Source organism: Corynebacterium mucifaciens (assembly GCF_012396315.1).
GTDB lineage: Bacteria > Actinomycetota > Actinomycetes > Mycobacteriales > Mycobacteriaceae > Corynebacterium > Corynebacterium mucifaciens.
The window spans coordinates 57008-147291 of sequence record NZ_JAAXPF010000007.1 but is presented as its reverse complement, the minus strand read 5'-3'; the positions used below and the strand labels follow the sequence as shown (position 1 = coordinate 147291).

The 90284-nt window shown below is 66.5% G+C and carries 93 protein-coding genes, 6 tRNA genes, 1 rRNA gene and 1 pseudogene (1 of these 101 cut by a window edge); 31 read left to right on the top strand and 70 right to left on the bottom strand.

Annotated elements, in window-relative coordinates:
• The 3 genes from HF989_RS07685 to ramA form a co-directional block, all read right to left on the bottom strand.
• Window positions 1-77: ribosomal RNA gene (locus HF989_RS07685) — 16S ribosomal RNA — on the bottom strand; the annotation flags it as partial.
• 574 nt (window positions 78-651) lie between these two features.
• Window positions 652-1902 (bottom strand): UDP-N-acetylglucosamine 1-carboxyvinyltransferase, encoded by a 1251-nt coding sequence (murA, locus tag HF989_RS07680; RefSeq protein WP_168685354.1) that lies wholly within the window; start codon window positions 1900-1902, stop codon window positions 652-654.
• A 45-nt stretch (window positions 1903-1947) separates the two neighbouring features.
• On the bottom strand, window positions 1948-2790 hold the full coding sequence (gene ramA, locus HF989_RS07675; protein WP_168685366.1) for an acetate metabolism transcriptional regulator RamA: 843 nt from the start codon (window positions 2788-2790) through the stop codon (window positions 1948-1950).
• A gap of 275 nt (window positions 2791-3065) precedes the next feature.
• Here ramA and cysK point away from each other — a divergent pair, with 275 nt between their 5' ends.
• Window positions 3066-4007 (top strand): cysteine synthase A, encoded by a 942-nt coding sequence (cysK, locus tag HF989_RS07670; RefSeq protein ID WP_168685353.1) that lies wholly within the window; start codon window positions 3066-3068, stop codon window positions 4005-4007.
• A gap of 107 nt (window positions 4008-4114) precedes the next feature.
• Window positions 4115-4714, top strand: coding sequence for a serine O-acetyltransferase EpsC (epsC, locus tag HF989_RS07665; RefSeq protein WP_168685352.1), 600 nt, complete (start codon window positions 4115-4117; stop codon window positions 4712-4714).
• Here the strand turns inward: epsC and HF989_RS07660 are convergent.
• The 8 genes and pseudogenes from HF989_RS07660 to zupT form a co-directional block, all read right to left on the bottom strand.
• Window positions 4711-5001, bottom strand: a complete 291-nt coding sequence (locus HF989_RS07660; RefSeq protein WP_168685351.1) for a GNAT family N-acetyltransferase — start codon at window positions 4999-5001, stop codon at window positions 4711-4713. The two genes, epsC and HF989_RS07660, sit on opposite strands and share 4 nt — an antisense overlap.
• A 59-nt stretch (window positions 5002-5060) precedes the next feature.
• Window positions 5061-5133, bottom strand: a tRNA-Phe gene (locus tag HF989_RS07655).
• Between the two features lie 28 nt (window positions 5134-5161).
• A tRNA-Asp gene (locus HF989_RS07650) sits at window positions 5162-5235 on the bottom strand.
• Window positions 5236-5319: 84 nt separating this feature from the next.
• A complete protein-coding gene (locus tag HF989_RS07645) occupies window positions 5320-5544 on the bottom strand; it encodes a hypothetical protein (protein WP_168685350.1) in 225 nt (74 codons plus the stop codon).
• Between the two features lie 91 nt (window positions 5545-5635).
• Window positions 5636-5860 (bottom strand): annotated as a pseudogene (locus HF989_RS10935) (hypothetical protein); the annotation flags it as partial.
• A gap of 186 nt (window positions 5861-6046) precedes the next feature.
• Window positions 6047-6120: transfer RNA gene (locus tag HF989_RS07635), tRNA-Asp, on the bottom strand.
• 1 nt (window position 6121) lies between these two features.
• A tRNA-Glu gene (locus HF989_RS07630) sits at window positions 6122-6194 on the bottom strand.
• Window positions 6195-6283: 89 nt separating this feature from the next.
• Window positions 6284-7069, bottom strand: coding sequence for a zinc transporter ZupT (gene zupT / locus HF989_RS07625; RefSeq protein ID WP_168685364.1), 786 nt, complete (start codon window positions 7067-7069; stop codon window positions 6284-6286).
• Window positions 7070-7159: 90 nt separating this feature from the next.
• Between zupT and HF989_RS07620 the strand changes: the two genes are divergently transcribed.
• Window positions 7160-7960: an urea transporter gene (locus HF989_RS07620; protein WP_168685348.1), complete on the top strand. Its 801-nt coding sequence runs from the start codon at window positions 7160-7162 to the stop codon at window positions 7958-7960.
• 12 nt (window positions 7961-7972) lie between these two features.
• On the opposite strand, the gene HF989_RS07615 is transcribed toward HF989_RS07620, so the two are convergent.
• From HF989_RS07615 to scpC, 3 genes are all read right to left on the bottom strand, one after another.
• Window positions 7973-9676: an alpha-keto acid decarboxylase family protein gene (locus tag HF989_RS07615; protein ID WP_168685346.1), complete on the bottom strand. Its 1704-nt coding sequence runs from the start codon at window positions 9674-9676 to the stop codon at window positions 7973-7975.
• A 141-nt stretch (window positions 9677-9817) separates the two neighbouring features.
• Window positions 9818-9890: transfer RNA gene (locus HF989_RS07610), tRNA-Lys, on the bottom strand.
• A 53-nt stretch (window positions 9891-9943) separates the two neighbouring features.
• On the bottom strand, window positions 9944-11452 hold the full coding sequence (gene scpC / locus HF989_RS07605) for a succinyl-CoA:acetate CoA-transferase ScpC (protein ID WP_168685344.1): 1509 nt from the start codon (window positions 11450-11452) through the stop codon (window positions 9944-9946).
• Window positions 11453-11640: 188 nt separating this feature from the next.
• On the opposite strand from scpC, the gene dusB reads away from it, so the two are divergent.
• Complete coding sequence (dusB, locus tag HF989_RS07600; RefSeq protein WP_246233857.1) at window positions 11641-12801, top strand: tRNA dihydrouridine synthase DusB; 1161 nt, start codon at window positions 11641-11643, stop codon at window positions 12799-12801.
• A 28-nt stretch (window positions 12802-12829) separates the two neighbouring features.
• Window positions 12830-13561 (top strand): phosphate signaling complex PhoU family protein, encoded by a 732-nt coding sequence (locus tag HF989_RS07595; protein ID WP_343033572.1) that lies wholly within the window; start codon window positions 12830-12832, stop codon window positions 13559-13561.
• Between the two features lie 9 nt (window positions 13562-13570).
• On the opposite strand, the gene pstB is transcribed toward HF989_RS07595, so the two are convergent.
• From pstB to mshD, 5 genes are all read right to left on the bottom strand, one after another.
• Window positions 13571-14347, bottom strand: coding sequence for a phosphate ABC transporter ATP-binding protein PstB (gene pstB / locus HF989_RS07590; protein ID WP_038612925.1), 777 nt, complete (start codon window positions 14345-14347; stop codon window positions 13571-13573).
• Between the two features lie 37 nt (window positions 14348-14384).
• Entirely contained in the window at window positions 14385-15212 is an 828-nt protein-coding gene (gene pstA / locus HF989_RS07585) for a phosphate ABC transporter permease PstA (RefSeq protein WP_246233875.1), read from the bottom strand.
• 151 nt (window positions 15213-15363) lie between these two features.
• Complete coding sequence (gene pstC / locus HF989_RS07580; RefSeq protein ID WP_168685338.1) at window positions 15364-16458, bottom strand: phosphate ABC transporter permease subunit PstC; 1095 nt, start codon at window positions 16456-16458, stop codon at window positions 15364-15366.
• Between the two features lie 155 nt (window positions 16459-16613).
• Entirely contained in the window at window positions 16614-17765 is a 1152-nt protein-coding gene (gene pstS, locus HF989_RS07575; RefSeq protein WP_168685336.1) for a phosphate ABC transporter substrate-binding protein PstS, read from the bottom strand.
• A 165-nt stretch (window positions 17766-17930) separates the two neighbouring features.
• Complete coding sequence (gene mshD / locus HF989_RS07570) at window positions 17931-18803, bottom strand: mycothiol synthase (RefSeq protein ID WP_168685334.1); 873 nt, start codon at window positions 18801-18803, stop codon at window positions 17931-17933.
• Here mshD and HF989_RS07565 point away from each other — a divergent pair.
• Window positions 18790-19563: an LmeA family phospholipid-binding protein gene (locus HF989_RS07565; RefSeq protein WP_168685331.1), complete on the top strand. Its 774-nt coding sequence runs from the start codon at window positions 18790-18792 to the stop codon at window positions 19561-19563. The genes mshD and HF989_RS07565 overlap by 14 nt on opposite strands.
• Complete coding sequence (locus HF989_RS07560) at window positions 19556-20212, top strand: heme-binding beta-barrel domain-containing protein (protein ID WP_168685329.1); 657 nt, start codon at window positions 19556-19558, stop codon at window positions 20210-20212. Before HF989_RS07565 ends, HF989_RS07560 begins: the two co-directional genes overlap by 8 nt.
• On the opposite strand, the gene HF989_RS07555 is transcribed toward HF989_RS07560, so the two are convergent.
• Window positions 20209-21111 carry an aminodeoxychorismate lyase gene (locus HF989_RS07555; protein WP_168685327.1) on the bottom strand — a complete coding sequence of 301 codons (903 nt, stop codon included), beginning with the start codon at window positions 21109-21111 and terminating at the stop codon, window positions 20209-20211. The two genes, HF989_RS07560 and HF989_RS07555, sit on opposite strands and share 4 nt — an antisense overlap.
• 22 nt (window positions 21112-21133) lie before the next feature.
• On the opposite strand from HF989_RS07555, the gene ygfZ reads away from it, so the two are divergent.
• On the top strand, window positions 21134-22186 hold the full coding sequence (gene ygfZ / locus HF989_RS07550) for a CAF17-like 4Fe-4S cluster assembly/insertion protein YgfZ (protein WP_168685325.1): 1053 nt from the start codon (window positions 21134-21136) through the stop codon (window positions 22184-22186).
• A gap of 132 nt (window positions 22187-22318) precedes the next feature.
• Window positions 22319-22519, top strand: a complete 201-nt coding sequence (locus HF989_RS07545) for a DUF3073 domain-containing protein (RefSeq protein ID WP_038612941.1) — start codon at window positions 22319-22321, stop codon at window positions 22517-22519.
• Window positions 22520-22572: 53 nt separating this feature from the next.
• On the opposite strand, the gene purM is transcribed toward HF989_RS07545, so the two are convergent.
• From purM to HF989_RS07530, 3 genes are read right to left on the bottom strand one after another with little or no spacing between them, the layout of a single operon-like run.
• Window positions 22573-23640: a phosphoribosylformylglycinamidine cyclo-ligase gene (purM, locus tag HF989_RS07540; RefSeq protein WP_168685323.1), complete on the bottom strand. Its 1068-nt coding sequence runs from the start codon at window positions 23638-23640 to the stop codon at window positions 22573-22575.
• Window positions 23640-25148: an amidophosphoribosyltransferase gene (gene purF, locus HF989_RS07535; RefSeq protein ID WP_343033571.1), complete on the bottom strand. Its 1509-nt coding sequence runs from the start codon at window positions 25146-25148 to the stop codon at window positions 23640-23642. The genes purM and purF overlap by 1 nt, the downstream gene beginning before the upstream one ends.
• Before the next feature lie 24 nt (window positions 25149-25172).
• On the bottom strand, window positions 25173-25553 hold the full coding sequence (locus HF989_RS07530; protein WP_038612946.1) for a sterol carrier family protein: 381 nt from the start codon (window positions 25551-25553) through the stop codon (window positions 25173-25175).
• Between the two features lie 24 nt (window positions 25554-25577).
• On the opposite strand from HF989_RS07530, the gene HF989_RS07525 reads away from it, so the two are divergent.
• On the top strand, window positions 25578-26585 hold the full coding sequence (locus tag HF989_RS07525; protein ID WP_168685320.1) for an acyl-CoA thioesterase: 1008 nt from the start codon (window positions 25578-25580) through the stop codon (window positions 26583-26585).
• 89 nt (window positions 26586-26674) lie between these two features.
• On the opposite strand, the gene purL is transcribed toward HF989_RS07525, so the two are convergent.
• Genes purL through purS form a run of 3 tightly spaced genes read right to left on the bottom strand, consistent with a single transcriptional unit; the run spans window position 26675 to window position 29860 of the window.
• Entirely contained in the window at window positions 26675-28951 is a 2277-nt protein-coding gene (purL, locus tag HF989_RS07520) for a phosphoribosylformylglycinamidine synthase subunit PurL (RefSeq protein WP_168685318.1), read from the bottom strand.
• Between the two features lie 7 nt (window positions 28952-28958).
• Window positions 28959-29633, bottom strand: a complete 675-nt coding sequence (gene purQ, locus HF989_RS07515; RefSeq protein WP_168685316.1) for a phosphoribosylformylglycinamidine synthase subunit PurQ — start codon at window positions 29631-29633, stop codon at window positions 28959-28961.
• A complete protein-coding gene (purS, locus tag HF989_RS07510; protein ID WP_074432067.1) occupies window positions 29630-29860 on the bottom strand; it encodes a phosphoribosylformylglycinamidine synthase subunit PurS in 231 nt (76 codons plus the stop codon). The genes purQ and purS overlap by 4 nt, the downstream gene beginning before the upstream one ends.
• Window positions 29861-30076: 216 nt before the next feature.
• Here purS and HF989_RS07505 point away from each other — a divergent pair, with 216 nt between their 5' ends.
• The 4 genes from HF989_RS07505 (at window position 30077) to HF989_RS07490 (ending at window position 35481) form a co-directional block, all read left to right on the top strand.
• Window positions 30077-33061: an ExeM/NucH family extracellular endonuclease gene (locus HF989_RS07505; protein WP_168685314.1), complete on the top strand. Its 2985-nt coding sequence runs from the start codon at window positions 30077-30079 to the stop codon at window positions 33059-33061.
• Between the two features lie 61 nt (window positions 33062-33122).
• Entirely contained in the window at window positions 33123-33986 is an 864-nt protein-coding gene (locus HF989_RS07500) for a metal ABC transporter solute-binding protein, Zn/Mn family (protein WP_168685312.1), read from the top strand.
• 11 nt (window positions 33987-33997) lie between these two features.
• A complete protein-coding gene (locus tag HF989_RS07495) occupies window positions 33998-34675 on the top strand; it encodes an ATP-binding cassette domain-containing protein (protein ID WP_168685310.1) in 678 nt (225 codons plus the stop codon).
• Window positions 34672-35481, top strand: a complete 810-nt coding sequence (locus HF989_RS07490) for a metal ABC transporter permease (RefSeq protein WP_168685308.1) — start codon at window positions 34672-34674, stop codon at window positions 35479-35481. Before HF989_RS07495 ends, HF989_RS07490 begins: the two co-directional genes overlap by 4 nt.
• Here the strand turns inward: HF989_RS07490 and HF989_RS07485 are convergent.
• From HF989_RS07485 to HF989_RS07475, 3 genes are read right to left on the bottom strand one after another with little or no spacing between them, the layout of a single operon-like run.
• Window positions 35463-36137, bottom strand: coding sequence for a DUF2334 domain-containing protein (locus tag HF989_RS07485; RefSeq protein ID WP_168685306.1), 675 nt, complete (start codon window positions 36135-36137; stop codon window positions 35463-35465). The genes HF989_RS07490 and HF989_RS07485 overlap by 19 nt on opposite strands.
• A gap of 39 nt (window positions 36138-36176) precedes the next feature.
• Entirely contained in the window at window positions 36177-38270 is a 2094-nt protein-coding gene (locus HF989_RS07480; protein WP_168685304.1) for a S9 family peptidase, read from the bottom strand.
• Entirely contained in the window at window positions 38267-39163 is an 897-nt protein-coding gene (locus HF989_RS07475) for a phosphoribosylaminoimidazolesuccinocarboxamide synthase (RefSeq protein WP_168685302.1), read from the bottom strand. The genes HF989_RS07480 and HF989_RS07475 overlap by 4 nt, the downstream gene beginning before the upstream one ends.
• A gap of 19 nt (window positions 39164-39182) precedes the next feature.
• Between HF989_RS07475 and HF989_RS07470 the strand changes: the two genes are divergently transcribed.
• Entirely contained in the window at window positions 39183-39710 is a 528-nt protein-coding gene (locus tag HF989_RS07470; protein WP_168685300.1) for a hypothetical protein, read from the top strand.
• A gap of 12 nt (window positions 39711-39722) precedes the next feature.
• Here HF989_RS07470 and purB read toward each other — a convergent pair whose 3' ends face one another.
• Window positions 39723-41156 (bottom strand): adenylosuccinate lyase, encoded by a 1434-nt coding sequence (gene purB / locus HF989_RS07465; RefSeq protein ID WP_168685360.1) that lies wholly within the window; start codon window positions 41154-41156, stop codon window positions 39723-39725.
• Window positions 41156-42403, bottom strand: coding sequence for a phosphoribosylamine--glycine ligase (purD, locus tag HF989_RS07460; RefSeq protein WP_168685298.1), 1248 nt, complete (start codon window positions 42401-42403; stop codon window positions 41156-41158). The genes purB and purD overlap by 1 nt, the downstream gene beginning before the upstream one ends.
• A 31-nt stretch (window positions 42404-42434) precedes the next feature.
• On the opposite strand from purD, the gene HF989_RS07455 reads away from it, so the two are divergent.
• Window positions 42435-42854: an HIT family protein gene (locus tag HF989_RS07455; protein ID WP_168685296.1), complete on the top strand. Its 420-nt coding sequence runs from the start codon at window positions 42435-42437 to the stop codon at window positions 42852-42854.
• Here HF989_RS07455 and HF989_RS07450 read toward each other — a convergent pair.
• From HF989_RS07450 to HF989_RS07440, 3 genes are all read right to left on the bottom strand, one after another.
• Complete coding sequence (locus HF989_RS07450; protein ID WP_168685294.1) at window positions 42829-44205, bottom strand: sensor histidine kinase; 1377 nt, start codon at window positions 44203-44205, stop codon at window positions 42829-42831. The genes HF989_RS07455 and HF989_RS07450 overlap by 26 nt on opposite strands.
• A gap of 5 nt (window positions 44206-44210) precedes the next feature.
• Entirely contained in the window at window positions 44211-44918 is a 708-nt protein-coding gene (locus HF989_RS07445) for a response regulator transcription factor (protein ID WP_168685293.1), read from the bottom strand.
• 135 nt (window positions 44919-45053) lie between these two features.
• Window positions 45054-45129 (bottom strand) — tRNA-Thr (locus HF989_RS07440).
• Window positions 45130-45208: 79 nt separating this feature from the next.
• Here HF989_RS07440 and thrE point away from each other — a divergent pair.
• From thrE to HF989_RS07410, 6 genes are read left to right on the top strand one after another with little or no spacing between them, the layout of a single operon-like run.
• Complete coding sequence (gene thrE / locus HF989_RS07435; RefSeq protein ID WP_168685291.1) at window positions 45209-46663, top strand: threonine/serine exporter ThrE; 1455 nt, start codon at window positions 45209-45211, stop codon at window positions 46661-46663.
• 53 nt (window positions 46664-46716) lie between these two features.
• Entirely contained in the window at window positions 46717-47064 is a 348-nt protein-coding gene (locus HF989_RS07430) for a hypothetical protein (protein WP_168685289.1), read from the top strand.
• Window positions 47065-48342, top strand: a complete 1278-nt coding sequence (locus HF989_RS07425; RefSeq protein ID WP_168685288.1) for an alpha,alpha-trehalose-phosphate synthase (UDP-forming) — start codon at window positions 47065-47067, stop codon at window positions 48340-48342.
• Window positions 48339-48722: a hypothetical protein gene (locus HF989_RS07420; protein ID WP_168685287.1), complete on the top strand. Its 384-nt coding sequence runs from the start codon at window positions 48339-48341 to the stop codon at window positions 48720-48722. Before HF989_RS07425 ends, HF989_RS07420 begins: the two co-directional genes overlap by 4 nt.
• Window positions 48719-49402 carry a trehalose-phosphatase gene (locus tag HF989_RS07415; protein WP_168685286.1) on the top strand — a complete coding sequence of 228 codons (684 nt, stop codon included), beginning with the start codon at window positions 48719-48721 and terminating at the stop codon, window positions 49400-49402. Before HF989_RS07420 ends, HF989_RS07415 begins: the two co-directional genes overlap by 4 nt.
• Window positions 49399-50181 carry a CE1 family esterase gene (locus HF989_RS07410; protein ID WP_168685285.1) on the top strand — a complete coding sequence of 261 codons (783 nt, stop codon included), beginning with the start codon at window positions 49399-49401 and terminating at the stop codon, window positions 50179-50181. The genes HF989_RS07415 and HF989_RS07410 overlap by 4 nt, the downstream gene beginning before the upstream one ends.
• On the opposite strand, the gene rlmB is transcribed toward HF989_RS07410, so the two are convergent.
• From rlmB to HF989_RS07365, 9 genes are all read right to left on the bottom strand, one after another.
• Window positions 50144-51076: a 23S rRNA (guanosine(2251)-2'-O)-methyltransferase RlmB gene (rlmB, locus tag HF989_RS07405; protein ID WP_038612981.1), complete on the bottom strand. Its 933-nt coding sequence runs from the start codon at window positions 51074-51076 to the stop codon at window positions 50144-50146. The genes HF989_RS07410 and rlmB overlap by 38 nt on opposite strands.
• A 3-nt stretch (window positions 51077-51079) precedes the next feature.
• Complete coding sequence (gene cysS, locus HF989_RS07400; protein WP_168685284.1) at window positions 51080-52405, bottom strand: cysteine--tRNA ligase; 1326 nt, start codon at window positions 52403-52405, stop codon at window positions 51080-51082.
• Between the two features lie 11 nt (window positions 52406-52416).
• Window positions 52417-52974, bottom strand: coding sequence for a hypothetical protein (locus HF989_RS07395; RefSeq protein ID WP_168685283.1), 558 nt, complete (start codon window positions 52972-52974; stop codon window positions 52417-52419).
• On the bottom strand, window positions 52975-53532 hold the full coding sequence (locus HF989_RS07390) for a hypothetical protein (protein ID WP_210729087.1): 558 nt from the start codon (window positions 53530-53532) through the stop codon (window positions 52975-52977).
• Window positions 53533-53541: 9 nt separating this feature from the next.
• A complete protein-coding gene (locus HF989_RS07385) occupies window positions 53542-54795 on the bottom strand; it encodes a hypothetical protein (RefSeq protein WP_168685282.1) in 1254 nt (417 codons plus the stop codon).
• A 62-nt stretch (window positions 54796-54857) separates the two neighbouring features.
• Complete coding sequence (ispF, locus tag HF989_RS07380) at window positions 54858-55343, bottom strand: 2-C-methyl-D-erythritol 2,4-cyclodiphosphate synthase (protein ID WP_168685280.1); 486 nt, start codon at window positions 55341-55343, stop codon at window positions 54858-54860.
• On the bottom strand, window positions 55340-56830 hold the full coding sequence (locus tag HF989_RS07375; RefSeq protein WP_168685279.1) for an HNH endonuclease signature motif containing protein: 1491 nt from the start codon (window positions 56828-56830) through the stop codon (window positions 55340-55342). The genes ispF and HF989_RS07375 overlap by 4 nt, the downstream gene beginning before the upstream one ends.
• A 94-nt stretch (window positions 56831-56924) precedes the next feature.
• Window positions 56925-57602, bottom strand: coding sequence for a 2-C-methyl-D-erythritol 4-phosphate cytidylyltransferase (ispD, locus tag HF989_RS07370; protein ID WP_246233854.1), 678 nt, complete (start codon window positions 57600-57602; stop codon window positions 56925-56927).
• Between the two features lies 1 nt (window position 57603).
• Window positions 57604-58194, bottom strand: coding sequence for a CarD family transcriptional regulator (locus HF989_RS07365; RefSeq protein WP_168685277.1), 591 nt, complete (start codon window positions 58192-58194; stop codon window positions 57604-57606).
• A 136-nt stretch (window positions 58195-58330) separates the two neighbouring features.
• On the opposite strand from HF989_RS07365, the gene HF989_RS07360 reads away from it, so the two are divergent.
• Together HF989_RS07360 and radA are read left to right on the top strand one after the other, a co-directional pair.
• Window positions 58331-58906 (top strand): hypothetical protein, encoded by a 576-nt coding sequence (locus HF989_RS07360; RefSeq protein WP_168685276.1) that lies wholly within the window; start codon window positions 58331-58333, stop codon window positions 58904-58906.
• Window positions 58907-58993: 87 nt separating this feature from the next.
• Window positions 58994-60346 carry a DNA repair protein RadA gene (radA, locus tag HF989_RS07355; RefSeq protein WP_038613002.1) on the top strand — a complete coding sequence of 451 codons (1353 nt, stop codon included), beginning with the start codon at window positions 58994-58996 and terminating at the stop codon, window positions 60344-60346.
• A 7-nt stretch (window positions 60347-60353) separates the two neighbouring features.
• Here radA and HF989_RS07350 read toward each other — a convergent pair whose 3' ends face one another.
• Both HF989_RS07350 and HF989_RS07345 read right to left on the bottom strand, forming a co-directional pair.
• Window positions 60354-61043, bottom strand: a complete 690-nt coding sequence (locus tag HF989_RS07350; protein ID WP_168685275.1) for a hypothetical protein — start codon at window positions 61041-61043, stop codon at window positions 60354-60356.
• 9 nt (window positions 61044-61052) lie between these two features.
• The gene (locus HF989_RS07345; RefSeq protein WP_168685274.1) at window positions 61053-61673 is read right to left on the bottom strand and encodes a carbonic anhydrase; all 621 of its coding nucleotides are present in this window, start codon (window positions 61671-61673) and stop codon (window positions 61053-61055) included.
• Here HF989_RS07345 and HF989_RS07340 point away from each other — a divergent pair.
• The gene (locus HF989_RS07340) at window positions 61672-62553 is read left to right on the top strand and encodes an HhH-GPD family protein (protein ID WP_168685273.1); all 882 of its coding nucleotides are present in this window, start codon (window positions 61672-61674) and stop codon (window positions 62551-62553) included. The two genes, HF989_RS07345 and HF989_RS07340, sit on opposite strands and share 2 nt — an antisense overlap.
• Here the strand turns inward: HF989_RS07340 and HF989_RS07335 are convergent.
• A complete protein-coding gene (locus tag HF989_RS07335) occupies window positions 62532-62702 on the bottom strand; it encodes a DUF4236 domain-containing protein (RefSeq protein ID WP_168685271.1) in 171 nt (56 codons plus the stop codon). The two genes, HF989_RS07340 and HF989_RS07335, sit on opposite strands and share 22 nt — an antisense overlap.
• A gap of 22 nt (window positions 62703-62724) precedes the next feature.
• Here HF989_RS07335 and HF989_RS07330 point away from each other — a divergent pair, with 22 nt between their 5' ends.
• Window positions 62725-64182: an alpha/beta fold hydrolase gene (locus tag HF989_RS07330; RefSeq protein ID WP_168685269.1), complete on the top strand. Its 1458-nt coding sequence runs from the start codon at window positions 62725-62727 to the stop codon at window positions 64180-64182.
• On the opposite strand, the gene HF989_RS07325 is transcribed toward HF989_RS07330, so the two are convergent.
• The 21 genes from HF989_RS07325 to dacB all read right to left on the bottom strand — a co-directional run bounded on the left by HF989_RS07325 (window position 64134) and on the right by dacB (window position 84532).
• The gene (locus HF989_RS07325; RefSeq protein WP_246233852.1) at window positions 64134-66869 is read right to left on the bottom strand and encodes an ATP-dependent Clp protease ATP-binding subunit; all 2736 of its coding nucleotides are present in this window, start codon (window positions 66867-66869) and stop codon (window positions 64134-64136) included. The two genes, HF989_RS07330 and HF989_RS07325, sit on opposite strands and share 49 nt — an antisense overlap.
• Window positions 66870-66999: 130 nt before the next feature.
• Window positions 67000-67299, bottom strand: coding sequence for a CHY zinc finger protein (locus HF989_RS07320; protein ID WP_343033570.1), 300 nt, complete (start codon window positions 67297-67299; stop codon window positions 67000-67002).
• A complete protein-coding gene (gene ptsP / locus HF989_RS07315) occupies window positions 67296-68987 on the bottom strand; it encodes a phosphoenolpyruvate--protein phosphotransferase (RefSeq protein ID WP_168685267.1) in 1692 nt (563 codons plus the stop codon). The genes HF989_RS07320 and ptsP overlap by 4 nt, the downstream gene beginning before the upstream one ends.
• Window positions 68980-71013, bottom strand: coding sequence for a glucose PTS transporter subunit IIA (locus HF989_RS07310; RefSeq protein ID WP_168685265.1), 2034 nt, complete (start codon window positions 71011-71013; stop codon window positions 68980-68982). The genes ptsP and HF989_RS07310 overlap by 8 nt, the downstream gene beginning before the upstream one ends.
• 69 nt (window positions 71014-71082) lie before the next feature.
• Window positions 71083-71943: a hypothetical protein gene (locus tag HF989_RS07305; RefSeq protein WP_168685263.1), complete on the bottom strand. Its 861-nt coding sequence runs from the start codon at window positions 71941-71943 to the stop codon at window positions 71083-71085.
• 6 nt (window positions 71944-71949) lie between these two features.
• A complete protein-coding gene (gene lysS / locus HF989_RS07300) occupies window positions 71950-73461 on the bottom strand; it encodes a lysine--tRNA ligase (RefSeq protein WP_168685261.1) in 1512 nt (503 codons plus the stop codon).
• A 16-nt stretch (window positions 73462-73477) separates the two neighbouring features.
• Window positions 73478-73609 (bottom strand): hypothetical protein, encoded by a 132-nt coding sequence (locus HF989_RS10855; protein WP_281351351.1) that lies wholly within the window; start codon window positions 73607-73609, stop codon window positions 73478-73480.
• Between the two features lie 20 nt (window positions 73610-73629).
• A complete protein-coding gene (locus HF989_RS07295) occupies window positions 73630-74421 on the bottom strand; it encodes a pantoate--beta-alanine ligase (protein ID WP_168685259.1) in 792 nt (263 codons plus the stop codon).
• Window positions 74422-75123 (bottom strand): 6PGD fold domain-containing protein, encoded by a 702-nt coding sequence (locus HF989_RS07290; RefSeq protein ID WP_168685257.1) that lies wholly within the window; start codon window positions 75121-75123, stop codon window positions 74422-74424.
• Window positions 75124-75903: a DUF6779 domain-containing protein gene (locus HF989_RS07285; protein WP_168685255.1), complete on the bottom strand. Its 780-nt coding sequence runs from the start codon at window positions 75901-75903 to the stop codon at window positions 75124-75126. It lies immediately after the preceding gene.
• A gap of 10 nt (window positions 75904-75913) precedes the next feature.
• Window positions 75914-76381, bottom strand: a complete 468-nt coding sequence (locus HF989_RS07280) for a DUF3180 family protein (RefSeq protein ID WP_168685253.1) — start codon at window positions 76379-76381, stop codon at window positions 75914-75916.
• Complete coding sequence (gene folK, locus HF989_RS07275) at window positions 76378-76836, bottom strand: 2-amino-4-hydroxy-6-hydroxymethyldihydropteridine diphosphokinase (protein ID WP_168685251.1); 459 nt, start codon at window positions 76834-76836, stop codon at window positions 76378-76380. Before folK ends, HF989_RS07280 begins: the two co-directional genes overlap by 4 nt.
• Before the next feature lie 2 nt (window positions 76837-76838).
• Window positions 76839-77210 (bottom strand): dihydroneopterin aldolase, encoded by a 372-nt coding sequence (gene folB / locus HF989_RS07270; protein ID WP_168685249.1) that lies wholly within the window; start codon window positions 77208-77210, stop codon window positions 76839-76841.
• Window positions 77203-78045 carry a dihydropteroate synthase gene (gene folP / locus HF989_RS07265; protein WP_168685247.1) on the bottom strand — a complete coding sequence of 281 codons (843 nt, stop codon included), beginning with the start codon at window positions 78043-78045 and terminating at the stop codon, window positions 77203-77205. The genes folB and folP overlap by 8 nt, the downstream gene beginning before the upstream one ends.
• 3 nt (window positions 78046-78048) lie before the next feature.
• Entirely contained in the window at window positions 78049-78633 is a 585-nt protein-coding gene (gene folE / locus HF989_RS07260; RefSeq protein ID WP_168685245.1) for a GTP cyclohydrolase I FolE, read from the bottom strand.
• Window positions 78626-80944, bottom strand: coding sequence for an ATP-dependent zinc metalloprotease FtsH (gene ftsH / locus HF989_RS07255; RefSeq protein WP_168685243.1), 2319 nt, complete (start codon window positions 80942-80944; stop codon window positions 78626-78628). The genes folE and ftsH overlap by 8 nt, the downstream gene beginning before the upstream one ends.
• Window positions 80945-80966: 22 nt before the next feature.
• Window positions 80967-81566 (bottom strand): hypoxanthine phosphoribosyltransferase, encoded by a 600-nt coding sequence (hpt, locus tag HF989_RS07250; RefSeq protein ID WP_168685241.1) that lies wholly within the window; start codon window positions 81564-81566, stop codon window positions 80967-80969.
• Window positions 81567-81673: 107 nt separating this feature from the next.
• Window positions 81674-82075 (bottom strand): type II toxin-antitoxin system VapC family toxin, encoded by a 402-nt coding sequence (locus HF989_RS07245; RefSeq protein ID WP_168685239.1) that lies wholly within the window; start codon window positions 82073-82075, stop codon window positions 81674-81676.
• Window positions 82075-82344 (bottom strand): antitoxin, encoded by a 270-nt coding sequence (locus HF989_RS07240; protein ID WP_210729086.1) that lies wholly within the window; start codon window positions 82342-82344, stop codon window positions 82075-82077. Before HF989_RS07240 ends, HF989_RS07245 begins: the two co-directional genes overlap by 1 nt.
• A 44-nt stretch (window positions 82345-82388) precedes the next feature.
• On the bottom strand, window positions 82389-83279 hold the full coding sequence (tilS, locus tag HF989_RS07235; protein WP_168685235.1) for a tRNA lysidine(34) synthetase TilS: 891 nt from the start codon (window positions 83277-83279) through the stop codon (window positions 82389-82391).
• On the bottom strand, window positions 83279-84532 hold the full coding sequence (gene dacB, locus HF989_RS07230) for a D-alanyl-D-alanine carboxypeptidase/D-alanyl-D-alanine endopeptidase (RefSeq protein ID WP_168685233.1): 1254 nt from the start codon (window positions 84530-84532) through the stop codon (window positions 83279-83281). The genes tilS and dacB overlap by 1 nt, the downstream gene beginning before the upstream one ends.
• Window positions 84533-84606: 74 nt before the next feature.
• Between dacB and HF989_RS07225 the strand changes: the two genes are divergently transcribed.
• On the top strand, window positions 84607-85140 hold the full coding sequence (locus HF989_RS07225; RefSeq protein WP_168685231.1) for an inorganic diphosphatase: 534 nt from the start codon (window positions 84607-84609) through the stop codon (window positions 85138-85140).
• Between the two features lie 73 nt (window positions 85141-85213).
• On the opposite strand, the gene HF989_RS07220 is transcribed toward HF989_RS07225, so the two are convergent.
• Window positions 85214-85792 (bottom strand): hypothetical protein, encoded by a 579-nt coding sequence (locus tag HF989_RS07220; protein ID WP_168685229.1) that lies wholly within the window; start codon window positions 85790-85792, stop codon window positions 85214-85216.
• Between the two features lie 190 nt (window positions 85793-85982).
• Here HF989_RS07220 and HF989_RS07215 point away from each other — a divergent pair, with 190 nt between their 5' ends.
• Window positions 85983-86783 carry a GDSL-type esterase/lipase family protein gene (locus HF989_RS07215; protein ID WP_168685227.1) on the top strand — a complete coding sequence of 267 codons (801 nt, stop codon included), beginning with the start codon at window positions 85983-85985 and terminating at the stop codon, window positions 86781-86783.
• Between the two features lie 2 nt (window positions 86784-86785).
• On the opposite strand, the gene HF989_RS07210 is transcribed toward HF989_RS07215, so the two are convergent.
• On the bottom strand, window positions 86786-87463 hold the full coding sequence (locus tag HF989_RS07210; protein WP_168685225.1) for a sortase family protein: 678 nt from the start codon (window positions 87461-87463) through the stop codon (window positions 86786-86788).
• 19 nt (window positions 87464-87482) lie between these two features.
• Between HF989_RS07210 and HF989_RS07205 the strand changes: the two genes are divergently transcribed.
• Together HF989_RS07205 and HF989_RS07200 are read left to right on the top strand one after the other, a co-directional pair.
• A complete protein-coding gene (locus HF989_RS07205; protein ID WP_038613038.1) occupies window positions 87483-87779 on the top strand; it encodes a rhodanese-like domain-containing protein in 297 nt (98 codons plus the stop codon).
• A 45-nt stretch (window positions 87780-87824) separates the two neighbouring features.
• Window positions 87825-88262: a MarR family winged helix-turn-helix transcriptional regulator gene (locus HF989_RS07200; RefSeq protein WP_168685223.1), complete on the top strand. Its 438-nt coding sequence runs from the start codon at window positions 87825-87827 to the stop codon at window positions 88260-88262.
• A gap of 155 nt (window positions 88263-88417) precedes the next feature.
• Here HF989_RS07200 and HF989_RS07195 read toward each other — a convergent pair whose 3' ends face one another.
• Window positions 88418-89356: an endonuclease domain-containing protein gene (locus HF989_RS07195; RefSeq protein ID WP_168685221.1), complete on the bottom strand. Its 939-nt coding sequence runs from the start codon at window positions 89354-89356 to the stop codon at window positions 88418-88420.
• 238 nt (window positions 89357-89594) lie between these two features.
• Between HF989_RS07195 and HF989_RS07190 the strand changes: the two genes are divergently transcribed.
• A protein-coding gene (locus HF989_RS07190; RefSeq protein WP_168685219.1) for a Pls/PosA family non-ribosomal peptide synthetase crosses the window boundary here: on the top strand, window positions 89595-90284 show its 5' end (the start). It continues 3141 nt past the right edge of the window; the window shows 690 of its 3831 coding nt (coding positions 1-690); its start codon is at window positions 89595-89597; the stop codon falls past the right edge of the window.

Genomic DNA, 90284 nt, shown 5'->3' with positions numbered 1-90284 from the left:
GGGCCTTTCCGTTCGACTTGCATGTGTTAAGCACGCCGCCAGCGTTCATCCTGAGCCAGGATCAAACTCTCCACAAAAGTTTCAGCAAGAAACAAGGCCGTGAAAAGCCCGAAACCCAACCAAAAACCAACCACCCAACACCACCACAACGCAGTGATGCTGAACTGGCAAAAAATTTCCAAAAATTACAAGGTTCAACAACGACCGACCCCTAACCCGACGGGGCACAACAGGGCCGATCAAAAAATACGCGAGTTGAAAAGCATGTCAACCACACCCCCGCGCACTGAACCAAACAGATGACGCGATCCATCAATGGAATTCAACCACGCCACCACCGGCACACACCCAACAACAGCAGGCATCCACCACGCAGTGCACAAACAAGGGCAGGCAACACACACCCACGCAACAAAAGTACATTGGCACACTATCGAGTTCTCAAACAACACCAGCACACCCAACACCAACCCACACACAGTGAGCCAGCATCCAAGCGACTGAAGGAATCCACCAGCGATTGTTTTCCTGCCCGCCACACAAACCGGAGCACCTTGTCGGTCTCTCCAGCGGGGCGTTGTCGGTCTCGCTGACTCGATATAAGTTACACACCCCCCAGCAACAACACAAACCCCCAGCTAGAAACGTGTTTTAGACGCGTTCTACATGCGCCCCAAGCGCGTTGAGTTGCTCCACAAACGCCGGGTAGCCGCGGTCGATGTGGTGCACCCCGTGCACCGTGGTCTCCCCTTCCGCCACCAGGCCGGCAAGCACCAGGCCAGCGCCGGCGCGGATGTCGGATGACCAGACATCGGTGGAAGAAAGCGTGTCCACGCCGCGCAGCATCACGTGGTGGCCGTCGACCGTCGCGTCCGCGCCGAGGCGAAGCATCTCGTCCACAAAGCGGAACCGCGCCTCGAAGACGTTCTCGGTAATGACCGAAACGCCGTCGGCGATGGTGGACAGCGCAATTGCCATCGGCTGCAGGTCGGTGGGGAATCCGGGGTACGGCAGGGTTTGGTAGTCCACGGCGCGGGGGCGCTGGTTCATGCGTACGCGGAAGCCGTTGTCGTAGGTCTCGATGTCTGCACCCGCCAGCTTCAGCTTGGACAGCGCGAGGTGAAGATGGCCGGGGGCCGCGCCGGTGACCGTGATATCGCCCTGGGTCATGGCCGCCGCGTACGCCCACGTGCCGGCGACGATGCGGTCGCCCACCACCGTGTGCTCCGTGGGGGACAACGCATCGACCCCGTCGACCGTAATCTGCGAGGTACCCGCGCCCTCGATCCGCGCCCCCATGGCGTTGAGCATCGAGCACAGGTCGACGACCTCCGGCTCGCGCGCGGCGTTATCCAGCACCGTCCGGCCATCGGCGAGGACCGCCGCGGTGACAATGTTTTCCGTGGCGCCGACGGACGGAAAATCTAGTTTGATCGACGCGCCGGTGAGCTTCTCAGCCCGGGCGACCACGGCCCCGTGCTCGATGTGGGTGGTCGCGCCCAGTTTCTCCAGGCCAGACTGGTGCATGTCTAGGGGGCGTGACCCGATCGCGTCGCCACCCGGCAGGGCCACGTGTGCCTCGGTGCACCGCGCAACCAAGGGGCCGAGCACCGCCACAGAAGCGCGGAACTGGCGCACGGCGTCAAAGTCAGCGTGCGGGGAAACCACCGCGGGGGTGTGAATCCGGACGACATCGCCCTCGATCTCCACCTCGCACCCCAGGCCGACCAAAACGTCGCGCATGAGGGGAACATCCAAGATCTGGGGGCAATTGCGCAGTGTGGTGGTGCCTTCGGCCAACAGTGACGCCGCCATGAGTTTGAGCACGCTGTTCTTTGCGCCGTCGACTCGAACTTCACCCGTCAGCCGGGCGCCACCTGTTACCAAGAACCGTTCTTTCACGTCCGCCACAGTACAGAACCGTGAGGGACGTCGATAAGCAACTGCTTACGGCAGCGCGCCGATGCGGCGGGCCGCGTTGACCGCCTCGTAGCGGGTGTGCGCGCCGAGCTTTCGCATGACGCTGCGCAGGTAGGACTTGACGGTCTCGGCGCCGATGCCCATCTCGGCGGCGGCCTCGACGTTGGTGTGGCCGAGTGCCACGCACGCGAGGACGTCGAGCTCGCGTGCAGAGAGCTTGGTGGTCTGCTTCACCGTGACCGGGGACACCAGCTGCTCGCACAGCTGCTCCAATTCCTTGCGCAGCGCCTCGTCCTCCACGCGGTTGGTCAGCATGCGCAGCTTCGAGTGCGTCGCACGCACCTGTTCCCACTCGGCGCCGTTCATCGAGCGGCCAGCCTTTGAACCCGCGCGCTCTGGGCCGTCAGAGGAGCGGAACGCCGCGTTGACCGCAAGCTCCTGCTCGAGGGTGCGCGCGGTCATGGCCACCTCTTCGATGACCTTGTCACCCAGCCGCACCGGGGAATGCACGCCCACGTAGAGCACGCCCCGGATCTCGCGCTGCACGATCACCGGAACGGCGACGATGGAGTGCAACCCCTCGTCTTGGATCTGCTGGTCGTACTCGTGGGAGATCACGGACGCGCGGGTGTAATCGGCGATGCCCACCGCCCGGCGCGTGGACACGACGCGCCCGCCCACGCCGGCACCTTCCGCGATCGTCAGGTTCTGCAGCGCCGGGGTGCGGAGGCCGATCCACTGCGTGATCTGGATCCGGTCATCCGCCAAGAGGGTGCCGTACATGGCGACCGGAATCCCGGTTGCGGTCTTCAACGCGGTCAGTGCCGCACGGATCGCGTCATCGTCGTCCTTGATGCGCTGCGCATCCATCGTCATACGTGCCGCCTTCCACCGTTTTCGGGTGCACCCGTGGGGGGCACACAAGGAGCCGAACAGGACTCGGAAACAGTACAAGCATATCGCGCGAACGGGGGTAGCCAAACTTAACCCCGCTGGGCAGACACGGCTCGAGACGATGAGCAGTCCCGGCGCCACCACCCTCATGAACTACCCGGTACGGCACAAGTGAACCATCCAGTCTAGTCGGCCGTGTAAGCTGTGCTACGGACACGACAAAATCCACGAAACCCCAGGAGGGGATCACAATGGCAAAGATTGCAAGCAACGTATTGGATCTCATCGGCGGCACCCCGCTGGTAGAGCTGACGGACATCACCGAGGCACACGGCGCGAAGGCCCGCGTGCTGGCAAAGCTGGAGTTTTACAACCCGGCCAACTCCGTGAAGGACCGCATTGGTAAGGCCATCGTCGAGGCCGCAGAGGCCTCCGGCGATCTGAAGCCCGGCGGCACCATCATCGAGGCAACCTCCGGCAACACCGGCATCGCCCTCGCCCTCGCGGGCGCAGCCAAGGGCTACAAGGTCATCCTCACCATGCCGGAGACGATGTCCAACGAGCGCCGCGTGCTGCTGCGCGCCTACGGTGCAGAAATCGTGCTCACCCCGGGTGCGGCCGGCATGAAGGGCGCCGTGGAGAAGGCCAACGAGCTGGTTGAGCAGAACGAGGGCGCGATCCTGGCCCGCCAGTTTGAGAACGAGGCCAACCCGAAGATCCACTACGCCACCACCGGCCCGGAGATCTGGAACGACACCGACGGCCAGGTCGACATCCTGGTGGCCGGCGTGGGCACCGGTGGCACCATCTCCGGCGCGGGCAAGTACCTCAAGGAGCAAAACCCCGACTTCAAGGCCATCGCCGTTGAGCCGGCGGCGTCCCCGCTGCTGTCCAAGGGCGAGGCTGGCCCGCACAAGATCCAGGGCCTGGGCGCAAACTTCGTGCCGGGCACGCTCGACCGCAACATCGTGGACGAGATCATCGCCGTGACCAACGAGGACGCGGTCGCAACCTCCCGCGAGCTCGCGGTCAAGGACGCGATCCTCGGCGGCATCTCCACCGGCGCCAACATCAAGGCGGCCCTGGAGGTCGCGTCCCGTCCCGAGAACGAGGGCAAGACCATCGTCACCATCGCGTGCGACTTCGGTGAGCGCTACGTCTCCACCGTGCTCTACGAGGACATCCGCGACTAGCGGCTGCTAATCGACGAGCTGACGCTCCCCCACGCCCCGGCAAACGCCGGACGCGTGGGGGAATGTTTATCCCCGCCCAGAATGGGCATCTGGGTACACTTCGCCCCATGCTTTCCCTGGCTACAAAGGTCATCTCCACCGTGCGCGAGGATCTGGAAAACGCGCGCGAGCACGATCCGGCCGCTCGCGGCGACGTAGAGAATGCCATCGTGTATTCGGGCTTGCACGCCATCTGGGTGCACCGCATCTGCCACGCCATGTGGGAGCGCGATATTAAGGGACCCGCGCGCATGCTGGCGCAGTTCAACCGCTTCCTCACCGGCATTGAAATCCACCCGGGGGCGACGATCGGCCGCCGCTTCTTCATCGACCACGGCATGGGCATCGTCATCGGTGAGACCGCAGAGATCGGCGACGGCGTGATGCTCTACCACGGGGTCACCCTTGGCGGTCAGGTGCTCACGCAGACCAAGCGCCACCCCACGATCGGGGACAACGTCACTATCGGCGCGGGGGCGAAGGTGCTAGGGCCAGTGACCATCGGTGCCGGCTCCGCCGTCGGCGCGAACGCGGTGGTGACCAAGGACGTGCCGGAAAACTCCATCGCGGTTGGTATTCCCGCAAAGTTCCGCCCCCGCAAGACGGACGAGCACGTTCGGTTGGTGGACCCGGACTGCTACGTGGATACGGGCAGCTACATCATTTAGGCCAGCAGGTCCCGGTAGGACGGGTTCTGGTCGATGAAGCGCTCCACCGCGGGGCACGTCGGGGTGACCTTGAGGCCGTCCGCGCGTGCGTCGTCGAGCGCCGCCTGGATCAGCGGCTTGGACAACCCCTGGCCGCGGAACTTCGGGTCTACCACGGTGTGGGGCAGGTCGCGCACGCCGTCCGCGTCGGCGTAGGTGGCGAAGCCGGCAACCTCGTCGTCGACGAGGATTTCGTACTGTCCGGCTGCTTCGTTCTTTTGCACGGAAAATTCAGGCTGTACAGACATGCGGACGACTATATGCGAAACCCCTTCCGCTTTGGTGCGGAAGGGGTTTCGCAGGTGTGTGGCCAGAGCCAGGATCGAACTGGCGACCCCACACTTTTCAGGCGTGTGCTCTACCGACTGAGCTATCTGGCCAGAACTACTCGTTTTCCAAGCAATTCAGCGACCCTGACGGGACTTGAACCCGCGACCTCCGCCGTGACAGGGCGGCGCGCTAACCAACTGCGCCACAGGGCCATATTCTCTTTTTTCGTGTCCGCTCCAGCGCGTTTCACACTGTTGCTTGCACGAGTTGTTACATTACACAGACCCGTCACACTGCTACAAATCGCCTGCGTAGGAAAGGTAACGCCCCGTTTCGGAGCCCGTGTCCGCGTGCCGCGCGACGATGTCGCGCACCGTCCCCGTGGCCACCACCTGCCCACCCGCGGAGCCCGCCCCCGGGCCGAGGTCGATGACATAGTCGGCGCGCGAAACCAGCGCGAGGTTGTGCTCGACGACGATGACGGCCGCTCCGTTATCCACGAGCCTGTCGAACAAGTCCACCAGACGCGCGGTGCCGGTGAGGTGCAGGCCGTTGGTGGGCTCGTCCAGCGCGTACGCCGGCGCCGGCTTCTTCAGGCTTGCCTATGTCCCGAAGCGCGGTGAGCAGGCCGTTGAGGCGGTCAATATCTGCGGCGTGCAGGCCCGCGGGGGCTTGTCGAAGACGTAGGTGGCGCCGCTAAGTGCGGAGCCCAAGTGGCGGATCATCTTCACGCGCTGCGCGTACGGACGCCGCCTGCGACGCCACGCGCGGGGCGTCCACGCGCTCAGACCACTCCGCGAGATCCGCCGCTTCCATCGCACGCAGCTCGGCGATGCTCTTGCCGTTGATCTTCGACTCAAACGCGTGCTGCGCCAGCCGGGAGCCGCTGTAATCGGGGCAATCCACCTGTGCCACGGCGCGGTCCACGATGGCATCGTGGGCATCAGGCAAAGGAGTATTCACGAGAGGCAGGCGTAGCGCCGTCGCAAAGCAAAAAGCTCGAGGCGAACCTCGAGCAAAGAGCGACCCTGACGGGACTTGAACCCGCGACCTCCGCCGTGACAGGGCGGCGCGCTAACCAACTGCGCCACAGGGCCGTACCCCCAACGGGATTCGAACCCGTGTTGCCGCCGTGAAAGGGCGGAGTCCTAGGCCTCTAGACGATGGGGGCGCTGCATGACAGCTTGCTCAGCATACGACAGGGCTGCTGCAGCGACCAAATGAGCACTACAGGGGCCATTGCCATTGCACGCCGAGGCATTATCCCGGGAGGATGAGCAGGCTGACCGCCATGACGGCCATGCCAGCGATGAGGCCGTACACGGCGGTGTGGTGCTTGCCGGTCTGCATCGCCGTAGGCAGCAGCTTGTCCAGGCTGACGTACACCATGATGCCGGCGATAGCCGCATAGGCGACGCCGAGCGTTGCGGGGCCTAGGAACGGACGCAGCAGGAGGAAGCCGATGAGGGCGCCCAGCGGCTCGGCGAGACCCGACAGGGTTGCCCAGCCGGCCGCCTTCCACTTGGAACCGGTTGCCTCCCGCAGCGGCACCGCAACCGCCACGCCTTCCGGAATGTTGTGGATGGCGATGGCGATCGCGATGGGCAGGCCGAGTGTCGGGTCTTCGAGTGCCGAGATGAATGACGCGAAACCCTCCGGGAAGTTGTGCACGGCGATGGCCAGGCCGGTGACCACACCGATGTTGCCCATGGCATTCGCGCCCGAGTGGTCCTCGTGCGGGTTGATGTTCTCCGGCACGAAACGGTCAATCAGGGCGATGACCGCGATGCCGGCGAAAAAGGCGACGGTCCCCCACAGCTGGCCGCGCATCCCATCGTCGGTGAGCGTGTCGCTGCCCTGCGGCAGGAGCTCCACCATCGAGATATACACCATCACGCCGGCCGAAAAACCCAGGGAGGCGGCGAGGAATCTGTCACTGGGATTGCGCTTCAGGGCTACCAAAAGGCCCCCTACCCCCGTAGCCAAACCCGCAAACATCGATAGGCCAAACGCCACCGCAACAGCTGAGAAACCCAGCGCTTCCATGTCCATAAAAGGCAATCTAGTCTGCCGCCGCGCGAGCTCCGCCCAGAGGCACGTATATTCCCCCAGCATGGCTCCGATACTTCCCACAGTGTGTGCGTACTTCCGCGGGTTCTCTTAAATCTTCCTCGCGCAGAACGCGCCGAGCGGGTTGCTGGTCGTCTGCGCGATGGCGCTGAGCAGCTGGCATTTGCCGCGGCACTGCATGTCGACGGCACCTCCCGCGGCCTCATGGGATACAACCGCGCCCTCGTTGGGGCTGCAGCCGCCGCCTCATGCGCGCCGCTGCACATTGCGGCCGCCCTCACCGTAGCGGGCGCTGCCGCGGTGATTCCTCTGCAGCAAGTCTTTGACCGCGTCCCCCGCATTCCCGCCGTCACAGCCCCCTTTTGCATTGTTGCGGGGCTCCTTTTCGGCCCGCTGGGAAATCTGTGGGAAACGACCTCTCCGGTCTCATCATCACAGCTGAGTCCCGGTCTCACCAGCGGCCTTTTCGACGGTTTTTCCGAGGTGGTCCTGGCAGACGGAATTGTGCCCGGGCTGATCATCCTCACCGCCCTATGCGTCGCGTCCGTGCAGGTCGGCGGGTTCGCGTTATTAGGCAGCGCGCTCGGTTTGGCGCTCGCGTGGGCGGTGCACGCAGACGTGGAAACCGTCTCCACCGGCATGTTCAATTACTCGGCGGTTTTGGCCGCCATTGCGGTGGGGACGGTGCTTTGGCCGCGCGCCAGCTGGGCGGCGCGTCTTGCTGGTGCTGCAGCGGGCGTGGTGCTCACCCTGTGTATCCAATGGGCGATGTCGGGTCTGCCCGTCCCCACGTACACGTGGCCGTTTGTCATCACCGCGTGGATTTTCGCGCTGCTTCCTACCCCCGCCGAGGCCAAGCGGGGATAGCTCGCACCCGGCTTACTGCTGCTTAGCGGGCGGGCGGCCGATTGCGGCGGAGACCGGCTTGCCCCACTTCACCAGATCCTGGGTCATGTCGTCGTGGGGGATCTGGGCCTCGATCAGCACCGGGCGGCGGGTGTTCGCGCGTGCGACGCGGAGCGCGTCGCGAAGCTCGCCCGCGGTGGTGGCGGTGATCCCTACGCCTTCGCCGTCCTCGGCGTTGAACGCCTTGACCAGGGCCGCGTAGTCCCAGTTCTTGTAGTAGTTGTACGGCCCCTCGTGGAGAGCAGACTCGATGACGTAGCCCGTGTTGTTCACCACGATGACGGTGATGTTGTCCTCGTAGCGGATCATGTTGCACACCTCTTGCGCGGTGAGCTGGAAGGAACCGTCGCCGACCATGAGGATGGTGTGGTGGTCCTGGCCCTTGGCCACTGCGTAGCCGTGCGAGGACGGCACGGACCAGCCGATGGCACCCCACTGCATCTCAATTTCAAAACCGGCGTCGGCGGGCAGCTGCATGTGCAGGCCGTTGAACCAGGAGTCGCCGGTCTCGGCGAACAGGGTGGACTTGCCGTCGATCAACTCGTTGATCTGGTGCACCATCTCAGCACGGGTGAGCTGCGCCGAGTCATCAGCAGGGGTGTATTCGGCCTGCTGCCCGGTGACGTCGTCGCGGTTGTACTGGTCGATCGTTGCGGTGTTGCGCTCCACCTTGTCGACGAGCGCCTCGAGCACCGCCGCAATGGGCAGGCCGGTGTACGTGGCCTCGGGTGTGGTCACGCCGTTTTCGGCGATCGCGATATAGCCGCTATCCGACGGCACGGTGGTGGTCCACCCCACCGTGGAATAGTCGGTGAACATTGGACCCGCCGCGAGCACGCAATCGGCGAGGTCCACCATGGCCTCAACGCCCGGCGCGGAGGAGGTGCCCAAGTAGTGCCCGATGTACTGCGGGTGGTCTTCGGGGAAGAAGCTTTTCGCGTTCGGCTGCACAGCCACGGCGCATCCGATTGCCTCCGCCACCCGCCGAAACGCCTCGACGGCACCGTACGGACGCAGATGCGGTCCAGCCAGCAGGAGCGGCTTCTCCGCGGCGTTGAGCTGGGCCGCAATCTCCGTGGCGGCCTTCTCCACCGCCTCGCGGTCGTAACCGACCTCCCACGCCCGCTCGAACCGTGCCGGCTGGGGCTCAGGGCATTCGGCGTCCGCCAGATTGGACGCGATTTCGATGTAGCAGGGCTTGGACTCGCGCAGGGCGGTGGCGATGGCGTCGTCGATCTTTGCCGGGGCCTCCTCCGCGGTGAGGATGCGCACCGTCTTGCAGGTCACCGGGCGGAACATTTCCTCTTGGTAGGAGTAGTCCGTGGTGCCGATGGTGTGGTGCAGGAAACGCCCCGAGGCCTCGTCGTTGGTGTTGTAGCCTGCGGAGATGAAGATCATGGGCAGGCGCTCCGCGTAGGCGCCGGCGACACCGTTCAGCGCGGAGAACGCCCCGACGTTGAAGGTGATCACGCATGCGGATGCGCCGTTCGCGCGGGCGTAGCCCTCGGCCGCGTAGGCGGCGTTGAGCTCGTTGGTGCAGCTCATCATCTGCAGATTCTCGTTTTTGAGCAGCTCGTCCAAAAGCTGCAGGTTGTAGTCGCCCGGGACCTGGAAGTAGTGCTCCAGGCCGATCTGCTCCAAGCGGGTTGCCAGGTAGTGGCCGACGGTAGTTGCCATGGTTCGCCTTTCCTCAACGGTGGGTGGGATACCAACGGTAGGCGCAAGTTACTTTGATAGCACCATAATCTCGGCGACCGCCAGCCCGGGGTGTGACGCACAAAACAAACCCCCGCTGCAGTGCGCAGCGGGGGTTAGCGGTGGGCCCTCCGGGGCTCGAACCCGGGACCTGCGGATTAAAAGTCCGTAGCTCTACCAACTGAGCTAAAGGCCCGCAGGGTTTCATGGTAACCCTCGAGGCCGTCAGCCCGGTAATCGGGTCGGAGTTTAGCCCTCCTTCATCATCGTGCCGGTCTTCTCCATGCGGATGTGGAAGTCGAAGGCGTGGCGCAGGTCGTGCGGGGTTGCCTGGTACTTGCACTTGGAGGCGAGCTCGACATACTCCTCCAGCAGCGGGCGGTAAGACGGGTGCGCGATGGAGATCATCTTCGCGGGACGGTCGCGCGGGGCGAGGCCGCGCAGGTCCGCCACGCCGTACTCGGTGATGAAGACCATGGCGTCGTGCTCGTTGTGGTCGATGTGGGACGCGAACGGCACGATGGCAGAGATGGCGCCGTCCTTCGCCACCGACGGGGAGATGAACGTCGAAATGTAGGCGTTGCGGGTGAAGTCGCCGGAGCCGCCCAAGGCGTTCATCAAACGGGAGCCGTTGATGTGGGTGGAGTTGGCGTTGCCGTAAATGTCCGCCTCGATCATGCCGTTGGAGGCGATCAAGCCGGTGCGGCGGATGACTTCGGGGTGGTTGGAGATGGACTGCGGGCGCAGGATGATGGACTCGCGGTAGCGCGACGCCTCCCGGTTCATCTTCTCCGCGTACTCCGGCGACAGGGAGAAAGAGGTGGCGGAGGCGACGGTCATCTTGCCCGCGTCGATGAGGTCGACCATGCCATCCTGGATCACCTCGGTGTAGGCCTGGATATTTTCAAACTTGGACTCCATCAGGCCCGCCATTACCGCGTTGGGCACGTTGCCCACGCCGGACTGCATGACGTAGCCGTCGTAGGTAAGTCGGCCGGCCTTGACCTCGTTTTCCAGGAAGTCGAGAAAGTTGCCCGCGATCTGCTCGGAAACCTCGTCCGGCGCCTTGAACGGGGCGTTGCGGTCCGGGTCATTCGTCTCAATGACGGCGACGACCTTATCCGGGTCGATCTCGATGTAGGTGGCGCCGATGCGGTCCCCGCACTTGGTGATCGGGATCGGGACGCGGTTCGGCAGCGGCGGCACGGTCCAGATGTCGTGCATGCCTTCGAGCTCCTCGGACTGCCACGAATTCACCTCAATGATGATCTTCTTGGCCGCGTTGAGGAACTCGACGGAGTTGCCTACGGACGACGACGGCACAATGTTGCCGTCGTCGGTGATGCGCACGGCTTCCACGATGGCCAAGTCGACCTCGCCGAAGAAGCCCTCCTCCACCATCATGCCGGAGTGGGACAGGTGGATGTCCTGGAACTTCAGCTCGCCGGCGTTGATCTTGTTCCGCATGGTCGGGTCCGACTGGTACGGCATGCGGTAACGCAGCGCGTTGGCCTCCGCGAGCACGCCGTCGCACTCCGGCGCGGTGGAGGCACCGGTGTACATGTCGATGGAGAAATCCTGCCCCTTCTCATGTGCGGCCTTCGCCTTCTGCGCAATCGCGGCGGGCATGGCCTTGGGGTAGCCGGCGCCAGTGAAGCCGGAGGTGCCGACCTTGTCGCCGTGGTTGACAAACTGGGCCGCTTCCTCGGCGGTCATAACCTTGTCGCGCAGCTTGGCGCTTGCGATGCGATCGCTCATGATGCTCCCTCAAATCGTTCGCGTGAACTGATAACAGCGACCACCATATTGTGACCTACGCCCCATGGCTACGAGGAGGGCGGAGCTCGTCGCAAAGCTACAGCTTAACGACGGCCCCATACCCCCGAACGGGCGTAGCGCCGCCGATTGGACGGGAGGCGTGCTGCGCGGGAAGAATGGGCGTCATTATGACTGCAGTTGCCCCCGCCCTAACGATCGGCGGCATTGACCTGAGCTCCCCCGTCATCCTCGCACCGATGGCCGGGGTGACCAACATGCCGTTTCGCGTGCTGTGCCGGGAGATTGAAGAGGAACTCACCGGCACCTCCTCAGGCCTGTACGTCTGCGAGATGATCACCGCGCGGGCGATGGTGGCCCGCAACCCGAAGACGCTGCACATGACCAGCTTTGCCGAGGTGGAGACGCCGCGCTCGATGCAGTTGTACACCGTGGACCCAAAGTTCACCTACGAGGCGGTGCGCATGATCGTGGAGGAAGACATCGCCGACCACGTGGACATGAACTTCGGCTGCCCGGTGCCCAAGGTGACGCGTAAGGGCGGCGGCTGCGCCATCCCATACAAGCGCCGCCTCTACGGCAACATCGTGGACGCTGCGGTGCGCGCCGCGGAGGGCTCCGGCATCCCGATCACGGTGAAGTTCCGCATCGGCATCGACGACGAGCACCAGACGCACCTGGACGCGGGGCGGATCGCCGCCGAATCCGGCGCGGCCGCCGTCGCCCTGCACGCACGCACGGGCGCGGAGCGCTACTCCGGGGAGGCCCACTGGGATGAAATCGCCCGGTTGGTTGAGCACATGGACGGCACAGGCGTGCCTGTCATCGGCAACGGCGACATTTTCGCCGCCGACGACGCCGCGAAGATGATGGAGCTCACCGGCTGCCACGGCGTTGAGGTGGGGCGCGGGTGCCTGGGCCGCCCGTGGCTGTTCGCCCAGCTGGGCGCTCAGCTGCGTGGCGAGGACATCCCGCCGGAGCCGACGCTCGGCGAGGTCGCACGAATCATCTACCGCCACGCGGAGCTTTTGGCGCAGCACGACGGCGAGGAGCACGCGTGCCGCGACATCCGCAAGCACACCGGGTGGTACTTGCGCGGCTTCCCGGTCGGTGGCGAGTTCCGCAAGTCCCTGGCGCAGGTGACCAGTCTGGCCGAACTGCGCGAGCGCCTAGCCCCGATTGCCGGCTCCAACGAGATGGCGGAGCACGCCGACGACGCTCGCGGACGCCAAGGCTCCGCCGGCAAGATCGCACTGCCCGAGGGCTGGCTGGAGGACCCGGAAGACGACACCGTGCCGGAGGGCGCGGAGATTGAGAATAGCGGTGGATAGGTCCGGGTCCCCGCGGAGCATCAAACGCATGCTGCGCACTGAGTACAGGGAGCACCTCGAGGCGTTTAACCAGGACGTTCTTGAGATGTGCGACACCGTGCGCGAGATCATGGGCCACGCCACCGCCGCGCTGCTGGAGCGGTCCTTGGAAGACGCCGAGGCCGCGCTCACGGAGGCGGACTCGCTGAAAGACATCAGTGAGCGCTGCGAGGACCGCAGCATGCGTCTGTTGGCGCTACAGAACCCCGTCGCCTCGGACCTCCGCCAGGTCGTGTCCGCGATCTACATCGTGGAAAGCTTCGAGCGCATGGGGTCGCTCGCGCGAAACATCGCGCTGCTGTCCCGGCAGCGCCACCCCCACCCCGTGTACCCGGAGGCCCTGCACGGCTACGTCGAGGAACTTGCCCGCCTCGTCTACGAGATGGGTGCGACGACCCGCCAGCTCCTCGTCGAGCCCGACGCCGACGTTGCCGTGGAACTGCACACCATCGACGAGGGCGTCGACGACATGAAGGCTTACCTGTTCAGCCTGGTCTCGGACCGGGAGTGGGAGTACTCCACCCGCGAGGCCGTGGACCTATCCATGCTGGCGCGCTACTACGAGCGCTACGCGGACCGCTGCGTCAGCGTTGCCAGCCGCACGGTTTTCCTGATCACGGGGCTCAAGCCCGAGGCGTACCTCCGCCAGCGCGACGAGGTGGATCACGACCCGGAGCAGAAGTTCGCCACCATCGAGCGGAAATTCCGCACGCGCGGCTGACGGGATGCTCTAGCCGAAGCGGCCGGAGATGTAGTCTTCGGTCTCTTTCTGCTCCGGGTTTTCGAAGATGGTGGTGGTGTCGTTGAACTCCACCAGGTGGCCCGGCTTGCCGGTGGCCTCGAGGGAGAAGAACGCGGTCTTGTCGGACACACGGGCTGCCTGCTGCATGTTGTGCGTCACGATGACGATGGTGAAGTCGTTCTTCAGCTCGTGGATGAGGTCCTCCACTGCGAGGGTGGAGATCGGGTCCAGGGCGGAGCACGGCTCGTCCATCAGGAGCACCTCGGGGCGCACCGCGATGGCGCGGGCGATGCACAGGCGCTGCTGCTGACCGCCGGAGAGGCCGCCGCCCGGCTTGTCCAGGCGGTCCTTGACCTCGTCCCACAGGTTCGCGCCGCGCAGGGACTGCTCCGCGACCTCCTTGAGCTTCTTCTTGTCCTTTTCACCGGAGAGGCGCAGGCCCGCGACCACGTTGTCCTCGATGGACATGGTCGGGAACGGGTTGGCCTTCTGGAACACCATGCCGATGGTGTTGCGCACGGCAACCGGGTCGACGTCCTTGCCATAAATGTCGTGGCCGTCGAGCAGGATCTCGCCCTTCACGGACGCGTTCGGGATGACCTCGTGCATGCGGTTGAGGGTGCGCAGCACGGTGGACTTGCCGCAGCCCGACGGGCCGATGAAGGCCGTGACGGACTTCGCCGGGATCTGCATGTTGACGTTCTGCACGGCGTGGAAGTCGCCGTAGTAGATGTTGACGTCGTTGAGTTCGAGCTTGGTAGACATCTGGGATTCTCCTGGGTGGGGTGGGTACGCGGGTGGGTTACTTCTTGACCGAGTAGCGCTTCGCCACAAAGCGTGCGAGCAGGTTCAGAGTGACAACGAGGATCACGAGCGTCAGCGCCGCGCCCCAGAGTCGGTCGTTTGCCGGGCCGGTAGCACCGGACTTCCACATATCCAGCATGAACAGCGGCAGCGAGGACTGCGGCTTGTCAAACATGTTGAACCAGTTAGTGGTCGGCGTGGAGCCGACGAGGATGAGCACCGGGGCGGACTCGCCCATCACGCGGGCGATGGCGAGCATGACACCGGTGATGATGCCGGACAGCGCCGTCGGCAGCACGATGCGCACGATGGTCTTCCACTTGGGCACGCCCAGCGCGTAGGACGCCTCGCGCAGGTCCATGGGCACCACGCGCAGCATCTCCTCGGTGTTGCGCACCACGACCGGGATCATGAGCAGGATCAGCGACAGGGACACCGCGAACCCGGAGCGCTGCTGGCCCAGGATGGTGATCCACAGGGCGTAGACGAACAGCGCCGCGACGATGGAGGGCACGCCGGAGAGGATGTCCACCATGAAGGTGGTCAGCTTGCCCAGCTTGTTGCCGTTGGAGTACTCCACCAGGTAGATCGCGGTGAAGATGCCGATCGGGATGGAGATCAGCGACGCGATGAGCGTCTGCATGATGGTGCCGGCAATGGCGTGCAGTGCGCCGCCGCCCGGCTTGGAGGAGCGCACGCCAACCATGTCTTCGGTCCACCAGGCCGGGTCGAGCACGGCGCCCATGCCGCGCGAGACCACCGTGACCAGCAGCCACACAAGCGGAATCAGGGCGATGATCATGCACAGCCACATGAGGCCGCCCATGATGGAGTTGGTGGTCTTGCGGCCGGAGGCGATGTCCGTGAACGGGTTGTCGCCGCCGCGCGAGGAGCGGGTGGACGGAGCGGGCTGCTGGGTGGCTACCTGGGAGGAGCCGTTGTTCGGTACTGCAGTAGACATTTCTACCTTCCGCTCCTTACTTGTTGACGATCGCGCGGGCGATCGAGTTGACGATGAAGGTGAGCAAGAACAGCACCAGGCCGGCGGCGATGTAGGCACCCGCGGAGACCGGGTTGTTGAACTCCGCCGCGGCGTTGGCGATCGCGGTTGCGAAGGTGGTGCCGCCGTCGAACAGGGAGCCGCGGAACTCGTTCGCCGGTGCGACGGCCATGTACAGCGCCATGGTTTCGCCCAGTGCGCGGCCCAGGCCCAGCATGGAGCCCGCGATGAAGCCCGACAAACCGAACGGGATTACGGTCATGCGGATAACTTCCCAGCGGGTCGCGCCCAGGGCGAGTGCGGACTCGATCTGGCCGGGAGGGGTCTGCACGAAGATCTCTCGCGCGGTCGCGGCGATGATCGGCAGAATCATGATGGCCAGCACGATGCCGCCGGTCATCATGTTGCGGGCCGTGGAGAACGGCGGGGAGTTCTGGTAGGAGGCGAACAGGAAGAAGTCGCCGCCCCAGCTGTTAACCCAGCTGTAAAAGTCGCCCAACAGCGGGCCGAGCACCTGCGCGCCCCACAGGCCGTACACGATGGACGGCACGGCGGCCAGCATGTCCACCAGCGTGCCGAGCGGACGCACCAGGTTTGGCGGGCAGTAGTTGGACAAGAACAGCGCCACACCGAGCGCGATGGGCATTGCGATGACGAGCGCGATCACCGAAATGGTCACCGTGGAGAAGAACAGGTTCGGGATACCGAACTGCATCGCATCCAGGTTGGACGTCTGCCACTGGCCGCCGTAGGTGAAGAAGCCCGCCAGGCCACCGTCGTTGCGCATCAAGGGCGGTAGCGCCTGGATGAGCAGGAAGATGCCGATAGCCGCGACCAGCACGGTAATCAGGGTTGCGGAGGCAGTGGAGAGGAACTCGAAGACGCGGTCGCCCGGGCGCTTCACGCCAGCGCCGTTGCTGGCATCCCCCGCGATCGGCGTGTTCTCGGTCGCGGGATCTTGGCCTTTGCGCACCGGGGCGCCCGTGGAGTCTTGAATTACAGGATCGGTCTTGGTCGCGGGCCCTGCGCCGCGGTCGTCGTGCTCGGAAGCCGGCAGTTCGTTGTCAGCCATGTGCTCGAATCCTTCGAAGATGAAACGTTGTGGTCGGCGGCGCAAGCGGGTTCCCACCGCTTCTCCGCATAGAGAGACCCCCCGCGATCGGAATCAGTGGGGGGTCTATCTGCCTCCGACGGCCCTAGACCGCGGAGACCGGGTTCCAGAGTGTCTTACTGGATGGCGTTGATCGCCTCGCGCAGGCGATCAGCGTGTGCGCCCTTGACCGGGATGAAGCCCTCGTCGGCGAGCTCCTCGTCCTGGCTGTCCAGTGCGACGTTCAGGAAGTCCTTGACCATGTTGGAGGTCTCCTCGTCGTAGCCGGCGGAGCAGACGATCTCGTAGGTGGTCAGCACCAGCGGGTACGCACCCTCGGTGTCGGTGGTGAACAGCTTCTCGGAGTCGACGACCATGTCGTGGCCCTCGGTGGTGAACTCCAGGTTATCCAGAGTCTTTTCCACGGCCTCTTCGGTCAGCTCGACCGGGCCGTTGCCAAAGTCGATGTTGGCCGTCTTGTCAGCGAAGCCAGCCTCAACGTAGGTGATTGCACCGTCGGTTGCGTTGACCTCCTGTGCCACACCGGAGGAGCCGTTCGCGCCGGTGCCCACAGCGTTCGGGAACGCCTTGCCGGTGGACTCCCACTTGCCGTCGGAGGCGGCAGCCAGGAACTTCTGGAAGTTGTCGGAGGTGCCGGACTCGTCGGAGCGGTAGAAGACGTTGATCGGGGTGTCCGGGAGCTCGACACCCTCGTTGTTCTCAGCGATCTTCGGGTCGTTCCAGGTGGTGATGACACCCTGGAAGATCTCGACGATGTTGTCGACGGTCAGGTTCAGCTCGTCCACGCCGTCCAGGTTGTAGGCGATGGCAACCGGGCCGATGACGAACGGCAGGTGCCAAGCCTCGTTGCCGCCGCAGCGGTCAGCAGCAGCCTGGATCTGGTCGTCCTTCAGCGGGGAGTCGGAGCCAGCGAACACAGCCTGGTTAGCAATGAAGTTCTTCTGGCCAGCACCGGAGCCGGACGGGGTGTACGCGAGCTGCGCACCCGGAACCTCGGATGCGTAGACGGACGCGAAGTAGTCCATCGCGTTCTGCTGGGACGATGCGCCCTCAGCAACCAGGGTGCCTTCCTGGCCGGTCAGCTCGTACTCGCCAGAGTTCTGGTCGTCGTTGTTGTCGTTGTTCTCGTCGGAGGAGGCAGCCTCGGTCGCAGACTCGGCAGTGGTGGACTCTGCGTTGTCGTCGGAGTCGCCACAAGCGACGAGGGAAGCGGAAGATACTGCAACGACGCCGGCGATTGCGGCGGTGCGCTTGAAGTTACGGATCACGGGATACCTTTCCGGTACAAACAGGTCAGTTTCGAGTATCGGATACAACTATCCAAGTACTCACGAGAGCAAACCTACGGAAACCTGGTTAATGGCCGGTAGCCAGTTAAGTGAACAACTGGTGAATTTCTTCGACCCACTCAGTTTCTGCAGGTGGTAGCCAGGTTACCGGTAGACCACATGACTTTCACACACAGCGAAACCGAGGTGGCGGTACAGCCTTACGGCAGGCTGGTTATCCGCCTCAACATAGAGGATGACCTGCGCAGATCCCTCCCCAGTAAGGTAATTCAGCCCCAATTGCATCAGCGGTCCCCCCAACCCCTCCCCCCGGTACCGTGAGGCAAGGCCAACCACATACACCTCACCAGTCCCATCCGGATGCCGCTTAGTCCAGTGGAACCCGGCGAGCTCCTTCCCGTCGTACAGCAGCTGCACACCCGCCGGGTCGAACCACTCCGCCTCCATCGCCCGCCGCAGGCGCTCTAGATCCCAGCCCCCCTGCTCCGGGTGCCACGAAAACGCATCGTTGTTCACCTCGAGCCATTGCCTATCGACGGCGTCGCGCCCCCACCGCTCGACCGCCCCGGCATAATCCAGCGCCTCGAACCCTTCCGGCAGTTCGGCGCCGCCCGCCGGAATCCCCTCGGCGGCGATGCCCATCACCAGGAGCTCACGGTCAACCGTTAACCCGAGTTTTCCGGCGAGCGCCTGCGCCCCGGCGAGGTTGCCGTGCGCCCACAGGCCAGCGTCCGGCCGCTGCTCGCGCACCGCCTTCGCCAGCGCCTCGCCGACGCCCTCGCGGCGGCGCTGCGGGTGCACGACGAGCTCCGCCGAGCCGTCCTCGGCGATGCCCGCGCAGGCGATCACCTCCCCGCTGTCCTCCACAATGAGGTGGGTGTGGCGCACGCGCCCGTCGTCAAGCCCCTGCACGAAGGCTTCGGAGAAAGCCGCGATGCCGTCCGCCGCCTCGGCGGCTCCGAGCAGGGGTCGTACGCGGTCGCCGGGCAGGTGGGCGCTTAGGATGTCTGCAGTCATAGCTTCCAAGGCTACGTGCGGGAAAGAGGTCGCGGTGCGGAGAACGGTCATGGTCGTGCTCGCGCTCGTCGCCGCCCTTGGGCTTGCGGACACCGCCGTCGCCTCTCAGGTGGAGCGCACGCTCGCCCCGGCCGGCGCCGAAGCGCAGGTCACAGCCACCCCGTTTGCGCTGTCGGGCGTGAGCGGGCGCATCCCGCGGGTGACCGTGCGGCGCACCGACGCCGACATCCCCGGGCCCGGTGTGGGAACAGCGAGCGTGGAGATGTTCAACCTCGAGCTGGACACGCCGAAAGACGCGCTGCGCGGGGAGATTGTGGGTGCCAACGCCCGCCTCGTGCGCCGCCGGATCCGGCTGGACGGGGTGGGTTTCGGCGAGCTGCTGGGCATCACGGATTTAGACATAGCCAACCCGTACGACATCTCCCCCGCCGGCGGCGTAGCCAGCGAGGCGCGCCTGACCGGCACCGTGCCCGGCGCGGATCAGCCCGCCACCGTGATCGTGACCCTGCGCCTGGCCGATGGGGTGTTTCACATGCGGCCGAGCCAGCTGCTCGAGATCTCCGACGGCGACGAGCAAGCTGTCCTCGACGGCTTCACCTTCGACCTGGACACCCGCACGCTGCCGCTCGGCGGGCCTGCCGGCCTTGTGCAGCTGACCGGTGGCTCGCTCGAGTTTTCCCACGACCGCGTGAACACCGTGGTGGAACCCGCAGATCTCGAGCCGCTGGCGCGAGCGTCTACGCTTGAGAACCATGGCTGAAAACGCAAACACCAACGAGCAGAAGCTGGACGGCAACGAGGCCGTGAACCTCGCGGCGGAGCAGTCGAAAGCAACTGCGCACCGCAACATTCCGGAGCTCGGCCTCGACGACATGCCGCTTGAGGCGGACACCGCCAACTTGCGCTTCGGGCCGTCGCTTCACGACGGTCTGCTGGCGCTGCTCCCCCTCGTCGGCGTGTGGTCCGGCTCCGGCCAGGCCAACGATCCCTCCGACCCGGAAGGCGGCGAGTACGCCTTTGGCCAGCAGCTGGTCATCTCCCACGACGGCGAGAACTACCTGCGCTTTGAATCACGCACCTGGCGTCTGGACAGCGAGGGCAACGCCACCGGCGCGGACCAGCGCGAGGTGGGTTTCTGGCGCATCTCGCTGAAAGACGAGATCGAGGTGACGCTGACAAACTCCCGCGGCCTGGTGGAGGTCCTCTACGGCGAGCCCGTCAACGAGCGCGCATGGCAGATCACCAGCGCGTCCACCATCGCCACGGAGACCGGCCCCGCCGCCCACGGCCCCGGCAAGCGGCTGTACGGCCTGATGCCCAACAACAACCTGGGCTGGGTGGACGAGCGCGTCGTCGACGGCGAAATGGTGCCCTACATGTCCGCCGAGCTGAAGCGCGTCGCGGGCTAAGCCAGCGCGCTTTCGATCAGCTGCCTGATCTCCGGCTCGTTGCCGGGGGCGGGCAGCTTTGTGCCGTCGACGCGCTTGACGCGCGCGGCGATGCGGGTGGAGCTGACCAGCCACACGGATTCGGCCTTGAACAGCTCGCTGAGGTAGATGTCTTTCGCCTTGCACTTCCACCCGGCCCGCTCTGCGCGCTCGAAAATCGCGGCCTGCGTGGTGCCGGCCATCACGCCCGCACCCGGCGCAGGCGTGCGCATGCGGCCGCCCTTCTTCACCATCAGCACGCTCGACGTCGCGCCCTCAAGCACGCGCCCGGTGTCCGAGTCGACGTAGATGATGTCGTCCGCGCCCTGCTCCCCCGCCCAGCGCAGCGCGGCCATGGTCAACGCGTAGTTGAGGGTCTTCGCGCCCTCGCGCATCCACGGCACGTCCGCGTCCACCGTGTACCCCCGCGGGGTAGTCACCACGCTCACGCCCCGCTCGCGCTGGCGCAGCACCTCTTTCGGCAGGGGGCGGACGGTGATCCACGCGGTGGGCACGCCGGTGGTTTCGCGCCCGCGCGTTAAGGTCCAAGTGCACTTGGCCTCAACCGCCACGCCCGCCTCACCCCCGCGCTCGCGGCAGTAGTCTGCAACCGCCTCCTCCGTCGCCCGGGTCCAGTGCTCGCGACCGGGCTCAGGCAGGCCCATCAGCGCGGCAGAGCGGGCGAAGCGCGCGAGGTGCTTGTCCAGGTTCACGGGCGCGCCGGCGCGCACCAGGATGGACTCGAAGACGCCGTCGCCGCGGGTAACGGCCGCATCGTCCCAAAACACGTGCGGCATGTTCGGGTTCTGCCTCCGCACGGAGCCGCCGAACGGCTCCACGAGGTAGATCACGGGTTCGGCCGGGAGCTGGGAAGAAGCCATAGTTCCCCTATGATAGGCCCCCATGGCTTACGCATCGGAGCTACTTGCACTCCCCGGCGCCCAAGAGCTGCCGGGGCCATCGCTTCTCGACGCCGAAGGGGTGCCCTGGCACTACGGCAACCCGCTCGGCGAACAGCGCATCACCGAGCCGACGCTGGTGGACCGCTCCAACCGCGCCGTCATCGCGGTTTCCGGCCCCGACGCGCCGGGGTTCCTAAACAACCTGTTGTCGCAGAAGCTCGACACCGTCGCCGACGGCTTCGCCGCCTCGGCCCTCGACCTCGACGCGCAGGGGCGCATTCTCCACCACGCAGACGTGGCGCTGGCGGACGGCGTGTACTACCTCGACGTCCCCTCCTACCAGGGCGAATCCTTCGCAGCGTTCCTGCGCAAGATGGTCTTCTGGACCGACGTGACTGTGGAAGAGACCGATCTTGCGGTGCTGAGCATCCTCGGGCCTGTGGGGCCGGTGGACCTCGGCCAGGTGTTCACCCGCCGCCTGGAGGACTGGGGCGGGGTGGGCCGCACCGACATCGCGGTACCTCGAGCGCGTGTGGGCGAGATCGCCCAGCAGTTCCCGCTGGCGGGCCTGATGGCGTTTACCGCCTTCCGCGTCGCCGCCGGGGAGCCGGAGACGCGCGCGGATCTGGATGAGAAGTCCATCCCCCACGAGGCGCCGAACCTGATCAACCGCGGCGAGGCGATCCGCGCCGTGCACCTAGAGAAGGGCTGCTACCGCGGCCAGGAAACGGTCGCGCGTGTGGAAAACCTGGGCCGCTCCCCCAGGCTGCTGGTCAAGCTGCAGCTCGACGGCTCCGCCCCGACGGAGCCGGAAAGCGGCGCGGAGATCACTGCGGGCGGGCGCAAGGTCGGCCGCCTGGGCACCGTGGTCCACGACGCGGACGAGGGCCCGGTGGCGCTGGCGTTGGTGAAGCGCTCCGCGTTGGGCGCGCCGCTGGACATCGGGGGCACGGCGGCGTCCGTCGACCCGTCGTCGTTGCCGGCGGATGAAGGCGAGCACGCGGGACGCAGAGCCGTCGATAAGCTGCGCCGCGGCCCGGAGCACGACGCGTAAGACCAGCTCAGACCCCTAAAGCGCATTTTTTCCGGGCGCAGGCTATAGTGTCCTACAGGAAAATATCGTAAATAAGTATGAGGCCGCCTCGATTCGAAGGCCGCCCAAGAACCACCTCAAGGGGGTCACGCCATGGGCCGCGGACGCGCAAAAGCCAAGCAGACCAAGGTTGCTCGCCAGCTGAAGTACAACACTCCTGAAATGGATCTGGATTCCCTGCAGCGGGAACTCGCAGGCCAAGCACCGCGACGCAGCTGGGACAACGATGAGACCGAGGTGGACGACCAGTACGCGGACTACGCCAAGTGGGACGACGAGGACGACAACCGCTAAGCCTCCACCTACGACGAAAAGGGCACCCCAGCCGGGGTGCCCTTTTGCCGTTGCTAGTACTGCGGGTGGGATCCGGTCAGCACGGCGCGTTTGTCATCTCCTTCGCCGGCGGCACGGACCTCGCCGAGATCCCAGGCGTCGATGTGGCGCGCGGCGAGGATAGCCAGGGCGCGGTCCCGGTCCTCCGGGCTGACCACTGCGACCATGCCCACGCCCATGTTGAACGTCTTTTCCATCTCCTCGTCCGGCACCTGGCCCACGGACTTGATGGTACGGAAGATCGGGCCCGGGGTCCAGGTGGTGCGGCGCATCTCCGCCACGAGGCCCTCGGGGATGATGCGCTCCATGTTGCCGGCGAGCCCGCCGCCGGTGACGTGGCAGAAGGTGCGCACGTCGCACTCGGCCGCCAGCGCGAGGCAATCCAGGGCGTAGATGCGGGTCGGCTCCAGCAGCTCCTCGCCCAGGTTGCGGCCGAGCTCTTCCATCTCCGCGTCCAGCGGCAGGCCCGCGCGCTCGAGCAGCACGTGGCGGGCCAGGGAGTAGCCGTTGGAGTGCAGGCCGGAGGATGCCATGGCGATGATGGCATCGCCCTCGCGAACCTTGTCCGGGCCGAGTAGCTCGGCGGCTTCGACGACGCCGACGGCGGTGGCGGAAACGTCGTACTCCTCGGGGTCCATCACGCCCGGGTGCTCAGCGGTCTCGCCGCCCAGCAGCGCGCAGCCGGCCTGGACGCAACCCTCGGCGATGCCCGACACGATCTCGGCGACCTTCTCCGGCACGACCTTGCCGATGGCGATGTAATCCTGCAGGAACAGCGGCTCGGCGCCGCAGACAACCAAGTCGTCCACGCACATGGCCACCAGGTCGATGCCGATGGTGTCGTGCTTGTCCATGGCCTGGGCCACGGCGAGCTTCGTGCCCACCCCATCGGAGCCCGCCGCCAACAGCGGCTCCTTGTACTTGCCCAGCGCGAACAGGCCGGCGAACCCGCCTAGGCCGCCGCGGACCTCCGGGCGGGTGGCTCGCTTGGCGTGCGGGGCGAAAAGCTCCACGGCCTTGTCGCCGGCCTCGATGGAGACGCCGGCGGCCTCGTAGGAAACGGGATCGTGTTCAGTACTCATTAGGCTTCTGCACCTTTCTGCATGCGTCGAACCAGGTCTGCGTTGGGGTTGCCGTCTGGCAGGCCGAGCGGGTAATTGCCGGTGAAGCAGGCCGCGCAGAGGTTGTCCTTGGGCTGGTTCGAGGCGGCGATCATGTCGTCGATAGGCACGAACGCGAGCGAATCTGCCCCGACCATCGTACGGATAGACTCCGCGATTTCCTCGTCGCTGTCCGTGTGCCCGTGGTTGGCAATGAGCTCGCCGGGGCTGGCAAAGTCGATGCCGTAGAAGCACGGCCACTTCACCGGCGGGGAGGCGATGCGCACGTGCACCTCGGCCGCGCCGGCCTCGCGCAGCATGCGGATGAGCTTGCGCTGGGTGTTGCCGCGCACGATGGAATCGTCCACCACCACGAGCTTTTTGCCCTCGATCACCTCGCGCACCGGGTTGAGCTTCAACCGCAGGCCCAGCTGGCGCAGCGAGTCGGAGGGTTGGATGAAGGTGCGGCCCACGTACGCGTTTTTCATCATGCCCTGCTTGAACGGAATGCCGGAGGCTTCGGCGTAGCCGATGGCCGCGGGCGTGCCCGACTCGGGCACGGGCATGACCAAGTCCGCCTCGACCGGGTTAACGCGCGAGAGCCGGCGGCCGATCTCAATGCGCGAGCTATTCACCGTCTGGCCGTCGATGACGGAGTCGGGGCGCGCGACGTAGACGTATTCGAAGACGCAGTGGGCCTTCGGCGTCTCCGCAAACCGCTCGGAGTGCACGCCGGTTTCGTCGATAGCCACCAACTCGCCCGGCTCGATGTCGCGCACGAACGACGCACCCACGATGTCCAGGGCGCACGTCTCGGAGGCCACGACCCACCCGCCGTCGAGGCGCCCCAGAGACAGCGGGCGCACGCCGTGCGAATCGCGCGCGGCGTAAAGCGTGCGCCCGTCCGTGACCATGAAGCAGAACGCGCCCTTGATGCGGGGCAGGAGTTCACGCGCGGCGTCGATGAGCGTCTTGTCCTCGGTGACCAGATCCGCCAGCAGCGCGGACACCACCGCGGTGTCGGAGGAGGAACCCTGGCCCTCCACGCCGGAGGCCGGGATCAGCTTCTTTGCAATCGCCTCCTTCTGCAGCTCCGTGTAGTTGACCAGGTTGCCGTTATGGGCAAGCGCGATGTCGGTGCCGTTCGGGGAGGTGCGGAACATCGGCTGCACGTTTTCCCATGAGTTGCCGCCCGCCGTGGAGTAGCGGGTGTGGCCGATAGCCACCTCGCCCTGGAGCGCCTCCAGCACCGATTCGTCGAAGACTTGGCTGACCAAGCCGGTGTCTTTGAACACCACCACTTTGTCCTGGTCCCCCACCGCAATGCCAGCACCCTCCTGGCCGCGGTGCTGCAGGGCGAACAGGCCGAAGTAGCTCAGCTTGGCTACGTCCTCACCCGGCGCCCACACGCCGAACACGCCGCACTCGTCGCGCGGGCTGTCGTTGTCGAAGCCGGCATCCTGATTTGGTTGAGAGCTCTGCGTAAGCACGCCCAACACTGTATCCGAGCGGGGTCAGTGCAGCGCAATCACCGGAAGCCCGGCGGCGATCTCGGCCGCGCGGGAACCGGAGGCGTCGATAGTCCCCCGCCCCACCTCAGCCTCGAAAGTGGTCAGGCCGGTGGCGAGCCGCAGCCACGTCTCAGGCGCCATCTCCACAACATTCGGCGGAGTGCCGCGGGTGTGGCGGGGCCCCTCGACGCACTGCACCGCCACAAACGGCGGTACGCGCAGCTCCACGGAGTGGCCTGGCAGCTCCTCGGCGAGGGTGCGGGCGGTGCGGCGGCACGCGTTTGCCAGCTCGCTTCTCGACGGCTCCGCGCCGCCCCCCTCAAGCCACCCCGCCACCTGCTGAATTGCTTGGCGCGTCAGCGCCGGGTCCTGCTTCTGCACCATGGTCAACCATATTAAGGTGGCGGCATGCCGAATACCCCCGTCGCCGCAGAGCGCTCCCCCTCCGTGACCCTGCGTTTCATGGCCTCGCCCACCGACGTGCTGCACCACGGCGCCCAGGGCGTCTCCGGCGGCCGCGTACTGGAATGGATTGACAAGGCCGCCTACGCCTGCGCCGCCCAGTGGTCCGCCACGTACTGCGTGACCGCGTACGTGGGCCACATCCACTTCACGCGCCCGATCCCCTCCGGCCACATCGTGGAGGTGCGCTCGCGCATTGCTATGACTGGCCGATCCTCCATGCACATTGTCAACGAGGTGCTCTCCGCGGATCCACGCGAGGGCGTATTCACCCGCGCCTGTGACTGCCTCGTGGTGTTCGTGGCAAAGGACCCGGAAACCGGCAAATCCATGGCCGTGCCGACGTTCGTGCCCACTGACGAGGAAGAAAAGCGGGTGGCCGAGGCCGCGAAGTCACGCATCGAGCTACGCAAGGCGATCGAAGCTGAGATGGAGGCGCAGACCTACACCGACGACTCCACCGCCCCGCGCATCGTGCACCGCTTCATGGCCAAGCCGACGGACGTGAACTGGGGCGGCAACGTCCACGGCGGCACGGCTATGGAGTGGATCGACGAGGCCGGCATGTCCTGCACCATGGAGTGGTCCGGGGAGCGCACCGTGGCGGTCTACGCCGGCGGCATCCGCTTTTACCACCCGGTGCATATCGGCGACCTGATCGAGGTGGACGCCCGCATCACCCGCACGGATTCGCGCTCCATCCACACCTCCGTGCATCTGCGCGCCGGCGACCCACGCGGCGGGCGCGAGAACCTCGTGGACGCGATCCACGCGACGTTTACCTACATCGGTATCGACATCGACGGCAACCCCCTTCCCGCCCGCACGTTTACGCCGGTGACGGAGGAAGACAAGCGCCTGTGGGAGCACACCCAAACGCTGAAAGACCTGCGCGGACAGTACGAGCCGGAGCCGCTGGTCAAGCCGCTTCCCGCGACGCAGCGGACGTTCTAGGGATTCCCGCGGGGGATTCCCGCCCACATACGCGTTGGGGAATGTGGCAAATATGTGCCACATTCCCCAATCGCTTTCCTTGTGCTGCGTTACACCGCCGCGTTTGGCGCGGTCGCCGCTGCGAAGTGCGACGGCATCGTCGCGGCCCACGCGCCAGCGAGCTCGAGCATCGCGATCTCCTGGCCTGCCACGCGAAGCACGCCGTCGTTGGTGGTCTCGCCCAGCACCGCCACCGGGATGCCGGCTGCGGTGGCCTGTTCCACGGCGGCCTCCGCCCGGTCAGAGGTCACGGCGACCAAGACGCGGGAAGCAGACTCGGAGAACAGTGCGGTGAAGGCGTCCTCGTGCACGCCGTCCAGGTGCAACTGCGCGCCCTTGTCCGAGCCGAGCAGCAACTCGAACACCGCCTGGGACAGGCCACCCTCCGACAGGTCGTGGGCGGCTGCAATGCCGGCGGCGTTGTCGGCGAAGAACGCCGCAAGGCGCGCCTCGTTGGCCAGGTCCACCTGCGGCGGCAGGCCGGACAGGCCCGCACCGGAGATGTCCTGCCACACAGAGCCACCGAACTCGTCTTTGGTCTCGCCCAGCACGATGAGGGTGTACTGCTCGTCCGCGGACGGCAACGCGTGCGGAATGGCCTGCTCCACATCCTCGATCACGCCCAGGACGCCGACAACCGGAGTGGGCAGAATCGGCGTCTCGCCAGTCTGGTTGTAGAAGGACACGTTGCCGCCGGAGACCGGGATGGCAAGCTCGGCGGAGCCGTCGGCAAGCCCGTGCACCGCTTCGCGGAACTGCCACATCACGTCCGGGTTCTCCGGGGAACCGAAGTTGAGGCAGTTGGTCACGGCAACCGGGGTGGCGCCGGTGACGGCGACGTTGCGGTACGCCTCCGCCAGCGCGAGGCGGGCACCCATGTTCGGGTCGAGGTAGGTGTAGCGGCCGGACGCGTCCGCGGACACGGCCACGCCGCGGTTGGTCTCCTCGTTGATGCGCAGCACGCCGGAGTTGGCGTACTTGGCCTGCACGGTGTTGCCGCGCACGTAGCGGTCGTACTGCTCAGTGATGAAATCCCGCGAGCAAAGCGCCGGCGATGCGACCATCTTCAACCATGCGTCCTTGATGTCGCCCTGCTTCTCGACGTCACCTTCGGCCTGCACCGCGTCCTGCCAATCCGGGCGGGCGTAGGGGCGCTCGTACACCGGGCCCTCGTCGATGGTTGACGGCGGCGCGTCGACCACGAGCTCACCGTTGTGGAACACCTGGAGGCGATCCGCGTCGGAGGTGACCTCGCCGATGACTGAAGCAAGCACGTCCCACTTCGCGCAGATCTCCATGAACTTGTCCACGTCCTCCGGTGCCACGACCGCGCACATGCGTTCCTGGGATTCGGAGGCGAGGATCTCTGCGGCCGACATGTTCTCGGCGCGCAGCGGCACGTTGTCGAGGTTGACGGTCATGCCGCCGTCGCCCGAGGCCGCCAGCTCAGAGGTGGCGCAGGACAGCCCGCCGCCGCCGAGGTCCTGGATGCCCTCGACCACGCCCGCGGCGTAGAGCTCGAGGCAGCACTCGATGAGCACCTTTTCCGCGAACGGGTCGCCGACCTGCACAGCCGGGAGCTTGCGCTCCGCGCCTTCCTCGAAGGTGGCGGAGCCCAGCACGGACACGCCGCCGATGCCGTCCAGGCCAGTGCGGGAGCCGAACAGGATGACCTTGTTGCCGGTGCCCGAGGCGAACGCGAGGTGGAGGTCCTCCACCTTCAGCGTGCCCACGCACAGGGCGTTGACCAGCGGGTTGCCGGCGTATGCCGGGTCGAACACGGTCTCCCCGCCGATGTTGGGCAGGCCGAGGCAGTTGCCGTAGCCCCCGATGCCGTGGACCACGCCCGGCAGGACGCGCTTGGTGTCGTCGGCGTCGATCGGGCCGAAGCGCAGCTGGTCCATCACGGCGATCGGGCGGGCGCCCATGGCCATGATGTCGCGGACGATGCCGCCCACGCCGGTGGCTGCGCCCTGGTAGGGCTCCACAAAGGACGGGTGGTTGTGGCTTTCCACGCGGAACGTCACCGCGTCGCCGCCGCCGATGTCCACCACGCCGGCGTTCTCACCGATGCCGGCGAGGATCTTGGAGGCCATCTCCTCGGTCATGGTTTGGCCGAAGTAGCGCAGGTGCGTCTTGGAGGACTTGTAGGAGCAGTGCTCGGACCACATGACGGAGTACAGCGTCAGCTCCGCGTCGGTAGGCCGGCGGCCGAGGATGGCCTTGATCTTGGCGTACTCGTCGTCCTTCAGGCCCAGCTCGGCGTACGGCTGCGCCAGCTCCGGGGTGTCGAAGGCGTGTTGGACAGTGTCGTTGTGCACGGTCATTTCGGGTTTACGCTCCGATCTTCGAAATCACGTCGATAACGGAAGTGAACAAGTCGAGGCCGTCCGTGGACGGGCCGGTGAGGGTCTCAATGGCGTGCTCGGGGTGCGGCATGAGGCCGACGACACGGCCGGTCTCGTTGGTCACGCCGGCGATGCCGTTGATGGAGCCGTTGAAGTTGTCCGTGTAGCGGAACACCACGCGCCCCTCTTTTTCCAGCGCCTCGATCGTCTCCGGAGCGGCCTGGAAACGCCCTTCGCCGTGCTTGGCCGGCACGTAAATGCGCTCGCCCAGCTGGCCCGTCCACGCAGTGGCGTTGTTTGCCACCTCGAGGTAGGTGTCCACGCAGTGGAAATTCAGCCCCTGGTTGCGCGTGAGTGCGCCCGGCAGCAGTCCTGCCTCGGTAAGAATCTGGAAACCGTTGCAGATGCCGAGCACCGGCATGCCCTTCTTCGCGGCCTCCACGACGGCGCCCATCATCGGCGCCTGCGCGGCAATTGCCCCGGAGCGCAGGTAGTCGCCGTAGGAAAACCCACCCGGAACAACAACAGCGTCGACGCCGGTGAGGTCGTCGTCCGCGTGCCACAGCTGGCGAGGCTGCGCACCAGCCAGGCGGACGGCGCGGAGCGCGTCAACGTCGTCTAGCGTGCCTGGGAACGTAATGACTCCGATGGTTGCGCTCATCGCACAACCTCGAAGTCCTCGATCACAGTGTTGGTCAACAGCGTCTCGGCCATGCGCTGCAGCTCGGCGTCAGAGACCGAGTCATCCACCTCAATTTCAAAGCGCTTGCCCTGGCGAACGTCGGTCACCCCCTCGACCCCGATTCGGCCAAGTGCACGGAGCACCGCCTGACCCTGCGGGTCAAGAATTTCAGCCTTGGGCATGACATTGACAACGACTCGTGCCATGAGAATCCTTCACGTTTCGGGAGGTTGATCGACCGTTGCGGTACGCGCGTCAGTATATCGGACGGTCCGACACGCCCCGAAACCCTCGGTGAACTGCCCAAAGTGAACGGGCGGTGAATTCTTTGCAAAGTGCGCCGCATCGCTGAGCGGAGTGCGTAAACCAGCGTTAATTTAACGTGGCTTCAGCTTTTCCACCGCTTCCCCAAGAGGTTTTTCATGAGTAACAAGGTTCTCAGCGCATCGTTCATCGTTGCGCTTGCAGCCGGCACCGTGTCCGTCGTCGCACCGACCGCATCGGCGGCACCGGACGGCTCCAGCGTCGTCATCAACGAGGTCTACGGCGGCGGAGGCAACTCGGGCGCGAAGTACACCCACGACTTCGTCGAGCTGTACAACCCGACCGACCAGGACATCGATCTGGCCGGTTGGACCATTACGCAGCGCTCCGCGAAAGACACCGGCAACGGATCCGCGCGCCTCTCCGGCGTCATCCCGGCGAAGGGGTACTTCCTTGTCCAAGGCGCGCAGGGAAATGGCGGCACCGAAAGCCTCCCGGCTCCGGACAGCCGCGGCGACGGGCTCACGTTCAGCGGTAGCCAGGCGATCGCCCGCCTTATCAACGACAACGGCAACGTTGTGGATCTTCTTGGGTGGGGCGCAGCTGTCGTATCCGAGGGCAGCCCAGCTAGGACGACCGAAAATTACCAGTCCGTCCAGCGCAAGGAAGTGGGCAAAGACACCGACAACAACGCGGACGACTTCCTAGTCGCGGAGCCGACACCGCAGAATTCGGGCAACGCGGGTGAGACACCCGTCGACCCTGCTCCGGAGAACCCGACGCCGCAGCCGGGTGAGGTCACCCCGATCGCCGACATCCAGGGCACCGGCGCAGCTTCTCCGCTGGTAGGCAAGACGGTCACCACCGAAGGCGTCGTCACCGCCGTCTACGAGGAGGGCGGGAAGAACGGCTTCTTCCTGCAGGCTGGCGGCTCCGGCTCCGAGAAGCATCCGGACGACGCGTCCGACGGCATCTTCGTGTACATGAACACGAACACCGACTACCCGCAGCGCGGAGAATCCGTCCGTGTGTCCGGCCAGGTGGGCGAGCACTTCACACAGACGCAGATCACGATGGCGTCGATGGATACGCTCGACAATGCTCTCGAGGCGCCGAAGGCGGTGGAGATCGAGACCCTTCCCGCTGGCGACGAGGCCCGCGAACCGTACGAGGGCATGCTGGTGCGCCCGAAGGGGCCGTACACGGTGACCAACAACTACACGCTCAACACATACGGTGAGCTTGGCCTGGCGCCGGGCGAGCGCGCGCACCGCACACCGACGGACGTCGTCGCCCCGGGTGCTCCCGCGGCCGAGCTCCAGGCGAAGCAGGATGCGGAAGTGGTGTACCTCGACGACGGCCGCACCAAGGACTATTTCCGCACCGACAAGAACACACCGCTGCCGTACATCGTCACCTCCGAGGGCGGCGTGAAGTCCATCCGCACCGGCGACCAGGTGGACTTCCAGACCGACGTGGTGGTGGACTACTCCTTCGACCAGTGGCGTTTCCAGCCGCTCGAGCCGATCACCGGCAAGAACGCGGCGGAGGAACTGCCCATTGCCTGGGAGGATTCCCGTGGTGCTGCGTACGACGTGCCGGACACCGTGGAGGGCGAATACTCTATCGGCTTCTTCAACGTGCTGAACTACTTCAGCTCGCTGGGCAAGGACGAGCAAGGGTGCAAGGCGTACAACGACATCAACGGCCAACCCGTTAGCGCGAACAACTGCAAGGTTCGCGGCGCCTTCTCCCAGGATGCCTTCCAAGACCAGCAGGCGAAGATCGCCACCGCCATCAACAAGCTGGACACCGCAGTGCTCGGCCTGTCTGAAATCGAGAACACTGCAACGGTAACGGGCGACGTGGCGAAGCGCGACGAAGCGCTGCAAAACCTCGTAGACGCGCTCAATGCCAAGGAGCCCAACAAGTGGGCGCTGGTGAAGTCCCCGCAGAAGCTGGGTACCGACGAAGACTTCATCCGCGTCGCGTTCATCTACCAGCCTGCGAAGGTGACGCCGGTCGGCGAGTCCATCATTTTCGATGACGAGGCGTTCACCCGCACTGCGCGCCAGCCGCTGGCTCAAGAGTTCGACACCGTCGGCAATGACAAGGACACAAACTTCGTGGCGGTAGTCAACCACTTCAAGTCCAAGGGCTCCGTCGTGCAGGGCGACGGAGATAAAGGCGACGGCCAGGGCAACAACGCAAACGTGCGCACCCGCCAGTCCGAGGCCCTGCTGAAGCACCTCACCGAACAGAACCAGTGGGCGGAGCTTCCGACCTTCCTCGTGGGCGACTTCAACGCCTACACCAAAGAAGACGCGATCACGAAGCTGGTCGAGGGCGGTTACGACATTGTCGAGTCCGAGAAGAACTACGACCAGGCGTCCTACCAGTTCGCCGGCCAGCTGGGCACCCTGGATCACGTCTTAGCCAACGCGGCAGCAAACGAGCTCATCCAGGATTCCGCAGTGTGGAACATCAACGGCGATGAGCCGGTCGCGTTCGAGTACTCCCGTCGTAATTACAACGCGCAGGACTTCTTCGGCGAGGGCGATGACAAGCTCTACGGCTACGGCAACCCGTTCCGTTCCTCCGACCACGACCCGGTGAAGGTGGGCTTTTCCACCGCAACAAAGGCTGAGGCCGACAAAACCGACGCGGAGAGGCACGACCCGCAGGCCGGCGACGCGATCACAGTGAAGCAGGGCGAGGCGCTGCCCGAGGCGAAAACTGCGGTGAAGGACGCGGACCAGCTCCCCGAGGACACCACGTTCGCCTGGTCCAGCGAGGCGACCGACGCGGAGGGGACCACCACCCGCACCGTGACGGTCACCTACCCGGACAACACCACCGATGAAGTCTCGGTCGACGTCACCATCCAAGCGAAAGCCGACGAGTCGAAGCCGCGCTACATCGTCAAAACCGAGATCAATGACAACGGCGAGCTCGTCGTCACCTACACCGACGGCCAGACCGAGAACCTGGGCCAGGTGCAGGGCGCTAAGCAACACCCGATGCGCGCCGTCCTGGGCATTCTGTTGGGCGTGCTCGCAGGGATCGCGGCGAGTCTTGGCGCGCTCCACTTCCTCATGCCTGGTGCGGTGAACGAACAGCTCAAGCAGTGGGGCCTGCGCTAGCGCGCCTCCTCGTAAGGAGTGCGCACCATTCAAATTGAAAACCGTTTTCAATAATGGTTAGATGCACTCCATGCGAAACCCCGGGATCGCGGCCGTCGTCGCCGCCGCAACCTTGCTCACCGCCTGCACCGCAGTCGAGGAAGGCGAGGGCAACGCACAGCCGGGTTTGCTCGCGACAACCGGCGTGTGGGCGGACGTAGCGGCCGCGGTCACCGGCACCGACGTGGACGCGATCATCACCGGCGCTGACGTCGATCCGCACCACTTCGAGCCGACGGCGCAAGACCTCGCCAAGGTCAAGGCCGCCGACACGCTCGTGGCGAACGGCGGCGGGTACGACCACAGCCTGTACTCGGTTGCCGAGCAAGACAAGGTCGTCTTCGCCATCCCGCCCGCCGAAGATGTCGCAGAACACGACCACGACCACAACACCGAGGACCTGGACAGCATCGAACACATTTGGTTCAACCCGGGCAAGGTCAAGGAGGTTGCCCGGGAGGTGGCGCAGCGGGCAGGCGGCTCGGCGGCAGACGTGGAGGCGCGAATGGGTGCCGTGGAGGCCAAGCTCGCGGAAATCGGCAGCGTCCGCCTCGCGGCGACGGAGCCGATCGCGGCGGGCCTGATCTACGGCACTGAGCTGCACGATGTCACCCCGGATGGCTACCTTCGCGCCGCGCTCAACGAGTCGGAGCCGTCCGCGCAGGACATCGCCGCGTTTCTAGAGACCATCGAAGCAGGCGAGCTGGATCTGCTGGTGTATAATCCGCAGTCCACCACTGGCGCCGCCGACCGCATCGTCGATGCGGCGAAGGAGCACGGGGTGGACGTGGTGGAGATCAGCGAGATCCCGCCGGCCGGCACGAACTTCCTGGACTACATGGACTCCGTGGTGGACCAGATCGCCCAAGCAGCCGCGCACCACTAGAATCCCCGCAAGTGATCCTTCAGATTCGTGGCGCCGCCGTCGCGCCCCTGTGGAGCGACCTTGACCTCACGCTCGAGCGCGGCGAGTTCCTCGCAGTGCTCGGGCCGAACGGGGTGGGCAAATCGACGCTCCTCGGCACCATCCTGGGCGTGCGCGAGCTCACCGCCGGCAGCGTCGAGGTCGACGGCCGCATCGGGTTGATTCCGCAGCAGCGCATGTTCCCCCGCGATCTCCCCATGCGGGGGCGGGACCTGGTCTCGCTTGCAATTTCGCATCGGCGGCAGGTGGGCGAAGCGGTCGTCGACAAGCAGCTCGACGCCGTGGGGGCGCTCGGATTTGCCAACGAGCGCGTGGGGCTGCTCTCCGGAGGGCAGCAGCAGCTTATCCGCCAGGCGCAGGCGTTTGCGAAGGACCCAGAGCTTGTGCTTGCCGACGAGCCCCTGCTCTCCCTCGACCCGGCCCGCCAACGCGACACCGTCCGCAGGCTGCACGAGCACCCGGCGGCGGTGGTGTGCGTGACCCACTCCATCAACCCGCTGCTCGGCGTGGTCGACCGCGTGCTCTACATCGGGCCAGAGGGCCACGTGGTGGGCACAGTGGGCGAGGTCATGCGCTCCGAGGTGCTCAGCGAGTTGTACGGCACGCGCGTGGACGTGGTCGAGGTGGACGGAAGGATGGTGGTCCTGTGACGACGCTCGAGCTGCTCAACCTGGACTTCGTGCGCGCGACCTTGGCGGCGTGCGCCCTGCTCGGTGTCTTGTCGGGGGTGATGGCGCCGCTGGTGGTGCTGCGGCAGATGTCGTTTTCCGTTCACGCCACTAGCGAACTGGCGCTGATGGGTGCCTCCGCAGCCCTGCTGTTCGGCCTCAACGTCGGCGCGGGCGCGATTGCCGGCGCTGTGGTGGCCGCGCTGGTGCTGGCCGCGCTGGGGCTGAAAGGCCAGCAGGATTCGGCCGTGGGCGTAGTGATGAGCTTCGGCATGGGCCTGTCCGTGCTGTTTATCCACCTCTACCCCGGCAATTCCGGCCGCGCGCTGTCGCTGCTCACCGGCCAAATTGTGGGCGTGAACGGGCAAGACCTGTGGTTGCTGGGGCTGACCACCGCGGTTGTGGTCGTCGCCGTGGCCGCGTGCTGGCGGCCGCTGCTGTTCGCCTCCGCAGACCCGGAGATGGCCGCGGCCAGTGGCGTGCCGGTGCGCGCCATGGCCTTCCTGTTCGCAGTCCTGGTGGGCGTGGCCTCGGCGCAAAGCGTCCAGATCGTCGGCGCGCTGCTGGTGATGTCGCTGTTGATCACCCCGGGCGCCGCCGCCGCGCAAATCACGGCCAGCCCGCGCAGGGCGGTCGTCTATTCGGTGGTGTTCGCTGAGCTTTCTGCGGTGGGCGGGATGTTGCTCTCGCTCGCCCCCGGGGTACCCGTCTCGGTGTTCGTGGCGTTCGTGTCCTTCGGCATCTACCTGGTGTGCCGGTGCGTGGGGCGTTACAGGAACGCGCGGTAGTCGTCGGGCCGCGCGCCGGCGTCCACCGCCGCCTCAGCCGCGTTGAGGAAATCCCGGCGCACCTTCTTCTGGTCGAGCTCGCGGCCGGAGACCGAGAGCCTGATCGTGTTACCCCGCTCCGCGCCACGCGCCGCCGCCTTGATCACGTTGCGGCGCCACCACTTCGCCGCGCCGTAGCCTTCACCCACCGAAAGGTTGCGGGATTGCGTGAACCCGCCGGTGCGCAGGTTGTGGATGCCCTTGCTGGACACAGCGATGCCGAACCCGAAATCAGGCAAGACATCCAGCGTGCCCCGGGAAAGCTGCCAGCGCGGCGGTGCGAACATGCGCAGGTCGAACCCGAGGGACTCCATCTGGCGTGTAGCCCCCTTGAGGCGCAGCCGAGCCTCGTGTTCCTGGAGCGTGGCAAATTCGGCGCGGCGGCCCTGCACCGGCTGGTCAAAGCCGTTGAGCAGCACAGCCCGCTCACCAAGCTGCGCGCGCAGCCATGAGCGGGTCTGTTCGTCTTTTGCCAGGTGCCACCGCTTGTCAATGTGCGGCGCCACCAAGAGCGACACCGGAATCTCCCGGCGGTCCAGCTCGTCCACCAGGTTATGTACTCCGTCCAGGGTCTCGTCGAAAATAGAGGAAACGGAGACGAGGAGACGGCCTGGCATACCGGAAATTATCGCACAACCGGCCCGTCACCGCGCACCCTACTCCGGCGCCTTCTCCGCCCCGGCGGTGACCAGCGTCCACGCGTACTCGAACGCCGTCTGCTTCCACCTGGCGTAGCGGCCGGACACGCCACCGTGCCCCGCGGACATTTCCGTCTTCAGCAAAAACGGCCCACCCCGGCCGACTTCCCGCAGCTTGGCTACCCACTTCGCGGGCTCGACGTAAAGCACCCGCGTGTCGTTGAGGGAGGTCACGGCCAGAATCGCCGGGTACTCCTGGTCGGCGACGTTCTCGTACGGGGCGTACGTGGCCATGTAGTCGTACACCTCCGGGTCGTGGTAGGGGTCGCCCCACTCCTCCCACTCGCCCACCGTCAGCGGCAGCTCGGGCTTCAGAATGGAGGTCAGCGGGTCCACGAACGGCACGACGGCCAGTATGCCGGCGAATTTCTCTGGCGCCATGTTGGCCACCGCGCCCATGAGCAGCCCGCCCGCGGAGCCGCCTTCTGCCACCAGCCGCTCGGGGGTGGTCAGGCCCAGCTCCACGAGACGGTCCGCGCACGCGATGAAGTCCGTGAACGTGTTGGTCTTGTGCAGCATCTTGCCGTTGTCGTACCAACCGCGGCCCATCTCGCCGCCGCCGCGCACGTGCGCGCAGGCCCACACCATGCCGCGGTCGAGCAAGCTCAGCCGCGACACCGAAAACCCAGGGTCCATGGAGGCCTCGTACGAGCCGTACCCGTACAGCAGCGCGGGCGCCTGCTTCTCGACGCCCCTCCGGCGCACCACCGAGACCGGCACCTGCTCCCCGTCCGGGGCGGTCGCCCACACGCGGAACGCCTCGTACTCGCTCGGGTCGTAGCCACCCTCGACCTCCTGCTCCTTCAGCAGCGTCGATTCGCCGGTAGCCACGACGTAGTCCAGCACCTGCGTCGGCTGGGTGTAAGAGGAGTAGATGACGCGGACCACCGGGGCTTCCCACTCGGGGTTGCCGCCCAGCCCCACGGTGTAGAGCTCCTCGGAGAACGCAAGCTCCGTGAACTCGCCGAAGCGCTCACCCAGCGGGGCCACCGCCAGGCGCGAGATGCCGCCACGGCGGTACTCCATGAACATGAAGTCGCGGTACGTGTCCACGCCTTCGACGCGCACGGTGTCGGAGTGCTCCACCAAAACGTCCAGCTCCCGCAGGGGCGGCAGGGCGCCGACAGGAACCGTCGAGACGCAAAAGTTCGGCCCGTGGGCGTTGTGGGTGACCACCCACTGTTCCTCCCCGCCCACGACGGCGAGGTTCACGCCGTACTCGATGCCGGCTTCGCGCGGCCACATGACCTCGGAGGACGCGGTGGGATCCGCAAGCGGCACCACGCGGTACTCAGAGGTCAGCGATGACGACGCCGCAATGAACAGGTAGCGCTCGGCGCGGTCCACGCCGACGCCAACGCCGAATTTTTCGTCCGGCTCCTCGTAGACCAGCACGTCCTCGGACGCATCGGTGCCGAGCGCGTGCCGCCACACCTGGTAGGGGCGCCACGCGTCGTCCACGCGGACGTAGAACAGGTAGTCCTCCCCCGCCCAGGTCGCGCCGTAGAAGATGCCCTCCAGGACGTCGTCGAGCAACTCGCCGGTCTGCAGGTCTTTGACGCGCAGGGTGAAGCGCTCGTCGCCGGCGGTGTCGTAGGAGTACGCGAGCAGCCGGCCGGAGGTGGACACCGACGACGCCCCGATGGAAAAGAACTCGTGTCCAGCGGCCAGCTCGTTGACGTCGAGAAGCACCTGCTCCCCCGGCATCTCGTCCGTGACCTCGGGCGGCGTCCACGGCTCGCCGGCGGTGGGCACACGGCACGAGATGGCGTAGTCCTTGCCCTCGATGGTGCGCCCGTAGTACCACCAGTCGCCCTGGCGTACCGGCACGGACATGTCCGTTTCTTTAATCCGGGACTTGATCTCGTTGTAGACGTCGTCCACCAGCCCGGACCACGCGGACGTCTGCGCGTCCGTATAGGCGTTTTCCGCCTCCAGGTGGGCGATGACCTCGGGGTTGTCCTTGTCGCGCAGCCACTCGTAGTTGTCCACGAACTCGCGGTCGTGGAACGCGCGGGTGCTCGGGCGCTTGGCAGCTACTGGAGGGATCATGCGTGCTCACCCGGCCACTCGGAAAAGCGGCGGCCGCTGAGTCGCTCGTACGCCTCGATGTAGCGTTCGCGGGTGGCCTCGACCACGGAGCCGGGCAGCTCCGGCGGCGGGGTGCCGTCTTCCTGGTCCCAGCCGGCTTTGGGTCCTGTGAGCCAGTCGCGCACGTATTGCTTGTCAAAGCTGGGCTGGCTGCGCCCCTCCTCGTAGCTGTCCGCCGGCCAGTAGCGGGAGGAGTCCGGCGTCAGCACTTCGTCGGCAAGCACGAGCTCACCGTGCTCATCCAGCCCGAACTCGAGCTTGGTGTCGGCGAGGATGATGCCCTTGCTCTCCGCGTAGTCGGCGGCGCGGCGGTACACATCCAGGGTCGCGTCGCGCAGGCGCTCAGCGAGCTCACCCCCGAGCTTGCCCGCCATGTGCTCGAACGTGACGTTGACGTCGTGGTCGCCCTGCTCAGCCTTAGTGGCGGGGGTGAAGATTGGCTCCTCCAGCTTGGATGCCTCCGTGAGCCCCTCGGGCAGCTTCACGCCGCACACGCGCCCGGTGGCGTCGTACTCCTTCTTGCCGGAGCCGGTGAGGTAACCGCGGGCAACGCACTCGAACGGCACCATGTCCAGCTTCTTCACCACCATCGCGCGGCCGAGGACGTCGGCGGGGATGCGCTCGTCGTCGATCGGGCCGGCCAGGTGGTTCGGCACGTCGGACAGCAGGTCGAAGAAGAACATCGAGGTCGCGGTGAGGATTCGCCCCTTGTCCGGGATTGCCGGCTCGAGGGAGAAATCGAACGCGGAGATACGGTCGGTCGCGACCATGAGCAGGGTCTGCTCATCCACCTCGTAGATTTCGCGAACCTTGCCGCCGGAGATGTGTGAGTAATCTGAAAGCTCTGGACGCATGCGCGCTAGTATATGCGCCGTGAAAATCCGTGCGACCGCAGTCCTCCTCCCCCTCGCGTTGGTTGCCTGCGCCGCGCCGGCGCCGTTTGACGGCGACATGCCGCCGTTTACCCCCTCCCGCGACGGCGCGACATTCCGCTTCGGCCAAACCGCGAGCATTGTCACCGAGGACGTGCGCTTCCACGTGCCCGTGCAGTGGGAGATCACGGTAGATGAGCCCACCACCTCCCGCGCGCCCCGCAGTGCGGCAGAGGCAGCGAGCATCGTGTGCTTCCCGGTCACGTACACCCCGGTGGCTATCGGCGAATTCCCCCGCGACGTCACTGTCGCAATGCCTGAGCTTTCGCCTATCGACGGCTCCCTGGCCGCCAACCGGGCCGACCCCGCCTACTGCGGCGACACCACCGTCACCGGCTACATCAGGGACCTGCGGGAAAACGAGACCTACGAGGGCTTTGTCGCCTCCTGGGCCGGCAGCGCCGACCCGGGGATTGTGGCCACGGGCGTCGAGCTGCGCAGCCGCGACGCCACCGTGACCTGGAAATAGCTCTGGAAGTAGCTACAGAATGTCGCCCGGGGTGTAGGCGGCCGCATCCGGGTGCGCGTCGACCAGCGCCTGCACGCGCGCGAGCACACGGTCCACCTGCGCCTCAGCGGCGCCGATGAACGCGTGCCGGTCCGCCAGCGCCTGGTTGAGGGCATCTGCGTCCAGCGGCAAGCGCTCGTCGTCGGCCAGCCGCTCCACCAGATTCTGCTCCGCGCCGTGCTCGCGCATGTCCAGCGCCATGGCGACCGCGTTTTCCTTGATCACTTCGTGCGCGGTCTCGCGGCCCACGCCCGCGCGGACAGACGCCATGAGGATGCGGGTGGTGGCCAAGAACGGCAGGTAGCGGTCCAGCTCGCGGTTGATCATCGCCGGGAAGGCGCCGAACTCGTCGAGCACGGTCAGCATCGTCTCCAGCTGGCCGTCGATGGCAAAGAACGCGTCCGGCAGGGCCACGCGGCGCACCACGGAGCAGAACACGTCGCCCTCGTTCCACTGCTGGCCGGCAAGGTCCGCCACCATGGTGAGGTAGCCACGCAGGATCACCTGGAACCCGCCGACCCGCTCACACGAGCGCGCGTTCATCTTGTGCGGCATGGCCGAGGAGCCGACCTGCCCCTCCTTGAAACCCTCGGTGACCGTTTCGTTGCCGGCCATCAGGCGGATGGTGGTAGCCAGCGACGACGGGCCCGCCCCCAGCTGCACCAAGGCGGAAACGACGTCGAAGTCGAGGGAACGCGGGTACACCTGACCCACCGAATCGAAGACGCGGTCGAAGCCCAGGCCTTCCGCAATCCCCTGCTCAAGGCGGGACAGCTTCTCCTCGTCGCCCCCCAGCAAATCGAGCATGTCCTGGGCCGTACCCATCGGGCCCTTGATGCCGCGCAACGGGTAGCGGGACAGCAGCTCCTCAATGCGCTCTACCGCCACCAGGATCTCGTCCGCCGCGGACGCGAAGCGCTTGCCCAGCGTGGTCGCCTGCGCCGCGACGTTGTGGGAGCGGCCCGCCATGACGAGGGACTTGTACTCGCCCGCGCGGTTGCCCACCGCTTTCAGCAGCGCGATGGCCTTGTCGCGGGTGAGCTCTAGCGCCCGACGCACCTGCAGCTGCTCCACGTTTTCGGTGAGGTCCCGGGACGTCATGCCCTTGTGGATCTCCTCGTGGCCCGCCAGCGCGTTGAACTCCTCGATACGCGCCTTCACGTCGTGGCGGGTGACGCGCTCGCGGGCCGCGATGGAATCCAGGTCAACCTGGTCCACGACCCGCTCGTAGTCCTCGATCGCGCCGGGTGCGACCGCAACCCCGAGTTCCTGCTGCGCCTTCAGCACTGCGATCCAAAGCTGGCGCTCCAGGACGATCTTGTGCTCCGGGGCCCACAGTGTGGCCATCTCCGGGGAGGCGTAGCGGTTGCTCAAAACATTCGCGTTATTCGGCTTCACGGCATTCATCATAAGGAGATGGCTCCCTCGATCGCGGGGCGGGCAATGTCTGTGCGGTAGAAGGAACCGGGAAGCTCGATGCCGTCGATAACCCGGTACGCCTCAGCCACCGCCTCCTCCAGGGTGGCGCCGCGCCCGACGGTGCCGAGCACGCGGCCGCCGGAGGCCACCAGCTGCCCGTCTTTCAGCGTGGTCCCCGCGTGCAGCACCTTCGCCGGGTCACCCAGTGCCTCGCCCGTGACCGCACCTCCGGTCTTCGCCGCCTGCGGGTAATCCTCCGCTGCCAGCACCACCATGGCCGCAAAGCCATCGCGCCACCGCAGCGGCTCCACCTCCGCCAGCCGGCCCTGCGCCACGGCGAGCAGCACGTCCGCCAGCGGCGTTTCCAGCAGCGATAGCACTGCCTGGGTCTCCGGGTCGCCGAAGCGGGCGTTGAACTCCACCACAGCCGGGCCCTCGGGGCCCCACGCCGCGCCGACGTACAACAGGCCCTGGTACGGGATGCCGCGGCGCACCATCTCGGCGGCGACCGGCCGGGCGATGGTATCCACAATGGTCTCCACGCCGTCCTCCGGCAGCCACGGCAGCGGCGCGTACGCGCCCATGCCGCCGGTGTTGGGGCCCTCGTCGTTGTCGTAGGCACGCTTGTGGTCCTGCGCCGGCAGTAGCGGCACCACAGTCTCGCCGTCCACCAGGCAAAACAGCGAGACCTCCGGGCCCTCCAGGAAGGACTCAAACAGCACCGGGTTGCCGGACGCGATGACCGCCTCCGCGTGCGCCTTCGCCTCGGCGCGGTCCTCGGTGACCACCACGCCCTTGCCGCCGGCGAGCCCGTCGTCTTTGACCACGTAGCGGGGGCCGAACTCGTCCAGCGCCGCCTCGATGTCCTCCGCGGCCTCGACGCGCGACGCCGAGGCAGTCAGCACCCCCGCTGCCGCCATCACGTCCTTGGCAAACGCCTTCGAGCCCTCGAGCTGCGCTGCAGCCTGCGTCGGCCCGAACACCGGAATACCCGCCTCAATCAGGGCGTCCGCGGCGCCCGCCACCAACGGCACCTCCGGGCCGATCACCACAAGCTCCGCCTCGACGTCGCGCGCCAACGCGACGATGGCCTCCGGGGAGGCGACGTCGACGGAACGCACCGTCGCTAAGCCGGACATGCCCGCGTTGCCCGGAGCAACCGTGAGCTCGTGGCCGTGCATTGCGTGGAGAAGGGCGTGTTCGCGGCCGCCCGAGCCGATGACAAGGATGCGCATGGGCCCTAATTTACCGGTAGCGTTTGAAACCATGAGCACCGTATTCAGCAAAATCATCTCCGGCGACATTCCGGGCCGAATCGTCTACCAGGACGACACCGTCGCCGCGTTTCTCACCATCGAGCCGGTGGCGTACGGCCACACGCTCATCGTGCCGGTGGAGGAAATTGACAAGTGGACCGACATCCCGGCCGAGCTGTGGGCGCACATGAACGAGGTGGCGCAACGCATCGGCGCCGTGATCGTGGAGGAGTTCGACGCCGAGCGCGCCGGCTACCTCATCGCCGGCTTTGAGGTGCCCCACGCGCACATCCATGTCTTCCCCGCCAACGACATGTCCGGCTACACGCTGTCCACCGCGATACGCAACGACGAGACCGACCCGGCCAAGATGGATGCCGCCGCGGAGACCATCCGCCGGGGCCTTACAAAGCAGGAAGCGACAGCGTAAACGTCGAGCCCTTGCCCGGCGCGGTGTCCACCGTCACCGTGCCGCCGTGGGCCTCGATGAGGGATTTCGTGATGGCCAGGCCCAAGCCCGAGCCGCCCGTGGCGCGGTTGCGGGAGCTGTCGGCGCGGTAGAAGCGCTCGAAGATGTGCTCCGCGTCCTTGGCCTCCATGCCGCAGCCGTTGTCCGCGACGTCAACCACCGCCCGGTCCAAGTTGCGCCGGATAGTCACCGTCACCTCCGCGTCCGGGCCGGCGTGCTTGTAGGCGTTGGTGATCAGGTTGACCAGCACTTGGTGCAAGCGGTCCGGGTCGCCATTGACTTCCACAACGTCCGGGGTGTCCGCGATGACGTCTACGCGGCGGTCCGGGAACGCCGCGTCCACCGTGCTCTTGGCGGAGAGCACCAGCTCGAGTACGTCCGTGGGTTTGGTGTTCAGGCGCGCCCCCTCCGCGCGGGTCAGCGCCAGCAGGTCCTCGACAAGCAGCTGCATGCGGGCCGATTCCTCGTCGATCTTGGCCAGCACCATGTCCGGGTCGTTGGCCATGCCCTTGCGGTAGAGCTCCGTGTAGCCACGCACGCTGGTCAGCGGGGTGCGCAGCTCGTGGGAGGCGTCGCCGACAAACCGGCGCATCTGCTCCTCCTGCACCTGCGCGTTGACCAGGGAGTCCTGCAGCTTGGACACCATCGTGTTCATGGCGTAGGACAAACTGCCCACCTCGGTCTCGCGCGACCACGCGGGCACGCGGCGATCCGTATCGCCGTTGGCGATGGCCAGTGCCGTGTTTTCCACGATCTTCAGCGGCGCGAGCGCGCGGGCAACCATGTAGTTCGCGGCCACCGCGATGCCGAGCAGCGCAAGCACGCCCACGCCGGCTTCCACCCACGCGAGCGCACGTAGCATCTTGCCCTCGGTCTCCAGCGACTTCGCTACGTACTGCACCGTGCCATCCGGCTGCTGGTGCGCAATCGCCCGCCATTTCGTGCCGGTGCCCACGCCACCCGCCGAGGTGATGGTCGTGGGCGTGTCCAGGCGCTTCACCTGGGAATAGTCGGGCGGGTCGGTTGCGCCCCGCCGCGGCACGAGCTGGTCGATGCCGGGGTACAGCGTCGCCTGGTTGAACTCGCTGGGCAGGCTGAAGTAGTTGAACTGCCACGCTGGTGTTTGCTGGGCCCACGTGTCCAGTCCTTCCCGGAGCTGGTTGTCCGCGCGGTCGAAGAGGAAGTTGCGCATCACGGCGAAAATCAGCATGGAGCTGAGCGCGATCCCGAGCGTGGACGCCACCATCACCGCCGCCACCAGCTGGCGCTTGAGCGGCTTCTTCGACGGCGCACTGAACACCGAAAAGGCCATGGACACTACTGGCGCGGGGTGCGCAGCACGTAGCCCACGCCGCGGACCGTGTGGATGAGCTGCACGTCGCCGGTGTCGACCTTACGGCGCAGGTAGGAGATGTAGGACTCGACCACGTTGCCGTCGCCGCCGAAATCGTAGTGCCACACGTTGTCCAGGATTTTCGCCTTGGACACCACCACCTCGGCGTTGAGCATGAGGTAGCGCAGGAGGTTGAATTCGGTGGGCGACAGCTCCACGATCTCGCCGGCCTTGGTCACCTCGTGGGTGTCGTCGTTGAGGGTGAGGTCCGCGTAGCGCAGGGTCGAATCCTCGTTGGAATCGTCCGTCACGTTGCCGCGGCGCAGGATCACGCGCAGGCGAGTGATCACCTCTTCGAGCGAAAACGGCTTGGTCACGTAGTCGTCCGCGCCGATGGTCAGGCCGTGGATGCGGTCTTCCACCGCGTCCTTGGCGGTGAGGAACAGCACCGGGGCGTCGAGGCCCTCGCCCCGCAGCTTGCTCAGCAGCTCAAAGCCGTCCATTTCCGGCATCATGACGTCGAGGATGTACGCGTCCGGCCGCCACGAGCGGGCGAGCTCCAGCGCGTCCGCCCCCGAGTTCGCTGTCTCCACGTCGAAACCCTGGAACTTCAGGGAGACGGTCAACAGCTCCACAATGTTCGGCTCGTCGTCTACAACCAGCACCTTCAGGTTCTGAGCGCTCTCTGCCATGTCATCCACTCCGTTTCCACGTTTTTCAGACGTTCACTCACACGTCACAACGATTGAAAGCGATTAAACCCGACAACTCTGCACGTTTCCTGTACGTCCACTGAACGGCCCACGCAGACTTCCCCCGAAAAGAAATGGAGCTGGAGACGGGACTTGAACCCGCAACCTACGGTTTACAAGACCGTTGCGCTACCAATTGCGCCACTCCAGCAGTGCTGCAGAATCTTACACTTGCCCCGCACCCGAGTCACAACGGTGCGTCACAACAGGCCAACCGTTAGTGTGAGCGTGTGGCAGAAGGCAACTCTTTGTGGGAGCGGATTTCGGGTTCCCGGCAGCGCGTGGCAACAATCGACGAAGCGCGCACGTCGCCGCCGCCGTCCGTCCTCGCGCCCATCAACCTGACGGATCCGGCCGAGGTGGCCGCGGTGATGAATATCGCGGCGCGCATCGGCGAGATCCTCATCGCCAACGCGACCACGTCTGCAGACGCGGCCAAGCAGATACACACCGTGTGCTCCTCCTACGGCCTGCACTACGTCCACGTGTCCATCACGGTGAACACCATCACCCTGAACACCATCATCGGCGTTGACCAGCGCACGCCCGTGAACGTGTTCCGCGTGGTCACCATGATCAGCGAGAACTACCACAAGCTGCAGGAAGTGGACCGCCTGATCCGCTCCATCCGCTCCGGCGCGACGCCGCCGGAAATGGCGGAGCGGATCCTCAACGACATCGACACCTCTCCCATTCCCCACCGCAACGCCCGCAACCTCGCGGGCTGGACGGTGATGGGGTTCTTCGTCGCCATGCTCCTCGGCGGAGACCTGCTCATGATGACGGTGGGCGGCCTGACCGCCTTCCTCATCATGGGCTTTAACAAACTCCTCTCCCGCGGCGGGCTACCGGCGTTCTTCCACAACGTCATCGGCGGTTTCCTCGCCACCGTGCCGGCGGCCATCGCCTACGATTTTTCCGCCTCCATCGGGCGCACCATCGTGCCCAGCCAGCTCATCGCTACCGGCATCATCGTCCTGCTCGCGGGTCTGACCCTTGTGCAATCGCTTCTCGACGGCGTGACCGGCTCCCCCCTCAACGCCTCCGCCCGCTTCTTTTCCGCCATGCTCAACACGGGCGGCATCGTCGCCGGCGTGGCCACCGGCGTGGCGGTGTCCGAGATGGTGGGTATGCCGCTGCCTCCGGTGGAGCTGCTGCCGGGCAGCGCGGCCTACTCCAGTGCGACGCTCACCATCATCGGCGGCGGCATGGCCGCGGCAGCGTTCGCAGTGACCTGCTTCGCGGAGCGCCCCGCGATCATCCTCTCCTTCGTCACCGCCGCCATCGGCTCCGCCTGTTACTACCTCCTGCTGGCCCCGCTGGGCCTGGGCCGGCTCTCCGCCACGGCGGCCTGCTCCATCGTGGTCGGCCTCGTCGGCGGCCTGATCTCGCGCCGGTTCTTGATCAACCCGGTGATTACCGCCGTGGCGGGCGTGACACCCTTCCTCCCCGGATCCTGGATCTACCGCGGCATGTACGCGCTGATGAACGAGCAGATGATCCTGGGCATGGCGAACATCTTCACCGCCATCGGCACGTGCATGGCGTTGGCCGCGGGCGTGATCTTCGGCGAGTGGATTGCCCGCCGCATCCGCGCCCCGCAGCTCTACGTGCCGTATCAGGCGTTCAAGCGCGCCGGCCGCGTCACCTTTGAGCAGCTGCGCAGGGTACGTCGCCGGAGATAAGCTCATCGCGTAAAATGAGTGCCCTTGACGCCTGATGCAAGGAGGAGACCGTAGTGCCACCCAAGATCACCGATTCTCGCCCCACCGCCGAGGCGATGCACGCCGTGGAGGAGCAGACGGCTTCGGGTGCCCGTCGGATCGTGGCAACCTACGCCGAGGACTTCCTCGACGGCGTGACGCTGATGTCCATGCTGGGGGTCGCGCCCAAGGGCTTCGTGTACAAGCGCTACGTGGAGGACTTGGAGAAGGCGGCCGAGGAGGAAGCGCCGAAGAAGGCCACCAAGAAGAAGGCGACGAAGAAGAAGGCCACCAAGAAAAAGTCGGCGAAGAAGGCGGCGAAGAAAAAAGCCACCAAGAAGGCCACAAAGAAGTCGACCAAGAAGGCTGCAAAGAAGGCCTAGATGGGGGACAACGACTTCGTCGTCGTGGCGAACCGCCTGCCGGTGGACAAGGTTGGGGATCAGTACGAAGTCTCCCCCGGCGGCCTCGTCGCCGCGCTCGCTCCCGTGCTCCGGGCGCAGGAAGGGTGCTGGGTGGGGTGGCCCGGCACCATCGGTGAAGCGCTCGAGCCGTTTGAGTTTGGCGGCATTTCCCTGCTGCCGGTCGCTTTGGACCAGGAGGACTTCGAGGGGTTCTACGAGGGCTTTTCCAACTCCACGCTGTGGCCGCTCTACCACGACCTGATCGTCCAGCCGGAGTACAACCAGCAGTGGTGGGAGCGCTACGTCGCGGTTAACCGCAGGTTCGCGGAGGCGGCCGCCCACGCCGCCGCAGAGAACGCCACCGTGTGGGTGCAGGACTACCAGCTGCAGCTCGTCCCGGGGATGCTCAAGGAGATCCGCCCCGACGTCACCATCGGGTTTTTCCTGCACATTCCGTTCCCGGCGCCTGCGCTGTTCCACCAGCTGCCGTGGCGCGAGGAGATCCTGGAGGGCCTGAAGGGTTGCGACCTCATCGGCTTCCAGCGCGGCGCCGACGAGGAGAACTTCCGCCTGCTCACCGAGGAGATCCGGACCGGGACTTTCCCCATCTCCATCGACTCCGCGGAGATTGCGGCGGCACCGGAGACGTCGATACGCGAGCTCCGCGCGTCCGTGGGCGACCCGAAGCATCTGCTGCTGGGTGTGGACCGCCTGGATTACACCAAAGGCATTCTGCAGCGCCTGCTGGCGCTTGAGTCGCTGCTGGAGGAGGGGAAGCTACAAGACGCCGCCTTCATCCAGCTGGCGACGCCGTCGCGCGAGCGCATCGAGGACTACCGCACCACCCGGCGCGAGGTGGAGGAAGCGATCGGCCGCATCAACGGCGGCTTCGGGGAAGTAGGCCGGCCGGTGGTGCATTACGTGCACCGCAGCATTCCCAAGGAACAGCTCGGCATCTACTACGCGGCGGCGGACATCATGCTGGTCACCCCGTTCAAGGACGGGATGAACCTGGTGGCCAAAGAGTACGTCGCCGCCCACCCGGACGCGTCTGGCGCGCTGGTGCTCTCGGAGTTCGCCGGCGCGGCCGTGGAGCTGCACGAGGCGTACCTGTGCAACCCGTTCGACCTCGAATCCGTCAAGGACGCGATCATGGCGGCCACCGAGCCGGAGCCGGCCCGCATGCGTCACATGCACGATTGGGTGATGGAACACGACGTCACCGCGTGGGCGCAGTCGTTCCTGGAGCAGCTGTGAGGCGCGCCCTCCCCGCCGCTTCCCTGCTCGTCCTCACAGCCTGTGCGCCGGCGCCGAGCTGGCAGGTTGTTTCCGTGCGCGCGGATGAGGACCTGCCAGCCACTAAGATGTCGCCTGCGCGGGTGCGTATCGACGACCACAGCTTCGCCGGCACCACCGGCTGCGCGGATATCTCCGGCGTGTACGACGGCGACACCGACGTCACCCTTTCGCAGGTCCAGGTGGGTGACCCGGGGGACTGCGCCGGCTGGGCGCGCCACACCCACGACCAGCTCACAGAGCTCATCGTGGACGGCGCGGCGCTGCACCTGACGCGCCCCGCCGACTACGAGCTCGTGCTGGTGGACGCCGACGGGCGGACCGTGAGGCTGATGCGATGAGCAGCATGCTTGTGTGCCTGGATTTCGACGGCACCCTCGCCGAGCTGAACCCGGATCCGTACGCGGTGCGCATCCACCCCGGCGCCGAGCGCGCTATCCGCAGGCTGGCGGCGGCCCCCGACACCGAGGTGGTCATCCTCACCGGCCGCCACATCGCGGGCATCCGGCAGATTCTGCCCGCGGACCTCCCCGTCACGGTTGTCGGATCCCACGGCGCGGAGCCGGGGCCGACGCTTTCCGCCGCCGACCGTGCGTACCTGGACAACATCGAGGCACAGCTGGCTCCACTCGCCACCGACGGCGCCTGCGTGGAGGTCAAACCCTTCCAGCGAGTGCTGCACGTGGCGCAGGTCCGCGACCCAGCTGTCGCCCAGGCGATCCTCGCTGCGGCAAACGCCATCGACACGGGTGGCCGGCCGAAAACGCAGGGCCACAACGTGGTGGAGTTCTCTGCCGTGAGCATTACCAAGGGCAGCTTCCTGGCCGAGTACAAGCGGGCCTTCGACGTCACCGTGTTCGCCGGCGACGACGACACGGACGAGCACGCCATCGCGGTGCTGGGGCCGCGCGACATTGGCATCAAGGTGGGCGCGAAGCCGTCGATAGCCACCGTGCGCCTCGACGACGTCGACGCCATGGCCGAGTACCTCACCCAGCTCGCAGACGAAAGGCAGGCATGAAGCGCCACACGCTGACCCACCAAGGCCGCGAGCGCCGCTGGGTGGAAATACCCGGCGATCCCGATGCCCTCTTGCTGGTCCTGCACGGCTCCTTGCAATCCAGCAACGTGATGCGCAATTTCACCGACCGCACCTTTGAGGGCCTCGGCCCCACCGTGGTCTACCCGGACGGCGTGAAGCACCATTTCAACGACCTGCGCGCCGGCTTCAACGAGGACGCGCGCCGCCTGCGTATCGACGACGTCGGCTTCCTGACCACGGTGGTGGAGCACTACCGCGCCGGCACCGTGATCGGCTGCGGGTTCTCTAACGGTGGCCAGATGGTCATGCGCCTGCTTTTCGACGCCCCCGGCCTGCTCACCGGCGCGGCCACCTTTGGCGCCTCGATGCCGACCCCCGACAACACCCTAACCTCCACCGAGCGCTACCAACCCACGCCGCTGCTGTCCGTCCACGGCACCGAGGACCCGCTCGTGCCCTACAACGGCGGCATGGCCGGCATTGGCGGCAACAACCGGGGAACAACCCGCTCCGCCACCGACTCGGCCGCGTTCTTCGCCGAGTTGAACGGGTGCACCCGCCACGAGGTGACCGCAAGCGACGCGCTCCGCATCGACGACTGGGGCGGGCCCCACCCGGTCAGACTTGTCACCCTCCGCGGCGCCGGGCACCTCGTGCCGGTGAACAAAGACCTCGACCCCCGGCTGGGCCCCAACCCCAAGACACCGACCGGCGGGGAGCTTATCCGGCAGTTCTTCTTTGCCGGGCAAACTCGCTGAGCACCACGCCAGCCGCAACGGAGGCGTTGAGGGATTCAACCCAGTCCTCCATGGGCACGGACATGATCACGTCGCAGTTTTCGCGCACGAGGCGCGAGATGCCCTTGCCCTCGGAACCGACAACGATGACGACCGGCTCGGTGGCCTGGTCAAAGGTGTCGAGGGTGTGCTCCCCGCCCGCGTCGAGGCCGACCACCGTGTAGCCGTTGTCCTGGAACTGCTTCACGGTGCGCGTCACGTTGGTCACGCGCGCCACCGGCAGCCGGGCGGCTGTGCCCGCCGAGGTGCGCCACGCCACGCCCGTGACCTGCGCGGAACGGCGCTCCGGGATGATCACGCCGTTGCCGCCGAACGCCGCGGTGGAGCGGATGACCGCACCCAGGTTGCGGGGGTCCGTGATGTTGTCCAACACGACGAACATGCCTGGCCCGTCCACAGACTCCAGCAGATCGTCCAAGTCGGCATACTTGTACGGCTGGATCTTCAGCCCAATGCCCTGGTGCATGCCGTTGCCGGTCATGGCGTCGAGCTGCTGGCGCGGCACCTCGTGCACCGGGATGTTCTTGGAGTTGGCCAGGCCCACGGCCTCGCTCAGGCGCTCGTCGTGGCCGGTGCCGGCCGCCACGTACATTGCCTCCGCCGGCACCTTCGCCTTCAGGCACTCCACCACCGGGTTGCGGCCGACCACCATGTCCGCCACCTCGCGGTCGTGGCGCCCCTGGGCGCGGCGCTGCTGCTCCAGCTTGCGCTTGTGCGCCGCGTGGTAAACGCGGTCTTCGGCCTTCGGGGTCGCTCCCTTGCCGCGCAGGCCGCGGCGGCGCTGCCCGCCTGAGCCCTTGGTGGGGCCCTTCTTGTTCTTCTTCTGCTTGTCAGGCCGCTCGTACGGTTTTGCCATGGTCTACTCCTTCACCTGCCACTGCGGCCCATCGGCCGTATCGGTCACCTCGATGCCGGCCGCGGCCAGGCGGTCGCGCACCTCGTCCGCGGTCGCCCAGTCCTTCTCCGCCCGTGCGGTCGCCCTGCGCTCCAGCTCAGCACGAACCAGCACGTCCAGCGCGGCGCTATTGCTTGACGACGACGGCCACGCCCCCGGGTCCACACCCAGCACGGCCGCCATCGCACGCACCTGTGCCGCGAGCGGCGCCGGATCCGCAGCCTTGTTGCCCTCGCGCACGACGTTGTGGATCTCCGCCAGCGCCTTGGGCACGGCGAAGTCGTCGTCAAGCGCCTGCGCAAACCCTTCCGTCCACGTGGTCGGCTCGGGCGTACCGGCGCGTTTGACGAATTCTTCGATGCGCCGGTACCCGGCTGCCGCCTCCTGCAGCGCCTCCGGCGAGTACTCCAGCACGCTGCGGTAGTGCGCGGAACCCAGGTAGTAGCGCAGCTCCACCGGGCGCACCTGCTCCAGCATCGCGTCGATGGAAAGCACGTTGCCGAGGGACTTCGACATCTTCTCCCCCGCCATCGTGACCCAGTGGTTGTGCATCCAGAAGCGGGCGAAACCGTCCCCAGCGGCGTGCGACTGCGCCTGCTCGTTCTCGTGGTGCGGGAACTGCAGGTCGAGCCCGCCGCCGTGGATGTCGAACTCGGGGCCCAGGTACCACGTGGACATCGCCGAGCACTCCAGGTGCCAGCCGGGCCTGCCCGGGCCCCACGGGGTGGGCCAGCTCGGCTCGCCCGGCTTCGCGGCCTTCCAGAGTGCGAAGTCTGGGTCGTCGCCCGTCATGTCCTCCAGCCGGTTGCCGGAGATCGAGCCGTAGTCCCCGCCCCCGTTCACCCACGCGTTGACGTCGAAGTAGACGGACCCGTCGCGGGTGTAGGCGAAGCCGGCGTCGATAAGCCGCTGCATGTACTCGACCATCTGGGTTACGTGGCCGGTTGCCCGCGGCTCCACGGACGGTGGGAGCACGCCGAGGGTGTCGTAGGCGCGGGTGAATTCGCGCTCGTGGGTGGACACCCACTCCCACCAGGGGCGGCCGTGTTCGCTCGCCTTGGTCAGGATCTTGTCGTCGATGTCCGTGACGTTGCGCACGAACGCGACGTCGTAGCCGTTGGCGAGGAACCAGCGGCGCACGATGTCGAACGCGACACCGGAGCGCAGGTGCCCAATGTGGGGCTTGGCCTGCGGGGTGGCGCCGCACACGTACATGGAGACACGGCCGGGTGTGATCGGCTCGAAGTCGCGCAGTGTGCGGGTCTTGGTGTCGAAGATGCGTTGATTCACAACACAGCAGTCTACAGCTGGGTGGACTCCACCCTCAGCTCCGAGTAGCGGGCCTCGGGGACGCTGAAGGAGTACGGCTGGCCAATCGGCTGCCACACCTGGTCCGGGCTGCACTTGACGTCCTGGGCGTCCCCATCGAGCATGGTGAAACCCCACACGAGCCGGCCCTGCTTGCCCGAGTCAAGCGTGTACGGGCCGACCACCTGGTTGAGGGACCAGTAGACCTCGTGGACGTACTTCCAGCCGTACGCACGGGAGACGTTCTTGACCAGGTCCCCCTTGGGCGTGAAGGTGCCGGAGACCTCCAGCGTCTGCACCCGCTTTTCTTTCACAGTCTGCTCCACGGGCACCGGTGCTTCGGTGTCGTTGCTCACGCTCGCCGCGTCCGTCTGCTTGAACCAGCGGCGGGTGGCCTCGACGTACGTGTCCGTCCTGCCCGGGGTGGCGCAGTGGGTCCCCGGCGTGAGGTCCTCATTCCACCGCTGCGGGAGCTCGAAATCGTAGGACTCTGCGTGTGCAGGGGCGGCGAGCGCCAGACACGCCAGCAGCGCAGGCACGACCTTCCTCATTTACGCCGCCCAATCGGTGTTGTCGCGGGTGCTGACGCGGACGTGGCGCTCCTTCGGCATGGTCGCGGTGAAGGTGTTGCCCGCGCCCTGCCAGGTGTGGTCGGCGCCGCAGACGGTCTCCTGGCCGCGGAAGTCGGACACGATCCAGCCGGCCTGCAGCACAGCGGTCTTGCCCGGCGCGATGTTGTACGGGCCGATCTTCTCGCCCACCTCGTAGGACTGCTGGTCCGTGTAGCTGGTGGAGAACGTGAACTGGATCAGCTTGGCCACGTCGAAGCTCAGGCCGGCGGTGACGTTCCAGGTCTTGGTCTTCGTCTCCGTGACGGAGCGGGTGATAGACAGCGGCTCATCGTTGTAGTTGGACACGGTCCAGGTGCCGGCGGAGCCGTCGAAGTAGCTGCGGACGATCTCCACCGTCTGGCCGCGGTCGCCGGGGTTGGCGCACTTCGCGCCGATGGTGGTCGGGTTGGTCGCGTCGTAGTCGCGCTGCGGCAGGGCGTTCGCGGCGGGCGCGAGGGCGAATGCGGCGGCGGTCAGCAGAGCAACGGTGCGTTTCATGGCGATTCCTTAGAGGTAGGTCTGGGTGGGAACAGGGAGGTTGCGGTACTCGTCGGGGGTGACGTCGACGGTCCGCTTGGATCCGTCCTTGCTGGTCACTGTGGCCTCGGCCCAGAAACCGGACGGGGCCGCAGACTGCGGGTGGGCCGTCACGCGGGAGTACTTGCCGTCTCGGCCAGCGGAGATTTCGCGGTAGTTGATCCGCGTCATGGTCGTGCCGTACTCGATGTGGACACGGTCGCCCGGCTTCAGGTCGATGGGCTTGAGCGCGGTGTTCACCGGCATGTACGCCCGCTTGACGGCGCCGACCGAGGACAGCCAGCCTTGCGGCAGCCGGCCGCCGTTGCCCATCCAGTTGACGTACTGGTTGTTCTCCGCACCGACGACGTAGTCCGTGACGGGCCTGAAGGTGTAGTCGCCCTTAGACCAGTTGAGGAAGTCCTGGGAGTAGCCCGGCTTGCGGAACGTCGGTGCCACGGCCTCGATGTCGTACGGGTAGTAGGACTTGTCGCCCTGGCGTGCCGGCTGGTTCAGCTCGGGCCATTCCTTGTCGCGGCGGAACTGGGCATCGGGCTTGACCACGGTGTCGCGCTCGTCCGCCACCTTCTCCAGGCTCGGGCCCGAGGTGGCGGTGTAGGTGTCGCCCGACGGCCGGGAATTTGCGCCCTCGCTGCGCGACGGGATCTCCATGGCGAGGTTGGACACGGAGCCGTCCGCCTTGATGATGTAGGCGAAGGCGTAGCGCTCTGCCGGGCCCGTGCCGCGAATGACGTTCGCGCCCGGGGCGTTGCGCAGCACGCCGTTGTCGCAGGTCATGAACATGGAGATGAAGTCCTTCTCCAGCACGCCGTAATCCACGCGGAAGGATTCGCCCGGCCCAAGCTCGATGGGCCCAAAGGTTTCGCCCTCGATCCAGCCGTTGGACTCTTTCAAGCCGATGTCGCTCTTGGCGGTGGTGTCCCACCCGCTCGGCAGCGTGGCCTTCGAGTTCGCCTCGATCTTGCGGTTGGTGCCCGTTTCCACCGTCGCCGTGTACGGCACGGTCTGATCGGTGTTGTTGGTGAACTGGAGGGTGCCGTCCGCCAGGTAGCGGCGGGCTGTCTCGCCGTAGCGCCACTCCGGGGTGACTCCGGCCTGGCAGGCGGTGTCGAGCCCCTCGATCGGGTATCCCTGCGGCATAGCCGGAATCGCCGCCGCGATCGGGGCGTGCGCCATCGCGACCGTTCCAAGCACCGCAACGAGTGCTGTCCTGATCTTTCGCATGGGGTCACGGTAACCCCACAATTTCCTCGGCGGAACCCGAGAAAGCGAAGTGGGATCTTTCGTTACGAGGTGGGGAACTTTCGTTCCACCAGCGCCGTTGCAATGGCCGCCCGACCCTCACCGCTGCCGGTGAACCCCATGCGGTCTGTGGTTGTCGCTGAAACGGACACCGGGGCACCGAGCGCCTCCGACAGGACCCGCTCGGCTTCTTCCCGCACCGGCCCCATCTTTGGGGTCTGCCCGATGAGTTGGGCCGAGACGTTCACCACTCGGTGGCCTTGGTTTTCAATCAGTTCCTTGAGCTCCTGCAGAAGCTCGACCCCGCGCACCCCGTCGTATTCCGGGCGCCCCACGCCGACGAATGAGCCGAGGTCACCCAGGCCCGATGCGGATAAGACGGCGTCCACGATGGCGTGGCTGACCACGTCACCGTCGGAATGCCCCTCGCAGCCGTCCTGGCCTTCGTGCAGGATGCCCGCGATCCAGCATGCTTTCCCGGCTTGGATCTGGTGGGCGTCAAACGCCGTGCCTACTCGGAGATCTGTCATGCGTACGACGGTACTTCAGGATCCTGAAAGTCGTGGTCGGGCGGGTAGTCGCGGATGAGGTAGAACTCCCGGCTTGTTTCGTGCGCCATGTCCCGGAGGTACTCCTCCAACGCGGCGAGGAGCTGCGGTGTGAGTTCCGGCTCTTTCTCGGGCGGGTACTCGAAGCGCCTGCCGAACTTTTCCTCCAGTTCGTGGATGGTGGCCATGCACGTTTCGTAGTCCCGATCCTGCTCGTACTGCTCCACCACGGAGTGGCAGCGGTGGTAAAACTCAGCCCGGTCGCGCCGCTGCTGACGGCGCTGCTCGAGGGTTGTTCGCCACCGGGGGTTCTCCGGCTGGAGATAGTCCGTAAGGAACCCGCCGGCTTCTGTCACCTGGAACGTGCCGTCAGCGTGCAGCCACACGATGTCTCCGGTGACGGGGTCCGGCACGTAGTACACGCGGCGATCGGTCTTGATGTTGTGGTGGTGTGCGCACAAGCAGAACAGGTTGGAGGGGGTGGTCTTGCCTCCCTCGTCATAGGGGACGCGGTGGTCTAGCTGGCAGTTTTCGGCTTTAACGCCGCAACCGGGCCAGAGGCAGGTTCCGTCTCTGGCTTGCACCAGCGCCCGCATGGCCGCGGAGGGGACGTACGCTTCAGTTTCCGCACCCTCAGCGGCGTCCAGGTCGATGACGTGGGGAGGGTTATCTTCCAGCATCGCCTCCACCGTGGCAGTCCCGTCGGCGTCGGTCCAGCCGAAGTTCGGTATGTAGTAGGAGCTGCCCGGAGTTTTCGAGGTGAACATGTAGAGCACAACCTTCGGCGTGGCCTTCACCTCGCCGGTGAGGATGGCCTTGAGCGCATCGTCCCGTGAGAGCTTGTGCTCGCGTGCGATCTGCTCGGTGTAGCGCTCCATCAGGCCGATGGTGGCGGCGTCGCCAGACACGTTCAGCCCCGCATCCCCGTCATCTTGGCCGTAGAACGTGCCCCGGCACGTGCCGAAGGGGGCATCCTTTTCTTTCTTCCGGTCCTTGATCTTCTTCTGGTTTGGCGCCAACTTGGCATCGATGCGCTGGATCCGTTCCCGCAGGCGGCGTTTCAGCGAACTTGGCGACGGCAGCTCCGCCCCGGCCACACGCGGAGTGAACACCTTGACCAGGTAGGCATCCATATCTTCGAGAATGTCCGGTGTGGCAAGGTCGTTGAGCCGGTTCAACGTGGACTCGATAGCCGAGAGCCTGCGGACATCCAGCCGGCGAGTTTCCACCTGAAGCTCCCGGAGCCTGGGCAGATCTGCGAGGACGGAGTACCCGAGTATCCCCGTCTCAGCCCAGGCCTGGCTCTCCCCCGCGGCGAGCGCGATGGAGCAGGCCTCTAGCTCGAAGTCGTCCACTTCGGCCAGCGGCTTGGCGTAGCGCTGGAACATCTGGAATTCAGCGTCGCGCCGCGCTTGCCCAGCAGCAGCGATCGGGCACCCTTCCCGCTCGGTTACGAAATACGCGTTCATTTCCACCCTCCCTCGTACCTACGTTCGAATATAGCTTCGATAAAACGGTACGTCAAGGGTTTCTCAGAAACGTTTCCACTACTATGTTCGACAACTAGCGTGCGCCGACAACGCTCTCCGCCAATTGCAGATCCAGCGGGGTGGTGATCTTGAACGCCATGGCATCCCCCTCCACGGTGGTCACCGGCACCCCGAACCACTCCATGAGCGAAGCGTCGTCGGTAGCCACGAACGACGGCTTTTGCGCCAGGTATTTCTCGTTCGCGTCGCGCAGGAAACGCAGGTCAAACCCTTGCGGCGTCTGAGCGGCGCGCAACACGGATCGATCCAACGTCTCCTCGACCACGTCCCTTGCGACCCGCTTCACAGTATCCGACACCGGCACGACCGGCACGACAGCTGGGGCACCCCCGACCACGGCGCCGGCCACGCGAGAGACCATCGACTCGGGGGTCAGTGCCCGGGCGGCATCATGGACCAGGACGCAGGCGTCGTCAAGCGAGATTGCGTTGAGCGCGGCGTAAATGGAGTCGGCGCGTTCGGCGCCGCCGTGTACCAGCTGCACGTCGTGGGCTGCGAGCGCGGTCCTCGCGCGAGCCTCCATGTCGGGGCTGACCACCACAACAACATGGTCCGCAACCTGTGACATCGTCGCGACCGAGCGCTCCAGCAGCGTGCGGCCGCCGAGCTCGACGTACGCCTTGGGCACCTCCGCCCCCAAGCGGGTGCCTTGGCCCGCAGCGGCGACGACTGCTACGACTTTGCGGCGCAACTTAGTTGTCGTCGTCCTCGTCGTCGAAGGAGAGGTCGTCCAGATCCACCTCGTCATCGTCGTCGATCTGGCCCGGGTCCTCGGAAATACCGGCCTTGACCTGCTCGTCGATGATGACCTGGATCTGCTTGCCGATCTCTTCGACCTTCGCCTCATCCACGGGCTCGGCCAGCGCCAACTCACCCACCAGGATCTGGCGCGCCTTGCCCAGCATCCGCTTCTCGCCTGCGGATAGGCCCTTGCCCTGGTCGCGGCGCCAGAGGTCGCGCACAACCTCAGCGACCTTATTGATGTCGCCGGACGCGAGGCGCTCCTGGTTGGCCTTGTAGCGGCGGGACCAGTTGCCGGCCTCCTCCACGTCCGTCTCGCGCAACACGGAGAACACCTTTTGCAGGCCCTCCTCGTTGACCACGTCGCGCACGCCGACGAGCTCGGAGTTCTTCACCGGCACGCGCACTTCAAGGTCCGAGTGGAGGATCTGCAACACCAGGTAATCGAGCGTTTCCCCGCGCATCTCGCGCTGCTCGATGTCGGCGATGCGGGCCGCTCCGTGGTGCGGGTACACAACCACTTCTCCGACCTTGAATTCCATTGCGGCTCCTTGCGTCGATAGGCGAAGTTCAGACCCCAACACTCTACCACCGAGCATTTCGCCTATCGACGACCAAAGGTCCCCGCTCCGTATAGGGGGAGCCGGTGGGAAAACTTGCTGTGCAGACGCTAGAGTAATGCGGAGAAAACCCTCGAATGAGTTGATTAATGGAGGACACCCCGTGAAGTCCCTGAAGCGCGTCGCTGCCGTCGCAGTCGCAGGCTGTGCATCCCTGGCCCTCGTCGGCTGCTCCGCCGGCCAGATCACCCAGACCTCCAGCCAGGTCGCGGCCGTCGACGGCGCGAGCGGCTCCACCGAAGACGGCGCGCTTTCCGTGCGCGACGTCATCGTGGTACTCGCGGAGGACGGCCAGGCCGCCGTGAAGTTCACCGCGACCAACCAGGACACCTCGATGCGGGACCACACGCTGCAGTCCGTGGAAGTAGACGGGCAAAAGGCGACGCTCGGGGACAATGCAACCATTGCCTACAACTGCGCGCTCGTTGCGGATTCCAAGGACGGCCTGGAGCGCATGCCGCAGGGCCGCAACGACAACTGCATCCAGTACACCGCCACCTCCCTGGCCAACGACGACTTCGCCTACGGCGGCAACATCCCGGTGAAGTTCAACTTCGACACCGGCTCCGTCGAGGTCGCGGCCACGGTGTCGGCCCCAATCCTCGCATCCGGTCAGGAGGACCGCGAGAACTAACGTCCTCATCACCGCTCACCGCTGGCCTGGCCAGCGGTTTTTTCATGTTCGAACGTCATGTCGGGTCCGTGTTATACGGTGTCGCGCATGGCTAAGAAACCACGCGTCATCCACACGTGCACCGAGTGCGGCTACTCCTCCCCCAAGTGGCTGGGGCGCTGCCCGGAGTGCGGGTCGTGGGGCACGCTCCAGGAGGAGGCGCCGGTCGCCGCGGGCCCGGTGAAAACGGCAGCTCTGACCCCGTCCGCGCCGGCTCACCCCATCACCAAGATCGAGGCCGCCGCGACGGCCACCGTGAAATCGGGCATCGGGGAGCTCGACCGGGTGCTCGGTTCGGGTGTCGTCCCTGGCTCGGTGGTGCTGATGGCGGGTGAGCCCGGCGTAGGAAAGTCCACGTTGTTGCTAGAGGTGGCGTCGCGCTGGGCGGCGCAGGGGCGCAAGGCGCTGTACGTCACCGCCGAGGAATCGGCCGGGCAGGTGCGCGCCCGCGCCGAGCGTACCGACGCGTTGCACGACACGCTCTACCTGGCCGCCGAGTCCAACCTCGACGTGGTGTTCGGGCACGTTGAGCAGCTCAAACCCTCGCTCCTCATCGTGGATTCCGTGCAGACCATGCACGCGGCCGGAGTGGAGGGCGTCGCAGGCGGAGTTGCGCAATCCCGTGCGGTGACGGCGGCGCTGACCACGCTGGCGAAGACGACCAACATCCCGGTCCTTCTGGTGGGCCACGTGACCAAGGACGGCAACGTGGCCGGTCCCCGCGTGCTCGAGCACCTGGTGGACGTCGTGCTGAACTTTGAGGGGGACCGGCAGTCGTCGCTAAGGATGCTGCGCGGCATCAAGAACCGTTTCGGCGCTACCGACGAGGTCGGTTGCTTCGAGCAAACCTCAGGCGGGATCCGCGAGGTGCCAGACCCCTCCGGGCTGTTTCTCTCCCACCGGGGTCGGACGCCGGACGGATCCGCGGTGACCGTGGCGATGGACGGCGTGCGACCCATCCTGGCGGAAGTCCAAGCACTGACGGTGGACCCTGTGAATAAGAGCCCCCGGCGCGTGGTGACGGGCCTGGACTTCAATCGGGTGCCGATGGTGCTAGCGGTGCTGCAGGCCCGCTGCGGCGAGAGGACAAACGACAAGGACGCCTACGTGGCCACCGTGGGTGGCGTGAAGATCACGGAAACTGCCACGGACCTCGCCGTCGCGTTAGCCACGTGGTCCAGCCTGCACGACACCCCGTTGCCCGCCAAGACAGTGGTTGTGGGCGAAGTCGGCCTCGCGGGAGAGATTCGCCGTGTGCCCAACCTCGGCCGTCGCCTCCAAGAGGCCGCCCGCATGGGTTACACCAACGCCATCGTGCCAGCGGGCGAGCAAATCGACGTAGATGGCATGGCGGTGCGCCACGTCTCCACCCTCGGCGAGGCGCTCGCCGCGCTGCAGTGAGCGGAAACTAGGTGATGTTGAAGGGGCTGGCCTCGGAGGCGTTTTCCCCGATCACACCGTGGAGGAAGTACGAGCCTGCCTTGACCTCGGCGCGGTCGTCGCACTGCCCCGGCTGGGACGCGGTGCCAGACCAGCGGGCCTCCCAGCGCCGCTTCTCCCCCGGTGCGAAGTCAACCGTCCCGCCGACCACTGGCGGGTAGCAGTCGATGTCGGACCAAATGCGCTCGTTGGACGCCATGTCGTAGACCTCGAAGCGCAGGGGGTTGTCGTCCAAATTGATCACGCAGTCCGTGTCGGTTGGGTTTTCCACTTCCATGTAGAACACCGGCTGAGCGCCTTCGGCGTACGAGGGCTGGTTGCTCGAGGTCTGGACCCGTAGATCGCCGAGCTCGCACGAGCCCTTCTTCGCGGGTGCCGCCTCCGTGGTCGCAGTTGGCTCGGTGGTCTTAGCCGCGGTGGGCTCGGTAGTCCGCGTTGTTTCGGTGGTGGTGGACAATTCCACCGTCGGCTCGGTGGCCAACGTGGTAGACGGCGTTTCGGGGGCTTGCGTGGCGTCTCCGGATTCGTCCGAATTGCCGCTGCGCGCAAACGCGGTAAGCCCCCACACCAACAGCGCCACTACAACCAACAGGATGACGAGTGCCGCCACACGACGGCGCATGTAAATCTCTGGAGGCAGTGGGCGCTGGTTCGACATGCCTATAACTTAATCACCGAAGTTTTCGTAGGTGGTGTCGACACGGCCGTCCGACAGGCGGTAGCGGGCGCCGACCACGCCGACCGTCTTGTTCTCCAGCCCCGCCATCACAGACGGGATGCGTGCCGCAATGTGCTCGGCACCGTTGCGGGCGTGCGCGAGTTCCACATGCTCGCCACGTGCCCTTGCCTCCACGACGGAAGGCGCGATCTTCTCCACGAACACGCGGGTGAGCCCCGAAGGGATCTCGCCCGAGTCCAGCGCGCTCACCGCGGCACCGACAGCACCGCAGTTTTCGTGGGCGAGGAACAGCACGAGGTCCACGCCGAGGCCCTCGACAGCGAACTCCACGGACGCAGCCACTGCCGAATCCACGCAGCCGCCAGCGGTGCGGATGACAAAGATGTCGCCGAAGCCCGCATCGAACAGCAGCTCCACCGGGACGCGTGAGTCGGAGCAGCCGATCACGCACACAGCGGGGTTCTGCCCGGCGGTGAGCTGCTGGCGGGTTTCCGGGTCGCGGTGCGGCTCGGCGGTGTTGCCGGTGGAGAAACGCTCATTGCCGGCGCGGAGGAGCTCCCACACCTCACGAGGAGAGGAAGCGGACTGAAGGTCAGTTGGTGTAGTCATGGGCACTATTCTTGCACGCATTGTGACCAATCTGCGCCCAGACAAGATCATCAATTGGTACCGGGGCAACGCCCGGGACCTCCCCTGGCGTGCACCGGGAACCTCTCCGTGGGGTGTGCTGCTCAGTGAAGTGATGAGCCACCAAACCCAGGTTGAGCGGGTGGCACCCATCTGGCAGGAATGGATCGAGCGCTGGCCCACCCCGGCCGCTTTCGCCCAGGCTGGTACCGACGAAATACTTCGCGCCTGGGGCAGCCTCGGCTACCCCCGCCGGGCGCTCCGGTTGAAGGAATGCGCGCAGACGATCGTGCGGGACCATGGTGGGAGGGTGCCGGAGGACGTCGATACGCTGCTGGCGCTTCCGGGCATCGGGGACTACACGGCGCGGGCGGTGGCGTGCTTCGCGTACGGCAAGAACGTGCCGGTGGTGGATACGAATGTGCGGCGCGTGGTCGCGCGCGTGGAGCGCGGCGAGGCGCTGGGGAAGCCGGGGAAGAAAGAAATCGACGAAGTCGCGCAGCTGCTCCCCGCCCAGAACGGCCCGGAGTTCTCGGTGGGGTTGATGGAGCTTGGCGCCCTGGTGTGCACCTCCCGGTCGCCGCAGTGCGGTGTGTGCCCGGTGAGTGCGGAGTGCGCGTGGCTCGCCGCTGGCCAGCCAGCAGCGGAGGCCCCGAAGCGTTCCCAGAAGTTTGCGGGGACAGACCGCCAAGTGCGCGGGAAGATCATGCGGGTGCTGCGCGAAGCGGAGGGGCCGGTGGAGCAAGAGCGCATCCACACCGTCTGGCCTGACGCCGCACAGCGTTCCCGCGCGCTGTTTTCTCTGCTTGAAGACGGGCTAGCCGAGCAGGACGAGAACGGCTACTTCCACCTGCCGCGGTAGTGCAGGCCGCCCGGCAGTTTCACGTACACGCCGCCGCGGGAGTTAAACGTGACGGGGCCGATCTTCTTTGACGCAGAGACGCCGGACTTGGAGTAGTTCAACCAGCTATCGTCGCTGATTCTTTGGCGCTTGCGGTACTGAATTCCCATGCGGGTAGCATACACTGCCCTCGTGCGTAAAATTTGGTCAATTTTAGCTGTCCCAATCCTGTTAAGCCCCTCTGCGCACGCTGCGGACCTCAGCGCTGAATCCCTGTCCTCGCTCACCGCGGTCGGTTCCTCCTCCCTGGAGTTGGCTGGAGATGCGGCCGCGCACTCCTCTGTCTCGGAGTTGTCCTCGCGGGCGCTCGCCGGTGAGGCCGGCCCGACGGCGGGCGCACTCGTTGCCGAAGAACGCGTGCCCGGCTCCGACGGGACACGTATCCGCTACACATCCCTCAACGAGCGCGGCGATACGGTGGCGGTGACCGGCGCACTGTACGACCGCCCGTTTGCCAAAGGCTTGATTGCGCTCGCCCCGGGAACCCGGGGTCTGGGCGACCAATGTGCCCCGTCCGCGGGCTCTTCGATGCTCTCCTCCGTCAGCCACAACGGATCGGTGAACATCAACTACGAAGCACCCATCGTGCGGATGCTGCAGCACGCTGGCTACCGCGTTGTTGTCACCGACTACATGGGCCTAGGCACTGGGGGCTTGCACACCTATCTGAACCGCGTAGACCAGGGCCATGCGCTTATCGACGCCGCTCGCGCCGTAGCCAAAGATGGAGAAAAGCTCGCCTTTTGGGGGTATTCCCAGGGTGGCGGCGCCGCTGCCGCGGCAGCGGAACTGGTGGAGAATTACGCCCCCGGGCTCGACGTCGTGGGTACCTTTGCCGGTGCTCCCCCGGCAGATCCGCTCGGAGTTGTGGAAGATGCGACTGCGCCGATGATCACCGCGGTGGCCGGTTTCGCCGCGGCGAGCTACGCGGAGACCTACCCAGAGTTCAACGAGGCCATCCACGACTACCTCACCGATGAGGGAAAGGTGTGGTTTGAGGGCCTGAAGACATCGTGCTTATTAGATGCGTCGGTCAACGCGCCCAGAAACTACAGCGATATCTTCACGGGCGGCGAGACGCTCGCGGAAATCGCCAAGCAGGATGAGCGTATCGGCAAGTACCTCGATCAAAACAAGCTGGGCAAAGTGAAACCGAGTGCGCCGATCATGGTGTTGACGAATGCGGACGATGACCTCGTCCCTGAGCCGCAGGCCACCCAACTCGCCACCGACTATTGCGAGCTGGGGGCGCAGGTGGAGTATCGCCGAGTGGCAGTACCGGGATCACCCATACAACCGCTTTCTTCCGGTCGTGTTGCGCTCACGACTCTTGTGCCCGCTTCCGGTCACGCGTTGCCCCTTCTCCTACAAACGGGCAACGCCACCGAGTGGATCGACGATCGGTTTGAGGGCAAGCCCATGCGACAGGTGTGCCCCTCCGACCACCCCGATTACGAGATGGTGGAGGGGCTGAACTCTGTGGAGATCGCCGCCATCGCGATCTCCTTGCTGGGCGCATTGGGCGCCCTAGGACTCTGGTTCTACACCGGCTCGGGGCCGTTGCCCTCGTTGGGCTGGTTGCCGTTCTGATCGGTGTCATCCCCGTCGCGCTCGTCCGGGAACTCGGAGGCCTCGGTCTCCGGCTCGGCGTGCTCCGGCTCGATGTCGCGGACCTCGTCCTCCGGCTCCACATCGAAGGTCTCGGCGGGCAGCGGGCGCGGACGCGGCGTGAAGGTGAAGGTCGCGTCCGGCGCAGCCTTGCCGCGCTCCTTGCGGGCAGCCTCGACGTCGCCGTCCCAGTCCTCGACGTCCACCGTGATGATCTCGCCAGCACCAATCTCGCCGTAGAGGATCTTCTCGGACAAAATGTCCTCGATCTCGCGCTGGATCGTGCGGCGCAGCGGGCGGGCGCCCAGCACTGGGTCAAAACCGCGGACCGCGAGGAGGTTCTTCGCGTTCTCGGTCAGCTCGATGCCCATGTCCTGCGCGGCCAGGTTCTTGTCCACGCGGGAGGTGAGCAGGTCCACCATCTGAACAATCTCGTCCTGGCTGAGCTGCTTGAACACGACGATCTCGTCGATGCGGTTCAGGAACTCCGGGCGGAAGTGCTTCTTCAGCTCGTCATGCACCTTGCCCTTCATGCGCTCGTACTGCGCATCGGAGTCGACCGCAGCGTCGCCCGTGAAGCCAAGGCCCACCGGCTTGGAAATGTCCGAGGTGCCCAGGTTGGAGGTGAAGATCAGCACCGTGTTCTTGAAGTCCACGTTGCGGCCCTGGCCGTCGGTGACGTGGCCCTCCTCGAGCACCTGGAGCAGCGTGTTGTAGATCTCCTTGTGGGCCTTCTCAATCTCGTCGAAGAGCACGACGCTAAACGGCTTGCGGCGCACCTTCTCGGTGAGCTGGCCGCCCTCCTCGTAGCCGACGTATCCCGGAGGGGCACCGAAGAGACGGGAGGCGGTGAAGCGGTCGTGGAACTCGCCCATGTCCACCTGGATCAGGGAGTCGTCGTCGCCGAACAGGAACTCTGCCAGAGCCTTGGACAGCTCCGTCTTACCCACACCGGACGGGCCGGCAAAGATGAAGGAACCGGACGGACGGTTCGGGTCCTTCAGGCCAGCGCGGGTGCGGCGGATGGAGCGGGACACGGCCTTGACGGCCTCGTCCTGGCCGATGATGCGCTTGTGCAGCTCCTCTTCCATGCTGAGCAGGCGGTTCGACTCGGACTCGGTGAGCTTGAACACCGGGATGCCGGTCCAGTTGGCCAGCACATCCGCGATCTGCTCCTCGCCGACCTCGGCGATGTCCTCCAGGTCGTCGGAGCGCCACTTCTGCTCCTTGGCGGAGCGCTCCTCCCCCAGCTTGCGCTCGGTGTCGCGCAGGCCGGCGGCCTTTTCGAAGTCCTGTGCGTCGATCGCCGCTTCCTTCTCCTTGCGCACCTCCGCGATGCGGTCATCCACCTCGCGCAGGCCCTCCGGGGCGGTCATGCGCTTGATACGCATGCGTGCGCCAGCCTCGTCGAGCAGGTCGACGGCCTTATCCGGCAGGAACCGGTCGTTGATGTAGCGATCCGACAAGGTTGCGGCTGCCTTCAGCGCGTCATCCGTGTAGGAGACTCGGTGGTGCGCCTCGTAGCGGTCGCGCAGGCCTTTCAGGATCTGGACGGTGTCCTCCACGGACGGCTCGTCCACCTGCACCGGCTGGAAGCGGCGCTCGAGCGCAGCGTCCTTCTCAATGTGCTTGCGGTACTCGTCCAGCGTGGTAGCGCCGATGGTCTGCAGCTCGCCGCGGGCCAGCTTCGGCTTGAGCAGCGAGGCAGCGTCGATAGCCCCCTCGGCGGCACCTGCGCCGACGAGGGAGTGGATCTCGTCGATGAACAGGATGATGTCGCCGCGCTGGTTAATCTCCTTGAGCACCTTCTTCAGGCGTTCCTCGAAGTCGCCGCGGTAGCGGGAGCCTGCAACCAGGGAACCCAGGTCCAGCGAGTAGAGCTGCTTGTCCTTCAGCGTCTCGGGGACCTTGCCGTTGGCGATGTCCAGGGCCAGGCCCTCCACCACGGCGGTCTTGCCCACGCCAGGCTCACCGATAAGCACCGGGTTGTTCTTCGTGCGGCGCGACAGCACCTGCATGACGCGCTCGACTTCCTTGTCGCGGCCGACAACCGGGTCGAGCTTGCCTTCCTTAGCCGCGGCGGTGAGGTTGCGGCCGAACTGGTCCAGCACCAGGGAGTTGGAGCGCTCGCCGCCCTGCGGGCCGCTGCCACCGCGTGACGCGCCGGCACCCGCCCCTGCGAAGCCCGGCGCACCCTGCTGGGGAGCCTCCGGATTCTGGCCTTCGCCGCCCTCGTAGCCGGAGAGCAGCTGGATAACCTGCTGGCGCACGCGCGGGAGATCCGCGCCGAGCTTAATCAGCACCTGCGCTGCAACACCGTCACCCTCACGGATCAGGCCGAGCAGCAGGAACTCGGTGCCGATGTACTTGTGGCCCATCTGCAGACCCTCGCGCAGAGAAAGCTCCAGCACCTTCTTCGCGCGCGGGGTAAACGGGATGTGGCCGGTCACGGGCTGGGAGCCGTGGCCGATAATGTCGATGACCTCGCGGCGGACGTCGTCGAGGTTAATGCCCATGGACTCAAGCGCCTTCGCTGCGACGCCCTCGCCCTCCTTGATCAGGCCGAGCAGAATGTGCTCAGTGCCCATGTAATTGTGGTTGAGCTCGCGCGCCTCCTCCTGTGCAAGGACGATGACGCGACGGGCCCGGTCGGTAAACCGCTCGAACATGTGGCTGACCCCTTCTTTCCTCAATCAGTTGTCCCCAACCATAACGCCGGGGTCCGACATCACTTCCCTGCTTTTACGGTCCTGCACCGAATGGACGTCGATAAGCGCAGGTGAGAGGGGGTGTTCACCCTTAGCGAACAGGCAGGAAGTACACGTCTTCGTGGGTCTTGCAACCGGGGTTGAAGGGGTGGCCGCACGAAGGGCAGGAGGCGCCGTACTCGGCGTGGGTCATCATGTGCCCGCACGCCCCGCACATCACGGAGCGATCCCTCCGGTCCACGGGTGCGAAGCTGTGGTTCTCGCACTCGTCGTGGCACAGCGAGCACGCCCACAGCTTCCCGCACGCGCCGCACGTGTTGGCCACGACGTCGCGCTCGGAGTGCCAGTGGGCACAGCGCCCCTGGCTATCGACGTCGATTCCGTGGATCACAGCAGATCTTTGAGCACCGGATCCGCGAGGGCCAGCACTGCCTCGCGTGCGTCGCGAGCGGTACGCGCGTCCACGGCGAAGTTGGCCATCTGGCGGCAGGTGTCAAAGTCGTGGAGGCGCAGCGCGGCGCGCACCGCGTTGACCTTGCCCGGCGCCATGGACAGCGACTTCACGCCCAGGCCGACAAGGACGAGCGCCACGAGCGGGTCGCCGCCAGCCTCGCCGCACACGCCGATGGGCTTGCCGGTGGCTTCGCCGCCGCGGCACGTCTCGCGGATCATGGACAACACGGCCGGCTGCCAGGGGGAAAGCAGGTCCGCAAGCTCGCCTTGCATACGGTCTGCGGCCATCGTGTACTGCGACAGGTCATTGGTGCCGATGGAGGCGAAGTCGACCTCTTCCAGCACCTGCCAGGCGCGGATGGCCGCGGCGGGGGTCTCGACCATCACGCCGACTTTGGCCAGGCCAGCCGCTCGAGCGCGCTGCGCGAACCACTTGGCTTCGTCCACGGTAGCGACCATGGGAGCCATCACCCACAGCTCGGCGTCCGGCACATTTGCCGCTGCCGTTGCGAGGGCCGTGAGCTGGTCGGTGAGCAGGTCCTCGCGGGCCTGGGAGAGGCGCAGGCCGCGGCGACCCAGCGCCGGGTTTTCTTCCTCCCCGAGGTCCGCGAAGGACAGCGGCTTGTCGGCGCCTGCGTCGAGGGTGCGCACCACTACACGGCGGGTGCCAAACGCCTGCAGCACCTTCGTGTACGTCTCCGCCTGCTCCTCCACCGTCGGCGCGGACTCGCGGTCCAGGAAGAGGAACTCGGAGCGGAACAGGCCGGAACCCTCGAGGTCCTGCGTGGCCGCCTTCTCCGCATCTTCTGCGGTGCCGATGTTGGCCAGAAGCTTGATCTTCGTGCCGTCCCGGGTCGCACCCTCGCCGGACGATCCGGCCAGCGCAGCGGCGCGGCGACGGGAGCGCTCTGCAAGCTCTTCCACGTCCGAGGTGTTGGGGGCGACGATGACTTCGCCCACGCCGCCGTCGAGGGCCACCTGCGGGGCGTCTACAACCGCGTCGGCGATGCCCTTGACCTGCACCGCGCACGGGATGCCCAACTGCGCGGCGAGGATCGCGGTGTGCGAGGTCGCGCCGCCGGCCTCGGTGACAATGCCCAGCACCAGGTTTTGATCCAGCGTCGCGGTTTCCGCCGGCGCGAGGTCGTGCGCGACCAGAATGGACGGGGTTTCCATGTCGGGCACCCCCGGCTCCGGCAGGCCGCGCAGGCGGGCGGTGGCGCGGTTGCGGATGTCGTAGAGGTCGGTCACGCGCTCGGCCATGTAGCCGCCGAGCTTGCGCAGCTTTTCCGCGTACACCTCCACCGCGTCGTGGATCGCCTTGGTGGCGCCCGCGCCCTTCTTCAGCTCCTTGTCAATGCCGCGGATAAGCCCCTTGTCGGTGGCCAACGCCGCGGTTGCCTCCAGCACGGCCTTCGACGCGTCGGAGTCCGCGTACTCGGCGCGGGCAGTGAGCGAAGCTGCGACGTCGTGAAGCACGGCGCGGATGCGCTCGCCGTCGGCCTGGGGGTCGACGGAGGCGGGCTCATGCTCGTCGATGCCGACGGCGGGCGTGACCACGGCGACAGGGCCGGAGGCGGTGCCTGCGGAGACGCCGATGCCGTGCAGGACGGTGCGGTTAGACATGTGTGTTCACCTCAGAGTGCACTTCAAGAATCGGATCCCCGGCGGCGAGGGTGCCATCCGCGATGTCGTTGACGCCGCCGAGCTTCTTTGAGTTCACCACTGTAGTGATCACAGTGGTGTCCACGCCGTGGTCAGCGATGGTGGCGAAGTCCACCTCCGCCAGCGGGTCGCCCGCAGCCACAGTCTGTTTCTTCTCCACCAGCGGGGTAAACCCTTCGCCGCCGAGCTTGACCGTGTCCACGCCGATGTGGACGAGGAGCTCGACGCCATCGTCGGTTTTAATGCCGTACGCGTGTCCGGTCTTAGCTACAGAAATCACCTTGCCGGCCGCAGGTGCGACCACAGCGAGCGTGCCGTTTGCCGGCGTGACGCCGACCGCCTGGCCCAGCGCGCCGGACGCAAAAGCGGCGTCCGACAGCGCTTCCATGGCGACCGCCTGGCCCGCGATGGGCGCGAGCACCGTCGCATCCGCGTTGCTTGCCGACGCCAGCTTCGCCGAATCATCCGCGTCCGTGACCTCATCCTCGTCCTCATCGCGCGCGGCAGCGGCCCGAGCCAGCGCCTCCGCCTTCTCTTCCGGCGTGCGGTAGTCGGTGACGAAGATGATCAGGAAGGAGGTGACAAAGGCCACGGCGATCGCGAGCATGTACACCCACACCGGGTCGAAGACGAACATGGTCGGGAGGGAGGTGAACACGAACGCGCCCGTCTTCACGCCGCCGAACGGGGTGCCCAGAATGGCGATGGTCAGGCCGCCGGCGAAGCAACCCACCAGCATGCGCGGGTAGATCTTCTTGTAGCGCAGGTGAATACCGTAGAGCGACGGCTCGGAGATGCCGCCCAGCAGGCCGGCTGCGAGAGCCGAGCCGGAGGTCTGGCGCATCAGCGGGTCGTGGTCGCGCAGGGAAATCGCCAGGACCGCGGCGGTGGCGCCGAAGCAGGCGAAGTTCCAGGCGCCCATGGGGCCCTGGATGAAGTCGTAGCCGAGGGTGTCGATGTTGACCAGCATCAGCGCGTTGAGCGGCCAGTGCAGGCCAAGCGGCACCAGGAACGGGTAGAGCATCGGGATCAGGAGTGCGAAGACGAACGGCGCGTTGCCGTTCATCCACGCCAGGCCGGTGCCGATCCAGGCGCCGAGCAGGTAGCCGAACGGCCCGATGATGAAGGCGGTGACCGGGATCATCACCAGCAGCGTCAAAAACGGCACGAACACCATGTGCACCGCGGACGGGATGACCTTCTGCAGCGCTTTGTACAGCAGCGCGGCAACGGCGGCCATGATCAGGGGCACGAAGACGTTGCCGTTGTAGCCGTTATGGATCATCGGCAAGCCGAAGACGTCGACCACGTTGGTCGGTTCGCCGAAAATGTCCACCACGCGGACGTCCGGGTGCTCCTCCAGCGTGGTGAAGTCCGGGGTGAACAGCGCCAGCATGACTGCAGCCGGCACCCACGGGTCGATGCCCAGCTTCTTGCCCGCGTTGTACGCCACCGCCACCGGCAGGAAAAAGAACACAGAGCTCCACATGGCGTCCACGAACTGCCAGCCCGGCGTCTTCACCTCCGCGTAGAAGTCCACCAGGCGGATCGCGTCGAGGAACGCGGCGAAGGCGATGATCAGCGAGGCACCGAGCAGCACGCCCAAGATCGGGCGGAAGGAGTCGGAGAGGTACTCGAAAAACGCGTCCAGCCAGGGCACCTTGCCCTTGGCCTTGTCGCGCTGCCGGTTCTTCAACTCGTCGTCGGAGACGCTGCGGTTGGCCATCTCCGGCAGCGAGTTCATCGCGTTGTACACCGTGGCCACGTCGCCGCCCACGATCACCTGGTAGTGGTTGCCGCCCTGCGGGACCGCGCCCATTACCTTCGGGTTGGCCTCGAGGCGGTCTTTGTCCGCCAGGGATGCGTCGTGAAGCTCGAAGCGCAAGCGCGTCGCGCAGTGCGTCATGGACGCTATGTTGTCCGCGCCGCCGATGCCGGCGAGGATGTCGGCGGCCTGGTCTTGCAGGCTCGCCTTGGTGGTTGCCATGCTGATGCTCCTTTCAACCCCAATGGTTGGTTGCATCAAACGTTAGTTGGTCATAACCACCACAAACAACTAGCAGGGACTTGTAAACTCCGCGCGGTTGGACAGCACGCGGGCGTCGCCGCCGTAATTTGCCCTCGCCCGGCACAGCGCTTCGGTGTCGTGGCCAAAGTCGAGGTAGACGGGATAGATGTCGTTGCCGTTCACCTGCGCGCGCAGCGACGGGCACTGCCCCGGGAAGGTGTACTGGCGCGATCTCCCGGTCGGATCCGCGGTGAGCACCTCGACCGCGAGACGGTGGACGGTGTCGGCGCGGTCGCCGTAATCGATGACAGAATCGACGATGAGGATGCCGCGCCCGTCGCACGCGGGCTCAGCGGTGTATTCCGGCGTCGTCTCCCCCATCCCCACGTACGGGATGTAGCGTTCCTTGCTTGCGTCCTCCCAGTTCGGCTGGGATGACGGCGGTTGCTCACCGGGCGCGTACTCCCCACAGACCGCCTCCGCCTTGATGTACTCCTCGGGCACGCCAAGGGACTCGAGCTTCGTGCGATTGTGGCACGGCCGCGACATGCCCAGCCCGTCCCACATGCCATCAGACTCAACGATCTCCCAGTGCTTGCCGGTCCACTGCACTAGCACTACGTGGTCAGTCTGCGGCACGCCTGGACGCGCGAAGTTACCGATACACCCGTTCAGCTGGAACTTTTGAAGCCCCGGCGACGCCTGCAGCGCCTCGTCGGAGCAGTCCGGCGGCGTGCCGGTGGGTGTGGCGGAGCTGGTGCTCGACGACGCCGTACTCGAAGCGGTCGACGTGGCCGGGGTGGAGCTTGAGGCCGTTTCGGTCACCGTCACCTCCACGGCGTCCGGCTCGTCCGCGCACCCAGCGAGGGCGAGCAACGACACGGCAGCAAGGGCGACACGGCGACGCATGGTTTGCTACACCTCCGGCTTCACCATCGGGAACAGCACGGTCTCGCGGATGCCCAGGCCGGTCAGGGCCATGAGCAGGCGGTCAACGCCCATGCCGGTGCCGGCTGTCGGCGGCATGCCCTGCTCCATGGCGGCCAGGAAGTCCTCGTCGAGCACCATGGCCTCGTCGTCGCCGTGGGCGGCCAGGCGGGCCTGGTCCTCGAAGCGCTCGCGCTGGATCACCGGGTCCACCAGCTCGGAGTAGCCGGTGGCCAGCTCAAAGCCGCGCACGTACAAGTCCCACTTCTCGGTCACGCCGGGCTTGTCGCGGTGGTCGCGGGTGAGGGGCGAGGTCTCCACTGGGAAGTTGACCACGAAGGTCGGCTCGTAGAGCTGGTCGGAGCACAGTTCCTCCCAGATCTCCTCTACCAACTTGCCGTGCAGCCAGCCGGCGTTTTCCGGCACCTTCAGCCCGATCGCCTCGGCGATGCCTTTCAGTTCCTCAACGGAGGACTCGATGGTGACTTCCGGCTGGCCCGGGAACTTGCGCTGCAGCGCCTCGTTGAGCGAGGGGTACATCTCCAAGACCTTCCACTCGCCGCCGAAGTTGTACTCGGTGCCATCCGGCAGCGTCACCGTCTGGGAGCCGAAGACCTCCTGCGCGCAGAACTGCACGAGGCCCTTGATGGTCTCCGCACCGTCTTTGTACGTGCCCCAGGCCTGGTAGGTCTCCAGCATGGTGAATTCCGGGGAGTGGGAGGAATCCACGCCCTCGTTGCGGAAGTTCCTGTTGATCTCAAACACACGCTCGATGCCGCCGACCACGGCGCGCTTGAGGTACAGCTCGGGCGCGATACGCAGGTACAGGTCGATGTCCAGGGCGTTGGAGCGGGTGACAAACGGGCGGGCCGCGGCGCCGCCGTGCAGCGTCTGCAGCATCGGCGTCTCGATCTCCACGAAGTCCAGGCCGGTGAGGTACTTGCGCACGGCGGCGATGACCTTGATGCGGGTCATGGCGTTCTTGCGGGCGTCCTCGCGCATGATCAGGTCGGTGTAACGGCGGCGCACGCGCTGCTCTTCGTTCATGTCCGCGAACGCCACCGGCAGCGGGTTCAGCGCCTTGGACGCCATGTGCCAGGACTGCGCCATGACGGACAACTCGCCGCGCTTGGACGCGATGACGCGGCCGCGCACGGAGACGATGTCGCCGAGGTCCGTGTCCGCCTTCCACTGGGCCAAGGGTTCTTCGCCGACCTCGGCGAGCGAGAGCATGACCTGCAGCTGCGTGCCGTCGCCCTCCTGCAGGGTGGCAAAGCAGAGCTTGCCGGTGTTGCGCTGGAACATGATGCGCCCGGCCACGGCGACGACGTCCTGCGTCTCATCGCCGGGCTCGAGCGTGCCGTCGTACTTCGCGCGCAGGTCTTTCAGAGACGTCGTGCGGTCGACCTCGACTGGGTAGGCGTCCCGCCCTTCGTCGATAAGCCTCTGCCTCTTCTCCCGGCGGATCTGCTGCTGCTCTGAAAAGTCCTGCGTAGTCACGGCGAATAATCGTAGCTTATTCGCAGACAGGCAGGTCGAGTCGCTGGTTCTCCGAGTCGGGGCCGTTGACGATGAATGAGGTACTCAGGGTACGCCTCCTGAACCCGAAGCGGTCTGCAAGCAGCCCGGCGATGGTGGCGGTGGACATAAGCGAAACTTTACCGGCTATCAGGCCTCGACGTGCTTGAAGCCGACGCCCAGGGGCAGGCCCACATTGTCCGTCAGCCGCACTCCCCCGAGGTCCACGGCGGCAAGCAGGCGCGCGTCGCCCTCCACGGGCGCCTCGCGCATGGCCAGATCGCGCAGCTCCAGGTACGCAGGCTCGACCCCGGCGGCCTTCAATACACCACGCGCGGTCTCCAGGACCTTGGCCTTGCCGTGCTCAGCGGCGTGCGCCCCGGCCGTCAGGGCTGCGGAGAGGGCGAGCGCGGCGTCACGCTTATCGACGGCTACGCGTGCGTTCCTGTTCGACAGCGCTAACCCGTCCGGGGTGCGCACCGTGGGCACGCTGTGGAGCTTGCACTCCATGCGCAGGCCGGACACCGCAAACTGGGTGGCAACCAGCACCTCGAAGTCCTTCTCCCCCAGCACGACGTCCGTGGCGTGCGTGGCGTTGATGGCCGCGAGGATGCGGGCGACCTCCCGCTGGGTGGTCTCCGGGTCTTCCAGCGGCTCCACGCCGGAATCCACGCGCACTTTAGTGGCGAGCGTGCCGTGGAACACGACGTCCACGTGCTCCTTGGCAAACACCTCCGGCACCTCGTCTCCCGAGTACGTCACCACTACGTACGAGCCGAGCAGCGACTTCGCCGCGCGGATGAGCTCCACGTGCCCGCCGTGGATCTCGGTACCGAGCGGCACCACCACGACCGACTTGCCGATCTTGCGGAACGCTCTGCCGTAGGTGGCCAACAGATTCTCGTCGGTGACAACCACCGCCTGGCCGGGTTCGAACGCCATTTATCCTCCTTCGTACTTCTGCATCACCCAAAGCTCGGTGTCCGTGTCCTGCTCCAGCTCGCCGCGCCTGCGCGCCAACTCCACGAACAAGCGCCGAGTACCCGCGTCGGGCAGGGCTCGCACGAGCCTTTCCAACTCCGCCGGGGTATGCGCGCCCCGCTGCGCCGGCGGGGCGGCGAGAAACTGCTGCGCAACCGACTCAAACCCCGGCACCGCCTGGGTGAGCAGCTCCAAGACGTCGTCGCGCACGACAGACTCCATCGCGCGCAGCTCTTGCGCTGCGGCGATGAGCGGGCGCGAAGCATCGTCGATACGCAAGCTCATACCGCCGATTTCCGCGATGAGCAGCCCCACCACCGTCTCGCCCAGCTCGTCGGCGGCGGAGGTCACCCACACGTTGTCGAAGATGTTGTGGGCGCACATGGTGATGGCGTGCGAGGTCTCCACGTCGTCGAGGAGCTGCTGGCCTTCCTCCAGCGCGGTGTGCAGGAACATCTGGCGCGGACGGGCGTGGTCAGCCACCCGCTCGCAGGCGGCGCGGATGTCGTCCGAAGGTCCGTCGAGAAGCACGAGGTCCACATGCGCAACCGCACCAGGGTCATCGTGGATGTCCAGCGGTCGGACGGTGTGGCCGGCGCGCTCGAAGCGCTCTGCAAGCAGCGTCGCGCCGAACACCGCGCCCACCAGCAGGCGAGGCGGCATCTACTTCCCCTGGCGCGCGAGGAGTTCCGCCACGGACAGGGCCTGATCCCCGCGCTCGTCGCGGCGGCGGCGGCCCGAGCGCTGCTCGGGGCGCGCCTCGGCTGCCGGCTCCGGCTCTGCCTTTATCTTCTCCGCCTTCTCTGCCTCACGCTCGCTGATCAGGTCGGACAGCGGGTTGCGCGCGGGGCGCGACGACGGCTGCGCGCCGATGCGGCCGGCGATGGCGTCCGAGCTTGGCGCGCCGGACGGGCGGACGCGGGAAATCACTGCGGTCTCGTCCGTGGACGGGCTAGGGCTCGCCTGCGGCTTCGGTTCTGGCTCCGGCTTGGGCTCCGGTTTCGGCTCCGGCGTCGGCGCCAGCTCGGTGATGCGCCGGGCGGAGGCGCGTACGGCGGCCGGCTCGTACTCGAAGACGCGGCCGTTGAGCTCCTCCAGCTGCTCGCGCAGCGCCTGGATCTGGTCCTGCAGCTCGCGCAGCGCCTCCACGTCCACCGGCTGGGTGGCGGGTTTGGCCGCCAGCTCCTCGCGGTGGCGCTCTTCCTGGTCCTGGATGCGCTGCTCGGCGGCGGCCGCCTCATTCGCCGCCGCGTCGCGGTCCCGGCGCGCCTTCGCGCTGACCAGGATGCCGGCCGCGCCAGCCCACAGCGCGAAGATCAGCGCGACCTTGAGCGCGTTGGCGGAGTTGGTGAACAGCATGACCACGGTGCCGATGACTGCGACCGCAAACGGCACGATGACCCACAGGTTCGCGCGGTCTGGGGACGCATTCTGGGCACTCATGCCCACCACTCTAGCCAACGCCTTGCCCCTCGTTGGGCGGCGACACCTCGCACATTTTCTCCAGCCAGATCCCGGCGGCGCACAGCGCGATGCCGCCGAGGGTGCCGGCCACAAGCGGCGGGACGTCTCCGGGCGCGGCGGCAAGCACGCCGAGCTTGGGCACGACGTAGCTCAACGCGCCCGCATACACGCCGCCGAACACCGCACCCGCCCAGGCGCACGCCTTGCCAAAGACCATGAAATGCGCAGCCTGCACCGGGTGGAGCTGGCTGCGGTCCTGGCCGACCCTGCCCTCCTTGCGGCGCTTGCGTACCACAAGCGCGAGCCAGCCCGCGATCACGGCCATCACCCACAGCGACAGCGGCACGACCATGTCCACGGATTCCAGCAGCCCGTAGAACCGGCGCACCAGAATCACCGCGGCGGCCGCGCAGAACCCGGCGACGGCGATCAACCCCTCGTACGGCGTGCGCTTCACAGTTTGCGCACCCCTTGGTCGTCCAAGTTCGCAAGCAGCGCCGCCACCCGTACCCCGTTCAGCTCCGCGTCCGGGTCCATCTCCAACCAGGGCTGGAGCACGAACTGGCGCAGGTGCGCACGCGGGTGCGGCACGGTGAGGTCCGGGTCCTGGGAGGTGTAACCCTCGATCCAGACGATGTCCACGTCCAGGGTGCGCGGGCCCCAGCGTTCCTCGCGCACGCGGTTGGCCCGTTGCTCCAGGTCCTGGCACCGACCGAGGAGCTCGCGCGGGGTGTTGTCCACGTCCACCAGCAGGCTCTGGTTGAGAAAGTCCGGCTGATCCGTCTTGCCCCACGGAGCGGTGGCGTAGATTGAGCTGGCAGCGACGAGCTCGCCGGCGAACTCGTCCGCGACAGTGCGCAGGTGGGCGCGCGCGTCCCCCATGTTCGAGCCCGACGACAGCACGGCGCGCATGGCTACATCCGCTTTCTGGAGCGGCGGGCCACCACCGCGACGTCGTCGAACACGGCCGGGATCGGCGCGTGCGGCTTGTGCAGGGTGACCTCGATGGCGTGCAGCAGGCCGTACTCGCGCATGGCGGTCTCGGCGATCTCCACCACCACCGTCTCTACGAGCTGCCGGGGCGTGCCGCGGGCGATGCGCAGCGCGGTTTCCGTAAGCTCGGCGTAGTTGACGGTCTGCGTGAGGTCGTCCTCGCGCGCCGCGCCCGCGAAGTCCAGCCAGCAGGTGATGTCCAGGGAGAACGCCTGCCCGTACTGCGTTTCGTGCGCGAGCACCCCGTGGTTGGCGTGAAACTGTAATCCTTTGAGCTCAATCCGGTCAGCCATTGGTCCACCTCCGTGCAACATCTACCGCGTCGCGCGACACGGCCACTTCGTGCACCCGCACGCACCACGCGCCAGCGTGGGCCGCCAGCGCGGTCACTGCCGCGGTGGCGGGGTCGGCGTCGATGGGCGAGTGCTCCAGTCCCCGATCCGCCCGAATTTCCATGAGGAAACGCTTCCGCGACGCGCCGACCAGGACGGGAAACTCCCCCGCGACGAACTCCGGCAGGGCGTGAAGCAGCGCCCAGTTGTCCTCAGGGGTTTTAGCAAAGCCGAGGCCGGGGTCGAGCGTGATCTGCCCTGGGTCCACCCCTGCGGCAGTCGCCTTCTCGACGAGCTCCGCCAGCACCTCGCGCACATCCTTCACCACGTCGCCGCCGTGATCCGCCGCGCCGGACGCGTTGACGAAGGCGTCAGCGCGCCAGTGCATGAGGCACACCGGCAGCCCAGTCTGCGCCATCACGCGGTACATGCCCGGATCCGCCAGGCCGCCGGAGACGTCGTTGATCATGTCCACGCCCTCTTCCGCCGCGGCCAGGGCTGTGGAGGCGCGCATGGTGTCCACGGAGGTGCGGATGCCGTCGGCACGCAGCGCCCGGATGACGGGCCGGATGCGCTGCGCCTCCACCTCCGCCGGGACGCGCGTGGCGCCCGGGCGGGTGGATTCCGCGCCGACGTCGATGATGTCTGCGCCGAGGCGCACGAGCTCGTGGGCGTGCGCGATGGCGTCGTCCGCGGCGAGCCACTTGCCGCCGTCTGAAAACGAATCCTCGGTGACGTTGACAATGCCCATCACGCTGGTGCGCCCGGGCACGGTCAGTTCGGCGACGGTGGTCATCGGCTACCCCCTGATCAGGCTGAGCACTTCCGCGCGGGAGGCGGCGTTGTTCTGGAAGCCGCCGCGCACCGCCGAGGTGGTCGTGGTCGCGCCCGGCTTACGGATGCCACGCATGGCCATGCACAGGTGCTCGCATTCGATGACGACGATCACCGCGGACGCATCCAGCTTCTCGACGATGGCGTCCGCGATCTGCGCGGTCAACCGCTCCTGCACCTGCGGGCGCTTGGCGTACATGTCGGCGAGGCGCGCCAGCTTGGACAGCCCCGTGACTTTGCCGTCCGCACCCGGGATGTAGCCGATGTGGGCCACCCCGTAGAACGGCACCAGGTGGTGCTCGCAGGTGGAGTAGATGGGGATGTCGCGCACGAGCACGAGCTCGCGGTGGTTTTCGGAGAAGGACTTTTCCAGGTGGATCTTCGGGTCCTCGCGCAGGCCGGCGAAGACCTCCTCGTAGGCGCGCGCGACACGCGCCGGCGTTTCGGCGAGCCCTTCGCGGTCCGGGTCCTCCCCCACCGCGATAAGCAGCTCGCGCACCGCGGCCTCGGCGCGCTCCCGGTCAAAGCTGTCAGCGTTCGGGTTAGTCATCGTCCCTCCTGTGCCTTGGCTCGCGCTCTTGGCGCGGCAGCTGGGTGGTTTCCGCATCGGGCGTCGTTTCCGGCTCAGGCCCGCGCGGCGCGTGGTCCGGCCGCTCGTTTTCCGGCAGGCGGAAGCCGATCTCTTCGGTCTCGCCCGCCGGGTAGTTCTGCGCCCCCGGGTGCGGCTGCTCTTGCTTCGGTGCGCCCTTGTACGTCCAGCCCTCCGGCGGCGTCGGGCCGCCGTACTGCGGGGCGTTGCCCTCGGGCTGCTCCCAGCGGGTGGAGCCCTTCTTCGCGGGGGTGTGCTGCTGGGCCTCGCGCTCCTTGCGTCGGCGCTCGCGGGTGGCCTTGGACGCCTCCAAGATGGAGAAGCGCTTCGGCGGATCCTCGCCGCGCTCTTTGGCAATCTCCACCGGCGTCTTCACCGGGTCGCGGTCCGCCTGGCGCCCGAAGCGGACGTCGTGGGCGGGCAGCGCCGGGCGGGTCGGCTCGACCGTGTCGAAGATGGCCTCCAAGTCGCCGCGGCGCAGCGTCTCTTTCTCCAGCAGCTTCGACGCGAGCGTGTCCAGCTCGTCGCGGTAGCGCTCGAGGGTGGCGTAGGCGACCTTGTGGGCTTCGTCGAGAAGCAGCTGCATCTCCTCGTCGATTTTGGCCGCCACCGCCGGCGAGTACTCCAGCGAGCCGCCGGCGCCGCGGCCGGAGAACGGATCGCCCTGCTCCTGGCCGTACTTCACGGCGCCGAGGGCCGAGGTCATGCCGTACTCCGTGACCATCGCGCGGGCGATCTTGGTGGCCTGCTCGATGTCGTTGGAGGCGCCGGTGGTCGGCGCGCCGAAGACCAGCTCCTCCGCCGAGCGCCCGCCCATGGCGAAGACCATGCGGGCGAACAGCTCGTCGCGGGTGTACATGCCCTTGTCGTCCTCGTCCGCGGTCATGGCGAAGCCGCCGGTGCGCCCGCGGGCGAGGATGGTCACCTTGTACACGCGCTCGATGTCCTTGAGCGCCCACGCGGCAAGCGTGTGGCCGCCCTCGTGGTAGGCGGTGACCTTCTTCTCGTGCTCCGAGATGACCTTGCTGGAGCGGCGCGGGCCGCCGATGACGCGGTCGGTCGCCTCCTCAAGCGCGTCGGCGGTGATCACGTTGCCGCCGATGCGTGCGGTGAGCAGCGCGGCCTCGTTGAGCACGTTGGCCAAATCCGCACCCGACATGCCGGCGGTGCGCTTAGCCAGGGCGTCGAGGGAGACATCCTCCGCCAACGGCTTGTCCTTGGCGTGGACCTTGAGAATTTGTGCTCGGCCGGCCAGATCCGGGTTGGTCACCGGGATCTGGCGGTCGAAGCGGCCCGGGCGCAGTAGCGCCGGGTCCAGGATGTCCGGGCGGTTCGTTGCTGCGATGAGGATGACGCCCTCGCGGCCGGAGAAGCCGTCCATCTCCACCAGCAGCTGGTTCAGGGTCTGCTCGCGCTCGTCGTGGCCGCCGCCCATGCCGGAGCCGCGCTGGCGGCCTACCGCGTCGATCTCGTCGACGAAGATGATGCACGGGCTGTTCTCGCGCGCCTGCTTGAACAGGTCGCGCACGCGCGAGGCGCCGACGCCGACGAACATTTCCACGAAGTCCGAGCCGGAGATGGTGTAGAACGGCACGCCGGCCTCACCCGCCACGGCGCGGGCGAGCAAGGTCTTACCGGTGCCGGGCGGGCCGTACAGCAGCACGCCGCGCGGGATCTTCGCGCCCAGCTTCTCGTACACGGTCGGGTCGGTGAGGAAGTCCACCACCTCGTGCAGCTCGTCCACGGCCTCGTCCGCACCAGCCACGTCCGCGAACGTGTTGGTGGGGTTGTCCTTGGTCAGCTGCTTGGCCTTGGAGCCGCCGATGCCGAACGGCCCGCCGCCGCCGGCCTGCAGGCGGTACATGAAGAAGAAGATCAGGCCGAAGACCAGGACCATCGGCAGCACGAAGCCCAGCATGGACATCAGGAAGGACTCCTGCGTCACATTCGTCTGGTACTTGTCCGCGCCCGAATCGCGCACAGCGGCGAAGATATCCGGGGTGGTGCGCGCGGGGTACTGGGCGGAGATGGCCTCCACGCCCTCGCGCTCGTTCACGGTGATCGGCTCGCGCAGGTCGATGCGCACGCGCTGCTCGCGGTCGTCGATCTGCACTTCTTCCGCGTTTTGGTTCTGCAGCTGCTCAATCGCCACAGAGGTGTCCACGCGCTGGTAGGCGCGGGAATCGTCCCCGATCAGCGTGAGCAGGTAGAGGACGATGAGCGCGATGGCGCCGATGACGCCCCACCGCAAGACCTTTGTATTTTTGCTCATAAACCCTTGTTCTAGTTAGCGTCTAGTCCGCCTCGGAGTACACGCGCGGGTGCAGCGTGCCCACGTACGGCAGGTCCCGGTAACGCTCCGCGTAGTCCAAGCCGTAGCCGATGACAAACTCGTTTGGAATGTCGAAGCCGATGTCCAGCAGGTCGATCTGCGCGGTCTGCACATCCGGCTTGCGCAGAAGAGTAACGACTTCGAGGCTCTTCGGGTTCCGGTTGCGCAGGTTGCGCAGCAGCCAGGACAGGGTCAGGCCCGAGTCGATGATGTCCTCCACCACGAGCACGTCGCGGCCCGCGATCTCCTTGTCCAAGTCCTTGAGGATGCGCACCACGCCGGAGCTGGTGGTGGAGTTGCCGTAGGAGGACACGGCCATGAACTCCATCTCCGACGGAATGGACAGCTTGCGCGCGAAGTCGGTGAGGAAGAACACCGCGCCCTTAAGCACGCACACCAAGATGAGGTCGTCGTCAGCGTCGCGGTACTTCTCCGAGACCATGTCCGCCAGCTCCTGGATGCGGTTTTGCAGCTCATCCTCCGAGATGAGGATGGCTTCCACGTCATCTCCGTAGCGGTGAGGCGGGACGTTGAAGTCCTTGGTGTCGTGCAACTCGGTCATGGGCTGGCCCTTCCCTCTCGCGGTCTCTCCGCGCCTATTGGCGTTCACGTGCGCGTAACTTCCTCATCTTGCCACCTGCCCGCGAGAAGGTACAACCACCTGCGGGGTTAGGGGAACCGCCAGTTCTCCAGGCGTAAACCTCTCACGCGCGAAAACTCACCCGTGTTCGCGGTCACCAGCACGCAATCCTGGGCGAGCGCCTGAGCGGCAATCCAGCGGTGGTTGACGCCGATCAGTTCGCCGCGCTGAGCCAGGTCTGCCGTGACTTCCGCGTAGCGCCGCGCGGTGTCACTATCGATCCCGCACCGGTCGAAGCCGTGTACTAGTCGATCTACCGTGTGGCGGGCCAAGCCGGGGTTCCGAGACCGCTCGGCACCGACATACAGCTCGCCGAGCACCACCGTGGAGATGGGGACATCGCCCGGGGCCACCGAAAGAAAGCGCTCGATCACGTGCACCTGTTCACCCCGCTCGATGTCGATCCAGACGTTGGTGTCCAGGAGATACATCAGCGAAGCCCCAGTTCGTCGTCGCTCAGCGAGGCATCGTCGGAGATGCCGCCGGGATCCGCCAGAATGCCCCCTTCAATCCCCTGGGCGGTCTGAAACGCCCGAAAACGGCGAACGACTTCGCCCATCGATTCCTCGACAGGACGCAGAAGCAGGCCTTCCGGAACCCGCTCCACAGTCACCTCGTCGGTATCCAGCCGGTAGTCCGCTGGGATGCGCACCGCCTGACTGTTGCCAGATTTGAACACCCGCGTCGTTGCTTTCTCCACCGCGCACCTCCTCATGGGTATATACGCGGAATATATACGGTGAGCTACCGTCCCACAAGGGCCAATCGACCGTCCTCACGCACCACCACGCGCCCGCCTGCAACGGCGACGGGTCCCTGCCCATGCCAATCCACGACCAAGGCCTCCACCGCGTCGAGCTGGTCGCCCTGCACCGGCACGCCCTCGCCCAAGAGCCATGCCGCTAATCGACGCCTCCGGACCGGCCCCGCATCCCGCGCAAGCTCCTCGCAGGAGGTGGTCGGCGAGATGTCAGCAAGCGACGCAATCAGCGCCTGATCCGCCGCGATCCGGCCGGCAGTGGCAGCCAAGGCGGGCACGGCGTCGCCGCCGAGCAGCTCGCTGAGCAAGGGCACCACCTGCGTGCGCACCGCCACGCGACGGAAGGCGGGGTCGGCGTTCATTGGGTCGTGCCAGGGTGTTAGCCCCAGCTCCTCGCACGCGCCCACGGTGTCCGCGCGGCGGACCCCCAAGAACGGCCGGACCACGCGGCCGTTGCGCGGCGCCATGCCGGACGGGTTGCCGCGCAGCGCGCCGAGGATGAGCGTCTCCGCCTGGTCGTCGGCGGTGTGGGCGACCCACACGTCGCGCCCATACGCGAGCAGCGCCTCGTACCTGGCGCTGCGCGCTGCGGCCTCCACGTTGCCCTCCCCGACCTCGACGCGGACCACCTCCGCCGCCAGGCCGAACCCCCGTGCCGTACCCGCCGCCCGCTCGGCCACGTTCGCCGAGCCGTCCTGTAGCCCGTGGTCCACAACCACGCACGTCACGTCATTGCCTTCCGCGGCGGCAGCGGCGGTCAACGCGAGGGAGTCGGGCCCACCGGACAGGCCGATCACCGCCGGGCCGTCGAAGGGCCGAACGGCGCGCCGGCACGCGAGGAAGTGTGGCGAGCGGCGCGGCCAGAACGGTTGCATTAGAACTGCCGCAGGGCGGAGGTGAACTCGTCCATCGCCCGGCGCGCGTCGAGCACGTCGGCGTCGTTGCAGATCAGCGCGAACGTGTAGATGTTCCCGTTCACGCTGGTCACCGTGCCGGCGAGCGACGCCGTGCCGTCCAGCGTGCCCGTCTTCGCCCGCACCCAGCCGCGCCCGGGCAGGTCGCCGTAACGGTCCTCGAGCGTGCCGTCGCCGGATGCGACCGGCAGGGTGGAGAAGATCGGTCGCAGTTCGGGTTTGGTGGCGGCGTCGGCGAGGATGGCGTCGAGAAGCTTGGGCGCGATGCGGTCCTCGGTGGACAGGCCCGAGTTGTCCCGCAGCACCACGCCGGCGGTGTTGAAACCGCGCTCCTCCAGCACCGACAGCGTTGCGCCCGGCGCGTCCATCGTCCCGCGGGCGAGCGCCACCTCGCGGCCGATGGCCTCGGCGTAGACGTTGTCGGAGTGCTTCATCATCAGCTCCAGTCGCTCCACCAGGGTCGGCGACTCCACCGCGGCGACAACGTCCCCCTCCGCGGGGCCAACGCCGACGGTCTGCGCGCCCACGCGGTCCGCCAGCGCCTGCGCGACGTCCAGCGCTGGGGTGTGGGATCGCGGCACGTCGCCGGTGGTCTCCCCGTCCAGGCGGCCGCCGGAGAGCATCGCGGGCTGCATGGGCGCGACGTACCCGCCGTCGATGTCCAGCGGGTTCCAGCCGGGCAGCATCTCCGCCATGCCGTCCCAGACAGAGGTGTCGATGTAGACGGCGTCCGCGTGCCCGATCTGCTCCGCGAGCGCGTCCAGCGCCTGCGCGTCCAGCCACACGTCTCCGGCCGCCTTGATGGTCACCGCCGCCGGGTCCGCGCCCCGCACGACCTCGGTGGTGATGCGGTCCTGCGCGCCCAGGCTCAACAGGGCCGCCGAGGCGGTGAGCACCTTCGTCACACTTGCGGGCCGCAGCGCCTCCTCCGAGGCCCGGTCGAACACCGCTGCACCGCTGCCTATCGACGTCACGCGACCGTGGAACACGCCCAGATCAGGATTCTCAGCGAGGGTGGCCAGGGTGGTGGTGAGCGAAGCGTCGTCGATAGGCGAAGGCGTCACCGGGACCATCGCCTCCGGCGCGGACTGCAGCTGGTACGGCGGGGTGTGCGTGAGCTGGGAGAGCTCCTCGTGCGCCGCGATGCCGAAGCCCGCCACCGCGCCGACCGCGGCGAGCGCGAGGCCGCCCGCAACCCATGTCCATACCTTCATCGGCCAAAATGCTAGCCCACGTATGATGTTTGGCGGACATTCACCGAACTCAGGCACTGAACAAAGGAGAAGCAATGGCTATCGAGGTCATCATCGAGATCCCCAAGGGCTCCCGCAACAAGTACGAGGTCGACCACGAGACCGGCAAGGTTTTCCTGGACCGCTACCTGTTCACCCCGATGGCGTACCCGGCGGACTACGGCTTCATTGACAACACCCTCGCCGACGACGGCGACCCGCTGGACGCCCTGGTCATCTGCCCGGAGCCCGTCTTCCCCGGCGTGACCGTGATCGCGCGCCCGATCGGCGTGTTCAAGATGACCGACGAGGCCGGCGGCGACGACAAGCTGCTCTGCGTCATCGACGACGTGCGTTACGAGAACTACCAGGACATCTCCGACGTCTCCGACTTCATGAAAGACGAGATCGAGCACTTCTTCGTGCACTACAAGGACCTCGAGCCCAACAAGGAAGTCACCGGCTCCGGCTGGGGCGACAAGGCCGAGGCCGAGTCGATCCTGCAGGCCGCGCTCGACGAGTTCAAGCGCGTGGGCGACAACTCCCGCGAGAACCTCGAGGCCGAGAAGGAAGCCAAGACCGAGAACTAAGCTCTCGCCTATCGACGGCTAACGCCGGGCCCGCGCACTGTCGCTGGCCCGGCGTTTTCGTGTTCCCGCGCGGTTAGATCAGGCGGCGGCGCGCGAAGGCGAAGAAGGCGGCGCCGAGCGCGGATGCCAGCAGCAGCGCGAACACTGCACGGACCAGGGTGTTGGAGCCGGTCTCCGCCTCCAGGCCGCGGGTGGTCGCAGCGTATTGGGTCTCGGCCGGCGCCTCAGCGGGTGCTTCGGCTTCAGCGTCGGCTTCGGCTTCTGCTTCGCCCGCCGCACGCGCCGCCTCGAGCCCCTGGCGGCCGATCTCGCCCGCGTTCGCGCTGATCAGAGCCTCGGATGCGGCGACCTCCTCCGGCGTGGCATCGGCGTCGACGCGCTCGATGTCGGTGACGAAGGTGTGGCCGTCCTTGTTCAGGTAGTAGGTGGTGCCGTCCAGCGTCAGCACAGGCGGGAACTCGACCAGGCCGCTCGCCACCGGCGCATCTCCGGTCGATTCGACGTCTCCGACGCCGAGCGCGTCTTCCGCGACCGGATCAGCGGCCGGGGTCTGTGCCACCTCGTGGGCCGGCAGGTCTTGCGCGGTGGCGTTCACTGCAGGGACGGCAAGGATGGCTGCGGCGACGGTCGCGGCTCGAAGTGTGCGGTTCATGGTTGTCTCCTCTGGGGCGTGGGGCGGGAAGTCTCAACGCTTGGTTGAGAGTCTAGCCCTACTTTTACCGGTTTTCACACAAGTCACTGCAGTTTCTGCCACCTGCCGAGGTGTGCGAAGCCGGCAGACCGCGTATTATCGCCGCGAACTGCCACATCGCTCTCAGCTGACCTCAAGGAGAACAACACCGATGGCCAAGTACAAGAGGCTCGCTGCAGTCGTCGCCGCTGCAGCAGCCCTCTTCACAGCAAACACCGCCGCCCATGCCGCGGTGCCGGGAAACACCGTGCTCACAGGCGACAGCATAGTGGCTAACCCCACCGTGATCGATTATGCGCGGAACAAGGCGAACCTGATGGCAAACACCGGGGTCGGGTGCGTCACCGACGGCTCCATCGCCCACGAGATCACCAGGGCCTCCGGCGCGCACGTCGACCAATACCAGTGCGCCGGGGCCTCCTTCGCCACCGGCGGCTACCACATTGACAACTCCCTGCGCACCGCGGCGCGACGCGGCGACCTCAACCCGCAAACCAAGAACGTGGTCATCGTCGCCGGCGCGAACGACACGTACCCATACCAGTCCGACATCCAGGGCTCAGAGCGGGCACTGCGAAACGGGCTGAGCAGCGCCATCAACGTCGCCCGCTACTACGCGCCCGGCGCGAAGATCACCGTTGTCGGCTACCCCCGCGTCACCGTGAACAACAACACGTGCCTGACCTCGTCGATTATCCCCCTGCCCATTAGCCAGGTGCCCGCAACGGAGAACCGCCTGCAGAACACCCTGCGCGAGGTCGCCCAGGCCAACGGCGCCACGTTCCTCGACGCCTGGCCCATCTCCACCGGCCACAGCACCTGCTCCCCCGACCGCTGGTGGGTGAACTTGGTGGACCCGGTTCCGCCCGCCCCGGGCAACCTGCCACTGCACCTCAACGCCAATGGCACGCACGCCTACGGCCAGCTCATCGGCCGCAACATCGCCCGTTAGCCTCACCGCGGCCGGAACGCCGCGTCCACCTCAGCGCCGGTGACCGTCCCGGCGAGCTGCCACCCCACCACCGCGTTGCGCACGCTGTCCGCCAGCGGGTTCGCTGGCTGGATGCATGAGATGGTGAGCAGCCGCCCCGGCATCGGCCCAGTACCCCAGATCTCGGGATCGGCCGCCAGCGCGCCCTTGTCCGGCTCGTGCAGATCCGTCGCGGTGTACTTCAACCAGTCGTCGCCGGAGGCCTCGGTGCGCATGAACAACGTGTCGCCCGGGGCGACGTTGTGGTGCTGCGCTTTGCCGTCGTAAAGCTGGTTAAACACCGCGCTCACGCCGGCGCCGGTGTGGCCCGCGACCACCACGATGTCCTGCGCGTCCGTGCCCGGCAGCGCGTACGGGTACTGCGGCCCCGTCAGCGCGCACGCTTTGTCCAGCGTCTTCGGGTTGATCGCCCCGTCCTGCACGCGGCAGTCACCCGGCTCGAACTGCGCGCGCAGCCCCAGCACCGGCACGACCATCTCCACCGGCCTGCTTTGCGCAATTGAGGCCGCTGCCTGATGACGCGGCTCCGCGGGTTGCGCGGGTTGGTCCGAAGGGGCGTCATGAAGCAGGTCCCTCGCGCCCACGACAATGACCAGCAGCAGGATCAGCAATGCTGCGGCGCGGCGGAGGTGGTACTTCACGGCGGTTATCATACGAACCATGAAAGAAGTTTCTGTCACCGAAGTCCCCGCAGGCGCGCAGCTCATCGACGTCCGCGAGCCCGACGAGTACGCCGCCGTCCGCGCAGAGGGCGCCGTGAACATCCCCCTGTCCGAGTTCGTCGCCCGCGCAGACGAAATCGACCCCGAGCAGGACATCTACCTGATCTGCAAGTCCGGCGGACGCAGCGCCCAGGCAGCCCAGTACCTGGAGCAGGCGCGCGGCTGGGACGGCGTACACAACGTCACCGGCGGCACCACCGCCTGGGTGGAACAAGGCCTGCCCCACCAAAGTTAGGAAGCGCCAATTGTTGGGCGTGGGCAGGTAGTTAAGATGGACGGCATGTCGACGCTCCCCGAACTGCCGTCCACCCTGGCCAAGTCCCCCCACTTCCAGGTGGAACGCGTGCGCAGGCACACCAAAGACGAGGTGGAGCGCGCCCTGGCCACCCACGACTCCACCATGCGCGAGTACTGGATCCTCGCCTGCGTGGACGGCCAGCCAATGAGCCAGCGCCAGCTTTCCGAGCTCCTAGGCATCGACGCCTCCGACATGGTCCGGCTCATCGACTCACTGGAGACCAGCAAATGGGTCACCCGCGAGCGCGACCCGAAAGACCGGCGCCGCCAGATCGTCGCCGCCACGAAGAAGGGGACGAAGGCGCTGGCGCGCCTGGCCGCCGACGTAGCCGAGGCAGAGGACCGCGCGCTCGAGGCATCCTCCTCCAAGCAGCTGAAGAGCCTGCGCAAACTGTCCCAAGCGCTGGAGGCGGAGGAGTAGCGGCTCGGGGTCGGGTCGGTGTGTTCCGCCCCGGTGCCCGCCCCGTTCCCGCGGATCCAGCTGGTAGGAGCCAGCTATTCCGCCTCCAGAGCCGATTAGCTGGGTCCTTGTAGCTGGATCCGCGGCGGGAGGACCCGACCCGGCGCACCCCGGCGCTACGGCCGGTACGGCGTGGCTGGCACGGTGACGGGCCCGCGGGCGTCGGCACGCGCCTTCGCGTCGAACACGCGCCGGATGCAACCGGCCTCGTCGCGCAGGATCTCGGCGGGAAAGAGGTGCAGCACCTCGTAGCCCTGCTCCTTCAGCCAGTTATCGCGCGTGGTCATGCGGATGACCTCGGCGTGGGGCATGTCGTCGAATTTGATGTAGCCGTCGATTTCGATGATGAGGTTGCCCCACAGCAGGTCAACCCGGTACCGCCTGCCCACCCACATCTGCTCCTTGGCCTGGATGCCGTGCTCGAGGAGGATGACGCGGAAGAGCGACTCAAACGCGGACTCCGAGACCGTCGAGCTGAGTTCAAACGCCCGGCGCGCCAGGCCCACGCCCTTCTTGCCGGCTAGCCGTCCCATGGTGGAGGCCAGCGCGGCCCGGGTCGTTTCCTGTCCGATCGGCGTCTGCTCGCGGTAGAGGCTGTCCATGGCTACGACGGCGTCGCGCACCCCGTGGAACCGGGCGATGTCGATGGCGGTGCGCGCGGGCGTGGTCAGCCGGATGCGTCCGCCGGCGCCCGCGGGGTCGAACGCGGTGTGCTCCCGGATGTCCATCTCCGGGATGGGGATGTTGCGGTACACCACCCCCTCCGGCCACTGGGTTTTCGACGGCGGGTGGCCGTTGCGCTGCGCTAGTCCGATAACCTCTGGGTCTTTGCCCAGCACCCAGAGCCCGAGCGCCCGCGCCGCGGATCTGCCCACCAGCACCGCCTTGTGCGCGCTGACCCCGGCCGCGTAACAGCGCAGGAATTCCTGCTCGTGGCGTTTCAGCCCTGCCCACTGCTCGGCGGGGACGAACTTGGTCGCGGAAAGTTGCACGCACGCGAGCCGTTCCACATCCCCGCGCGCCACCAGCAGCGCCGCTAGTCGTGCTTGATCCATGGTTTCCCCCCTGTGTCTGCGGCCTCCCCCGAGGCAGCGGTTCGAGGCTAACAGCCCGGGCGTGCGACCGCAGCGCTGCGGATCCAGCTAGTAAGAGCCAGCTATTCGGCCTCCAGAGCCGATTAGCTGGGCCCTGGTAGCTGGATCCGCAAAAGGAAAGGGCACAAGGTGGGCCAGCGCAAATAGTGGGGCTTTCCCACAATTTGCGGTTTTTCGGCACATCATTAGCCTTATCCGCATGTCTCAGCCCGGAGAAGACACCGCGAATCCGCTCCTGCGCAGCCACTTGGCCCCGCCGGAGCGGACGCTTATCGACGTCCTCACGGCCACCGCCGCCCAGCACCCCGATGCCGCCGCCATCGACGACGGCAACCGCGGCAGCGCCAACCCCGACGATGACGGCGTGCTCACCTACGCGGAGCTTGTGGAGGAGATCGAGCACCGCGCGGCTGAGATGCGTGCCAGGGGTGTGCGTGATGGGGGCCGGGTGGGGGTCAGGATGACGTCGGGAAGCAGGGAGCTCTACCTGGCCATTTTGTCCACCTTGCGCGCGGGCTGCGCGTACGTGCCGGTGGACGCGGACGACCCGGACGAGCGCGCGGAGACGGTCTTCGGCGAGGCGGACGTGGACGCGATCTTCACCGACGAGGGGCTGCGTGTGCTCAAACCCGCGGAGCCCACCCCGCTGGGCGAGGTCACCCCGGACCACGACTGCTGGATCATCTTCACCTCCGGCTCCACGGGCAAGCCGAAGGGCGTGGCCGTCACGCACCGCTCTGCAGCCGCGTTCGTGGACGCGGAGGCGCGCCTGTTTTGCCAGGACAACCCGCTGGGACCGGACGATAGGGTGCTGGCCGGCCTGTCGGTGGCCTTCGATGCCTCCTGCGAGGAAATGTGGCTGGCGTGGGGCCACGGCGCCTGCCTGGTG

Bases quoted from the DNA above. Each gene is read 5' to 3' on its own strand.
- HF989_RS07455 (WP_168685296.1), top strand. From the start codon at position 42,435: ATGAGCACCGTATTCAGCAAAATCATCTCCGGCGACATTCCGGGCCGA.
- HF989_RS07615 (WP_168685346.1), bottom strand. From the start codon at position 9,676: ATGGCAACTACCGTCGGCCACTACCTGGCAACCCGCTTGGAGCAGATC.
- HF989_RS10855 (WP_281351351.1), bottom strand. From the start codon at position 73,609: ATGTCCACCGCCACCATCGCCGGGCTGCTTGCAGACCGCTTCGGGTTC.
- scpC (WP_168685344.1), bottom strand. From the start codon at position 11,452: ATGAGCGATCGCATCGCAAGCGCCAAGCTGCGCGACAAGGTTATGACC.
- HF989_RS07205 (WP_038613038.1), top strand. From the start codon at position 87,483: ATGAAAGAAGTTTCTGTCACCGAAGTCCCCGCAGGCGCGCAGCTCATC.
- HF989_RS07480 (WP_168685304.1), bottom strand. From the start codon at position 38,270: ATGATCCCTCCAGTAGCTGCCAAGCGCCCGAGCACCCGCGCGTTCCAC.
- HF989_RS07410 (WP_168685285.1), top strand. From the start codon at position 49,399: ATGAAGCGCCACACGCTGACCCACCAAGGCCGCGAGCGCCGCTGGGTG.
- cysK (WP_168685353.1), top strand. From the start codon at position 3,066: ATGGCAAAGATTGCAAGCAACGTATTGGATCTCATCGGCGGCACCCCG.
- HF989_RS07290 (WP_168685257.1), bottom strand. From the start codon at position 75,123: ATGCCGCCTCGCCTGCTGGTGGGCGCGGTGTTCGGCGCGACGCTGCTT.
- HF989_RS07560 (WP_168685329.1), top strand. From the start codon at position 19,556: ATGGCTGAAAACGCAAACACCAACGAGCAGAAGCTGGACGGCAACGAG.
- folB (WP_168685249.1), bottom strand. From the start codon at position 77,210: ATGGCTGACCGGATTGAGCTCAAAGGATTACAGTTTCACGCCAACCAC.
- HF989_RS07305 (WP_168685263.1), bottom strand. From the start codon at position 71,943: ATGCGTCGCCGTGTCGCCCTTGCTGCCGTGTCGTTGCTCGCCCTCGCT.
- purB (WP_168685360.1), bottom strand. From the start codon at position 41,156: ATGAATGCCGTGAAGCCGAATAACGCGAATGTTTTGAGCAACCGCTAC.
- ispF (WP_168685280.1), bottom strand. From the start codon at position 55,343: ATGACAGATCTCCGAGTAGGCACGGCGTTTGACGCCCACCAGATCCAA.
- epsC (WP_168685352.1), top strand. From the start codon at position 4,115: ATGCTTTCCCTGGCTACAAAGGTCATCTCCACCGTGCGCGAGGATCTG.
- HF989_RS07200 (WP_168685223.1), top strand. From the start codon at position 87,825: ATGTCGACGCTCCCCGAACTGCCGTCCACCCTGGCCAAGTCCCCCCAC.
- pstC (WP_168685338.1), bottom strand. From the start codon at position 16,458: ATGGCTGACAACGAACTGCCGGCTTCCGAGCACGACGACCGCGGCGCA.
- HF989_RS07325 (WP_246233852.1), bottom strand. From the start codon at position 66,869: ATGTTCGAGCGGTTTACCGACCGGGCCCGTCGCGTCATCGTCCTTGCA.
- HF989_RS07595 (WP_343033572.1), top strand. From the start codon at position 12,830: ATGCTGCGCACTGAGTACAGGGAGCACCTCGAGGCGTTTAACCAGGAC.
- HF989_RS07345 (WP_168685274.1), bottom strand. From the start codon at position 61,673: ATGACTACACCAACTGACCTTCAGTCCGCTTCCTCTCCTCGTGAGGTG.
- folE (WP_168685245.1), bottom strand. From the start codon at position 78,633: ATGACTAACCCGAACGCTGACAGCTTTGACCGGGAGCGCGCCGAGGCC.
- hpt (WP_168685241.1), bottom strand. From the start codon at position 81,566: ATGACCGAGTTGCACGACACCAAGGACTTCAACGTCCCGCCTCACCGC.
- ygfZ (WP_168685325.1), top strand. From the start codon at position 21,134: ATGGCTTACGCATCGGAGCTACTTGCACTCCCCGGCGCCCAAGAGCTG.
- dacB (WP_168685233.1), bottom strand. From the start codon at position 84,532: ATGAAGGTATGGACATGGGTTGCGGGCGGCCTCGCGCTCGCCGCGGTC.
- purS (WP_074432067.1), bottom strand. From the start codon at position 29,860: ATGGCACGAGTCGTTGTCAATGTCATGCCCAAGGCTGAAATTCTTGAC.
- HF989_RS07425 (WP_168685288.1), top strand. From the start codon at position 47,065: ATGGGGGACAACGACTTCGTCGTCGTGGCGAACCGCCTGCCGGTGGAC.
- HF989_RS07245 (WP_168685239.1), bottom strand. From the start codon at position 82,075: ATGTATCTCCTGGACACCAACGTCTGGATCGACATCGAGCGGGGTGAA.
- HF989_RS07340 (WP_168685273.1), top strand. From the start codon at position 61,672: ATGGGCACTATTCTTGCACGCATTGTGACCAATCTGCGCCCAGACAAG.
- HF989_RS07555 (WP_168685327.1), bottom strand. From the start codon at position 21,111: ATGGCTTCTTCCCAGCTCCCGGCCGAACCCGTGATCTACCTCGTGGAG.
- HF989_RS07220 (WP_168685229.1), bottom strand. From the start codon at position 85,792: ATGAACCGCACACTTCGAGCCGCGACCGTCGCCGCAGCCATCCTTGCC.
- ptsP (WP_168685267.1), bottom strand. From the start codon at position 68,987: ATGTCTAACCGCACCGTCCTGCACGGCATCGGCGTCTCCGCAGGCACC.
- HF989_RS07310 (WP_168685265.1), bottom strand. From the start codon at position 71,013: ATGGCAACCACCAAGGCGAGCCTGCAAGACCAGGCCGCCGACATCCTC.
- HF989_RS07215 (WP_168685227.1), top strand. From the start codon at position 85,983: ATGGCCAAGTACAAGAGGCTCGCTGCAGTCGTCGCCGCTGCAGCAGCC.
- HF989_RS07335 (WP_168685271.1), bottom strand. From the start codon at position 62,702: ATGGGAATTCAGTACCGCAAGCGCCAAAGAATCAGCGACGATAGCTGG.
- HF989_RS07285 (WP_168685255.1), bottom strand. From the start codon at position 75,903: ATGAGTGCCCAGAATGCGTCCCCAGACCGCGCGAACCTGTGGGTCATC.
- HF989_RS07385 (WP_168685282.1), bottom strand. From the start codon at position 54,795: ATGCGAAAGATCAGGACAGCACTCGTTGCGGTGCTTGGAACGGTCGCG.
- HF989_RS07365 (WP_168685277.1), bottom strand. From the start codon at position 58,194: ATGGAATTCAAGGTCGGAGAAGTGGTTGTGTACCCGCACCACGGAGCG.
- HF989_RS07415 (WP_168685286.1), top strand. From the start codon at position 48,719: ATGAGCAGCATGCTTGTGTGCCTGGATTTCGACGGCACCCTCGCCGAG.
- HF989_RS07505 (WP_168685314.1), top strand. From the start codon at position 30,077: ATGAGTAACAAGGTTCTCAGCGCATCGTTCATCGTTGCGCTTGCAGCC.
- HF989_RS07475 (WP_168685302.1), bottom strand. From the start codon at position 39,163: ATGCGTCCAGAGCTTTCAGATTACTCACACATCTCCGGCGGCAAGGTT.
- purD (WP_168685298.1), bottom strand. From the start codon at position 42,403: ATGCGCATCCTTGTCATCGGCTCGGGCGGCCGCGAACACGCCCTTCTC.
- folK (WP_168685251.1), bottom strand. From the start codon at position 76,836: ATGCGCGCCGTGCTGTCGTCGGGCTCGAACATGGGGGACGCGCGCGCC.
- folP (WP_168685247.1), bottom strand. From the start codon at position 78,045: ATGACCACCGTCGCCGAACTGACCGTGCCCGGGCGCACCAGCGTGATG.
- HF989_RS07350 (WP_168685275.1), bottom strand. From the start codon at position 61,043: ATGTCGAACCAGCGCCCACTGCCTCCAGAGATTTACATGCGCCGTCGT.
- rlmB (WP_038612981.1), bottom strand. From the start codon at position 51,076: ATGGCAAAACCGTACGAGCGGCCTGACAAGCAGAAGAAGAACAAGAAG.
- radA (WP_038613002.1), top strand. From the start codon at position 58,994: ATGGCTAAGAAACCACGCGTCATCCACACGTGCACCGAGTGCGGCTAC.
- pstA (WP_246233875.1), bottom strand. From the start codon at position 15,212: ATGGGCGGCCTCATGTGGCTGTGCATGATCATCGCCCTGATTCCGCTT.
- zupT (WP_168685364.1), bottom strand. From the start codon at position 7,069: ATGGAAGCGCTGGGTTTCTCAGCTGTTGCGGTGGCGTTTGGCCTATCG.
- HF989_RS07390 (WP_210729087.1), bottom strand. From the start codon at position 53,532: ATGAAACGCACCGTTGCTCTGCTGACCGCCGCCGCATTCGCCCTCGCG.
- dusB (WP_246233857.1), top strand. From the start codon at position 11,641: ATGACTGCAGTTGCCCCCGCCCTAACGATCGGCGGCATTGACCTGAGC.
- HF989_RS07445 (WP_168685293.1), bottom strand. From the start codon at position 44,918: ATGGCAGAGAGCGCTCAGAACCTGAAGGTGCTGGTTGTAGACGACGAG.
- HF989_RS07525 (WP_168685320.1), top strand. From the start codon at position 25,578: ATGCCGAATACCCCCGTCGCCGCAGAGCGCTCCCCCTCCGTGACCCTG.
- HF989_RS07485 (WP_168685306.1), bottom strand. From the start codon at position 36,137: ATGCCAGGCCGTCTCCTCGTCTCCGTTTCCTCTATTTTCGACGAGACC.
- HF989_RS07360 (WP_168685276.1), top strand. From the start codon at position 58,331: ATGCGGAGAAAACCCTCGAATGAGTTGATTAATGGAGGACACCCCGTG.
- HF989_RS07450 (WP_168685294.1), bottom strand. From the start codon at position 44,205: ATGGCCTTTTCGGTGTTCAGTGCGCCGTCGAAGAAGCCGCTCAAGCGC.
- purQ (WP_168685316.1), bottom strand. From the start codon at position 29,633: ATGAGCGCAACCATCGGAGTCATTACGTTCCCAGGCACGCTAGACGAC.
- purL (WP_168685318.1), bottom strand. From the start codon at position 28,951: ATGACCGTGCACAACGACACTGTCCAACACGCCTTCGACACCCCGGAG.
- tilS (WP_168685235.1), bottom strand. From the start codon at position 83,279: ATGCAACCGTTCTGGCCGCGCCGCTCGCCACACTTCCTCGCGTGCCGG.
- purM (WP_168685323.1), bottom strand. From the start codon at position 23,640: ATGAGTACTGAACACGATCCCGTTTCCTACGAGGCCGCCGGCGTCTCC.
- HF989_RS07545 (WP_038612941.1), top strand. From the start codon at position 22,319: ATGGGCCGCGGACGCGCAAAAGCCAAGCAGACCAAGGTTGCTCGCCAG.
- HF989_RS07375 (WP_168685279.1), bottom strand. From the start codon at position 56,830: ATGAACGCGTATTTCGTAACCGAGCGGGAAGGGTGCCCGATCGCTGCT.
- HF989_RS07530 (WP_038612946.1), bottom strand. From the start codon at position 25,553: ATGGTGCAGAAGCAGGACCCGGCGCTGACGCGCCAAGCAATTCAGCAG.
- ramA (WP_168685366.1), bottom strand. From the start codon at position 2,790: ATGGATGCGCAGCGCATCAAGGACGACGATGACGCGATCCGTGCGGCA.
- pstB (WP_038612925.1), bottom strand. From the start codon at position 14,347: ATGTCTACCAAGCTCGAACTCAACGACGTCAACATCTACTACGGCGAC.
- HF989_RS07295 (WP_168685259.1), bottom strand. From the start codon at position 74,421: ATGGCGTTCGAACCCGGCCAGGCGGTGGTTGTCACCGACGAGAATCTG.
- HF989_RS07195 (WP_168685221.1), bottom strand. From the start codon at position 89,356: ATGGATCAAGCACGACTAGCGGCGCTGCTGGTGGCGCGCGGGGATGTG.
- HF989_RS07500 (WP_168685312.1), top strand. From the start codon at position 33,123: ATGCACTCCATGCGAAACCCCGGGATCGCGGCCGTCGTCGCCGCCGCA.
- HF989_RS07395 (WP_168685283.1), bottom strand. From the start codon at position 52,974: ATGAGGAAGGTCGTGCCTGCGCTGCTGGCGTGTCTGGCGCTCGCCGCC.
- HF989_RS07565 (WP_168685331.1), top strand. From the start codon at position 18,790: ATGTCTGCAGTCATAGCTTCCAAGGCTACGTGCGGGAAAGAGGTCGCG.
- HF989_RS07225 (WP_168685231.1), top strand. From the start codon at position 84,607: ATGGCTATCGAGGTCATCATCGAGATCCCCAAGGGCTCCCGCAACAAG.
- HF989_RS07660 (WP_168685351.1), bottom strand. From the start codon at position 5,001: ATGTCTGTACAGCCTGAATTTTCCGTGCAAAAGAACGAAGCAGCCGGA.
- ftsH (WP_168685243.1), bottom strand. From the start codon at position 80,944: ATGAGCAAAAATACAAAGGTCTTGCGGTGGGGCGTCATCGGCGCCATC.
- mshD (WP_168685334.1), bottom strand. From the start codon at position 18,803: ATGACTGCAGACATCCTAAGCGCCCACCTGCCCGGCGACCGCGTACGA.